General features: G+C 64.2%; 115 protein-coding genes and 1 tRNA gene (2 of these 116 only partly in view). 60 read left to right on the forward strand and 56 right to left on the reverse strand.

Going from position 1 to position 111,614, the window contains the following annotated elements; translation table 11 throughout:
* The 5 genes from XH91_RS13010 to XH91_RS13030 form a co-directional block, all read right to left on the reverse strand.
* Positions 1–803, reverse strand: the 5' portion of a protein-coding gene (locus XH91_RS13010) for a branched-chain amino acid ABC transporter substrate-binding protein (RefSeq protein WP_128950972.1). The gene continues 316 nt to the left of window position 1, outside the view; 803 of the gene's 1,119 nt are visible here — the first part of the coding sequence; the start codon lies at positions 801–803; its stop codon lies beyond the left edge, outside the window.
* Positions 804–953: 150 nt separating this feature from the next.
* The gene (locus XH91_RS13015) at positions 954–1,694 is read right to left on the reverse strand and encodes an ABC transporter ATP-binding protein (RefSeq protein WP_128950973.1); all 741 of its coding nucleotides are present in this window, start codon (positions 1,692–1,694) and stop codon (positions 954–956) included.
* A complete protein-coding gene (locus XH91_RS13020) occupies positions 1,691–2,524 on the reverse strand; it encodes an ABC transporter ATP-binding protein (RefSeq protein ID WP_128950974.1) in 834 nt (277 codons plus the stop codon). The genes XH91_RS13015 and XH91_RS13020 overlap by 4 nt, the downstream gene beginning before the upstream one ends.
* The gene (gene livM, locus XH91_RS13025) at positions 2,521–3,846 is read right to left on the reverse strand and encodes a high-affinity branched-chain amino acid ABC transporter permease LivM (protein WP_128950975.1); all 1,326 of its coding nucleotides are present in this window, start codon (positions 3,844–3,846) and stop codon (positions 2,521–2,523) included. Before livM ends, XH91_RS13020 begins: the two co-directional genes overlap by 4 nt.
* Before the next feature lie 12 nt (positions 3,847–3,858).
* A complete protein-coding gene (locus XH91_RS13030) occupies positions 3,859–4,776 on the reverse strand; it encodes an ABC transporter permease subunit (RefSeq protein ID WP_128950976.1) in 918 nt (305 codons plus the stop codon).
* 282 nt (positions 4,777–5,058) lie between these two features.
* Between XH91_RS13030 and XH91_RS38805 the strand changes: the two genes are divergently transcribed.
* Together XH91_RS38805 and XH91_RS13040 are read left to right on the forward strand one after the other, a co-directional pair.
* Positions 5,059–5,250, forward strand: a complete 192-nt coding sequence (locus XH91_RS38805; RefSeq protein ID WP_057748885.1) for a hypothetical protein — start codon at positions 5,059–5,061, stop codon at positions 5,248–5,250.
* Between the two features lie 177 nt (positions 5,251–5,427).
* Positions 5,428–5,958, forward strand: a complete 531-nt coding sequence (locus XH91_RS13040) for a hypothetical protein (protein WP_128950977.1) — start codon at positions 5,428–5,430, stop codon at positions 5,956–5,958.
* Here the strand turns inward: XH91_RS13040 and XH91_RS13045 are convergent.
* The 3 genes from XH91_RS13045 to XH91_RS13055 are packed head-to-tail and all read right to left on the reverse strand — an operon-like array spanning position 5,920 to position 8,500.
* Complete coding sequence (locus XH91_RS13045; RefSeq protein ID WP_128950978.1) at positions 5,920–6,312, reverse strand: carboxymuconolactone decarboxylase family protein; 393 nt, start codon at positions 6,310–6,312, stop codon at positions 5,920–5,922. The two genes, XH91_RS13040 and XH91_RS13045, sit on opposite strands and share 39 nt — an antisense overlap.
* A 30-nt stretch (positions 6,313–6,342) precedes the next feature.
* Positions 6,343–7,125, reverse strand: coding sequence for a 3-oxoadipate enol-lactonase (pcaD, locus tag XH91_RS13050; RefSeq protein ID WP_128950979.1), 783 nt, complete (start codon positions 7,123–7,125; stop codon positions 6,343–6,345).
* A gap of 19 nt (positions 7,126–7,144) precedes the next feature.
* Positions 7,145–8,500 carry a 3-carboxy-cis,cis-muconate cycloisomerase gene (locus XH91_RS13055; protein WP_128950980.1) on the reverse strand — a complete coding sequence of 452 codons (1,356 nt, stop codon included), beginning with the start codon at positions 8,498–8,500 and terminating at the stop codon, positions 7,145–7,147.
* A gap of 181 nt (positions 8,501–8,681) precedes the next feature.
* Between XH91_RS13055 and XH91_RS13060 the strand changes: the two genes are divergently transcribed.
* From XH91_RS13060 to XH91_RS13100, 9 genes are all read left to right on the forward strand, one after another.
* Positions 8,682–9,128: an SRPBCC family protein gene (locus XH91_RS13060; RefSeq protein WP_128950981.1), complete on the forward strand. Its 447-nt coding sequence runs from the start codon at positions 8,682–8,684 to the stop codon at positions 9,126–9,128.
* Positions 9,129–9,267: 139 nt separating this feature from the next.
* Positions 9,268–9,753: a (2Fe-2S)-binding protein gene (locus XH91_RS13065; RefSeq protein ID WP_057748873.1), complete on the forward strand. Its 486-nt coding sequence runs from the start codon at positions 9,268–9,270 to the stop codon at positions 9,751–9,753.
* A gap of 30 nt (positions 9,754–9,783) precedes the next feature.
* The gene (locus XH91_RS13070) at positions 9,784–10,590 is read left to right on the forward strand and encodes an FAD binding domain-containing protein (RefSeq protein WP_128950982.1); all 807 of its coding nucleotides are present in this window, start codon (positions 9,784–9,786) and stop codon (positions 10,588–10,590) included.
* Positions 10,591–10,650: 60 nt separating this feature from the next.
* Positions 10,651–11,559, forward strand: coding sequence for an AAA family ATPase (locus XH91_RS13075; protein WP_128950983.1), 909 nt, complete (start codon positions 10,651–10,653; stop codon positions 11,557–11,559).
* Positions 11,560–11,705: 146 nt separating this feature from the next.
* On the forward strand, positions 11,706–12,908 hold the full coding sequence (locus tag XH91_RS13080; protein ID WP_128950984.1) for a vWA domain-containing protein: 1,203 nt from the start codon (positions 11,706–11,708) through the stop codon (positions 12,906–12,908).
* 11 nt (positions 12,909–12,919) lie between these two features.
* A complete protein-coding gene (locus tag XH91_RS13085) occupies positions 12,920–13,243 on the forward strand; it encodes an XdhC family protein (RefSeq protein ID WP_008564652.1) in 324 nt (107 codons plus the stop codon).
* A gap of 2 nt (positions 13,244–13,245) precedes the next feature.
* Positions 13,246–13,947 carry an XdhC family protein gene (locus XH91_RS13090; RefSeq protein WP_128950985.1) on the forward strand — a complete coding sequence of 234 codons (702 nt, stop codon included), beginning with the start codon at positions 13,246–13,248 and terminating at the stop codon, positions 13,945–13,947.
* Positions 13,944–15,548 (forward strand): NTP transferase domain-containing protein, encoded by a 1,605-nt coding sequence (locus tag XH91_RS13095; RefSeq protein ID WP_128950986.1) that lies wholly within the window; start codon positions 13,944–13,946, stop codon positions 15,546–15,548. Before XH91_RS13090 ends, XH91_RS13095 begins: the two co-directional genes overlap by 4 nt.
* Positions 15,549–15,729: 181 nt before the next feature.
* Positions 15,730–16,119 carry a DUF4189 domain-containing protein gene (locus XH91_RS13100; protein ID WP_128950987.1) on the forward strand — a complete coding sequence of 130 codons (390 nt, stop codon included), beginning with the start codon at positions 15,730–15,732 and terminating at the stop codon, positions 16,117–16,119.
* Between the two features lie 19 nt (positions 16,120–16,138).
* Here XH91_RS13100 and XH91_RS13105 read toward each other — a convergent pair whose 3' ends face one another.
* Positions 16,139–17,761, reverse strand: a complete 1,623-nt coding sequence (locus XH91_RS13105) for a CYTH and CHAD domain-containing protein (protein WP_128954826.1) — start codon at positions 17,759–17,761, stop codon at positions 16,139–16,141.
* Between the two features lie 411 nt (positions 17,762–18,172).
* On the opposite strand from XH91_RS13105, the gene XH91_RS13110 reads away from it, so the two are divergent.
* The 3 genes from XH91_RS13110 (at position 18,173) to XH91_RS13120 (ending at position 21,043) form a co-directional block, all read left to right on the forward strand.
* A complete protein-coding gene (locus tag XH91_RS13110; RefSeq protein ID WP_128950988.1) occupies positions 18,173–18,583 on the forward strand; it encodes a DUF2000 family protein in 411 nt (136 codons plus the stop codon).
* A gap of 136 nt (positions 18,584–18,719) precedes the next feature.
* The gene (gene adhP / locus XH91_RS13115; RefSeq protein ID WP_128950989.1) at positions 18,720–19,757 is read left to right on the forward strand and encodes an alcohol dehydrogenase AdhP; all 1,038 of its coding nucleotides are present in this window, start codon (positions 18,720–18,722) and stop codon (positions 19,755–19,757) included.
* Positions 19,758–19,762: 5 nt separating this feature from the next.
* Entirely contained in the window at positions 19,763–21,043 is a 1,281-nt protein-coding gene (locus tag XH91_RS13120) for a family 4 glycosyl hydrolase (protein ID WP_128954827.1), read from the forward strand.
* 89 nt (positions 21,044–21,132) lie between these two features.
* On the opposite strand, the gene XH91_RS13125 is transcribed toward XH91_RS13120, so the two are convergent.
* The 3 genes from XH91_RS13125 to XH91_RS13135 are packed head-to-tail and all read right to left on the reverse strand — an operon-like array spanning position 21,133 to position 22,367.
* Positions 21,133–21,546 (reverse strand): GFA family protein, encoded by a 414-nt coding sequence (locus XH91_RS13125; RefSeq protein ID WP_128954828.1) that lies wholly within the window; start codon positions 21,544–21,546, stop codon positions 21,133–21,135.
* A 24-nt stretch (positions 21,547–21,570) separates the two neighbouring features.
* A complete protein-coding gene (locus XH91_RS13130; RefSeq protein WP_128950990.1) occupies positions 21,571–22,035 on the reverse strand; it encodes an SRPBCC family protein in 465 nt (154 codons plus the stop codon).
* Positions 22,032–22,367: an ArsR/SmtB family transcription factor gene (locus tag XH91_RS13135; RefSeq protein ID WP_128954829.1), complete on the reverse strand. Its 336-nt coding sequence runs from the start codon at positions 22,365–22,367 to the stop codon at positions 22,032–22,034. The genes XH91_RS13130 and XH91_RS13135 overlap by 4 nt, the downstream gene beginning before the upstream one ends.
* A gap of 107 nt (positions 22,368–22,474) precedes the next feature.
* On the opposite strand from XH91_RS13135, the gene XH91_RS13140 reads away from it, so the two are divergent.
* The 10 genes from XH91_RS13140 to XH91_RS13185 all read left to right on the forward strand — a co-directional run bounded on the left by XH91_RS13140 (position 22,475) and on the right by XH91_RS13185 (position 31,800).
* Positions 22,475–23,158: a TetR/AcrR family transcriptional regulator gene (locus tag XH91_RS13140; RefSeq protein WP_128950991.1), complete on the forward strand. Its 684-nt coding sequence runs from the start codon at positions 22,475–22,477 to the stop codon at positions 23,156–23,158.
* Complete coding sequence (locus XH91_RS13145; protein WP_128950992.1) at positions 23,155–23,958, forward strand: HlyD family secretion protein; 804 nt, start codon at positions 23,155–23,157, stop codon at positions 23,956–23,958. Before XH91_RS13140 ends, XH91_RS13145 begins: the two co-directional genes overlap by 4 nt.
* A complete protein-coding gene (locus XH91_RS13150; protein WP_128950993.1) occupies positions 23,955–24,884 on the forward strand; it encodes an ABC transporter ATP-binding protein in 930 nt (309 codons plus the stop codon). Before XH91_RS13145 ends, XH91_RS13150 begins: the two co-directional genes overlap by 4 nt.
* Positions 24,881–26,044, forward strand: a complete 1,164-nt coding sequence (locus XH91_RS13155; protein ID WP_128950994.1) for an ABC transporter permease — start codon at positions 24,881–24,883, stop codon at positions 26,042–26,044. The genes XH91_RS13150 and XH91_RS13155 overlap by 4 nt, the downstream gene beginning before the upstream one ends.
* A 29-nt stretch (positions 26,045–26,073) precedes the next feature.
* On the forward strand, positions 26,074–27,375 hold the full coding sequence (locus tag XH91_RS13160) for an adenylate/guanylate cyclase domain-containing protein (protein ID WP_128950995.1): 1,302 nt from the start codon (positions 26,074–26,076) through the stop codon (positions 27,373–27,375).
* A 117-nt stretch (positions 27,376–27,492) separates the two neighbouring features.
* Positions 27,493–27,705: a hypothetical protein gene (locus XH91_RS13165; RefSeq protein ID WP_128950996.1), complete on the forward strand. Its 213-nt coding sequence runs from the start codon at positions 27,493–27,495 to the stop codon at positions 27,703–27,705.
* Positions 27,706–27,822: 117 nt separating this feature from the next.
* Positions 27,823–28,554, forward strand: coding sequence for a GntR family transcriptional regulator (locus XH91_RS13170; protein ID WP_128950997.1), 732 nt, complete (start codon positions 27,823–27,825; stop codon positions 28,552–28,554).
* A gap of 50 nt (positions 28,555–28,604) precedes the next feature.
* Positions 28,605–29,849, forward strand: coding sequence for an MFS transporter (locus tag XH91_RS13175; RefSeq protein WP_128950998.1), 1,245 nt, complete (start codon positions 28,605–28,607; stop codon positions 29,847–29,849).
* 21 nt (positions 29,850–29,870) lie between these two features.
* Positions 29,871–30,764, forward strand: a complete 894-nt coding sequence (locus XH91_RS13180; RefSeq protein ID WP_128950999.1) for an amidohydrolase family protein — start codon at positions 29,871–29,873, stop codon at positions 30,762–30,764.
* Between the two features lie 121 nt (positions 30,765–30,885).
* Positions 30,886–31,800 (forward strand): PhzF family phenazine biosynthesis protein, encoded by a 915-nt coding sequence (locus tag XH91_RS13185; protein ID WP_128951000.1) that lies wholly within the window; start codon positions 30,886–30,888, stop codon positions 31,798–31,800.
* 85 nt (positions 31,801–31,885) lie between these two features.
* Here XH91_RS13185 and XH91_RS13190 read toward each other — a convergent pair whose 3' ends face one another.
* Positions 31,886–32,362 carry a DUF488 domain-containing protein gene (locus tag XH91_RS13190; protein ID WP_128951001.1) on the reverse strand — a complete coding sequence of 159 codons (477 nt, stop codon included), beginning with the start codon at positions 32,360–32,362 and terminating at the stop codon, positions 31,886–31,888.
* Between the two features lie 9 nt (positions 32,363–32,371).
* Positions 32,372–33,193: a DUF72 domain-containing protein gene (locus XH91_RS13195; protein ID WP_128951002.1), complete on the reverse strand. Its 822-nt coding sequence runs from the start codon at positions 33,191–33,193 to the stop codon at positions 32,372–32,374.
* 118 nt (positions 33,194–33,311) lie between these two features.
* Here XH91_RS13195 and XH91_RS13200 point away from each other — a divergent pair, with 118 nt between their 5' ends.
* Positions 33,312–33,692, forward strand: a complete 381-nt coding sequence (locus XH91_RS13200) for a hypothetical protein (RefSeq protein WP_128951003.1) — start codon at positions 33,312–33,314, stop codon at positions 33,690–33,692.
* 89 nt (positions 33,693–33,781) lie between these two features.
* The gene (locus XH91_RS39395; RefSeq protein WP_128951004.1) at positions 33,782–33,988 is read left to right on the forward strand and encodes a hypothetical protein; all 207 of its coding nucleotides are present in this window, start codon (positions 33,782–33,784) and stop codon (positions 33,986–33,988) included.
* 47 nt (positions 33,989–34,035) lie between these two features.
* Here the strand turns inward: XH91_RS39395 and XH91_RS13210 are convergent, their stop codons facing one another.
* Positions 34,036–34,860 carry a hypothetical protein gene (locus tag XH91_RS13210; RefSeq protein WP_128951005.1) on the reverse strand — a complete coding sequence of 275 codons (825 nt, stop codon included), beginning with the start codon at positions 34,858–34,860 and terminating at the stop codon, positions 34,036–34,038.
* A 315-nt stretch (positions 34,861–35,175) separates the two neighbouring features.
* Here XH91_RS13210 and XH91_RS13215 point away from each other — a divergent pair, with 315 nt between their 5' ends.
* Together XH91_RS13215 and XH91_RS13220 are read left to right on the forward strand one after the other, a co-directional pair.
* Positions 35,176–36,303 (forward strand): glycosyltransferase, encoded by a 1,128-nt coding sequence (locus XH91_RS13215; protein WP_128951006.1) that lies wholly within the window; start codon positions 35,176–35,178, stop codon positions 36,301–36,303.
* A gap of 18 nt (positions 36,304–36,321) precedes the next feature.
* Positions 36,322–37,827 (forward strand): glycosyltransferase family 39 protein, encoded by a 1,506-nt coding sequence (locus XH91_RS13220; RefSeq protein ID WP_128951007.1) that lies wholly within the window; start codon positions 36,322–36,324, stop codon positions 37,825–37,827.
* Positions 37,828–37,840: 13 nt separating this feature from the next.
* Here XH91_RS13220 and XH91_RS13225 read toward each other — a convergent pair whose 3' ends face one another.
* On the reverse strand, positions 37,841–38,581 hold the full coding sequence (locus XH91_RS13225; RefSeq protein ID WP_128951008.1) for a glycosyltransferase family 25 protein: 741 nt from the start codon (positions 38,579–38,581) through the stop codon (positions 37,841–37,843).
* A gap of 184 nt (positions 38,582–38,765) precedes the next feature.
* Between XH91_RS13225 and XH91_RS13230 the strand changes: the two genes are divergently transcribed.
* On the forward strand, positions 38,766–40,766 hold the full coding sequence (locus XH91_RS13230) for a glycosyltransferase (RefSeq protein ID WP_128951009.1): 2,001 nt from the start codon (positions 38,766–38,768) through the stop codon (positions 40,764–40,766).
* A gap of 409 nt (positions 40,767–41,175) precedes the next feature.
* Positions 41,176–42,267 (forward strand): DUF2778 domain-containing protein, encoded by a 1,092-nt coding sequence (locus XH91_RS13235; RefSeq protein ID WP_164938285.1) that lies wholly within the window; start codon positions 41,176–41,178, stop codon positions 42,265–42,267.
* A gap of 74 nt (positions 42,268–42,341) precedes the next feature.
* Here XH91_RS13235 and XH91_RS13240 read toward each other — a convergent pair whose 3' ends face one another.
* Together XH91_RS13240 and XH91_RS13245 are read right to left on the reverse strand one after the other, a co-directional pair.
* Positions 42,342–42,980, reverse strand: a complete 639-nt coding sequence (locus tag XH91_RS13240) for a glutathione S-transferase N-terminal domain-containing protein (RefSeq protein WP_128951011.1) — start codon at positions 42,978–42,980, stop codon at positions 42,342–42,344.
* Positions 42,981–42,992: 12 nt separating this feature from the next.
* Entirely contained in the window at positions 42,993–43,586 is a 594-nt protein-coding gene (locus tag XH91_RS13245; RefSeq protein ID WP_128951012.1) for a cysteine hydrolase family protein, read from the reverse strand.
* 127 nt (positions 43,587–43,713) lie between these two features.
* Here XH91_RS13245 and XH91_RS13250 point away from each other — a divergent pair, with 127 nt between their 5' ends.
* Both XH91_RS13250 and lepB read left to right on the forward strand, forming a co-directional pair.
* Positions 43,714–44,547: a LysR family transcriptional regulator gene (locus XH91_RS13250; RefSeq protein ID WP_128951013.1), complete on the forward strand. Its 834-nt coding sequence runs from the start codon at positions 43,714–43,716 to the stop codon at positions 44,545–44,547.
* Positions 44,548–44,675: 128 nt separating this feature from the next.
* Positions 44,676–45,422 (forward strand): signal peptidase I, encoded by a 747-nt coding sequence (gene lepB / locus XH91_RS13255; protein WP_128951014.1) that lies wholly within the window; start codon positions 44,676–44,678, stop codon positions 45,420–45,422.
* 248 nt (positions 45,423–45,670) lie between these two features.
* On the opposite strand, the gene groL is transcribed toward lepB, so the two are convergent.
* Together groL and groES are read right to left on the reverse strand one after the other, a co-directional pair.
* Complete coding sequence (groL, locus tag XH91_RS13260; protein ID WP_128951015.1) at positions 45,671–47,311, reverse strand: chaperonin GroEL; 1,641 nt, start codon at positions 47,309–47,311, stop codon at positions 45,671–45,673.
* A gap of 45 nt (positions 47,312–47,356) precedes the next feature.
* Complete coding sequence (gene groES / locus XH91_RS13265) at positions 47,357–47,671, reverse strand: co-chaperone GroES (protein WP_128951016.1); 315 nt, start codon at positions 47,669–47,671, stop codon at positions 47,357–47,359.
* A 393-nt stretch (positions 47,672–48,064) separates the two neighbouring features.
* Here groES and XH91_RS13270 point away from each other — a divergent pair, with 393 nt between their 5' ends.
* A complete protein-coding gene (locus tag XH91_RS13270) occupies positions 48,065–48,352 on the forward strand; it encodes an usg protein (RefSeq protein ID WP_128951017.1) in 288 nt (95 codons plus the stop codon).
* A gap of 175 nt (positions 48,353–48,527) precedes the next feature.
* Positions 48,528–49,079, forward strand: a complete 552-nt coding sequence (locus XH91_RS13275; RefSeq protein WP_128954830.1) for a cupin domain-containing protein — start codon at positions 48,528–48,530, stop codon at positions 49,077–49,079.
* Positions 49,080–49,180: 101 nt separating this feature from the next.
* On the opposite strand, the gene XH91_RS13280 is transcribed toward XH91_RS13275, so the two are convergent.
* The gene (locus XH91_RS13280) at positions 49,181–50,431 is read right to left on the reverse strand and encodes a NupC/NupG family nucleoside CNT transporter (RefSeq protein WP_128951018.1); all 1,251 of its coding nucleotides are present in this window, start codon (positions 50,429–50,431) and stop codon (positions 49,181–49,183) included.
* A gap of 158 nt (positions 50,432–50,589) precedes the next feature.
* Between XH91_RS13280 and XH91_RS13285 the strand changes: the two genes are divergently transcribed.
* Positions 50,590–51,828, forward strand: coding sequence for an MFS transporter (locus tag XH91_RS13285; RefSeq protein WP_128951019.1), 1,239 nt, complete (start codon positions 50,590–50,592; stop codon positions 51,826–51,828).
* A gap of 264 nt (positions 51,829–52,092) precedes the next feature.
* Here XH91_RS13285 and XH91_RS13295 read toward each other — a convergent pair whose 3' ends face one another.
* The 5 genes from XH91_RS13295 to XH91_RS13315 form a co-directional block, all read right to left on the reverse strand.
* A complete protein-coding gene (locus tag XH91_RS13295; protein WP_128951020.1) occupies positions 52,093–52,851 on the reverse strand; it encodes an SDR family oxidoreductase in 759 nt (252 codons plus the stop codon).
* A gap of 25 nt (positions 52,852–52,876) precedes the next feature.
* A complete protein-coding gene (locus XH91_RS13300; protein WP_011088363.1) occupies positions 52,877–53,635 on the reverse strand; it encodes a proteasome-type protease in 759 nt (252 codons plus the stop codon).
* An 85-nt stretch (positions 53,636–53,720) separates the two neighbouring features.
* Positions 53,721–54,569: a transglutaminase family protein gene (locus XH91_RS13305; RefSeq protein WP_128951021.1), complete on the reverse strand. Its 849-nt coding sequence runs from the start codon at positions 54,567–54,569 to the stop codon at positions 53,721–53,723.
* A gap of 59 nt (positions 54,570–54,628) precedes the next feature.
* The gene (locus XH91_RS13310; RefSeq protein WP_128951022.1) at positions 54,629–55,573 is read right to left on the reverse strand and encodes an alpha-E domain-containing protein; all 945 of its coding nucleotides are present in this window, start codon (positions 55,571–55,573) and stop codon (positions 54,629–54,631) included.
* A 4-nt stretch (positions 55,574–55,577) separates the two neighbouring features.
* The gene (locus XH91_RS13315; protein WP_128951023.1) at positions 55,578–56,996 is read right to left on the reverse strand and encodes a circularly permuted type 2 ATP-grasp protein; all 1,419 of its coding nucleotides are present in this window, start codon (positions 56,994–56,996) and stop codon (positions 55,578–55,580) included.
* Between the two features lie 277 nt (positions 56,997–57,273).
* Between XH91_RS13315 and XH91_RS13320 the strand changes: the two genes are divergently transcribed.
* From XH91_RS13320 to XH91_RS13330, 3 genes are all read left to right on the forward strand, one after another.
* Positions 57,274–58,011 (forward strand): competence/damage-inducible protein A, encoded by a 738-nt coding sequence (locus XH91_RS13320; RefSeq protein WP_128951024.1) that lies wholly within the window; start codon positions 57,274–57,276, stop codon positions 58,009–58,011.
* Positions 58,012–58,044: 33 nt separating this feature from the next.
* Positions 58,045–58,572, forward strand: a complete 528-nt coding sequence (gene gpt / locus XH91_RS13325; RefSeq protein WP_128951025.1) for a xanthine phosphoribosyltransferase — start codon at positions 58,045–58,047, stop codon at positions 58,570–58,572.
* A 108-nt stretch (positions 58,573–58,680) separates the two neighbouring features.
* Positions 58,681–59,298 (forward strand): hypothetical protein, encoded by a 618-nt coding sequence (locus tag XH91_RS13330; protein WP_128951026.1) that lies wholly within the window; start codon positions 58,681–58,683, stop codon positions 59,296–59,298.
* Positions 59,299–59,415: 117 nt separating this feature from the next.
* Here the strand turns inward: XH91_RS13330 and XH91_RS13335 are convergent, their stop codons facing one another.
* Positions 59,416–60,438 carry a methionine synthase gene (locus XH91_RS13335; RefSeq protein ID WP_128951027.1) on the reverse strand — a complete coding sequence of 341 codons (1,023 nt, stop codon included), beginning with the start codon at positions 60,436–60,438 and terminating at the stop codon, positions 59,416–59,418.
* A 109-nt stretch (positions 60,439–60,547) separates the two neighbouring features.
* Here XH91_RS13335 and XH91_RS13340 point away from each other — a divergent pair, with 109 nt between their 5' ends.
* From XH91_RS13340 to XH91_RS13350, 3 genes are all read left to right on the forward strand, one after another.
* On the forward strand, positions 60,548–61,249 hold the full coding sequence (locus XH91_RS13340; protein WP_128951028.1) for a glutathione S-transferase N-terminal domain-containing protein: 702 nt from the start codon (positions 60,548–60,550) through the stop codon (positions 61,247–61,249).
* A gap of 138 nt (positions 61,250–61,387) precedes the next feature.
* Positions 61,388–61,996 carry a 2-hydroxychromene-2-carboxylate isomerase gene (locus XH91_RS13345; RefSeq protein ID WP_128951029.1) on the forward strand — a complete coding sequence of 203 codons (609 nt, stop codon included), beginning with the start codon at positions 61,388–61,390 and terminating at the stop codon, positions 61,994–61,996.
* Entirely contained in the window at positions 61,996–62,973 is a 978-nt protein-coding gene (locus XH91_RS13350; RefSeq protein ID WP_128951030.1) for an NADPH:quinone oxidoreductase family protein, read from the forward strand. Before XH91_RS13345 ends, XH91_RS13350 begins: the two co-directional genes overlap by 1 nt.
* A 124-nt stretch (positions 62,974–63,097) precedes the next feature.
* Here XH91_RS13350 and XH91_RS13355 read toward each other — a convergent pair whose 3' ends face one another.
* The 8 genes from XH91_RS13355 to XH91_RS13395 form a co-directional block, all read right to left on the reverse strand.
* Positions 63,098–63,988 carry a crotonase/enoyl-CoA hydratase family protein gene (locus tag XH91_RS13355; RefSeq protein ID WP_128951031.1) on the reverse strand — a complete coding sequence of 297 codons (891 nt, stop codon included), beginning with the start codon at positions 63,986–63,988 and terminating at the stop codon, positions 63,098–63,100.
* A 158-nt stretch (positions 63,989–64,146) separates the two neighbouring features.
* On the reverse strand, positions 64,147–65,568 hold the full coding sequence (locus XH91_RS13360; protein WP_128951032.1) for an amidase: 1,422 nt from the start codon (positions 65,566–65,568) through the stop codon (positions 64,147–64,149).
* A gap of 2 nt (positions 65,569–65,570) precedes the next feature.
* Entirely contained in the window at positions 65,571–66,734 is a 1,164-nt protein-coding gene (locus XH91_RS13365; protein ID WP_128951033.1) for a M20 aminoacylase family protein, read from the reverse strand.
* A gap of 14 nt (positions 66,735–66,748) precedes the next feature.
* The gene (locus XH91_RS13370; RefSeq protein WP_128951034.1) at positions 66,749–68,254 is read right to left on the reverse strand and encodes a M81 family metallopeptidase; all 1,506 of its coding nucleotides are present in this window, start codon (positions 68,252–68,254) and stop codon (positions 66,749–66,751) included.
* 286 nt (positions 68,255–68,540) lie between these two features.
* Complete coding sequence (locus XH91_RS13380) at positions 68,541–70,190, reverse strand: ABC transporter ATP-binding protein (RefSeq protein WP_128951035.1); 1,650 nt, start codon at positions 70,188–70,190, stop codon at positions 68,541–68,543.
* 129 nt (positions 70,191–70,319) lie between these two features.
* Entirely contained in the window at positions 70,320–71,207 is an 888-nt protein-coding gene (locus XH91_RS13385; RefSeq protein WP_128951036.1) for an ABC transporter permease, read from the reverse strand.
* Positions 71,208–71,227: 20 nt separating this feature from the next.
* Positions 71,228–72,169, reverse strand: coding sequence for an ABC transporter permease (locus tag XH91_RS13390; protein ID WP_164934193.1), 942 nt, complete (start codon positions 72,167–72,169; stop codon positions 71,228–71,230).
* Positions 72,170–72,391: 222 nt separating this feature from the next.
* Positions 72,392–73,522 (reverse strand): M20/M25/M40 family metallo-hydrolase, encoded by a 1,131-nt coding sequence (locus XH91_RS13395; RefSeq protein WP_128951037.1) that lies wholly within the window; start codon positions 73,520–73,522, stop codon positions 72,392–72,394.
* A gap of 283 nt (positions 73,523–73,805) precedes the next feature.
* Here XH91_RS13395 and XH91_RS13400 point away from each other — a divergent pair, with 283 nt between their 5' ends.
* The 3 genes from XH91_RS13400 (at position 73,806) to XH91_RS13410 (ending at position 78,976) form a co-directional block, all read left to right on the forward strand.
* Complete coding sequence (locus XH91_RS13400) at positions 73,806–75,416, forward strand: ABC transporter substrate-binding protein (protein ID WP_128951038.1); 1,611 nt, start codon at positions 73,806–73,808, stop codon at positions 75,414–75,416.
* A gap of 101 nt (positions 75,417–75,517) precedes the next feature.
* Entirely contained in the window at positions 75,518–77,128 is a 1,611-nt protein-coding gene (locus tag XH91_RS13405; RefSeq protein WP_128951039.1) for an ABC transporter substrate-binding protein, read from the forward strand.
* 249 nt (positions 77,129–77,377) lie between these two features.
* The gene (locus XH91_RS13410; RefSeq protein WP_128954832.1) at positions 77,378–78,976 is read left to right on the forward strand and encodes a glycosyltransferase family 39 protein; all 1,599 of its coding nucleotides are present in this window, start codon (positions 77,378–77,380) and stop codon (positions 78,974–78,976) included.
* Positions 78,977–78,985: 9 nt separating this feature from the next.
* Here the strand turns inward: XH91_RS13410 and XH91_RS38810 are convergent, their stop codons facing one another.
* Together XH91_RS38810 and XH91_RS13415 are read right to left on the reverse strand one after the other, a co-directional pair.
* Complete coding sequence (locus XH91_RS38810) at positions 78,986–79,126, reverse strand: hypothetical protein (protein WP_164934192.1); 141 nt, start codon at positions 79,124–79,126, stop codon at positions 78,986–78,988.
* Between the two features lie 54 nt (positions 79,127–79,180).
* Positions 79,181–80,431 carry a multidrug effflux MFS transporter gene (locus XH91_RS13415; protein ID WP_128951040.1) on the reverse strand — a complete coding sequence of 417 codons (1,251 nt, stop codon included), beginning with the start codon at positions 80,429–80,431 and terminating at the stop codon, positions 79,181–79,183.
* Positions 80,432–80,698: 267 nt separating this feature from the next.
* On the opposite strand from XH91_RS13415, the gene XH91_RS13420 reads away from it, so the two are divergent.
* Positions 80,699–82,051: a hypothetical protein gene (locus XH91_RS13420; RefSeq protein WP_245477321.1), complete on the forward strand. Its 1,353-nt coding sequence runs from the start codon at positions 80,699–80,701 to the stop codon at positions 82,049–82,051.
* A gap of 252 nt (positions 82,052–82,303) precedes the next feature.
* A complete protein-coding gene (locus XH91_RS13430; RefSeq protein WP_128951042.1) occupies positions 82,304–82,876 on the forward strand; it encodes a Fic/DOC family protein in 573 nt (190 codons plus the stop codon).
* A gap of 41 nt (positions 82,877–82,917) precedes the next feature.
* On the opposite strand, the gene XH91_RS13435 is transcribed toward XH91_RS13430, so the two are convergent.
* Positions 82,918–83,006 (reverse strand) — tRNA-Leu (locus XH91_RS13435).
* 171 nt (positions 83,007–83,177) lie between these two features.
* Here XH91_RS13435 and XH91_RS13440 point away from each other — a divergent pair.
* Positions 83,178–83,588, forward strand: a complete 411-nt coding sequence (locus tag XH91_RS13440) for a twin-arginine translocation pathway signal (protein WP_128951043.1) — start codon at positions 83,178–83,180, stop codon at positions 83,586–83,588.
* 21 nt (positions 83,589–83,609) lie between these two features.
* Here the strand turns inward: XH91_RS13440 and XH91_RS13445 are convergent, their stop codons facing one another.
* Both XH91_RS13445 and XH91_RS13450 read right to left on the reverse strand, forming a co-directional pair.
* Positions 83,610–84,812: an FAD-dependent monooxygenase gene (locus XH91_RS13445; RefSeq protein ID WP_128951044.1), complete on the reverse strand. Its 1,203-nt coding sequence runs from the start codon at positions 84,810–84,812 to the stop codon at positions 83,610–83,612.
* Positions 84,813–84,831: 19 nt separating this feature from the next.
* Complete coding sequence (locus tag XH91_RS13450; RefSeq protein ID WP_007602543.1) at positions 84,832–85,077, reverse strand: zinc-finger domain-containing protein; 246 nt, start codon at positions 85,075–85,077, stop codon at positions 84,832–84,834.
* 306 nt (positions 85,078–85,383) lie between these two features.
* Here XH91_RS13450 and XH91_RS13455 point away from each other — a divergent pair, with 306 nt between their 5' ends.
* Positions 85,384–86,520, forward strand: coding sequence for a hypothetical protein (locus tag XH91_RS13455; protein ID WP_128951045.1), 1,137 nt, complete (start codon positions 85,384–85,386; stop codon positions 86,518–86,520).
* A 35-nt stretch (positions 86,521–86,555) separates the two neighbouring features.
* Positions 86,556–87,311, forward strand: a complete 756-nt coding sequence (locus XH91_RS13460; protein ID WP_128951046.1) for an alpha/beta fold hydrolase — start codon at positions 86,556–86,558, stop codon at positions 87,309–87,311.
* Positions 87,312–87,408: 97 nt separating this feature from the next.
* On the opposite strand, the gene XH91_RS13465 is transcribed toward XH91_RS13460, so the two are convergent.
* Entirely contained in the window at positions 87,409–88,770 is a 1,362-nt protein-coding gene (locus XH91_RS13465) for a hypothetical protein (protein WP_164934196.1), read from the reverse strand.
* A gap of 288 nt (positions 88,771–89,058) precedes the next feature.
* Between XH91_RS13465 and cysE the strand changes: the two genes are divergently transcribed.
* Positions 89,059–89,883: a serine O-acetyltransferase gene (cysE, locus tag XH91_RS13470; RefSeq protein WP_128951047.1), complete on the forward strand. Its 825-nt coding sequence runs from the start codon at positions 89,059–89,061 to the stop codon at positions 89,881–89,883.
* A gap of 124 nt (positions 89,884–90,007) precedes the next feature.
* Positions 90,008–90,226: a DUF3126 family protein gene (locus XH91_RS13475; protein WP_007602550.1), complete on the forward strand. Its 219-nt coding sequence runs from the start codon at positions 90,008–90,010 to the stop codon at positions 90,224–90,226.
* Between the two features lie 337 nt (positions 90,227–90,563).
* On the opposite strand, the gene XH91_RS13485 is transcribed toward XH91_RS13475, so the two are convergent.
* Positions 90,564–90,959, reverse strand: coding sequence for a PaaI family thioesterase (locus XH91_RS13485; RefSeq protein ID WP_245477322.1), 396 nt, complete (start codon positions 90,957–90,959; stop codon positions 90,564–90,566).
* 248 nt (positions 90,960–91,207) lie between these two features.
* On the opposite strand from XH91_RS13485, the gene XH91_RS13490 reads away from it, so the two are divergent.
* On the forward strand, positions 91,208–92,398 hold the full coding sequence (locus XH91_RS13490) for an FAD-binding domain (RefSeq protein ID WP_128951049.1): 1,191 nt from the start codon (positions 91,208–91,210) through the stop codon (positions 92,396–92,398).
* A 148-nt stretch (positions 92,399–92,546) separates the two neighbouring features.
* Here XH91_RS13490 and XH91_RS13495 read toward each other — a convergent pair whose 3' ends face one another.
* The 3 genes from XH91_RS13495 to XH91_RS13505 form a co-directional block, all read right to left on the reverse strand.
* Positions 92,547–92,807 carry a PaaI family thioesterase gene (locus tag XH91_RS13495; RefSeq protein ID WP_245477323.1) on the reverse strand — a complete coding sequence of 87 codons (261 nt, stop codon included), beginning with the start codon at positions 92,805–92,807 and terminating at the stop codon, positions 92,547–92,549.
* 125 nt (positions 92,808–92,932) lie between these two features.
* Positions 92,933–93,979, reverse strand: a complete 1,047-nt coding sequence (locus XH91_RS13500; protein ID WP_164938286.1) for a tetratricopeptide repeat protein — start codon at positions 93,977–93,979, stop codon at positions 92,933–92,935.
* A 350-nt stretch (positions 93,980–94,329) separates the two neighbouring features.
* Entirely contained in the window at positions 94,330–95,061 is a 732-nt protein-coding gene (locus XH91_RS13505; RefSeq protein WP_128951052.1) for a hypothetical protein, read from the reverse strand.
* A 224-nt stretch (positions 95,062–95,285) separates the two neighbouring features.
* Between XH91_RS13505 and XH91_RS13510 the strand changes: the two genes are divergently transcribed.
* The 3 genes from XH91_RS13510 (at position 95,286) to XH91_RS39245 (ending at position 98,041) form a co-directional block, all read left to right on the forward strand.
* The gene (locus XH91_RS13510; RefSeq protein ID WP_128951053.1) at positions 95,286–95,615 is read left to right on the forward strand and encodes a DUF6949 family protein; all 330 of its coding nucleotides are present in this window, start codon (positions 95,286–95,288) and stop codon (positions 95,613–95,615) included.
* A gap of 82 nt (positions 95,616–95,697) precedes the next feature.
* Positions 95,698–96,228 (forward strand): gamma carbonic anhydrase family protein, encoded by a 531-nt coding sequence (locus tag XH91_RS13515; protein ID WP_128951054.1) that lies wholly within the window; start codon positions 95,698–95,700, stop codon positions 96,226–96,228.
* Positions 96,229–96,346: 118 nt separating this feature from the next.
* Complete coding sequence (locus XH91_RS39245) at positions 96,347–98,041, forward strand: PAS-domain containing protein (protein ID WP_206736864.1); 1,695 nt, start codon at positions 96,347–96,349, stop codon at positions 98,039–98,041.
* A gap of 24 nt (positions 98,042–98,065) precedes the next feature.
* On the opposite strand, the gene XH91_RS38815 is transcribed toward XH91_RS39245, so the two are convergent.
* Positions 98,066–98,230, reverse strand: coding sequence for a hypothetical protein (locus XH91_RS38815; protein ID WP_164934198.1), 165 nt, complete (start codon positions 98,228–98,230; stop codon positions 98,066–98,068).
* Positions 98,227–98,457 carry a hypothetical protein gene (locus XH91_RS13525; RefSeq protein ID WP_128954836.1) on the reverse strand — a complete coding sequence of 77 codons (231 nt, stop codon included), beginning with the start codon at positions 98,455–98,457 and terminating at the stop codon, positions 98,227–98,229. The genes XH91_RS38815 and XH91_RS13525 overlap by 4 nt, the downstream gene beginning before the upstream one ends.
* 96 nt (positions 98,458–98,553) lie before the next feature.
* Between XH91_RS13525 and XH91_RS13530 the strand changes: the two genes are divergently transcribed.
* Positions 98,554–98,862: a hypothetical protein gene (locus XH91_RS13530; protein WP_128951055.1), complete on the forward strand. Its 309-nt coding sequence runs from the start codon at positions 98,554–98,556 to the stop codon at positions 98,860–98,862.
* A gap of 105 nt (positions 98,863–98,967) precedes the next feature.
* Positions 98,968–99,336, forward strand: a complete 369-nt coding sequence (locus XH91_RS13535) for a hypothetical protein (RefSeq protein ID WP_128951056.1) — start codon at positions 98,968–98,970, stop codon at positions 99,334–99,336.
* Positions 99,337–99,554: 218 nt separating this feature from the next.
* On the opposite strand, the gene XH91_RS13540 is transcribed toward XH91_RS13535, so the two are convergent.
* The 7 genes from XH91_RS13540 to XH91_RS13570 form a co-directional block, all read right to left on the reverse strand.
* Positions 99,555–100,049, reverse strand: coding sequence for a hypothetical protein (locus XH91_RS13540; protein WP_128951057.1), 495 nt, complete (start codon positions 100,047–100,049; stop codon positions 99,555–99,557).
* A gap of 167 nt (positions 100,050–100,216) precedes the next feature.
* Positions 100,217–100,408, reverse strand: a complete 192-nt coding sequence (locus XH91_RS13545; RefSeq protein WP_128951058.1) for a hypothetical protein — start codon at positions 100,406–100,408, stop codon at positions 100,217–100,219.
* A 114-nt stretch (positions 100,409–100,522) separates the two neighbouring features.
* Positions 100,523–101,254: an aspartate/glutamate racemase family protein gene (locus XH91_RS13550; protein WP_128951059.1), complete on the reverse strand. Its 732-nt coding sequence runs from the start codon at positions 101,252–101,254 to the stop codon at positions 100,523–100,525.
* A 5-nt stretch (positions 101,255–101,259) separates the two neighbouring features.
* A complete protein-coding gene (locus tag XH91_RS13555; protein WP_128951060.1) occupies positions 101,260–102,138 on the reverse strand; it encodes an ABC transporter permease in 879 nt (292 codons plus the stop codon).
* Between the two features lie 3 nt (positions 102,139–102,141).
* Positions 102,142–103,101: an ABC transporter permease gene (locus XH91_RS13560; protein ID WP_128954837.1), complete on the reverse strand. Its 960-nt coding sequence runs from the start codon at positions 103,099–103,101 to the stop codon at positions 102,142–102,144.
* On the reverse strand, positions 103,101–104,390 hold the full coding sequence (locus XH91_RS13565; RefSeq protein ID WP_128951061.1) for an ABC transporter substrate-binding protein: 1,290 nt from the start codon (positions 104,388–104,390) through the stop codon (positions 103,101–103,103). Before XH91_RS13565 ends, XH91_RS13560 begins: the two co-directional genes overlap by 1 nt.
* A 43-nt stretch (positions 104,391–104,433) precedes the next feature.
* A complete protein-coding gene (locus XH91_RS13570; RefSeq protein ID WP_128951062.1) occupies positions 104,434–105,420 on the reverse strand; it encodes an ABC transporter ATP-binding protein in 987 nt (328 codons plus the stop codon).
* A 265-nt stretch (positions 105,421–105,685) separates the two neighbouring features.
* Here XH91_RS13570 and XH91_RS13575 point away from each other — a divergent pair, with 265 nt between their 5' ends.
* Positions 105,686–106,393 (forward strand): GntR family transcriptional regulator, encoded by a 708-nt coding sequence (locus XH91_RS13575; protein ID WP_128951063.1) that lies wholly within the window; start codon positions 105,686–105,688, stop codon positions 106,391–106,393.
* Positions 106,394–106,757: 364 nt separating this feature from the next.
* Positions 106,758–108,098, forward strand: a complete 1,341-nt coding sequence (locus XH91_RS13580) for a metal-dependent hydrolase family protein (RefSeq protein WP_128951064.1) — start codon at positions 106,758–106,760, stop codon at positions 108,096–108,098.
* A gap of 69 nt (positions 108,099–108,167) precedes the next feature.
* On the opposite strand, the gene XH91_RS13585 is transcribed toward XH91_RS13580, so the two are convergent.
* The gene (locus XH91_RS13585) at positions 108,168–108,581 is read right to left on the reverse strand and encodes a hypothetical protein (protein ID WP_128951065.1); all 414 of its coding nucleotides are present in this window, start codon (positions 108,579–108,581) and stop codon (positions 108,168–108,170) included.
* Between the two features lie 2 nt (positions 108,582–108,583).
* On the reverse strand, positions 108,584–109,330 hold the full coding sequence (locus tag XH91_RS13590) for a hypothetical protein (RefSeq protein WP_128951066.1): 747 nt from the start codon (positions 109,328–109,330) through the stop codon (positions 108,584–108,586).
* A 592-nt stretch (positions 109,331–109,922) separates the two neighbouring features.
* On the opposite strand from XH91_RS13590, the gene XH91_RS13595 reads away from it, so the two are divergent.
* Positions 109,923–111,614, forward strand: the 5' portion of a protein-coding gene (locus tag XH91_RS13595) for a tetratricopeptide repeat protein (RefSeq protein WP_164938287.1). The gene runs 240 nt beyond the window's last position; only the first 1,692 of its 1,932 coding nucleotides appear in the window; it begins with the start codon at positions 109,923–109,925; the stop codon falls past the right edge of the window.

The following is a 111,614-nucleotide window of genomic DNA, read 5'->3' on the forward strand; positions in this document are numbered from 1 at the left end:
AACGTGCCTTCGCCGGCCGGGCCCGTGATCGAGGCGTATTCCTTGTCGGCCAGCGCGTCACCCGACATCAGGATCGTCTTCATGCCCTGGTCGCGCATCTGGCGCAGGATCAGGCCGGCTTCCTGGTGATAGCCGCCGACATAGACGAGGTCGATGTTCTCCTTCTTCAGGCGCGAGACGATCGCGTTGAAGTCCTTGTCGCCCTTGTTGTAGGACTCATTGAGCTTCTCGGTGATGCCGGCCTTGTTGAGCGCCTTCTTGGTCTCATCCGCCAGACCCTTGCCGTAGGTGGTCTTGTCGTTGAGAATCGCGATGTTCTTGCCCTTGAAGTTCTTGGCAATGAACTGCGCCGCGATCAGGCCCTGCTGATCGTCACGGCCGCAGACGCGCGCCACGTTCCAGAGCTTGCGCTCGGTGAACAGCGGGTTGGTCGAGGCGGGCGTGATCTGGAGGACGTTACCGTCGGCATACGCTTCCGAAGCCGGGATCGACGACGACGAGCAGAAGTGGCCGGCGACGAACGGGATCTTCGCGCCCGCGATCTTTTCGGCAACCGAGCGGGCCTGCTTGGGATCGCAGGCATCGTCCTCGGCATCGAGCGCCAGCTTCTTGCCGGCAACGCCGCCGGCGGCGTTGATGTCGGCCACCGCCAGGTCGGCGCCGTTCTTCATCTGGCGGCCGAAGGCGGATTCGGTACCGGTCATCGGGCCCGCGACTGCGATGGTGAGGTCGTCTGCGAACGCCGCCGTCGACAGCGCAACGGAAGCGCCGAATGCCAGACCGATGAGTGTCAGTGATTTCATGAGATACCTCGCGGGTGATCGTCTGTGGGAGTTGCCGGGCAAGCCCGGTCCAAACCGGCGCCATTCTTCAATGAATTTTTCGAGAAGTCACCGGCAAAATACGGGCAATTGCAAAGATATCTCGCCGTATTTGGCCGCACGCGAGGGCCGTCAGGCTTGCCGGCCGCCTTCCAGGTAGGCCGCGCGAATCTCGGGGCGCTGCAGCAACTCGGTGCCGGTCCCGGCCAGCGTGATCAGGCCGTTGACCATGACATAGCCGCGGTGGGCCAGTTTCAATGCATGGTTGGCGTTCTGCTCGACGATGAGGACGGTCAGGCCGTCCTGGCGGTTCAGGGTGCGGATCGCATCGAAGATCTGCCGCGCGATGAGCGGTGCGAGCCCCAGCGAGGGTTCATCCAGCATCAGCAGGCGCGGGCGGCTCATCAGCGCCCGGCCGATGGCGAGCATCTGCTGCTCGCCGCCCGACAGGGTTCCGCCGCGCTGCGTGACGCGTTCCTTCAACCGTGGGAACAGCGCGAACACGCGCTCCAGGGTGCTTTCCCGCTCCGCCTCCGTGCAATCGGTGGCATCGGCGCCCATCTGGAGGTTTTCCGCGACGCTCATGCGCGGGAAGATGCGGCGGCCCTCCGGTGATTGTGCGATGCGCAGATGCGCAATCTGATGGGTGGGGACGGAGGAAATGTCTTTGCCGTCGAACAGGATCTGGCCGGCGCGGGCGCGCGGCTTGCCGAAGATCGTCATCATCAGCGTCGACTTGCCGGCGCCGTTGGCGCCGATCAAGGCGACGATCTCGCCGGCATTGATCTCGACGTCGACGCCTTTCAGCGCCTCGATCTTGCCGTAGGCGGCGCGCAAGCCGCGGATCGCGAGCAGGGGAGCGGCAGCCGTCACGATCCGCTCTCCATCACGGCCGCAGCCTCTTCCTCGTCGGTGCCGAGATACGCGGCGATCACCTTTGCGTCGTCGCGCACCTCCCGCGGCGATCCTTGCGCGATCTTCACGCCATGGTCCATCACCACGATGTGGTCCGAGATCTCCATCACAACCGACATATCGTGCTCGATCAGCAGGATCGAGGTGCCGAGCTCGCCGCGGATCGACTGCAGCAGCTCGCTCAGCGATGCACTCTCGCGTGCATTCAGACCAGCGGCGGGCTCGTCCAGGCAGAGCAGCGCGGGCTCGGTGCACATCGCGCGCGCGATCTCGAGCCGGCGCTGATCGCCATAGGCGAGGTTGCCTGCGGCATCGTCGGCGCGGTCGAGCAGATTGATCCGTTTGAGCCAGTCGGTCGCGAGCGCGATCGCGCGCGTTTCGGCATCGCGATAGGTCGGGACGCCGATCAGGCCGAGGAACGTAAAGCCCGATGCGCGCATCAAGGCGTTGTGCTGCGCCACCATCAGGTTCTCGAGCGCCGTCATGCCGGGAAACAGACGGATGTTCTGGAAGGTTCGGGCGACCTTGGCCTGCTTGGCGATGCGGAAGTCGTTCAGCCGCTCCAGCGCGGTCTGCCTGCCGTCGTCATGGTTGAGACGAATGGCGCCGCCGGTCGGCTTGTAGAAGCCGGTGATGCAGTTGAACACCGTGGTCTTGCCTGCGCCGTTCGGTCCGATCAGCGCGGTGATCTTCCCCCGTTCGGCTGCAAACGACAGATCCTGCACGGCGATGATGCCGCCGAAGCGCATTGTGAGCCGGTCGACGCTGAGAATGGGTTCGCCGCTCATCCGTGGCCCTCCTTGACGAGGTCGGAGGAGATCGCCTGCGCCTTGGTCAGATACACGGTCGGCGCGCGATGGCCGATGATGCCGCGCGGCCGCCAGATCATGATCAGCACCATGGCCATGCCGAACACCAGCATGCGGTAGGTCTCGAGGCTGCGGAACAGCTCGAAGCCGCCGATCATGGTGAGGGCGGCGAGCGCGACACCGAGCTGCGAGCCCATGCCGCCGAGCACGACGATGGCGAGCACCAGCGCCGATTCCTGGAAGGTGAAGGATTCCGGGCTGATGAAGCCCTGGCGTGTTGCGAAGAACGCGCCAGCAAATCCACCGAACATCGCGCCGGTGGCGAACGCCGTGAGCTTCGTGGTCGTGGTGTTGATGCCGAGGGCGCGGCAGGCGACCTCGTCCTCGCGCAGCGCTTCCCAGGCGCGGCCGATCGGCAGACGGCGCAGGCGGATCGTCACCCAGTTGGTGAGCAGCGCCAGCGCCAGGATCAGATAGAACAGGAAGACGATGCGATGGGTCGGCGAGTAGTCGATGCCGAGCTTGGCGGCGAGCCCGTCATCGCTGTTGTCGAGCGGGATGCCGAACATGGTAGGGCGGGGGATGTCGGATATGCCGTTGGGTCCGCCGGTCAGATCCTGCCAGTTGAGGATAACGAGCCGGATGATCTCGCCGAAGGCGAGGGTCACGATGGCGAGATAGTCGCCGCGCAGCCGCAGCACCGGAAAGCCGAGCATGACCCCCCAGATCGCGGCAAGCATGCCGGCGAGCGGCAGGCAGACCCAGAACGACCAGCCAAAATTGGTGGCGAGCAGCGCATAGGAATAGGCACCCACCGCGTAGAAGGCGACATAGCCGAGGTCGAGCAGGCCGGCGAGCCCGACCACCACGTTCAGGCCCCAGCCGAGCATCACATAGGTGAGTACGAGGATGCCGAGGTCGAGGATATAACGCTGATTATAGAAGATCACTGGCACGAGCAGGGTGAAGACGAGCAGAGCCGGACCAAGGAAGCGGCCAGCCAGCGACAGGCTACGCTGGACCGGCGCTGGCACGAGCTTTTCCGCGCCGATCGGTCCGAGCCATTGCCGCAGCAGCTCGATGACGATGGAGCCGCCGAACACGAGGCCGACGATGGAGGCGAGATCGCCGAAGCGCGTCCACCAGGTCAGCTGGCCGTCGGAACCAGCCTCGGTGCGGATGCCGATCATCAGCGAGAACAGCACCAGCGCAACGCAAGCGCTGAGGAAGGCTTTTTTCAGGATGAACGGAATGCCCGCCGTGCGGCCGGCATGCGTGGTTTCGGTTGAAAGGGCTGTCACGCGAGCGGCCCGTCAGACTTTTTCGACTTCGGGCCGACCAAGCAGACCGGTCGGCATGAAAATCAGCACGATGATCAGGATCGAGAAGGCGGCGACGTCCTTGTACTCCACCGAGAAATAGGCCGACCAGAAGGTCTCGATCAGGCCGATCGCGAGCCCACCCAGCACGGCGCCGGGCAGCGAGCCGATGCCGCCCAGCACCGCTGCGGTGAACGCCTTGATCCCTGCGACGAAGCCCATGAAGAAATCGACCTGGCCGTAATAGAGCAGGTACATCATGCCCGCGACCGAGGCGAGCGCCGCGCCGATCACGAAAGTCATGGAAATAGTTCGATCGACGTCGACGCCGAGCAGCGCGGCCATGGTCTGGTCCTGCTCGCACGCCCGCATGTCGCGGCCGAGGCGTGTCCGCGAGACGAGCCAGGTGAACATGGCCAGCAGCACGATGGTGACCAGCACGACCATGATCTGCATGTTGGAGAGCTGCACCGCAAAGCCCTCGGGGCCTTCATGCAGCGTGTAGCCGCCCGTGATGATCGGCGGGACCGGCTTGACGCGGGCGCCTTGCGCCACTTGCGAATAGTTCGTCAGCACGAAGGACATGCCGATCGCCGACAGCATCGGCGCGAGCCGGAAGGAGTGCCGCAGCGGCCGATAGGCGATGCGCTCGACGGTCCAGCCATAGAGTGCGGTGACCGCCATCGCGACCAGCAGGACGAGCAGCAGGATCAGTGGGATCGCAGTCAGACCGAGCGAGACCAGGAGCAGGAAGGATATGAGTGCGATGAAGCCGCCGATCATGAAGATGTCGCCATGGGCGAAATTGATCATGCCGACGATGCCGTAGACCATCGTGTAGCCGATCGCGATCAGACCGTAGATGGAGCCGAGCACGAGGCCGTTGATGAGCTGCTGGGCGAAATAATCCATAGGCTGCCGTTACCAAACATGACGTTGAAAGGGAGCGCTTCGAGAGAGTACTGACGTTTCTTCCCGGGCCCCGGCAGCCCCTTCTTCTTCCCGTTTTGTAACAGGAGGGAACTGGCGGCCGCAACTGGGGATGCCTTGGCATAAAGGCTTGTACAGAATTGATTTCGGTTGCGGTTGCCGGGTCCCGGTTCCGCACCTGCGAGGAACCGGGTTCCGCAGAGCAACCAAAAACCCCGCCGGCAGTTGTCTCCCTACTGACGTCCAACAAGGGAGTTTTCCCCCATGACGAAGCAGCAGAACCAGAATCCGGGCCAGCAGAACCAGAGCCCCGGCCAGCAGCGCCCGGGCCAGCAACCGGGGCAGCAGCAAGGCGGCGGTCAGAAACCCGGACAGCAGCAGCAGCACGATCCGATGCGCCAGGGCGACAAGCCCGGCCAGCAGCAGGGCGGCAAGCAGGACAACAGACTGGATTGAACGACCAGGGAGTAGCGTTGTGTGGGCCCCGCCGAAAGGCGGGGCTTTTTCTTGGGATGAACCGCCCAGCCGGGCGATTAAGGTAAATAAAGGGTTTAAATTGCCGCCGCAGTCCGGTGCGAGTTAGCTCCCGGCAAAGCCTTACCTCGAAGGCGTGTAGACGAAGCGGGAAGCGGCATGTTCAGGAATTGGCGGATCGGCTCGGTCAACGGCGCGCTGCTGGCGGCTTATTTCATCCCGGCCTGGACGATGGTCGCCTTCAACATCTTTGTGGCGCCAGTGCATGGCCTCTACGAACGGCCGAGCGTCGCCGTCGCGCTGTTCCTCAGCGACCAGCTGCAAATGTCCGGCCTGAGCACGGTGCGCGCCGCCTGGCTGCTGGCGCTGGGACGGCTGACCGTGGTGGGATTCTTCGCGATCTATCTCGCGCTTCTGGCCATTCCACGCACCCGCAGGAGCGGGGCCAGCGACGAGGCGCTCGGCATTGCGCTCGCGATCGGTAGCCTGATCTCGTTCGCGAGCATGGTGATGGCCTCGAAGGTCCACGAAATGGCGGCGCTGCGGCTCCACGCCACCGAGCTGCTGTTGCTGCTTGGCGCCGCGATCGTGCTGCTGATCGAGCGGCCGGCGGCAGCGCCGACAACGGTTGCCGTTCCGGATACCGCGCCGCTAGCCTTTGACGAGGCCGAGCTCCTGCACAATCGCTGACGCCTCCTTGACGGCGTGGTTCGCCGCCGGGACGCCGCAATAGATCGCCTGCTGCAGCAGGATTTCCTTGATGTCGTCGGGGGTGAAGCCGCCCTCCGCCAGCGCCGCGCGCACGTGCAGGCGGAATTCATCCCATTGTCCGAGCGCGACCATGGTGCCGATGACAAGCACGCGCCGCGTCCGCTCGTCGAAATGCGGCCGGGTCCAGATCTCGCCCCAGGCATAGCGCGTGATCATGTCCTGGAAATCGGTGTTGAAGGCGTTGCGGTTCGCGATCGATTTGTCGACCCAGGCGTTGCCCAGCACTTTTCGGCGTACGGTCATGCCGGCATCGCGGCGCTTCTGGTCGTCCATGTTGCTTCCTCCGGTTGACGATGGGCGCATTCAGCGCTGCGTCAAAAATCCCACCACCGCGTCGGTGAAGGCGTGCGGCTGCTCGACATTGGAAATGTGGGCGGCGTCGATGATGGTCATGCTGGCGACGGGAATGTTGGAGCGGATCAGCTCGGCTGCCGAGATCGGCGTTGCCACGTCGTGGCGGCCGGCGATCACCAGCGTCGGGCTCTTGATCTTGGGCAGCAGCGCGCGCTGGTCGAGCGTCGATAGCGCCTCGCAGCAGGCGAGATAGCCCTCGACCGGGGTGGCGACCAGCATCGCCTTCATCCTGGCGGTGATCCCGGGCTCGCGCTCGCGAAAATCCTGCGTCAGCCAGCCTGCGATCACGCCATCGGCCACCGCCGCGATGCCGCCCTTCTTCACGGCGTCGATGCGCTCCAGCCATTTGGTCGGCTCGGCATAGTAGCAGGAGGTGTTGGCGAGGATGAGCTTGCCGAATCTTTCGGGCGCGTTGGCGCCCAGCCATTGCCCGACCATGCCGCCCATCGATAGACCGCACCAATGCACTTTCTCGATGTTGAGGTCGTCGAGGATGGCGAGCACGTCGCGGCCGAAGCGCTCCATCGTATAGGGGCCGGGCGGAACGTTGGACTTGCCGTGGCCGCGGCGATCGTAGCGGATGACGCGGAACACCTGCGTCAGCGCCTTCATCTGCGGCTCCCACATCTGCAGCGTGCAGCCGAGCGAGTTGGAGAGCATCAAGGTCGGCCCGCCGTCGCGGCCCTCGACGGAGACGTTGATCAGGCAACCGTCGGCATCGATCATGGGCATGCGGCGTCTCCGTTTGTCTTTATTCGCGGTCGAGGTTGTCGAGCAGGCGATCAATCAAGGCCTGCGATGCGCCTTGATAGGCCATCGGCTCGAACAAAGCCGCAATTTTTTCCGGCGTCAGATGCGCAGTGACCTGCGAATCGGCCGAGAGCACCTCGCGCAGGTGCTTCTTCTCGGCGACCGCGCGCTTGCTCGCGGCTTCGATGAGGTGATGCGCGTCGCTCTTGCCGATCTTGTCGGCCAGCGCAAAGGTGACGGCTTCCGCCATGATCAGCCCGTGCGTCGCATCGAGGTTGCTGCGCATGCGCGCGGCATCGACGTCGAGGCCTTCGGCGATGTCGACGATGGCGGCCAGCGCGCCCGATGTGACCAGCATCAATTGCGGCAGCGTCGGCCATTCCGCGTGCCAGGGGCCGGCGCTGCGCTCGTGGTCCTGCACCTGGGCGGCAAGAATCGTAGCAGTGAGCTGGGGAGCCATGGTCGCGCAGCCGAGCGCGCTTGCGGCTGCGACGGGGTTGCGCTTGTGCGGCATGGTCGAGGAGCTGCCGCGGCCTTCGCCGGCCGGTTCGAAGGCTTCGCCGACGTCGGTCTGCATCATCAGCGAGACGTCGCGTGCGATCTTGCCGCAGCTGCCGGCGAGAATCGCAAGGCTTGAGGCCGCTTCGGCGATGCGGTCGCGATGGGTGTGCCAGGGCGCATCCGGCAGCGGCAGGTTCAGCTCCTGCGCCAGCCGTTCGGATACCGCGAGCCCCTTGTCGCCGAGCGCTGCGAGCGTGCCGGCGGCGCCGCCGAATTGCAACGCGAGGCCCTCGCGGCGGAGCCGCCGCAGGCGGCAGCGGGCGCGGGCGAGGCTCGATGCATATTCGGCGGCCTTCAGCCCGAACGGCATCGGCAGCGCGTGCTGCAGCCAGGTCCGCGCCACCATCGCCGTGCTGCGATGGGCGCGCGCCAGCGCGGCAAAGCCCGTGATGGCGCGGCTGAGGTCAGCATCCAGCGCATCGATGGCGGCACGAAGCGTCAACATGGTCGCGGTGTCGATGACGTCCTGGCTGGTCGCGCCCCAATGCACGTAGCGGGCGGCCTCGACGTCGGCCTTGCCGACATTGGCGGTCAGCATCTTGACCAGGGGGATCGCGAGATTGCCGGACCGGGTCGCGGCCTCGGCCAGCGCGGCCACGTCGAAGCGATCGGCCTTGCAGACCGTTTCGATCGGCCCCACTGCCGACGGGGGGATCACGCCGGTGGCGGCCTCGGCCCGAGCCAGGGCCGCCTCGAAATCGAGCATGTTCTGCAGCGTGGTTCGGTCGTCGCAGACGGCGCGCATGGCTGCGCTCGACAGCATCGGCGCAAGCAGGGGGGAGAGGGCTGTGCTCATGTTGCGCAAGTCCGGGGGAGAGACCTAATCACCATGATCAGGCTCTGCCAATCCCTGACGATCGGCACAAGACTTTTTGCAGGTGCGAATATGCATCCCACGTGACCGCGGGCTACCCTTTTCTTTGCGGCCTTCGTGCGTTACTTGAGCATCCCACCTTTTGCGATCCCGGAGGCACCCCATGGCCATGACAATGAACGGCGAAGTCCAGCTTGCGGCGCCGCGCGAGGCCGTATGGGAGAAGCTCAACGACCCCGCTGTGCTGAAGGCCTGCATCCCCGGCTGCGAGGAGCTGGAGAAGACCGAGGACGGCGGCTTTCGCGCCACCGCGAAAATGAAGGTCGGTCCGGTCTCGGCGCGCTTCAAGGGCAAGGTGATGCTCTCGGATCTCGACCCGCCGAACGGCTACAAGATCTCGGGCGAAGGCGAGGGCGGGGTGGCCGGCTTCGCCAAGGGCGGCGCCGCGGTGAGGCTCGCCGAGAAGGATGGCGGCACGCTGCTTTCCTATGACGTCGAGGCGCAGATCGGCGGCAAGTTGGCGCAGCTCGGGCAGCGCCTGATCAACGGCACCGCCAAGAAGCTGGCGGACGAATTTTTCGCGAATTTCGCCAAGGCGGTACAGGGCTGACGGCTCTTGCTTTTCGTCATGGCGCCTTGCGCCTGGGGCAATGTTGCCCCCGGCCATAATGGCCCATATGATGGGTTGGAATAATTATAAGAAAGAACCGCTTCGACGGGACCCGTCGGGGCGCTGACAGAGAGTGCTTATGGCAAAAATCTCCCTCATCGTGAACGGCAATCCTGTTACCGGCAATGTCGACCCGCGCACGCTTCTGGTGCAGTTCCTGCGCGAGAATCTGCGCCTGACGGGCACCCATGTCGGCTGCGACACCTCGCAGTGCGGCGCCTGCGTCGTGCATCTCGACGGCAAGGCCGTGAAGTCCTGCACCACGCTGGCCGTGATGGCCGATGGCCACGAGGTCAAGACCATCGAAGGACTGGCTGCCGACGGCGCGCCGCTGCATCCGATGCAGGAAGCCTTCCGCGAGCACCACGGCCTGCAATGCGGCTTCTGCACGCCGGGCATGATCATGACCGCGATCGATATCGTGCACCGCAAGGGCCACGAGCTCGACGACCATACGATCCGGGAAGAGCTGGAAGGCAATCTCTGCCGCTGCACCGGCTACCAGAACATCGTCGCCTCGATCGCCGCCGGCGCGAAGGCGATGGCGAAATCCGATCTCGCGTAACCGCGCGCCCTCCGCGATCAGGACACCCTCATGTACGAATTCAAATACCACCGCCCCGGGACCGTCCGGCAGGCCGCCAATCTCCTGGTGAAGAACGAAGACGCCAAGGTGATCGCCGGCGGTCACACGCTGATTCCCGTCATGAAGCAGCGGCTTGCAAGCCCGCCGCATCTGGTCGACCTCTCCCATATCGAGGGGCTGAACGCGATCGAGATGAAGGGCCGTTCGCTGGTGATCGGCGCCACCGCCAGGCATGCCGAGGTCGCGACCTCCGCCATCGTCGGTGAAGCCATTCCCGCGCTCGCCAATCTCGCCAGCCAGATCGGTGATCCCGCGGTGCGCCACAAGGGCACGATCGGCGGCTCGCTCGCCAACAACGATCCGACCGCCGACTATCCGGCCGCGGTTCTCGCGCTCGGCGCCACCATCGTCACCAACAAGCGCCGCCTCAAGGCCGAGGAGTTTTTCCAGGGCCTGTTCTCGACCGCGCTGGAAGCCGACGAGATCATCACCAAGGTGATGTTCCCGCTGCCGAAGAAGGCCGCCTATATCAAGTTCCGCAACCAGGCCTCGCGTTACGCGCTGGTCGGCGTGTTCGTGGCGCGGCGTCCGTCGGACGTGCGCGTCGCCGTCACCGGTGCCGGTTCGGACGGTGTGTTCCGCGTCGAGGCTTATGAGGAAGCGCTGAAGAAGCGGTTCTCGTCCAAGGTGCTCGAAGGCATCGATGTGCCGGCGGAAGGGCTGAACAGCGACATCCACGGCAGCGCCGAATACCGCGCGCATCTGATCGGCGTGCTGGCACGGCGCGCCGTCGACGCCGCCAATGCCAAGGAGTGAGTGATTCTCACGCCTCGGCCAACCTTGTCCCGGTGAGGGCGTAGCGAGACTGGCTATTTCATGACTTCAGCGACCCTGCCGGCATCGGTCGATGCGATGCTCGAACTCTTGACCTCGCGCGGCTATCTGGCCGAGCGGTCGCTGGCGACGGTGACATATCTCTCGCTGCGGATGGGCCGGCCACTGTTCCTGGAAGGCGAGGCCGGCGTCGGCAAGACCGAGATTGCAAAGGTTCTCTCGGCCGCGCTGGGGCGGAAGCTGATCCGTCTGCAGTGCTACGAGGGCCTCGACGTCTCCTCCGCGGTCTATGAGTGGAACAGCGCCGCGCAGATGATCGCGATCCGGATGGCGGAAGCCGCCGGCGACACCGATCGCGATCAGTTGTCGAGCGACATCTTTGCCGACCGCTACATGATCAAGCGGCCGCTGCTGCAGGCACTGGAGCCCGATGTCGCAGGTCCGCCGGTGCTGCTGATCGACGAACTCGATCGCGCCGACGAGGCTTTCGAGGCCTATCTGCTGGAAATCCTCAGCGACTTCCAGGTGACCATCCCCGAATTCGGCACCGTGAAGGCGCCGCATCCGCCGATCGTCATCATCACCTCCAACCGCACCCGCGAGATCCACGACGCCCTGAAGCGGCGCTGCCTCTATCACTGGGTGGATTATCCCGCCGCCGAGCGCGAGCTCGCGATCGTCAAGACGCGTGTGCCCGGCATCTCGGCAAAACTGTCGCAGCAGGTCGTGCGCTTCGTGCAGGCGCTGCGCAACCAGGATTTCTACAAGTCGCCCGGGGTCGCCGAAACCATCGACTGGGCTACTGCTTTGTCCGAGCTCGACGCCCGCTCGCTGACCCCGCAAGTGGTCGGCGACACGCTGGGCGCGCTGCTGAAGTACCAGGACGACATCACGCGGATGCAGGGCGATACCTTGCAGAAGGTGCTGAAGGACGCGACGAGCGAGAATTGACGCGCGTGCGTCATAACTGCTCTCGTCATTCCGGGGCGCGCGTAGCGCGAACCCGGAATCCATCGGGCGGCATGGATTGAGGATGAATGGATTCCGGGCTCGCGCCAAGGGGCGCGCCCCGGAATGACGGCTGAAAGTGTGGACGCATGGCCATCAACCATTTGGCGCCGGAACAAACCGAGCAATTCGCCGACAACATCGTCGGCTTTGCCCGTGCGTTGCGCTCGGCCGGTATGCCGGTCGGGCCGGGCGCCGTCATCGACGCCATGAGCGCGCTGCAGGTGATCGAGATCGGCAACCGGGCGGACGTCTTCACCACGCTGGAGGCGATCTTCGTCAAGCGCCATGAGCATGCGCTGATCTTCAAGCAGGCTTTCAACCTGTTCTTCCGCGCCTCGGAAGAATGGAAGCACCTGCTGGATTCGGTGCCGCTGCCGGAGCAGGCCAAGAAGAAGCCGCAAGCCGGCTCGCGCCGCGTCCAGGAGGCGATGTCGCAGCCGCGGATGACGGAGACGCCGCAGCACCAGGAGCAGGATTTGCGCCTGTCGGTCTCCGACAAGGAGATCCTTCAGAAGAAGGACTTTGCGCAGATGAGCGCCGCCGAGATCGCGGAGGCGCTCCGCGCCATCGAGATGATGCGGCTGCCGCAGGCGGAATTGCTGACGCGCCGCTACCTTCCCGATCCGCGTGGCCTGCGGCTCGACATGCGCCGCACGCTGCGCGCATCCTTGCGCACCGGCGGCGACATCATCGACATCCATCGGCTCGGGCGGATCGAGAAGCCGGCCCCGATCGTGGCGCTGCTCGACATCTCCGGCTCGATGAGCGAATACACCCGCCTGTTCCTGCACTTCCTGCATGCCATCGGCGATGCGCGCAAGCGCGTCTCGGTGTTCCTGTTCGGCACCCGGCTCACCAATGTGACGCGCGCGCTGCGCCAGCGCGATCCAGACGAGGCGCTGGCGAGCTGCTCGGCGGCGGTCGAGGACTGGGCCGGCGGCACGAGGATCTCGGCCTCGCTGCATCACTTCAACAAATTGTGGGCGCGGCGGGTGCTGAGCCAGGGCGCCATCGTGCTGCTGATCTCCGATGGGCTGGAGCGGGAGGCCGATTCCAGGCTCGCCTTCGAGATGGACCGGCTGCACCGCTCCTGCCGGCGGCTGATCTGGCTCAACCCGCTGCTCCGGTTTGGCGGCTTCGAGGCCAAGGCCCAGGGCATCAAAATGATGCTCCCGCACGTTGACGAATTCCGCCCGGTGCATAATTTGAGTTCGATCCAGGAGCTGATCACCACGCTCTCCCGGCCGCTGCCGCCGCATCACCGCAGCCTGATCCGCTCCGCAGCCTGAGAGGCCAAGCCATGCTCGATCGCGACGAGGACATTCTGAAGGCGGCGGAGGACTGGCAGAAGGCCGGCCGTGGCGTCGCGCTGGCAACCGTTGTGGAAACCTGGGGCTCGGCCCCGCGCCCGGCGGGCTCGAGCCTCGTCATCAACGACGAGGGCACGTTCCTGGGCTCGGTCTCCGGCGGCTGCGTCGAGGGTGCCGTGGTGACCGAAGCCATGGACGTGATCGAGAGCGGCAAGCCGAAGATGCTGGAGTTCGGCGTCGCCGACGAGACCGCCTGGAATGTCGGACTGTCCTGCGGCGGCACCATCCGCGTCTTCGTCGAGAAGGTCGGCTGACCGTGAAGCTTGCAATCCTCCACGAACTCAATGCCGAGCGCGCCGCGCGGCGGCCGGTGATTTTGGTGACCGACACCGAGAGCGGCGAGCAGCGCCTGGTGAAGGCGGCCGATTTCGCCAAGGATCCGCTGCGTGCGGAGCTCGACAAGCAGCTTCGCATGGGCAAGAGCGCCAATGTCGAGGCCGGCGGCAAGAAGCTGTTCTTTAACGTCTACGCGCCGACGGCAAAGCTCGTCATCATCGGCGCGGTCCATATCAGCCAGGCGCTGGCGCCGCTGGCGCGCTCGCTCGGCTATGACGTCACCGTCGTCGATCCCCGCACGGCCTTTGCGAGCCCGGAACGCTTCCCCGACATTCCGCTCGTCGCCGAATGGCCCGACACCGCGCTGCCGCCGCTCAACGTCGACGCCTACACCGCCTTTGTCGCGGTGACGCATGATCCCAAGATCGACGATCCCGCGCTGCTGCACGCCTTCGAGCGCAACTGCTTCTATATCGGTGCGCTCGGCTCGCGGAAGACGCATGCCAAGCGCGGCGATCGGTTGCGGGCGCAGGGCGCGAAGGAGAGCGATATCGCGCGCATCCACGCGCCCATTGGGCTGGCGATCGGCGCGGTCTCGCCGTCCGAGATCGCGGTGGCAATCATGGGCGAGATCACCGCGGTGCTGCGCCTGCCGCCCAAAGAAAAAGAAGAAGCGGCATGAAGTTCGGCCCGGCGAGCCCCAGGGATGCGATCGGCGGGGTGACCGTCCACACCCTGCGTCAGGGACCGCTGGTGCTGAAGAAGGGCACGACGATCGGGCCTGCCGAGGTCGAGCAGCTCGAGCGCGCCGGCATCAAGGACATCGTCGTGGTGCGCATGGAGGCGGGCGACGTCTCCGAAGACGTCGCGGCCGCCAGCATCGCGCTTGCAATCGGCGGCGAAGGCATCCATGTCGAGCGCGCCTTCACCGGCCGGGCCAATCTGTTTGCCGCGCGTCCGGGCCTGCTGGTGATCGACCGCGCCGCGGTCGACCGCATCAACAATGTCGACGAGGCCATCACTTTTGCCACGCTCGCCGCCTACAAGCCGGTGGTCGAAGGTGAGATGGTCGGCACCGTGAAGATCATCCCATTCGGCGTTGAAGGAAATTTGCGCGATGCCGCGGTGAAGGCGGCCGGCAAGGACGTTCTGAAAATCGCGCCCTATGTCGTCAAGCGCGTCGGCGTGGTCTCGACGCTGCTGCCGGGCTTGTCGTCCAAGGTGGTTGACAAGACACTGCGCGTCACCGCCGAGCGCCTCGCGCCGGCGGGCGCCAGCATCATCGCCGAGCGACGCGTGCAACATGACGAGCGCGCGCTGTCGGCAGCGATCAAGGAATTGCTCGCCCTCGGCGCCGAGCTGGTGATCGTGTTCGGGGCATCGGCCATTGCCGACCGCCGTGATGTGATTCCGGCCGCGGTTACCGGAATCGGCGGCGAGATCGAGCATTTCGGCATGCCTGTCGATCCCGGCAATCTGCTTCTGATTGCGCGCGCCGGCAGCGTGCCCGTGCTCGGCGCACCCGGCTGCGCCCGTTCGCCGGTCGAGAACGGTTTTGACTGGGTGCTGATGCGGCTCCTCGCCGGCATCAAGGTGACGCGCTCCGAGCTGATGGGCATGGGCGTCGGCGGCCTGCTGATGGAGATCGTGACGCGCCCGCAGCCGCGCGCAAAGCCCGAGATCGAGGGCAACAGCCAGGTCGCAGCCATCGTGCTGGCAGCCGGCCGCTCCACCCGCATGGGCGGACCGAACAAGTTGCTCGCCGAGCTCGACGGCAAGAAGCTGGTGCGGATCGCCACCGAGCAGGCGCTGGCCTCGAAAGCATCCGAGGTGATCGTCGTCACCGGCCATCAGACCGAGCTGGTCGAGCAGGCGTTGCAAGGCCTCAACGTGAGGTTCGTCAAGAACCCTGATTTCGCCGGCGGCATCGCAGGCTCGGTCAAGGCGGGTATCGCAGCCGTGTCCGACGCGAGCGACGGCGCCGTGGTTTGCCTCGGCGACATGCCGCTGATCGATGCCAGCCTGATCGATCGTCTCATCGACGGTTTCGCGCCTGATCGTGGCAACCTCATCGTCGTGCCCGTCAGCGAAGGCCGCCGCGGCAATCCCGTGCTGTGGTCGCGTCGCTTCTTCAGGGAATTGATGACGCTCGACGGCGACGTCGGCGCGCGGCATTTGATCGCCAGGCATACGGAAGCGGTGGCCGAAGTGCCGGTCGACGGCGAGGGTGCTTTCCTTGACATCGATACGCCACAGGCCTTGGAAGCGGCTAGAGGCGGATGACGGTGCGGTAGGGCGGATTAGCGAAGCGCAATCCGCCGCACTGTGTCTCAGCGGAAACAAAAGAGGTGGATTACGCTTCGCTAATCCACCCTGCGGCTCCTCGATTTCAACGCCCCATTCACCATCTGGAAACGGTCCGGGCTTAGAGTCCTCTCCACCTGCCTTGGGGGGAGGGGTTTCCATGGTTTCGAACCTCGTCGCGCGCCGTTGCGCGATGTTTTTCTTTGCGCTGTCGGTGTGTGTCGCCGCCGCCCGTCATATGACAGAGGCTCATGCGGCCGGCGCGTTTGCGGTCGGCAAGTGCGGCGCCTATGGCCAGGCCTATGATTACGGCGCCGAGCGCGAGGCGCGTGCCGCCGCTCAAAAGCAGTGCAAGGGCGAATGCACGACGGTGACGATGAAGCGAGCCTGTGCGGCCATGTCAGTCGACATGACCAACCCCTGTGGCGCCTATGGCTACGCCGTCAAGCCGAAGATCTCGGCCTCGCTCAACGCCGCCACCCGCGAATGCTACAAATATGGCGGCAAGGAATGCGTGATCCGCGCCTGGGCGTGCGACGCCAAAGGTTGATCAAGGGGTTGAGCTGCGGTTAGCGCAGCCATCCCGCATTGGTTTGCACCAGCTTGATCGGCTGCTCCGGCGCGTCGATCGACCAGGGCACCTTGCCTCCGGTGAATTCCGACCAGGCTTTCAGCAAACGTGCTTCGACGCCGACCATGGCGTGGGCCTGCCAGCCCGCGATCGCCGCTGCCGCCATGCCGCTGCCGGTCGAACCGGCATTGATGTCGGCAAGTAGTGACGTCGTCGTCGCCATGTCGTTGTAGATTCCGAGCTGCTGCTGAAGGTCGGCGAGCCTGCGCGAGAACCGCTTCGCGGATTTGCCGTGCCCGCAGCAAAGCGGAAGCAGGAAGTCGGCGACGTAGCGGAGCTTCTTCGCGGCAAGACGGACGCGATGCCGCTCCTCGATCGGTAGCGATTTGAAGCGGCGACCGCGCTTCAGCACCCTGGCGTGCTGTGCCGACAGGATGTTGCGGGCGAAGTTGATCGCCGGCTCCGCGAGTTGCGCCAGGCCTTCGGGCGCAACGTCGCTCCGCCAGCCGCGCGCTTCGATCCAGGCGCCGAGCCCGATCACGAAATATTGGCAGCGCCGGTCGGCGAGGGCGAGGCGGGCATTGTCGTAGCAGCTCGCGCGGCGTTCGTCGGCGAGCGCGCCGAGTGTCTCGAAGCCTGCGACCGAGGGACAGCCCTCCGCGACAGTCCGCAGCGTCTCCTGCCGGAACACGTCCCAGTCGCGCGCGCCCGAGAGGCTTCCCGCAAGCCATTTTGCTTCGGCGCGCATCAGGTCGAGCTTGCTCAGCGACACCACCGACCGCATCAGGTCGAGCGCGGAGCGCAGGCGGCGCAGCGCAACGCGAAGCTGATGCATCCCCTCGACGTCGCGACCGTCCTCGGCGGCGGGCAACGACTGGAGCAAATGCAATAGGCAGGAGCGCAGGATCTCGGAGAAGGCCTCGTCGAGTGAGACCGACGGATCGAGCCGAAGCTTCGGCGGCTTCGGCGCCCGCGGCGGCGCGTCGGCCGCAAGGTCAAATCCGCGCGCCGATTTGGTCCGGATCGACGGCTTCACCTGATCATGCTCGGCGAGCCGCAGCGCAAGCTCCCAGATCGCGGACGGGCTGCCGCTCTTGAGCTCGAGCTCTATCTCGCTGATCGGCAATGAGCGGTCGCCTGACGTCAGATGGCCTTGGTCGAAAGCCAACTCGACCGTACCGGACGGCAAATCGACGAGGCGCTGATGCCGGTGGATGTCACTGCTGAAGACGGCTTCGACCGGGTGACGCTCCAGCTCGGCGCGCAGCTTGTCCGAAACCAGCGGCATGGCCAGTGCGATGTCGGGCGTCATCGATGGCACGGCTGCCTCCCACTCGCCACGGCGCAATGGATCGTTGCCGGATTCCGTTTTCACGGTCTGCGTGAATCGCGTGCCGCTCTGGCGAACCCTGAAACTGAATCCGTCACGCCGAAGCGCGCGCTTGGGCGTATCGTAATAGACGGCCTTGAGGTGCTTGCGCGTCCCCTTGTTGCGCGCATTCGCCGCGATGATCGGCGCATTGTTGAAGTCCGCGAGGCGATCGGAAGCCACGAGCAGCTTGAGCTCGATTTCGCTTGCGTAAGGCGCAACATCGCGGGGCGACGAGACGTCCGGCGTCATCGCCTTGGCGCTGATGTCATCAGCGGGCTGGTCGGCGGGAAAGGGTCTGCTGCGCGGGGGCTCATTCCCAGGGATTTCGGAACCGGGTTTCTGTTCCGCGCCGGCAGCCGCAACGTTCCTGATCGCAACGTGTTGATTGTTTGACCCGGCGAGACGCCGCACCGGTTCGAGGGCTCGCTTGATGGCGTCGATTTCGGACATTCGCAGCTTTATGACAGTTCAGTGACAGGCCTCGATGTATATCCGAGTTGGTGTGCGGAGAGAAGCGCAGGCGATTGCATCCCGCATTGAAATTTCTGCGCTGTGATCGTTGGGAGAATCCGCGTTACATTTCATCATCAGTCGCAGCGCTCGGAATTTTCTTTTCTTTCCAGACGCTTGCCAGACGCTTGGATGCGCGCGGGAGAGTTCATGCAGTTCGATACCAAGATTGCCGTTGTCATTCGCAACGACCTCCAAGCCTGGCAGAAGCTCAATGTTGCGTCATTCCTGACGAGCGGCGTCGCCGCTGCCTTTCCGGAGTGCATCGGCGAGGCCTATGAGGACGCGTCGTCCACGAAATATCTTGCGCTGATCGGCCAGCCGATCCTGATCTATGGTGCCGATGGTCCGGCGCTGTCGCGCGCGCTCGATCGCGCCCTCACGCGCAACGTCACGCCGGCGGTCTATACCGAGGACATGTTCAAGACCACGCATGACGCCGCCAATCGCGAAGCCGTGAAGGCGGTCGCGCGCGGCGATCTCAATCTCGTCGGCCTCGCGATGCGCGCCGAGCGGAAGGTGATCGACAAGATCGTCGATGGATTGAAGTTCCATAGCTGACGCCGCGCGCGCCCTGCGCTGCGCCAGGCGCGCTCTGCGCTGCCGCGCGACCAATAAACTTGCGACGTTTGACTCCAATCAAGGGAGAGCTGTGCGGCCTCGCTAGTCTGCTCGCGCAATGCAATGGAGCAGACTGATGCCGACCATGAAAGCCGCCGTTGTCAAACAATTCGGCAAGCCGCTGGTGATCGAGGATGTGCCGGTGCCGCAGCCGGGTCCCGGTGAAGTCCTGGTCAAGGTAAAGGCCTGCGGCGTCTGCCACACCGATCTGCACGCCGCCTCCGGCGATTGGCCCGTGAAGCCCGTTCCACCGTTCATTCCCGGCCATGAAGCTGCCGGCATCGTCGCGGCACTCGGACCCGGTGTCAGAAATCTGAAGGTCGGCGATGCTGTCGGCGTCGCGTGGCTGCACGATGCCTGCATGAGTTGCGAATATTGCGAGACCGGCTGGGAGACGCTGTGCGAGCACCAGCACAACACCGGCTATAGCGTGAACGGCGGCTTTGCCGAATATGTCATCGCATCAGCGGCCTTCGCGGCAAAGCTGCCGGCAACGGTCGATTCTGCGGCGGTTGCGCCGATCCTCTGCGCCGGCGTCACCACCTATAAGGGATTGAAGGAGACGGATGCGCGGCCGGGCGAGTGGGTTGCGATCTCGGGCGTCGGCGGACTCGGCCATGTCGCGATCCAGTACGCCAAGGCGATGGGGTTGAAGGTCGCGGCCATCGATATCGCCGAAGACAAGCTCAAGCTCGCGCGCGAGACCGGTGCTGATCTCGCCGTCAACGCGCTCGCGAAAGACGCCGTGGACAAGGTGCTGACGGCGACCGGAGGAGGGGCTCACGGCGTGCTGGTCACGGCCGTGTCGACATCGGCGTTTGCCCAGGCGCTGAAGATGGTGCGGCGGAAGGGCACCGTCAGCCTCGTCGGCCTGCCGCCGGGCGAATTCCCGACGCCGATCTTCGATGTCGTGCTCAAGCGCATCACCGTGCGCGGCTCCATCGTCGGCACCCGCAGGGATCTCGACGAGGCCATTGCGTTCGCTGCGGAGGGCAAGGTGAAAGCCGAGGTGACGAAAGTGCCGCTTGCGCAAATCAACGACGTGTTCGAACGGATGAAGGCCGGCAAGATCGACGGCCGCATGGTGCTCGACTTTGGTCAATCTGCGCGATGAGCAACATGGCCCGGGCAACGAAGATCGTATTCCTCGGCGCTAGCAGCGCATCCTTTGGGATGAGCATGTTCCGGGACCTGTTCTCGACCCACGATTTGGGGGGTTCCACGCTGGTGCTGGTCGGCCGAAACGTCGACCGGCTTGGCCGGTCGACGCGGCTCGCGAAACTGCTCAACGAGAGGTCCGGCGCCGGTTTTGCGATCGAGGCGACGACGGATTGGCATGCGGCCCTCGACGGCGCTGAATTCGTCTTACATTCGACCGCTATCGATCGCAATCGGTTGTGGCGGCTCGATTTCGAAATTCCGCGCAAATTCGGCATCCGTCATACGTTGGGCGAGAACGGCGGCCCGGGAGCCCTGTTCTTCACGATGCGCACTCTGCCGGTGGTCTTCGAGTTCGTGCGCGAGATGGAGCGACGCTGCCCGCGCGCGACTTTCATCAACTTCTCCAATCCGGAAAGCCGCATCATCCTGGCGCTGGGGCGGTACAGCAGGATACGGAGCCTCGGCCTTTGCCACGGGATTTTTCTTGCCCACGACAATGTGGCCCGAATTCTGGGAATGCCAAAAGAACAGGTCGATGTGTGGGGTGCAGGCCTCAATCACTTCCAATGCCTGACCGACATTCGGGATCGCGAAACGGGCGAGGATCTCTATCCGTTGCTATGCAAGAAAGAGAGGGATTTCGATCCTGCCTTCTCACCTCTGACGCGCCAATTGCTGCACGCCTTTGGCTATTGGCTCGGCTGCGGCGATGCCCATGTCGGCGAATATCTCTCATTCGGTTGGGAGGCCGGGGAGCGCGGCTACAATTTCGATTGGGACGAGAGTGAACGCGCCAAGCTGACGCTACTGATAGACGACGTGCTCGCGGGCCGGGCTGAGATGCCGGACTGGTGGTCGATGCCATCGGGCGAGCGCGCGGTCAGCATCATCACCTCCATGCTTCACAACCGCAAGCAGCTCATCGAGTCCGCCGTCATCCACAATCGAAAGGTGATCGCGAATCTGCCGGCCGATGCCGCGGTCGAGGTGCCGGTGGTGGCCGATATTGCGGGCATCCATCCCGTTTCGCTCGGCCCGCTGCCGGACGGTGTGGCTAAGTTGATGACGGCCCAGGTTCAAGTGCAGCAGATGGCCGTGGACGCGGCGATGCACGCCTCGAAGGAGATGGCGATGCAGGCGCTGCTGCTCGATCCCGTTGTTCATTCCGAGGAGGCCGCGCGCGGCCTGCTCGACGAGCTGTGGGAGATCAACCGGCCTTACATTCGAGCCTGCATTTGAGTCACGGGACACGATCAGTATATTTTGCGCCGAGGCCCGAGCTCTGCCAGGCAGGCAGTTCTCTGCGGAAAGCCTTCGCGCATCGCGCCTCACGTCGGCGGCATTCTCTCGAACTTGGTCAGGCCGGAATCGAGAGGATCCCAATCGTACGCGCGCACGGCATAGGTGATCGCTTGCGGCTTGTAGCGGGCGGGCTCGTCGAGGCTCGCGGCGCGGATGGTGAAGATGTCCGGCATGGCCTTGAAGGTCATGTAAACGGCGACGCCGCATTCGGGGCAGAAGGCGCGCGTTTTCACGTTGCCGCTGTCGCCGGTCATGTCCCATGTCCGGGCTTTGCCCGTCACCGTGACGCCGGCGCGCGGGAAGGTGGCGTAGGAGCCGTGGCCGGTGCCGCTTTCGCGCTGGCAGTCCCTGCACTGGCAATGATTGGAGAACAGGGGCTCGCCGACAATGGCATAGCGGATCGCACCGCAGGCGCAGCCGCCGGTAAAGGGCTTGGTCATCATGATCACTCCAAGACGGTTTCGTTACTCGTCTTCGCCGCTGATTTCGTCGAGCTGCCTGATAACCTTCTTCCATCCGCCACTCATGACGGTGTAGGCACTGTCGTTGCTCGGCATGACGAAGCCCGCATGGATCAGCTGAATGCGCGTGCCGGCTTCGACCGGGGTGAGGGACCAGGTCACAACAGTGTCGAGTGGTGCGCCGTAACCAACGTTGCGCTCATCGCCGCCTTTCCATGCGTAGACGAGCCGCCTGTTCGGAACGACTTCCAGAACGCGACAATGGATGACGCCGTCCCAGTGACCGCCCGGCTTGGTCTGGTAGGTGAAAATGTTGCCTTCGACAGCCTCGAAGCCGGTCGGCGGCATCAGCCAGCGCGCGATCAACTGGGCAGAGGTCAGCACTCTCCAGACCGTCTCCGGCGCGTGAGGGAGCACCTCGTCCATCACGATATCTTTGGTTTCGGCTTTCAGCGCGGCTGCACTCACGGGTCGATCTCCTTCAAGAGGTCACGCAGATTCTGGAAGCGCTCGCGCCAGAAGACACCGTAATGATCCATCCAGGTGACCAGCGGTTCGAGTCCTTGCGGCGCGGCGCGGTAATAGACGTTGCGGCCCTCGGCGCGTTCGGCGACGAGGCCCGCCTGCTTCAACGATTTCAAATGTTGCGAGATCGCGCCCTGCGTCACGCCGCTGCCGCGCGTCAGGTCGGCGACGCTGATTTCCTTGCTGTCGAACACGCGCTCGAACACCGCGCGCCGGGTCGGATCGGCGAGGGCGCGCATGACGGCGGTGACGGGATTGGTGGCGGTTTCGATCATGTCGATCAATTAGCAATTGCTAATGCATTAGTCAATACTAATTTGTCCACGCGGCAGCGGGCGAGGCCGCTATTGACTATGACTGACCAGTCAGTCATATAAATAGCATGACGAAGAAGCCCACCAGAACGGCTACGGCCGGAGCAGCAAGTCACAAGCCCGAAGCTGGCGAAGGCGCCGCGCCGGTGTCCAACCGCGCGACCCGCGCGGCGGAGCGGCGCGATGCGATCGTCGCTGCGGCGATGGAGGAGTTCATCACGCGCGGCTTTGCCGCAACGCGGCTCGACGACATCGCCAGGCGCGCCGGCGTCGCAAAGGGCACGATCTACCTGCACTTCAAGGACAAGGAATCGATGTTCGAGGAGCTGGTGCGCACCGTGATCGTACCAGTGGTGGCGAAGCTGAATGCGCTGCCGCCGCCGACGGGCTCGGTCCGCGATCTCATCGAAACCTTTGCCGGCAACTTTCTCAAAGAGGTGATCGGCACGCGGCGCGGCGATCTCGTCCGCCTGATCGTGGCGGAAGGGCCGCGCTTTCCGGCGGTGGCCGACTTCTATTATCGCGAGGTGGTGTCGCGCGGGATGGCCGGCATGCGCGCGCTGATCGAGCTCGGCATTGCCCGCGGCGAGATCCACCAGACAAACCTTGCGCGCTATCCGCAGATCCTGATCGCGCCGGCGCTGATCGCGGTGATCTGGCAGAGCCTGTTTGCGCGGCACTCGCCGCTCGATGCGCAGGACATGCTGCGCGTCCATCTCGATTTGATCTTTGGCGAACGGAGGACGACATGACGTCGTCGCAAAGAATTCTTGCAATCGCATTGGCTGGCCTGCTCGCAACCGGGCTTGCCGGCTGCAAGGAGAAGCGCGATCCCGGTTTCCAGGGCTGGGTCGAGGCCGACATGATCTTTGTCAGCCCGGACGAGGCCGGGCGGGTGACCAGGCTCGATATCCGCGAAGGCGACGTGGTGAAGGTCGGCGATCCCCTCTATTCCGTCGACGACGATCTTCAGCTGGCCGATCTCAACCAGACCAAGGCGACGCTGGCCAATGCGCAGCAGGTGTTCGATCGCGCGGAGTCGTTGCGCAAGACCGGCTCCGGTACCCAAGCCACGCTGGATTCCGCTGTCTCGGACCTACGGGTCGCGCAGGCGCGGGTGGTGACGTCGGAGACGCGGCTGGCGCGGCGCAAGGGCTTTGCGCCGGTTGCCGGCACCATCCAGCAGATCTATTTCCGCGAGGGCGAGATGGTCGCGGCGCAACGGCCGGTGCTCTCGATCATGCCGCCCGGCAACATGAAGCTGCGCTTCTTCGTACCGGAAACGGAGTTGCCGAAGCTGTCGATCGGCGATGAGGTGCGGGTCGCCTGCGACAATTGCGCGGCCGATCTCACCGCCAAGATCTACTTCATCGCGACCTCGGCCGAATACACCCCGCCCGTGATCTACAGCCTCGAGGAGCGCAACAAGCTCGTCTACCTGATCCAGGCGCGGCCGTCGCGGCCCGATGCCTTGCGGGTGGGACAGCCGATCGACGTCTATCTCACCCCCAAGACTGCTGAAAACAAGACTCCGGTGGCGGACAAGCGATGAACGGTGCGAACGAGATCGCGATCGACGTTAAGGGCCTGACCAAATCGTTCGGGGGGCGTGAGGTCGTGCACGAGCTGTCGATGCAGGTGAAGCGCGGCTCGATCTACGGCTTCCTCGGGCCCAACGGCTCGGGCAAGACCACGACCATCCGTATCCTCTGCGGCCTGCTGACGCCCGACAGCGGCGAGGGCACCTGCCTCGGCTACGACATCCTGAAGGACGCCGAGAAGATCAAGCGCCAGGTCGGCTACATGACGCAGCGCTTCAGCCTGTACCAGGATCTCTCGGTGCGCGAGAATCTCGAATTCGTCGCGCGGCTCTATGGCCTCGCCGACGCACGGGGTGCCGCGCGCGACATGATCAAGCGGCTCGGGCTCTCGGGCCGCGAGGAGCAGCTCGCCGGCGAGCTCTCAGGCGGCTGGAAGCAGCGCCTGGCGTTGGGCGCCTGCACGCTGCCCAATCCAAAACTGTTGCTTCTGGATGAGCCGACCGCGGGCGTCGATCCCAAGGCGCGGCGCGATTTCTGGAACGAGATCCATGCGCTCGCCGCCGATGGTCTCACCGTGCTGGTCTCGACCCACTACATGGACGAGGCCGAACGCTGTCACGAGATCGCGTATATCGCCTATGGCCATCTCCTGGCGCACGGCACGGTGGAGGAGGTGATCGCAAAATCCGCGCTGACCACCTACACGGTCACCGGCGAGTTGGGCGGTCTTGCGGCCGATCTCGCCGGCAAGCCCGGTGTCGACATGGTGGCGCCGTTCGGCACCTCGCTGCACGTCTCGGGCCGCGACGTTGCGGCCCTCGAAGCCAGCATCGCGCCGTGGCGGCAGAAGAGCGAGCTGCACTGGCAGAAATCTGCGCCATCGCTGGAAGACGTCTTCATCGAGCTGATGGGCCGCTCCAAGGACAATTTCCGATGAGTACGATCCGGGCATCCGGCCCCATGGGGGAGATCCGCGACCGCTTCGGCTTCTGGCGGCGCTCCTACGCCATGATGGCCAAGGAGTTCATTCAGCTTCGGCGCGACCGCGTCTCGTTCGCGATGATCGTGGCGATTCCGGTGATGCAGCTTCTCCTGTTCGGTTATGCCATCAACACCACGCCGCACCATCTGCCGAGCGCGGTGCTGCTGCAGGAGGACTCTGATCTCGCTCGTTCGGTCCTGAAGGCGCTGGAGAATACCGCCTATTTCCGTTTCATCTACGAGGTGCACGACGTTGACGAGTTCGACAATCTGCTGAAGTCCGGCAAGGTGCTGTTCGGGGTCGAGATCCCGCGTGGCTTCGAGCGCGCGGTGCGGCGCGGCGACAAGCCGGCGCTGCTGGTCGCAGCCGACGCGACCGATCCGGTCGCCGCAAGCTCCGCACTCGGCTCGCTCGGCATGATCGTGCAGACCGCGCTCGCGCACGATCTCTACATCGGCGATCCCCCCGCACTGCCGTTCGAGATCCGCGCGCATGCGCGCTACAATCCGGCGGCGGAATCGCGGCTCAACATCGTGCCGGGACTGGTCGGCACCATCCTCACCATGACGATGCTGATCTTCACGGCGCTGTCGGTGACGCGCGAGATCGAGCGCGGCACCATGGAGAGCCTGCTGTCGATGCCGATCAAGCCGGTCGAGGTGATGATCGGCAAGATCGTGCCCTATATCCTGGTCGGCTTCATCCAGGCTTTCCTGATCGTCAATATCGGAGTGTTCCTGTTCGGCGTGCCGGTGCTCGGCAATCTGCTCCTGCTCGCGGCCCTCTCGACCCTTTTCATCGCTGCAAACCTCGCGATCGGCTACACATTCTCCACCATCGCGCAGAACCAGCTGCAGGCGATACAGATGTCGTTCATGTTCTTCCTGCCGAGCATTCTCTTGTCCGGCTTCATGTTCCCGTTCGCGGGCATGCCGGCCTGGGCGCAATATGTCGGTGAATGCCTGCCGCTGACGCACTACATTCGCATCGTCCGCGCCATCATGCTGAAGGGCGCCACCATGCCGAATCTGCGCTTCGATACCCTGGCGTTGGCGGCCCTGATGCTGGTCGCCATGACCATCGCCGTGACGCGCTTCCGCCGCACGCTGGATTGAGGCAGACTGCCCCGGAATCGGGGGATGGAATGGTCAGCTTTTTGAGGGCGCGGCAAAGGGCCGTCTTGTCGGAGGAGTTCGAGCGCGAGCTGACGCGCGAAGTGCTGCGCACGGAATTGCTGCGGGTGAAGGCGCTGATCGCCACGGGCCTCGTCATGATGGTCTTGCTCACGGCCACCTTCGTGATCGATCCTGCCATCTCGAACCGGATCTGGCGCGGGACCGAGGGGATGGTCCGCGAATACGTGATTGTGGCAGGCTTCCTGCTGTTCGAGGTCTGGGTCCACAGCCAGATCAGGCGAAACCTCAAGCTTGATCGCGACCTGCCGGTGGTCAGGCGCTATATCGGCGCCTTCATCGAGACGTCGCTCCCGACGCTGATCCTGATCCTGCAGATCCGCAGCATGGGCGCCAGCCAGGCGCTCGGTTTCGTCTTGCCGATGGTCTATTTCATCTTCGTCATTCTTTCGACGCTGCGGCTCGATTTCTGGCTGTCCACCTTCACGGGATTTGTCGCCGCCGCCGAGCTCCTGACGGTCGCGCTGTACTTCAATCCGGCCAGCGATACCGGCGAACCCCTGATCTATTTCCACGCCGTGCGCAGCCTAGTGATCCTGGTCTGTGGCGTGCTGGCAGGCTCGGTCGGTGCGCAGCTGCGGCGGCAATTCGCCGCGAGCATCGCTGCGGCGACCGCGCGCGACCGGGTGACCAATCTGTTCGGCCAGCACGTCTCGCCGCAGGTGGTCGAGCGGCTGATGGCGGAGGGCACCAGTGCCGCCGGCGATATCAGGCGTGTCGCCGTGATGTTCGTCGATTTCCGCGGCTTTACCGCCGGCGCGCAGTCGCGCACCCCGCAAGAGGTCGTCGACCGGCTCGACGGCGCCTTCGCGGTGCTGGTCGATATTCTCGATCGCCATGGCGGTATCGTGAACAAGTTTCTGGGCGACGGATTTCTCGCGCTGTTCGGCGCGCCGCTGGAGGCGTCCGATGCCGCGCATCGTGCGGTCGCCGCTGGCCGCGACATGCTGACCGCGATGGATCACATCAATGCGCAGACGAGCTGGCCGCTGCGGATCGGGATCGGCATCCATTTCGGCGAGGTCGTCGCCGGCAATATCGGCTCGCCCCGGCGCAAGGAATACACCGTGATCGGCGACACCGTGAACTTTGCATCGCGGCTCGAGGCGCTCAACAAGGAGTTCGGCTCGCAGCTCCTGATCTCCGCATCCGTGCGCGAGGCGCTCGGCGACGACGGCGAGGATGCAGTCGCGCTCGGCGAAGTCACGGTGCGCGGTTACGAGCAGCCGGTCGCAGTGTTTCAATTGGGGTGAGGGGACTGCTCGCGTTTCTTTGAAGGCGCGCGCTGAAATATCCTCGGCTGTGCTCCGCTCTTGCACTCAGGACGTCGAAATTGTTTCGACCTCCCATTTGCTACGCGGAGAAGATCCATGATCCGATTGAGCGTTGTCTCGGCCGCCTTGATTGCCGCAGCCGTTTACCAAATCGAGGCCGCTTCCGCCCGCGATGCCGCCCCCGCCCGGCGCGGTGTTGCGCATGCAACGGCGGATTGCGTCAGGGCGCCGGCCGTGGGCGCCTATGCGACGGCTCCTTACAAGGAGCCGCCTTGCATGCCCAAGACGATGAACTGGACCACGAACTAACGATCGACACGGGCGAAGCCGGACTGGCCTGTGCCTCCAGCCCGGCTTCGTGCCCTGCCGTTTCCGGTATTATGGTAGTTCTTGACTCGCTCCTCATCTAGTCATCTATATGACTAGATGAATTCAGCGCCACGCGACGACCGTCTGCCCCGCTACCAGCGCCTGCGCGATGACCTCGCCGCGCGGATCGTCAGCAATGAATGGCGGCCGGGCGAGCCGATCCCATCGGAAGCCGAGCTTGGCGCACATTACGGGGTCGCCATCGGCACCGTGCGCAAGGCGATTGACCAGCTCGTCGCGGATGCCGTGCTGGAGCGCCAGCAAGGCCGTGGCACTTTCGTGCGCCGGGCGCGCTTCAACTCCTCGCTGTTCCGCTTCTTCCGCTTCCAGTCCGAGAGCGGAGAGCGGCGCGTGCCGAAGAGCCGCATCCTCAGGCGGAAGAGCGTGCCGGCGACGACGGCGGTCGCTTCCGCGCTGCGCATTCCGGTCGGTGAGCCCGTGATCAGCCTGTCGCGCCTGCGGCTGATCGACGATGTGCCGCTGCTCGCCGAGGAGATCTGGCTCCAGCAATCGCGTTTTGCAAAGATCCTCGCCATCGACACCGCCGAATTCGGCGATCTCTTGTATCCGCTCTACGAGGAGCGCTGCGGCGAGGTCGTGGTCTCGGCCGAGGAAATTCTCACGGTCGAGACGGCCAACGAGATGCAGGCCCGGCTGCTCAGACTCGAGAGCCACGCACCGTTGATCGTGATCGAGCGCCTCGCCCTCGATCTGGAGCGGCGGCCGATCGAATGGCGCCGCTCGCGCGGGCCGGCGGATCGCTTCCGCTACCACGCCGAGATCCGGTGACGGCCGAATTCAACAACATCAAGCAACAAACGCGTACAGGGGTAGGGAACATGTCGAACTGGTACAGTGAAAGCTCGCCGCTGGAGCGGCGCACCTTCTGGGCAAGCTTTGGCGGCTGGGCGCTGGATGCGCTCGATGTCCAGATGTTTGGCCTCGCGATCCCTGCGCTGATCGCGGCCTTCCACATCAGCAAGGCCGATGCCGGCCTGCTCGGTTCGGTCACGCTGTTCTTCGGCGCGTTCGGCGGCTGGCTCGGCGGCGCGCTCGGCGATCGCTTCGGTCGCGTCAAGGCGCTCCAGATCACGGTCGCGACCTTTGCGCTTGCGACCTTCGCCAGTGCATTCGCGATGAGCTACACCCAGCTCCTGGTGCTCAAGGCGATCCAGGGCCTCGGCTTCGGCGCCGAATGGGCCTGCGGGGCGGTGCTGATGGCCGAGATCATCCGCCCCGAGCACCGCGGCAAGGCGCTTGGCACCGTGCAGAGCGCCTGGGCCGTCGGTTGGGGCGCGGCCGTGCTGCTGTCCGCGCTGGTCTTCACCTCTGCACCGGCGGATATCGCCTGGCGCATCCTGTTTGCGATCGGCTTATTGCCGGCGCTGCTCATCATCTTCATCCGCCGTGGGCTGAAGGAGCCGCCGCGCGCCATCGCGAAGGACGCAGAGGCGCCGTTCCTCGCGACGCTGTCGGGCATCTTTCATCGCGACGTGCTGCGCTCGACCCTGGTCGGCGGTCTGTTCGGCGTCGGCGCCCATGGTGGCTATGCCGCCTTGACGACGTTCCTGCCGACATACCTGCGCGAGGTCAGGCATTTGTCGGTGCTCGGCTCCAGCTTCTATCTCGCCGTGATCATTATCGCTTTCTTCTGCGGCTGTGTCGCCAGCGGCATCATCAGCGACCGGATCGGCCGCCGCGCCAATGTCGCGTTCTTCGCCGGCGCCTGCATCATCACCGTGCTCGTCTATATCTTCGCGCCGCTGACCAACGGCCAGATGCTGGTGCTCGGCTTTCCGCTCGGCTTTTTCTCGGCCGGCATTCCAGCCAGCATGGCCGCGTTGTTCAGTGAGCTCTATCCGGCCGGCGTGCGCGGCACCGGCGTCGGTTTCTGCTACAATTTCGGCCGCGTCGTCTCCGCTGCCTTTCCCTTCCTGGTCGGCTTTCTCAGTGATCGCATCGGCCTTGGACCGGCGATCGGCGTCGATGCGGCGTTTGCTTATGCGCTGGTGCTGATCGCGGTACTGCTGCTGCCCGAAACCCGCGGCAAGGTGTTCGAGCAGGCTGCAGCCGCGCGCGCTTGACGGGAATGGGGAACAACGACCATGACGAGATGCCAACGCGGCCTGACGCGCCGCCAGTTTGGTGCGGCTCTCGCATCGCTCGCCGCAGCGGTCGCGACCACGGCCAGGAGTGAGGCGGCCTTGCCTGTGATCGACACCCACGCCCATGTCTTCCATCGCGGATTGAAGCTCGCGCCGGGCCGGCGCTACGCGCCCGATTACGATGCGCCGCTGTCGCTGTATCTGGAGCAGCTCGATCATACCGGCATGAGCAATGGCGTGCTGGTGCAGCCGAGCTTCCTCGGCACCGACAATTCCTACCTCGTCGATTGCCTCAAGCAGACCAATGGCCGCCTGCGCGGTATCGCCGTCGTCGATCCCGCCGTCTCTGCCGACGAGCTTGGCGAACTCGATCGCGCCGGTGTGGTCGGCATTCGCCTCAATCTCGTCGGCCAGCCGTTGCCTGACCTTGCGGGAAACGAATGGAAAAGATTGCTCGCCAACGTGAAGGCGATGGGTTGGCAGGTCGAGATCCAGCGCAACGCGTCCGATCTTGCCGTGCTCGCCCCGCTTCTGCTCGATCTCGGCGTCACCGTCGTGCTCGATCACTACGCGCTGCCGGATCCCAAGCTCGGCGTCGTCGATCCCGGCTTTCAATCCGTGTTGAAGCTCGGGGCGACGAAGAACGTCTGGATCAAAATCTCCGCGCCATACCGGTACGGTGCGGCGGGCGAGAGCTTTGCGAAGGAGGCTTATCCGCTGCTTCGTAACGCGTACGGCCTCGACCGTTTGCTGTGGGGCAGCGACTGGCCGCACACGCAGTTCGAGGCGACACAGACTTATGCGAAGAACCGGCAATTCCTCGACACGCTGATCGCCGACGAGCGCGAACGCGCGCAGGTGCTGTCCTCGCCGCGGGCGCTCTTTCGCTTTTGACACGCGCGCGCGATTGCTCCGATTGCACTCAATTTTGGGGCATGACGGGCTATGTTTTGGGCTTGTAGAGTGCTGCGCGGGCGGCCGGCTTACGGCCGCCATTTGCGTGAGGACTTGAGCCATGCAGCGCCGCTACATCACCGTCGACGTGTTCACCGACCGCGCCTTCGGCGGCAACCAGCTCGCCGTGGTTCTGGATGCCGACGGGCTCTCGACGCAACAGATGCAGGCGATCGCGACCGAGTTCAACTATTCCGAGACGACTTTCGTGCTGCCGCCGCGCGACAAGGCCAATGACGCCGAGGTGCGCATCTTCACGCCGGTGAGGGAGATGCCGTTCGCCGGTCATCCCAATGTCGGCACCTCCTTCGTGCTGGCGAGTCTTGCGAAAGAGCCGAAGCCGCGCCTTGTGTTCGAAGAGATGGCGGGCCTCGTGCCGGTCGACATCGTTCGCGAGCAGGGAAGGATCGTCAGTACCGAGCTCACCGCGCCGCAGCCACTGTCGCGACTGGCGGAAGTCCCGGCCGCTGACGTTGCGGCCTGCATCTCGTTGACGGTTGATGACATCAGGACCGATCATCATGCGCCGCAAGTCGTCGGCGTCGGAACGCCGTTCCTTGTGGCGGAGGTGCATTCGCGTGATGCGCTCAAACGCGCGAGGCCCGACGCAGCCGCGTTCGGCAGGGTCCTGCCTCGCGACGACGCCCGCTCGGTGTGGTTCTACACGCGCGAGGTGCCGGCGTCGGAGGCGCCGAGCGAACGGCAGGCGCGCATGTTCATGCGCGGTGCTGGCGGTCTCGCCGAAGATCCCGCCACAGGCAGCGCCAGCGTCGCCGCCGCTGCGCTGTTCGCCGATCTCGATCCTGTCAGGGATGGTGAGTTGAAGCTCACGGTCGGCCAGGGCTTTGACATGGGCCGGCCCAGCATCCTCCAGACCCGCGTCGTCAAGCGAGACGGCAAGATCGTGTCAGCGCATGTCGGCGGGGCCTGTGTGAAGATGATGGAGGGGACGTTCAGGCTGGCGGGGGAGGGGTAGGCCGTCATTCCGGGGCGCGACGCAGTCGCGAACCCGGAATCCATTCATCCACCAACTCTGCGGCTCGATGGATTCCGGGCTCGCGCTACGCGCGTCCCGGAATGACAATTGAAGGAGCCAAATTCTTCACCGCCGCGCCATCGCGCTCCTCGATGATCTCCGCGATCATCCGGCGGTGGCAATGGGTGTGGTCGCGCTCATAGCAGAGCAGGCAGACCGGGCCGGCCTTCTTCACGAGCGCCGAGAGTTCGTCCATCTGCTCCCTGGCCTCCGGCGTCTTCAGGTGCTTCGAGAAAATCTTCTCCAGCACGTCGTACTGGCCGCTGCGCGCGGCGAGGCGGCCTTCCTTCGGCGTGCCCAGCGCGGCGAGATGGACATAAGAGATGCCGCGGTCGTCGAGACCAGCGGCCAGCTGCTTCTTGGAGAAGCCCGGCCGCCGTGACGACGTCACCGCGCGCACGTCGACCACGAGCTTGACGCCGGCCTGCTCCAGTTCGTCGAGCACGGCCTTGGGCGGCGTCTGCTCGTAGCCGATGGTGAAGAGCTTCTTCGCCTTGGCCATCCGCTCTCCTCAGCTTACCCGCGCGATCAGTTCCATGGCGCCGTGCGGTGCGCGCACCTTGCCCTCGTGAATGACATAGGCGAACACGTCGCGCGGTTCCTTCTTCGGCTTGGTCTTGTCAACCTTCGGCAGGTCGTCGGGTTCACTTCCGTCGGCCCAGGCCTGAAAGCGCTCGGCCCAGGCGTCGAGTTGCTTCGGCGGATAGCAGGTCTTGATCTCGTCATTGCCCTTCTGCAGTCGGGCATAGACGAAATCGCCGGCGACATCGGCAATCGCGGGATATTTGCCGTGCTCGGCGAACACGACCGGCGTCTCGAACTCGCGGATCAGTGCGATGAACTCAGGCGTGCAGAAACTGTCGTGCCGCACCTCCACCACGTGGCGCAGCGCGCGACCGTCGAGCTTGCGCGGCAGCAGCTCCAGGAACTTGCCGAAATCGGCGCCGTCGAATTTCTTGGTCGGCGCGAACTGCCACAGCGCCGGTCCAAGATGGTCGCCGAGTTCCAGCACGCCGGAATCGTAGAAGCGCTTGATGGAATCGCCGGCCTCGGCCAGCACGCGCCTGTTGGTGGCAAAGCGCGGTCCCTTCACCGAGAACACAAATCCCTCAGGCACTTCGCTCGCCCATTTGCGGAAGCTCTCGGGCTTCTGCGAGCCGTAATAGGTGCCGTTGATCTCGATCGAGGTCAGCTTCGAGGCAGCGTAGGACAGCTCCTTCGCCTGCGTCAGCTTCTCCGGATAGAACACGCCGCGCCAGGGCTCGAAGGTCCAGCCGCCGATGCCGATGAAGATGTTGCCGGATTTTTTGGACGCGGTTTTTGCTTTGGCCACGGGGGATCTCGCATCGACGGGAAGGGGATGGCGGCATCCTATTCAAACCAGAAGTGATTGGCCAGTTGTCGCATCCCGTCTAAGCTTGCGGCGCGATCTGCGCAAAAAGGAGAACAAGATGCGGATGCTGATGCTGGGAGCGGTGCTCGTCATGATGACATCTGCTGCCATGACGTCTGCTGCAAGGGCGGATGATGATGAGACCAAGGGCGCGCAGAAGCTCGCCATGCAGGGCCGCGACGATTACTGGCATTGCCTGGCTCGGGAGTATTCGCGCGACACCAATCAGGGCCTGTCGGAGCAGGAGTTCGGCCGCTCGGTCGCCGGCGCCTGCCCATCGGAGCGGCAATATTACCGGGTGGCGTTGCTCGACTATCTCACCGCGCAATATCCTGACATCGATTCCGGCGCCCATCTCGCGACCGCGAACAGGGCGGTGGAGTCCGCGCAGAAGGACATCGTGACCGCCTACGTCAAGCACCGGCCGCCAATGAAATAGGGTCATGACCTGTTGCGACCCGGCAGCCCTTCCGACCGCGGGTTCATCCGTGATAAGACAGGGCTCATCTGGAGCGGGGACGGGTTGGTATGTCGTCTGAGTCGGTAGGTGGCATTTTTGGTGCGATCGTCGCCGCGGTCGTGCTGGCGGTCGCCGTGGTCTTCGGGCCGATCGGCCAATACGGTAAGCCCCCGAAGCCGGCCAAGGTCGAGCCGGCGCCCGCCGCCATGGCGCCCGCGGCTCCTGTGGCCCCCGCGCCGCGGGGCCCGGTAATCCGGGAAGTCCCGAATCAATAATGGGCTCGATATACTCGCCTCGACACCCGGTTGCGGAAGCGAGATCGTTAAGTGCTGCGCGAAAACGTAACTTCACCCATATCGGCGTCGAAGTATTTTTTGTGTATGGGAACGTCGAGCAGTCGCACGCGCTCAAACGGTTCTTGTTTGATCTCGGCGACCTTTTTCATGTCGAGCAACGCAAACAGACGACATATGTTGCCGTTCAAATCATACCATCGGCCCGCCATCTCGTTGACCAGTTGGCCACGACTTGGTTTGGCGAAAGTAACGCGTCCAAATATTTCAATAGGAATTTCGTCCGTGCTGCCGTCCGTCACGAGTGATTCTGCGATATCGGAGTTTATGGTTCGCTGACCCGTGAAGTAGTAAAACATCGTGTAGCCGCCGTCCTCGTTGTACCGGAAGCCCACGTCACGAATCTGCTGCTTTTCGTCGTCCCTAAAAAGGGGATTATTCTTGAGCTTGAAAGCCAACTCAAGTTTCATGTTGTCTGGATTAATAACGATCTGACATTGAGTTTGCCGCTCCGGGACAGTGACGACCTGTGAAACAGGTCCGATGTTGGCTCGGTAACTGACCAGCCAGCCACCCTTGAGCAACTCCCGCACCTCGCTATAGACGTCAGCCGCGTCCTTCGAATTCAAGAGATACAGGATGAACCAGCTCGCGACGAAGATGACGAAATATGCCACAACAAACGCTAGCTTAAAGGTTGGGGGAACCTCAAACTTCCACCCGTTGTCGTAGTTTACCGAGACGATAGCCAGAGCGCCGGCGACAAGAAGCGTCGAGATAATTAAGGCAGAGAGGGCCAATTTTGCGCTCCGAGCCTCCACAAGGCCCAGCACACTTTTGAGAATGTCTGTCATCGAAACCACCTGGAAACGAAATTTTATGCAATTTTGGCATCTTATAGTTGTATATTTCTGCCATCAATATCCAATTTGCTCCTTGCAAACTGGCTCGGTCATTCCCATCTAGCCTCCAACGGCGTCGTTGAGCCAAAAGCTCCGGCGTTGGGACGACCTTGGAATAGCTTGGGCCTGCGCCGGATGTACGCGCTGTCCGCCGTTCCGGGGTCGTTGGCATTTTAGGGCCCCTTTTGGGCCGCTCCCCGCTGGAAACCCCGGCCTATTGGCTCAAGAACTTGGCAGCGCAGCACGCGACGGATATACGCTGCCGTCATGAACGAAGCGATCAGACCGGACGCCCACAGCCAGGCCCAGGAAGGGCCGGAACTGTCGGTCATCGTCCCGACCTTCAACGAGCGCGATAACGTCACCGTGCTGTACCGACGCCTGGAGGCGACGCTCGTTAACGTCGCCTGGGAGGTCGTGTTCGTCGACGACAATTCGCCTGACGGGACCTGGGACGTGGTGCGCGAGCTGGCGCAGAAGGACGGCCGCGTGCGCTGCATTCGCCGCATCGGCCGCCGTGGCCTCTCGGGCGCCTGCATCGAGGGCATCCTGGCGTCGAGCGCGCCTTATGCGGCCGTGATCGACGCCGATCTCCAGCACGACGAAACGCAGCTGCCGAAAATGCTGCTGCTGCTCGCCAGCGACAAGGCCGACCTCGTCGTCGGCAGCCGCTACATCGAGGGCTACAAGAGCGAAGGCTTCAACAAGCAACGCGCCGGCGCCAGCGCGCTGGCGACCGAGGTCGCCAGGAAGATGCTCAGGGTCGAGATCGCCGATCCCATGAGCGGCTTCTTCATGGTCCGCCGCGACCGGTTCGAGCAATTGGCGCCGAAACTCTCGGTGCACGGCTTCAAGATCCTGCTCGATCTCGTTGCAACCGCGCATGGAAGCTTGCGCGCCGTCGAAATTCCCTACACGTTCGGCGCCCGCCAGCACGGCGAGAGCAAGCTCGATTCCATGGTCGCGCTCGACTTCCTCGGCCTCGTGCTGGCGAAGCTGACCAACGACATCGTCTCGCTGCGCTTCATCCTGTTCGCGATGGTCGGCGGCATCGGCCTGGTGGTGCATCTCACCACGCTGTTCATCGCACTTCAGCTGATCAAGGTGCCGTTCGCGGAAGCGCAGGCCGCAGGCGCCATCGTCGCCATGACCACCAACTTCGTCATGAACAACTTCCTCACCTATCGCGATCAGCGGTTGAAGGGCTTTGCCATCCTGCGCGGCCTGATCATGTTCTACATCGTCTGCAGCGTCGGCTTGCTCGCCAATGTCGGCGTCGCCTTCTCGGTCTACGATCAGGAGCCGATCTGGTGGCTGGCCGGCATGGCCGGGGCACTGATGGGCGTGGTGTGGAATTACGCGATGTCCGGACTGTTCGTCTGGCGCAAGAAATAGCGCGTCAAGGATTCAGCTATGGGCGGGGCTGACGCGCGGATCGTCCGCAACACGGCGCTGGTGATCCTGGCGCTGGTTGCCTTGCGGCTGGTCGCGGCCGCCTTCACCCCGATCACCTTCGACGAAGCCTATTACTGGATGTGGTCGAAAAGTCTCGCCGGAGGCTATTACGACCATCCGCCGATGGTGGCTTACGTCATCCGCGCCGGCACGATGCTCGCCGGCGACACCGAGCTCGGCGTCCGCCTGGTCTCGATCCTGCTCGCGTTGCCCATGACCTTTGCGATCTATCGCACGGCCGCGATCCTGTTCGGCGGCGCGCGCGTCGCCGCGACCAGCGCCATCCTGCTCAACGTCACGATGATGGTTTCGGTCGGCACGCTGATCGTCACGCCGGATGCGCCGCTGCTGGTTGCCTCGAGCTTCGTGCTGTTCTTCCTCGCAAAAGTGCTGGAGACCGGGCGCGGCGCCTGGTGGCTCGCCGTTGGCGCGGCCGTCGGCGCGGCACTGCTGTCGAAATACACAGCGATGTTCTTTGGCGCTGCGATCCTGATCTGGCTCGCGGCGGTGCCAAAACTGCGGCGCTGGTTCCTCTCGCCCTGGCCCTATCTCGGCGGCCTCGTCGCGCTGGCGCTGTTCTCGCCCGTGATCCTGTGGAATGCGGATCATCATTGGGTCTCGTTCGTCAAGCAGCTCGGGCGCGCCAGAATCGAGGATTTCCGCCCGGTCTTCATTGCCGAGCTGATCCCGACCCAGATCGCCTTCGCGACGCCGCTGGTTTTCATCCTCGGTGCGATGGGCCTGCATGCGCTGACCTGGCGCCGCGCCGGTGCGCTGGCCTCGCGCGTGCTGATCGAGACCATGTTCTGGACCATCGTCGTCTATTTCGTCTGGCATTCGCTGCATGCGCGCGTCGAGGCCAACTGGTTCGCGCCGGTTTATCCGCCCTTCATTGTCGCCGCCGCGGCCGCCGCCAACCTTGCGCAATGGCAGCCGCGGGCGCGCCGCCTGGTGGATTTCTGCCTGCGCTGGGCCGCGCCGTCAGGCATCGTGATATTTGCCGCGCTGATCCTGCAGGCCAATACCGGCTGGCTTTCAGGCTATCGCCGCGACGCGACCGTGCGCAGTGTCGGCGTCGGCTGGCGCGAGCTCGCTGCCAATATCGAAGCCGAACGCGTGCGCAACGGTGCAACCTGTGTGCTCACGCCTGACTACGGCACCACGGGCTGGCTCGCCTTCTATCTGCCGCGCGGGACATGCGTGCTGCAGCAGAACCAGCGCATCCGCTGGGTCAACATGCCCGAGCCAGATCCGAAGCTGCTCGCGGGCAAGCTGCTCTATGTCGACGAGATCAGGCCCGACGGCCATCCCTTCCTCAACGACCTCTTCACGCGCGTGACGCGTGTCGCCGAGCTGCAGCGCAAGCGCGGGCCCCTCGTGGTCGAGACCTACGGCGTCGATCTGCTCGAGGGAGCCAAGGGCGACGTGCTGGATCGCTCGCCGCCGCCTGAACTCCAGCCCTGAACCCGGCCGCGGCTCACCAGCGCGGGATTTCGCCGGTTGGAACGGTCGTCGAGACGGCGTTGTTGTTTTTCGGAATCACCAGCGGGCTGAGGCAGGCGAACGCGTCGATCGAATGGTAGATGAAGTTCATCATGCCATCGACCCCGAGGACCGGGACCGTGCGATTGAGCGCGGGAATCTTCAGGAACCGGTTCTCCATCGGGAAACAGAGCTCCAGCAGTTTCTTCGCGCCGCGCGGCGAGACCACATAACCCGCGGTGCCGAAGCAATGGATGAGCCGCAACGCAGCGACTTCCGCGGTTGATCCCTGGAAAATCGTAGCGCTTTCGTCGCTGGGCTGCCTGGGTGAGAACATCATCTCGGACTTGAAGCCGGGCGCCAGCTCAAGCTCGAGCACGGAGTCGGTGTTGAAGCCGAGCGCGACATAATCCCAGTTCTTCAGACGGTGAAGGACATCCAGGCGCTCGGTGACGTCGTTGCGGATGATCGCATCGTCCTCGAACACCAGCGCCGGCACTTCGGATTGCGCCGTCTGCTGCCAGATCCGGAAATGCGAGGCTGCGCATCCGACAGCCCCGGGCGTGAACTGCGCGCCTGAAACGACCAGGTTCATGCGAAGCGCATCCTCGGGCGACAGCGATGCACCATCGGACGCCTCAAATCGCTCGAAGGCGATCCGCGTGCCGGCATTCAGTCTCAGGAAGGCGTCGTACTTCTGCGGCTGACGGTTGAGGTTGACGACAAAGTTCTTCATGCAAGGGCCGTTTCAGAGACCAGGCAACGCTGCCGATCGCAGCCATATCAACGGCACTTTCGATTCGCCACGCGCGGGCGCGGTCCGCGCGCCGCGGTGTCCAGCTTCAAGCAAGCTCCAGCGGATAGTTGAGAAGCGGTAACCTGCGGGTTGCTGCCCGCTCTCCTGATCCGGAAGGTCTCCGATGAATTATCACGACGGCACTCTCGCAAGGGCTAACGAGACTTCGATAGAGCCGTCCTCGCCGACGCGGGAAGAAGTTTACCAGATCTGCCTGCGACATCTGAAGTCAGGCGAGCTCGAGCAGGCCGAAGCCCGTTGCCGGGAGGGCCTGGCCTCGGACGCAAACCATGCCGGACTGCTTCATCTGATGGCCGGCGTCTCGCTGCTCAACGGCGACTACGATGCCGCCATCACCTGGGCCGGCCGTGCTCTCACGAACGAGATGAAGGCGACCTATCTCGCAACGTTCGGGACGGCGCTGCTCGGCAAGGGGCTCCAGGCGCAGGCGTTCGAGGCGTTTCAGCGCGCGGTGGCGCTCGACCCTGTTGACCCCTCGATCTGGGAGAATTTCGGCAATGCCTTGAACAGGGTGGGGCAGGCCAACCAGGCGAGCCTCTGCTTCCTGATCGCGCGGGCCTATCAGAAACTGCCGTTCCTTGCCGAGTGCCGTTCTGCTCCGCGCAACGGCTGGAACGCGCTGACGACGGAGTTCAATCCGCATCTCCGAACCCGCGCGAAATCGGACGCGGCGCGCGATCCGATTCACTGCTTCTGGTCGAACGCGCCGCTCAGCGAGATGTCGCGTCTGTCGCTGCAGTCGATGGTCCGCCAGGGCCATCCGGTCAAGCTCCATACGTATGACAACGTCGCCGCGATGCAGGCGCGCGTGCCCTCAGGAGTCATGGTGATCGATGCCGGAAGCCTCGTGCCGGCCGCGATCTACCAGCATGCCGTTTTGAACAGCGAGATCCGCTATTTCAGCGACATCTTCCGCTATGCCGTTCTTCACGAGTTCGGCGGCTGGTGGCTCGATACGGACATCGTTCTGGTGAAGCCGCTGGATTTCGGCAGGGAGCATGTGTTCTCGGCGCAATGGTCCGGCGTGGAGCAGGGGCATGTTTGCGTCGGCGACGTGATGCGCGCGCCCAAGGGCTCGGTTCACATGGCCAATCTCTATGCGCTGTCGCTGCAGCGGATGTTCAGCGAGAAGCGCGTCGAATATGGCGCGGTGGGGCCGCTGCTGCTGAGCGAATATCTGCTCGTGGCGGGCGATGAGGACCTTCAGGCATCGATCCTGCCGCCGACGACCTTCAACGCGATCGATTGGCGTGAAGTGGAGATGTTCGCAACCGAGAGCCGCGCCGGATTCGAGCTGCTGAGCGATGCGCGCGTGACCGGTGTCCATCTCTGGGGCAAGATGTGGGCGGAGCGCGGCTTGCGCTTCGATGCCGTCCCCGAGCAGAGCGTGGCGGGGTATCTCAAGAAGCTGGTGCTCGAGCCGAACTGGCTGACGCAGCTCGCGGCGAAGTACGATTCCGACAAGGGCGCGGTCTACAAGGGCCACATCGCCCATCACTACACGCGCGTCTATCACGAGCTGTTCCGATCGAAGGCGCTCGAGCCTGTCCGCATCCTGGAAATCGGCCTGTGCCGCGGCCGCGTCGAAGGCTGGGCCCAGGATCAGGTGCCGTCGTTGCAGATGTGGCTGGACTACTTTCCGAATGCCGAAGTCATCGGCGTCGACATCGAGGATTTCAGCTGGTTCTCACATCCACGCGTCAGGATTCATCGTGTCGATCAGGGTGACCGCAGCATGCTGGAACAGCTCGCGCGCGAGGAGACGCCGCTGGACATCATCATCGATGACGGCTCGCACGCGTCCGTGCATCAGCACCTGACGCTCGGCGTACTGTTTCCGGCGCTGAAGCCGGGCGGCCTGTTCGTGATCGAGGATCTGGATTGGCAGCCGCCGGAGATCCCGTCTGGCGGTGCGCCATTGATGAAGGATGTGCTCAACGCGATGAAAGCGGGCAGCGCTTTCACCTCCAACGTCATCACCGGGGACGAGGCGAGGTTGATCTCGGACGAGATCGACGAGATCCTGATCAACGACAGTTTCCGCGAACTGATGTCGCGCGGCTTGCTCCGCGGCCTCGGCGTGCTCAGGCGCAAGGCGCAATAGCTCACTCGATCATCTCGGCCCGTTATCGTCCCGGCATTGATGACCACGAAAATGACTTGGTTGGTGGGTCCAAAGGTGACGTCGGCGATGCCCTCTGTGCGTGCTGAACCGGCCGAGAATTATGGTTAACATCCTCGCCTAAGTCCGTAGTTCTGCGGGTTTTTTTCTCGAAATGGCACAGCGTTAACGAGTTGCCCTACAACTGCCCGAACTTAATCTGCATTTAACTAAAAGTCGCCTTAATGACGCTCCGACCCTCTGCGAGATGCTGGTTCCGGAACGTGACCAGCGGCACTTCGAAGGGGGACTGAGTGACACCGTCCTGGACGCAAGGCGAATGAGTACGAGTATCGCTGCGCAGAGTTACGCGGCACGGAAGCCAAACAATTCTCGGAAGTCTTCCCGGAAAATGACCACCCAAAACGTGCTTGGCGCCGCCGTGGCCGGCTGCGTCTTGCTTGCCGGCTGGACCGTCTACAACAACATCTTCGCCGCCAGCGTCTATCCGACCGTCGGCAGCTCCGGTTACGACGAGCCCGTGGTCAAGCGCGCGCCCAAGGTCGCGCTGCGTGAGGCGGGCGCGGCTATCCGGGAAACCTTTGCGCTGCTGCCGGACCGGCTGCAGGTGGCTGCACCGATCTCGCGCGAACAGTTCAACGAGCGTTTTGCCGCGGCGGCGACCCAAGGTGTGGAGTCGAACGCAGCGAGCGCTGCGCCTGCGACGCAGGTCGCCGAAGCTGCTCCGAAGCCGACCGTCGTCGCGAAGGTCGCCGAAGCGCTGAAGCCGCTCAACCCGGTCAAGGTGGCTGAGAGGGTCGCCGACAAGGTCGCGGATGTGGCTAAGGGCAAGCGCGGCACTGACGCGCATGTGCAGCTCGCCTCGGCCGATCCGGCCGAGATCGTGCCGGCACCGGCAGCCAGGCCGAAATCCTTCGCCGACCGTGCCAAGGCCGCGGTGATGTCGATCACCGGCCCGCGCCAGTCGATGGTGGAAAAGCTCTGGGGCAAGCGTGAGCCCTCCGGCGGCTTGCTCGCTTATGCCTCGGCCGATGCCAGCGTGACCTCGGCGATCGCGCCGAAGGAGCAGAACCCGATGTTCGGCGGCGCGCCGCCCTACGACCGCGACACCGCGGTCTACGACATCACCGCCAAGACGGTTTATCTGCCCGACGGCACCAGGCTCGAGGCGCATTCCGGCCTCGGCGACAATCTGGACGATCCGCGCTCGCAGCGCGTGCGCATGCGCGGCGTCACCCCGCCGCACATCTACAATCTGAAGCCGCGCGAGGCGCTGTTCCACGGCGTGCCTGCGCTGCGCCTGACCCCGATCGGCGGCGAGAGCGCGATCTACGGCCGCGACGGCCTGCTCGCCCACACCTTCATGCTCGGGCCGAACGGCGATTCCAACGGCTGCGTGTCGTTCAAGGACTATTACGCGTTCCTCGACGCCTACCGCAACAAGGGCATCCGCAAGCTCGCGGTGCTGGCGCGGGTCCAGTAGACCGTTCAATTCGAGATCATGCAAAAGGGCCGCTCGCTGCGGCCCTTTTCATTTTCTGCTTCCAGAGTGAACCGCTACGCCGCGTTGGCCGGGATGGCCTTGCGCAGGGCCATCTCGGTGGCGATCGCCTCTCGCACCACGGGCCGCACCTGCATGCGTTCGAGATATCCAGCGAGCGGGGGCCATTGCGCGATGTCGACGCCTGCGGGACGAAGCAGCAGCAAGGCCCAGGCGAGATGGGCATCCGCGACGGTGAAGCGTTGACCGACGAGGAATTCGCGGTCCGCCAGATGGGCTGATGGCACCGACAGCGTCTGCGTGATCCGCGCGCGCGGCTTGGCCAGCGAGCCGTCGTCCTTGTACCAGAAGGTCGGAAACAGGAACGCCTTGTGGATCTCGGCGCCGATGAAGCTCAGCCATTCCTGCAGGCGATAGCGATCGATGTCTCCCGGTCGCGGCGCAAGGCCGCGCTCGGGCCTCAGGTCGGCGATGTATTGCAGCACCGCCGCGCTCTCGGTCAGCCGCTCGCCGTTTTCCAGCACCAGCACCGGCACGGCGCCCTTCGAGGAGATGTCGCGAAAATCGCCGTCGCCGTCCGCGACCGTCTTGGTCGCGAGATGCACCTGATGATAGCGCGCATCAAGACCTGCTTCCATCAGCGCGATTCGGCTCGCGAGCGAGCAGGCCATCGGTGAGAAATAGAGCTGCAGCATCGTCTTGCTCCGTTACGTCAGTGCATCGCCGCGCGCGATGATCGCGAAGCGGTCGGACAGTTCGGCGAGCGCGACCTCGTGGATGGTGCGGGCATCCAGCGTGCCGCCGCGTCCGTCGGGCAGGTCGCGCGTGGCGCAGGCTTCGGCATCGACCGTGGTGCGAAAGCCGAGGTCGAGCGCCGCCCGCGCCGTGGAGCTGACGCACATATGCGTCATGAAGCCGGCCAGCACGATGTTCTTCCTGTCGGTCGCATCGAGACGCGCCTTGAGATCGGTGCCGGCAAACGCGTTCGGCAACTCCTTCTCGATCACGAGCTCGCCGGCGCGCGGGGTGAGTTCGGCGACGATGGCACCGCGCTCGGCGCTGCGATCGAACAGGCTGCCAGGCTTGCCGCGATGGGCGATGTGGATGATCGGAGCGCCGGCCTCGCGCGCCCGCGCCAGCAGCGCGGTCGCCCGCGCGATCGCGGGGCGCGCGTCGGGCAAGGCGAGGGGACCTGCGAGATATTCGTTCTGGATGTCGATCAGCACCAGCGCGGCCTCGCCAAGACGCGGCGGGTTGAGATCGGCACCGGCAAGCTGGAGCAGGGTCTTTGCGGTCGTCATGGTCAGGCAATCTCCGGGGCGAAAGGCTGGGCCAGCATAGCGCCGGAGCGCCCTGCCGATATGCAGGGATATTGCAGCCAGTGGCTGCGATATTGCAGGTCCCTCGCCGCCGATATAGCTTAAGCCCATGAACTGGGACGATTTGCGCATCATCGCCGCGGTCAGGGACGAGGGCACCTATGCCGGCGCCAGCGCGCGGCTGCGCATCGACGAGACCACGGTCGGGCGCAGGCTCTCGCGCATCGAGCGTGCGCTCGGCCTGCGCCTGTTCGAGGCCGCCGACGGCGTGCGCAGGCCGACGCGAAGTTGCGAGGCGGTGCTGGCGCATGTCGAGGCGATGGCCGCGCATGCCTCCGAGATCGGCCGCCTCGGTGCGAGCCTGGAAGGCCCGGTCGGGCGCCTGCGCATCGCCTCCACCAACACCGTCGCCGAGGCGGTGTTGTCGCCACGCGCGAGCGACTTCCTGCGCGCCAATCCGGGCTTGACGCTGCAATTCCTGACCTCGAGCGAGAACGTCAAGTTCTCGCGCTGGGAGGCCGATCTCGCCATTCGTCTGCGCAAGCCCGACAAGGGTGACTTTGCGATCTCCAGGCTCGGCGACATCAAGCTCTATTACTTTGAGCCCGTGACGACCGAGGGCGAGCCGATGCTGTGCGCTTATCCGGACGAGCTCGGTGCCATTCCCGAGATGCAATTCCTGCGCACCAAGAAGGCGCGCACGCGCTGCGTCACCGACAACGTCCGCGTCATCCGCAATCTGATCCGCGCGCATCGGGCCGCCGGCGTGTTGCCGGAATATGTTTGCGCGGACCTGCTCGGCGATCGCCGCCTGCGCGCCAGCCTGCTGCCGAAACGCCGCGATGCCTGGCTGCTGGTGCAAAACCACCTCAAGCGCGACGCTGCAACCCGCGTGACGATCGACTGGATCCGCCACTGCGTCCGGGATCTGGCGCAGAGTTGATTGCCGGCTAGCGGCGGCCTTGAACGCGGCCCGGCGCCCGGACGACCAAGTCACAACGGGCCCGGGATTGCGCGCGCATATCTGGTGCGCAATGCTGCGGCGACGACGATCTCGGGCGGATGACGGCGATGACCACGCTTCCGGACAGCATCCGGCCGAAGGCCAGATCCAGCGAATGGAAGGCGATCGTCATCCTGATCCTGCTCGTGCCCGTGCTGTGGTCGCCGCTCCTGCTGTTTCGCTACGTGCTGTATCAGCCGTTCAACATCCCGTCCGGCTCGATGATGCCGACGCTGGTGGTCGGCGACTACGTCTTTGCCGCGAAGTATGCCTATGGCTATGGCCGCTACTCGCTTCCCTTCGCGCCGTCCTTTATCTCGGGCCGCCTCGGTGCCGCCGATCCCGCCTATGGCGACATTGTCGTCTTCCGGTCGCCGAAGGACGATGAGATCGACTATGTCAAACGCGTGGTCGGTTTGCCCGGCGATCGCATCCAGATGCGGCAGGGGCAACTCCTCCTCAACGACATCCAGGTCGCGCGAATCGCACTGAAGGAAGTGTCGGCGGGCTCTGCCTGCGGCGGCGGGAGCGGGACCAGGGTCAAGCGCTGGCGCGAGACGATGCCGAACGGTGCGAGCTACATCACCTACGACTGCGTCGACAACGGCTACGCCGACAACACCGAGGTCTACACCGTGCCGCCGGGCCACTTCTTCGCACTCGGCGACAACAGAGACAATTCCACCGACAGCCGCTTCAAGTCGGTGATGGGCTTCGTCCCGATGGACAATCTCATCGGCAAGGTGACCCGGATCTTCTGGTCGCTCGATTCCGACGGAGAGCTGCGTGCCGAGCGGCTTGGGAAGGTGGAATAGGGCGATTTCTCCCCTCGTCATTCCGGGGCGGCGCGCAGCGCCGAGCCCGGAATCCATTCATTTGCACGTAACGCTGCACGATGGATTCCGGGCTCGCGCCAAGAGGCGCGCCCGGAATGACGAGGGGAGAATCGCCCCCAAAACAAAAACCCCGGCATCGCTGCCGGGGTTTCGTAGTTGTGGAGCGAGATCCCGGATCTGCGGTGCACCGCTTCGCGTTGCGCCGCGTCCGGGACGACTTCGTCGCCTTAGAAGTCCATGCCGCCCATGCCGCCGCCCGGGGGCATTGCGGGGCCGGCGCCGCCCTTCTTGGGCAGCTCGGCGACCATGGCTTCCGTGGTGATCAGCAGGGCCGCAACCGAGGCTGCGTTCTGGATCGCGGTCCGGACCACCTTGGTCGGGTCGATGATGCCCTTCTTGACGAGGTCGGCATATTCGCCGGTCTGGGAGTCGAAGCCGTAAGCGTAGGCCTTGTTCTCCAGGATCTTGCCGACGATCACCGAGCCGTCTTCACCGGCGTTGATCGCGATCTGGCGAGCGGGGGCCGACAGCGCCTTGCGCACGATCTCGACGCCGGTCTTCTGGTCGTCGTTCTTGGTGCGCAGGCCCTTGAGCTGCTCGGAAGCACGGAGCAGGGCGACGCCGCCGCCCGGGACGATGCCTTCCTCGACAGCCGCGCGGGTCGCATGCATCGCGTCATCAACGCGATCCTTGCGCTCCTTCACCTCGACCTCGGTCGCACCGCCGACGCGGATCACCGCGACGCCGCCAGCGAGCTTGGCGAGACGCTCCTGGAGCTTCTCACGGTCGTAGTCCGAGGTGGTCTCCTCGATCTGCGCCTTGATCTGGGCCACGCGCGCCTCGATGTCGGCCTTCTTGCCGGCGCCGTTGACGATCGTGGTGTTCTCCTTGTCGATCATCACCTTCTTGGCGCGACCGAGCATGTTGAGCGTGACGTTCTCGAGCTTGATGCCGAGATCTTCCGAGATCGCCTGGCCGCCGGTCAGGATCGCGATGTCCTGCAGCATGGCCTTGCGGCGATCGCCGAAGCCCGGAGCCTTGACGGCCGCGACCTTCAGGCCGCCGCGCAGACGGTTCACGACCAGGGTCGCGAGCGCCTCGCCTTCGACGTCTTCAGCAACGATCACGAGCGGCTTGCCGGTCTGAACGACGGCCTCGAGCAGCGGCAGCAGCTCGTTCAGCGAGGAGAGCTTCTTCTCGTTGATGAGGATGTAGGCGTCGTCCATCTCAACGCGCATCTTGTCGGCGTTGGTAACGAAGTAGGGCGAGATGTAGCCGCGGTCGAACTGCATGCCCTCGACGACGTCGAGCTCGGTCTCGAGCGACTTGGCTTCCTCGACGGTGATGACACCCTCGTTGCCGACCTTCTTCATGGCGTCGGAGAGGAACTTGCCGATCTCCTGGTCGCCGTTCGCCGAGATGGTGCCGACCTGGGCGATCTCGTCGTTCGAGGTGACCTTCTTGGAGTTCTTCTGCAGGTCCGCAACCACGGCCTCGACCGCGAGGTCGATACCGCGCTTGAGGTCCATCGGGTTCATGCCGGCGGCAACCGACTTGGCGCCTTCCTTCACGATCGCCTGGGCGAGCACGGTGGCGGTGGTGGTGCCGTCGCCGGCCGCGTCAGCGGACTTGGAGGCGACTTCGCGCACCATCTGCGCGCCCATGTTCTCGAACTTGTCCTCGAGCTCGATCTCCTTGGCGACGGTGACGCCGTCCTTGGTGATGCGGGGAGCGCCGAACGACTTGTCGAGCACGACGTTGCGGCCCTTCGGACCGAGCGTGACCTTCACCGCATTGGCGAGAACGTCGACGCCGCGCAGCATCTTGTCGCGCGCTTCAACCGAGAATTTGACTTCTTTGGCTGCCATCTGGATTTTTCCTTGAGATGTATGACTGGAGGGAGAGAGGGGCTCTTAGGCCGCCTTCTTCTTGGAAGCGGGGACGTCGAGGACGCCCATGATGTCGCTTTCCTTCATGATCAGCAGGTCTTCGCCGTCGATCTTGACTTCGGTGCCCGACCACTTGCCGAACAGCACGCGGTCGCCGACCTTCAGGTCGATCGGAACCAGCTTGCCGGCTTCGTCGCGGCCACCCGGGCCAACGGCGACGACTTCACCCTGGGAGGGCTTTTCCTTGGCAGTGTCGGGGATGATGATGCCGCCGGCGGTCTTCTCTTCTGCGTCGATGCGCTTGACCACGACGCGGTCGTGAAGCGGACGGAATTTCATGCAGCTCTCCTAAGCATTTGCACGAGTTGATGATTTCAACGTGTTAGCAATCTGCACCGGCGAGTGCCAGAGCAGGCTGAGCTGAAATAGGGCAGGAAATTTGCGGGGGCAAGGGCTTCTAGCAGAAAAATCGGCACTCTGAAGGCCTGTCTGCCAAATCTCTTGACCATCGTTAACCGATCTCGTGCTGGTGCCCTCTCGGGGCCGTATTAGCACGGGGCCGGCTCTGCTGCTAAAGCATTGAATTTCAACAGCTTGTTAAACTTTTGGGCTTGAGATGGATTGTCAGTTTGCGTCACATTTCTCTCATGTGAGCGCATCTCCATCGGGTGGCTCGTAGCTCGCGTACCCGGAAAGCCGCCCCCTGAATGCGCTCCTGCAAAGGAGGTTGGCATGGGACTGCGGGTTGGGGGCGTTTCCGAGGACTTCCGGAAACAGATGCTGGGCTACGGGCTGACGACGGCGCAAATTCTCTATCGGATGCCGGATCATCCCTCGCTGCTCCAGACCTATGTCTGGCAGAACTACGACATGTTTCCGAAATTCCCGGCGCTCAGCGACTTCCTCGCGTTTTGGACCGAGAAGCTCGATGGCCCGCTGCATTCGGTGACGGTGGCGCACTCCAAGCTGATCAAGCCGGCCGAGCTGCGCGCGATCGACGGCGTGTTCCGATTGCATTGAAGATGCGTAGGGTGGATTAGCCCTGTAGATGCGCGACGCGCATCTACTCGGCGTAATCCACCTCTTTGCTCTCCACGTGTGGGAGGAGAAGTGGTGGATTACGCCTTCGGCTAATCCACCCTACGAATGCGCATTTCGTGCTAGCCTCTCGCCACAACAACAGGGAGGCCGGCCCATGGCCAAGAAAGCCAACAAGAAAGCAAAATCGCGCAGCGCAGCCCAGACCGCGGTGAAAAAGCGGAGCGCCGCGAAGTCCGTTGCGCGATCCTCCGCGCGCAAACCGGTGAAGTCGAAAGCCCGCGCAACGCCTACCAAGGCCGCGACGAAGAAGCCCGCCCGCCCCAGGCAGCGCATCGCCATCAGCCATCACCGCGAGGAAGATTTCAAAGCCGACGGCCTGCGCGCCTACGCCAAGTATCGCGACCTCGGCATCGCCGCTGCCAGCCACGGCCTCGCGCAGGCTCACGTCATCCGCCTGCAAGGCCCCTGCGATCCCGTCGAGGTGTCGAAACTGCACTTCCACGACGTCGACTTCCAGATGGTCTACGTGCTCAAGGGCTGGGTGAAGACCTGCATGGACGGGCAGGGCGAGACGATGATGAGAGAAGGCAGCGCCTGGACCCAGCCGCCGAAGATCAAGCACATGATTTTGGATTATTCTGATGACGTCGAGCTGCTGGAAGTGATTTTGCCGGCGGAGTTCAAGACGGTGGAGTTGAAGGCGTAGGCTTTCTCCTCGTCATTGCGAGCGAAACGAAGCAATCCAGCAATGCATCCGCGGAGACAGTCTGGATTGCTTCGCTTCGCTCGCAATGACGGCAGAGAGACCTACGTCAACACCCCCACGATCGCGCCCATCAGGCACGTCGTCAGCGTCCCCGACACGATCGACTTCAGCCCGAGCGCGTTGATCTCCTCGCGCCGCTCCGGCGCCATCACGCCGAGGCCGCCGATCATGATGCCGAGGCTGGCGAAATTGGCGAAGCCGCACATCGCGTAGAGCATGATCAGGCGCGAGCGCGGATCGAGCGTATCGGGCGGCAGCTTCGAGAAGTCGACATAGGCGACGAGCTCGTTGAGCACTGTCTTGGTGCCCATCAGGCTCCCGGCGGTGATCGCCTGGTCCCAGGGCAGTCCCATCAGCCAGCAGACCGGCGCCATGATCAGACCCAGCAGGCGCTGCAGCGAGATCGCGGCGCCGCCGACCGCAGGCAGCAGCCCGAGCACCGCATTGGCGAGATAGACCAGCGCCACCAGCACCAGCAGCATCGCGACGATGTTGATCAACAGCTCGATGCCCGCGCTCGTGCCTTTCACGATCGCGTCCATGGTGCCGGAGACTGCCATCTCCGGATCCTCCAGCGACCCGCCGGTACGCTTGTCTGACGTCTCGGGGATCATGATCAGGCTGACGAGGATCGCGGCCGGCGCGCCCAGCACGGAGGCGATGACGAAATGCGCGGCCGCGTCGGGAATGAGAGGCGCAAGCAGCGTCGCATAGAGCACCAGCACGGTGCCGGCGATGCCGGCCATGCCGCCGGTCATCACCAGAAACAATTCGCTGCGCGACATCTGCGCCAGATACGGCCGCACGAACAGCGGCGCCTCGACCATGCCGAGGAAGATGTTGGCGGCGGTCGAGAGCCCGACCGCGCCGCCGACGCCCAGCGTGCGCTCCAGCAGCCAGGCCATGCCGCGCACGATTGGCGGCAGCACGCGCCAATAGAACAGCAGCGTCGTCAGCACGCTCATCACCAGCACGATCGGCAGGGCCTGGAACGCGAGGATGAAATCGGCGCCGGGCACTTTCAGCTCGAAGGGCAGGGCGCCGCCGCCGACATAGCCGAACACGAAGGAGGAGCCGGCGCGCGAGGCCGCGGAGATGGCGCCGACCGCGTCGTTGATGGCGCCGAAGGCATGCGCCACGAACGGCACTTTCAGCAGCACGATCGCGGTGACGAAGGTGACGACGAGGCCGATCAGCGCCTGGCGCAGGGAGACCGCGCGGCGATTCTCCGCGAGCGCGAAGGCGATCAGCAGCAATGCGAAAACGCCGAGTGTCGATTGCAGCCGCAGCATGATGACCCCAAACCCTCAATCATTATGGCCGCGCCTGCGTTGCAAACGCAATGCCGGGAATGTTGCGGGCCGTCCCGCTGTTGACATCCCGGTCCCGGTCAGCCACCCCCGGCGCGTCGATATCAAGGGCCGATCATCCGCGCGTGACCGAAGAGGCGATGCCAGAGCAGCCACGATCCATCAGTCCGCCGGTCACCGCCGGTGAGCTTCTTCGCCATCCCGCCTTCCTGTTCTTCCTGCTGTCCCGCAGCCTGTCGCGCTTTTCCAGCCAGATCGCGGCGGTGGCGATCGGCTGGCAGATTTATGATCTCACCGGCTCGGCCTTCGACCTCGGCATGGTCGGGCTGGTGCAATTCGCGCCCACCGCGCTCCTGGTGTTCGTCGCCGGCCATGCCGCCGACCGTTTCGAGCGCAAGCGCGTGGTCCAGCTCTGCCAGCTCGTGGAAGCCGCCACCGCGCTCTATCTCGCCGTCATCACCTATCTCGGCGCGGTCAGCGAGGTGCAGATCTTCCTCGCGACCTTCGTGCTCGGCATTGCCGGCGCCTTCGAGAGCCCGACCACCGCGGCGCTGTTGCCGCTGATCGCGCCGCAGGGCTCGCTTCAGCGCGCCACGGCGGTCGCGAGCGGCGCTGGCCAGGTTGCCACCATCACAGGTCCCGCGCTCGGCGGCTTTGCCTACGCAATCGCGCCGCATCTGGCCTATGCCGTGATGCTGCTGTTCTGGATTGTCGGGATGATCCTCACCGGGTTCATTCAGCCGCGCCCGCAGGCGGTCGCCAGGGAGGGAACGGACGCGGACAACATTTTTGCCGGCGTCCGCTTCATCCGCAGCAATCCGGCGATCCTCGGCACCATCTCGCTCGACCTGTTCGCGGTGCTGTTCGGCGGCGTCACCGCGCTGCTGCCGATCTATGCCCGCGACATTCTCCAGACCGGCCCGGTCGGGCTCGGCGTGCTCAGGGCTGCGCCCGCGGCCGGCGCGCTCTTGATGACCATGGTGCTGGCGCGCCACGCCATCTCCAGGCATGTCGGCCTGCGCATGTTCCAGGCGGTGATCGTGTTCGGCGTCGCCACGATCGTGTTCGCGCTGTCGTCCTGGATGTGGCTATCGGTGCTGTCGCTCGCCGTGTTGGGGGCCGCCGACACGATCAGCGTCGTGATCCGCTTCTCGCTGGTGCAGCTTGCCACCCCCGACGAGATGCGCGGCCGCGTCGGCGCGGTGAACTTCCTCTTCATCAACGCCTCCAACCAGCTCGGCCAGTTCGAGAGCGGCCTGACGGCGGCGCTGTTCGGCGCCATGCCCGCCGCCGTGCTCGGCGGCGTCTGCACGGTCGCGGTGGCACTGCTCTGGATGAAGCTGTTTCCCAGCCTGCGGAAGGTGGAGAGCTTGGAGTAGCCGGAGGTCTCGTGTCCCGGACGCGCTGCGGCACGCAGTGCCGCTGCGCAGAGCCGGGACCCAGAATGCCACAGCGCGCGATGCGGCGAGATGGGCCCCGGCTCTGCAGCGCACCGCTGAAGAAGCGCTGCGCAGCGTCCGGGGCACGAGAGCTGCGCTTGCAATGACGATTGTTGAGGTAGCTCGCGGACTTGCGTTGCGTCACCCTCACAGCCGGCGGCTCCCGCCGTCTACTGTGCATGGGGTTGTTTTCGCGGTTCTAGCTCAGCCCCGGCCGACGAACGGCATCTTCGTCGCCATCACCGTCATGGTCAGCACGTTGGCATCGAGCGGCAGGCCGGCCATGTAGGCGACGGCATCGCCGACCGCCTTGGCGTCCATGCGCGGCTCGTGCTTGGTGGTGCCGTCGGGCTGCAGCACGCCGGGGCCGTTGACCATGCGGTCGGTCATGGGGGTTGCCGCATTGCCGATGTCGACCTGGCCGACCGCGATGTCATACATGCGGCCGTCGAGGTTGCTGGCCTTGGTCAGGCCGGTGATGGCGTGCTTGGTCGAGGTATAGGCCGCCGAGAACGGCCGCGGCGCATGCGCCGAGATCGAGCCGTTGTTGATGATGCGGCCGCCGCGCGGGCTCTGGTCCTTCATGATGCGGAAGGCGTGCTGGGTGCACAGGAACGGGCCGGTGAGGTTGGTGTTCACCACCGCCTGCCACTGCTCGAGGCTGAGGTCCTCGAAATTGACGGCGGGCGCACCCATGCCGGCATTGTTGAACAGCACGTCGAGCCGACCATAGGTCGCCTTCACCTTGTCGAACAGCGCGGCGATGGAATCAGGCTTGGTCATGTCGGCGGTGACGCACAGGCTCTTGCCCGCGGGGCCGAGCTTGGCGGTCTCCTCGAGCATCTCCATGCGGCGGCCTGCGAGCACCACGGTGAAGCCGGTGTTCATCAGCGCCAGTGCGGCGGCGCGTCCGACTCCGGTGCCGGCGCCCGTCACGAGGGCGATCTTTTTTGCTTCACTCATCGTTTCCTGCCTTTTCTTCGAGTTGTCAGGTTTTGGGTTCTTTTTCGTTCTTGTAGGGCGGCCGCGGAATGTTCTGGTGCGCCGCGCGCAAGGCCGCCGACCAGCGCGAGCGCAGGTCGTGGAAGTAGGGCTCGCCCGCCTCGATGCGGTGGTTGAGGTCCGCATCGCAGGCGTCCGCGCGCACCACCAGCACGTCGATCGGCAGGCCGACGCCGAGATTGGAGCGCATCGTCGAATCCATCGAGATCAGACCGGTCTTCAGCGCCTCATAGAGCTCGACGTCGTAATGCATGGCGCGGTCGAGCACCGGCTTGCCGTATTTGTGCTCGCCGATCTGCAGGTAGGGCGTGTCGGTGGTGCACTCGATGAAATTGCCGGCGGTGTAGACCATGAACAGGCGCATCCGCGCGCCCTTGATCTGGCCGCCGAACAGGAACGAGACGTCGAAGGAGACGTCCTCGGATTTCAGCGCCGGCCCTTCGGTCGCATGCACCGCGCGGATCGCCCGGCCGATGCGCTGGGCGGCCTGGAACATGGTCGGCGCATTCATCAGCGTCTCGATCTCGCCCGTGTTCGGATCCTCCAGCCCCTCGGTCAGCGTGGACAGCACCGATTGGCTGATGGCGAGGTTGCCGGCGCTGGCGATCGCCATGATGCGGTCGCCGGGCTTGGAGAAGATATGCAGCTTGCGGAAGGTCGACACATTGTCGAGGCCGGCATTGGTGCGGGTGTCGGCGATCATCACCAGACCGTCCCGAACCAGGATTCCGCAACAATAGGTCATTTCCAGTCCCCGAACGCGTTTGCGCGAAATTACTAGCCAATTTCGCTGCCCGCTCCAACCCCCGATTCCCCGGGGAGGTTGGGGATCAGCTCTGCCGCTGCGACTGTGATTGCGACTGTCCGCCGCGGCCGGCCTGCTCGACCTTGACCGTAACAGTCAGCGTCTCCGAGCCGCCGCCGTAACGGGTGCCGCGCACGGGGGCCGCACCGAGATAGTCGAGCCCGATCGCGACACGGACATGGGCATCGGTGGTGCAGATGCTGTTGGCGGGATCGAAGCCGACCCAGCCGAGATCGGGGACATAAGCTTCCGCCCAGGCATGCCCGGCGTCCTGATGCACGGTGCCGTCGGAGCGCAGGAAGTGGCCGGAGACGAAGCGCGCCGGCACGCCGCCGGTGCGGGCGCAGGCGATGAAGATATGCGCGTAATCCTGGCAGACGCCGCGCTTGAGCGTGAAGGCCTCCGCCGCCGAGGTGCCGCTATTGGTCGGATCCTCGTCAAAGGTCATGTGGTCGCTGATCTCGCTCATCAGCGTGTGCAGGAAGCCGAGCGTGTCGCTCTCGGCCTCGCTGCGCAGCTGGCGCGCGACCGCGGCCATCGCCGGATTGACGGTGGTCAGGTCAGTGGTGCGCAAAAACATGTCGGCGGGAAACCGCTCGTCGGCGCCGCGCAGCACGCCGCCGGTGTCGTGCGTCTCGATCAGGCCCTCGGCGGTGATCTTGATGTCGCTCACGGGGCCGCAGGACAGCACGTGGGTGACGTTGCCGAACGCGTCCTCGTGCATGTCGAGCTTGGTGTCGGTGGAGACGTCGATCTGCCATTCCGCCACATATTGCCCGTCATGGCTGCACGGCGTCATGCGCAGGATCTGGATCACGCTCGTCGCCGCTGGCTCGTAGCGATAGGTCGTGGTGTGCTGGATTCGCAGGCGCATGGTGTTTTACTGCTCCGTGATTCCGGGTCCGCCCTTCGGCGCCCCGGAACAACCGAAGGTCAGATCAAATACTGCTTCGTGATGATTTCGCCCAGCCTGGAATTGTCGGCGATGAATTCCTGAATGAATTCATGCACGCCATGCTGGAAAATGTCGTTCATGTTGCTGTGTTCGAGCCGGTTGCGGATGCCGCGGGCGTGGCGCTGCGCCGGGCCCTGGCGGCCATAGGCGACGCCGATCTGGTCGAGATTGCGCACCAGATTGTCGTAGCAGCTCGCCAGCGAGCGCGGCAGCGTGCCGTTGAGGATGAGCAGATCCGCGACCAGCCACGGCTTCAGCGTCTCGCGATAGACCCAGTGATAGGCCGTCAGCGCCGACACCGAGCGCAGGATCGAGCTCCACTGATAGAAGTCGAGCGGACCACCGACATGCTCCTCCTCGGGCAGCAGCACGTGATACTTCACGTCGAGAATGCGCGCGGTGTTGTCGGCGCGCTCCAGATGCAGGCCGAGGCGGGAGAACCAATAGGCGTCGTTGCGCAGCATGGTCCGGTAGGCGGAGCCGTCGAAACGCAGCGAGGTCTCCTGCACGAAGCGCAGGAACTTTGCGAGGTCCTCACGCGTCGAGGTGCCCTTGCTCCAGACCTCCTGCAACTCGATCCAGGCCGAGTTGATGGTGTCCCACATCTCGCTGGTCAGCGCCGTGCGCACCGAGCGCGAGTTCAGCCGCGCCGCCTCGATGCAGTTCCGGATCGAGGAGGGGTTGTCGGCCGAGAACGAGAGGTAGTCGACGACGTTGTGCTCGTTGGCTTCCTCGTGGGTCTGATAGAAGCTTTCCGCGACGCCGGCGGTGAGCAGCGCCGAATCCCATTCGTTGGTCTTGCCGATATAGGCGGCGGGAAGCGCGGTGACGCGCAGGGTCGCATCGATGGTGCGTGCGAGATATTCGGCCCGTTCGACATAGCGGGCGAGCCAGTAGAGGTTTTCGGCGGTACGCGACAGCATCTCTCTACTCGTCCAGAATCCAGGTGTCTTTGGTGCCGCCGCCCTGGCTTGAATTCACCACGAGCGAGCCTTCCTTCAGCGCCACACGTGTCAGGCCGCCCGGCACGATCGTCGTGCTCTTGCTGCCGGTCAGCACGAAGGGGCGAAGATCGACATGGCGCGGCGCGAGGCCGGAGGCCGTGCAGGTCGGGCAGGTCGAGAGCGCCAGCGTCGGCTGGGCGATGAAGCCTTCCGGCTCACGCTTGAGCTTCTCGCGGAAAGCTTCGATGGTCGCCTTGGTCGCGGCGGGGCCGATCAGCATGCCGTAGCCGCCGGAGCCGTGCACTTCCTTGACGACGAGTTCGCTCAGATTGTCCAGCACGTAAGCCAGATCCTTCGGCTCCCGACAGCGCCAGGTCGGCACGTTCTTCAGGATCGGCTCCTCGCCGAGATAGAATTTCACGATGTCGGGCATGTAGGAGTAGATCGCCTTGTCGTCGGCGATGCCGGTGCCGACTGCGTTGGCGAGCGTGATGTTGCCGGCCGCATAGGCCGACATCAGCCCGGGCACCCCGAGCACGGAGTCGGGGCGGAAGGTGAGGGGGTCGATGAAATCGTCGTCGACGCGGCGGTAGATCACGTCGACCCGTTTCAGCCCTTCGGTCGTCCGCATGAACACTTCGTTGTTCTTGACGATGAGATCGCGACCTTCGACCAGCTCGACGCCGAGCTTGTCGGCTAGGAAGGAGTGCTCGTAATAGGCCGAGTTGTAGACGCCTGGCGTGAGCAGGGCGACGGTCGGCTCGCCCGATGCGCTATGTGGCGCGACCGAGCGGAGCGCAGAGAGCAACTCGTCCGGATAACGCTCGACCGGCGCCACGCGGTGGCGGGCGAACAGATCCGGAAACAGCCGCATCATGATCTCGCGGTTTTCCAGCATGTAGGACACGCCGGAGGGCGTGCGGGCATTGTCCTCCAGCACGATGAAGTCCTCGGCGTCGACCCGGACGATGTCGATGCCGGCGATGTGCACGTAGACGTCGTGCGGCACCTGCTGGCCGTTCATCTCGGGCCTGAACACGGGATTCTGGAAGATCAGGTCGTCGGGCACGATTTCGGCGCGAAGGATGTCGCGGCCGTGATAGATGTCGCGCAGGAACATGTTCAGCGCCTTGACGCGCTGCTTCAGTCCCTTTTCCAGCAGCGTCCATTCCTTGCCGGACATGATCCTGGGGATCACGTCGAACGGGATCAGGCGCTCGGTGGATTCGGAATCGCCATAGACCGCGAAGGTAATGCCGATGCGGCGAAACAGGAGTTCGGCCTCCTGGCGGCGATATTCGAGCGCCTCGGGGGGCGTCTCCTTGAGCCAGCGTGCCAGCTCCTGATAGGCGGGGCGAAGGTCCCCGCCGGGAATATTCATTTCATCAAACGCGACTGCCATAGATCCCGACTTGTCTCCGCAAGGCGTTGCGCCATGTGGCAGGTCGTCTGGCCTTGGAGAGGCCGCAACGTCCTGGCCATGCGGCAAGAGTGCATGACTTTCATGTGGTAGCAAGGGGCGGGCCAGCGCGATAAGCATGGAGTTGCGGCATTTGCCGGGGACAGCCGGCGACCTGCCTGAAAAAATGGCTGAGGACTGCTTATTTCGGCAGCAAAAGCGCGTGACTTCAACGCGTTACCCCGGCAAATTCGGCGGGGACAGGTGAGGGACTTAAGGTATGAGCGAGATCGTCACGGCGGGCATTCTGGTCATCGGGGATGAAATCCTGTCCGGCCGGACCAAGGACAAGAACATCGGCTTCATCGCCGAATACCTGACCAATATCGGTATCGACCTGAAGGAAGTCCGGGTCGTCTCTGACGACGAGGACGACATCATTGCAGCTCTGAATGCACTGCGGCATCGCTACACTTATGTCTTCACCACCGGCGGCATCGGGCCGACCCACGACGACATCACCGCCGACAGCGTCGCCAAGGCTTTCGGTGTGGGCATCGATCATCACCCCGAGGTGGTCGCCCGCTTCAGGGAGCGCTGGAGCGAGCAGGATCTCAACGAGGCCCGGCTGCGCATGGCTCGCATCCCCGATGGCGCCGAGCTGATCCAGAGCGCGACCATCCTCGCGCCCGGCTTCAAGATCGGCAACGTCATCGTCATGGCCGGCGTGCCCTCGATCATGCAGGCGATGATGGACATCGTCTCGCCCAAGCTGAAGTCAGGCGTGCGCATGCTCTCCGAGTCGGTCCGCGCCAATGCGCGCGAGGGCGACATCGGCAGCCCCTTGAGGGCGATCGCCGCCGCCCACCCCGACACCATCATCGGCAGCTATCCGTTCATGGACGAGGAGCAGAAGCCCAACACCAATCTGGTGGTGCGTTCACGCGATGCGGATAAGCTCGCCGCAGCAATGGCCGCGGTGAAGGAAATGCTGGCGGGATTGAACATCACCCGGTAGCAAATGCCGATGGACGAATGCTAGGAGACGACGATGGCTGGTGAAGCACCGGAACTGAGCGCGCAGGAGCGGGCGGGACGGCCCTTTCCGGTGTCGTGGGACCAGTTCCACCGGGATTGCCGGGCACTGACCTGGCGGCTCAACGAGGTCGGCCCGTTCCATGCGGTGATCGCCATCACCCGCGGCGGCCTGGTGCCCGCGGCGATCGTAGCGCGCGAGCTGGGCGTGCGCGTGATCGACACGGTCTGCATCGCCAGCTACGACCACGACAAGCAGGGCGATCTCCAGGTTCTCAAGGGTATTTCAGAACAGGCGATGAAGCTCGGCGAGGGCACCGGCAAGGGCCTCTTGATCGTCGACGACCTCGTCGACACCGGCAAGACCGGCAAGCTGGTCCGCGAGATGCTGCCGGACGCGCATTTCGCCACCGTCTACGCCAAGCCGAAGGGGCGTCCGCTGGTCGATACCTTCATCACCGAGGTCTCGCAGGACACCTGGATCTTCTTCCCCTGGGACACCGCGCTGTCCTATCACCCGCCACTCCGCGATGGCGCTGCGTAGCCGAGGTGTCATTCCGGGGCGGTCCGCAGGACCGAACCCGGAATCTCGAGATTCCGTGTCCGATGCTTCGCGTCGTCCCGGAATGACGGCTGTGAATAGGCGCGCCCCATGCCCCTGCAAAACCGCGTCACCCCGACTGGCGAGATCATAGCCACCCCACATCGTGGGATGTTCACCGGCAATCGCGGCATCATCCATGATCCCGCGACCAAGACGCTTCTGAAGAAGCGCTGGTCGTCGCCGGCCTGGCTCACCTGCACCTGCGAATTCCGCGGTCGCCGCCGCGAGGTGATGGCACAGCGAAGCTGGACCGAGCTGTTCTTCCTGGATGAGGCCACGGCGCTCGCCGCCGGTCATCGCCCCTGCTTCTACTGTCGCCGCGACGATGCCAATCGCTTCCGCGCCGCATGGGAGAAGGGCAACCGCGTGCACGACGTCCGCATGCACGACATCGACACGGTGCTGCACCACGAACGGCTCGACCACGGCAAGAAACGGCTGCATGCGCTGCTGGTGCCGCTCGACCAGTTGCCCGAGGGGGCGATGATTCAGCAGGGCGAGACGAGCTTCCTGGTGAGGCAGGGTCGCGCGCTGATGTGGTCGCCGGCGGGATACTCAGCGGCGGAACGGCTCCCAGGCGAGGCAACGCTGCTCACGCCGCCCTCGACACTCCGTACGCTGAACGCCGGCTATCGGCCGGTGCTGCACACCTCCGCGCAGCCCTAAAGCGCGATGAGATTGGGTTGAATCGTCATCGCGCTTTAGTTCTTTGTTTGAGCATGATCTTTTCGGAAAACCGCTTCACACTTTTCCGGATCATGCTCTAGCGCCGAATCCCCACCATCATCCCAGCTTCTCGCGCGCCAGCGCGGCGCCTGCGCCGAGCGCCATCAGCTTGGCTTCGGCGATCTCGCGCCGCATCGGCGCCATGCCGCAATTGGTGGTGGCGATGATGTTGCTCTTGGGCACGAATTTCGAGACCGCGTCGATCACCTGAACGACGTCCTCCGCGGTCTCGACCGTGTCGCTGGCGACATCGATGACGCCGGCCTGCACGATCTTGTTCTTCAAGAGCGCGAGCAGGTCGAGCGGGACCTTGGAGTTACGGCACTCGATCGCGACCTGCTGGATCGGGCTGGCATCGATCGCCGGAAAGATCTGCTCATACTGCCGCCACTGGCTGCCTAACGTCTCCTTCCAGTCGGTATTGGCCTTGATGCCGTAGCCGTAGCAGATATGCACGGCGGTGGTGCACGTGAGGCCTTGCGCGGCGCGCTGCAGCGCCGTGATGCCCCAGTCGTTGACCTCGTCCATGTAGACGTTGAACGCGGGCTCGTCGAACTGGATGAGATCGACGCCGTCGGCCTGCAGCGCCTTGGCCTCCTCGTTGAGCAGCTCGGCGAAGGCGAAGGCCATCTTGACGCGGTCGCCATAGTAACGGTCCGCGATCGTGTCGATGATCGTCATCGGGCCGGGCAGGGTGAATTTCAGCTTCTTCTTGGTGTGCGTCCGCGCCACGCGCGCCTCGAAGGCATGGACGCGGTCCTTCAGCCGGAGCGGGGCGACCACCTGCGGCACCATGGCCTTGTAGCGCTCCTTGCGGATGCCCATCTCGACTTTGTGGGCGAAGTCGATGCCTTCGATCTTCTCGAGAAAACCATGCACGAAATGCTGCCGGGCCTGCTCGCCCTCGGTGACGATGTCGATGCCGGCGTCCTCCTGGACCTTCAACCAGATCAGTGTCGCGTCGCGCTTGGCACGTAGCAGCTCGTCGCCTCCGGACTTCCAGGGCGCCCACAGCATGTTGGGCTCGGCGAGCCATTCCGGCTTCGGCAAGGAGCCGGCGATCGTGGTTGGAAACAGCATGGCGGCCCTCCCGGCAGGTTGTGTTGCGCCCCTTCCTGCCATGTCTTAACGTCAAGGTACAGAACAACAAAAGTCGTCCACTATTCCAGCGGCGACCACAGGGACGGTGATGATCGACCTCCATTATGCGCCGACGCCGAACGGCTGGAAAATCTCGATCATGCTGGAGGAGCTCGGGCTTCCCTATCGCGTGAAGCCCGTCAACATCCGCGCCGGCGAGCAGTTCAACCCTGAATTCCTGGCTATCTCGCCCAACAACCGCATTCCCGCGATCGTCGATCACGCGCCGGCCGACGGCGGCCCGCCGTTCTCTGTGTTCGAGACCGGCGCGATCCTGATTTATCTCGCGGAGAAGACCGGCCGCTTCCTTCCCGATGATCTCCGCGGCCGCTCCACCACCATCCAGTGGGTGATGTGGCAGATGGCGGGGCTCGGACCGATGCTCGGTCAGCACGGCCATTTCGCGCTCTATGCCGCGGAGAAAATTCCCTACGCGATCGAGCGCTATCGCGACGAGGCGGCGCGGCTCTATGGCGTGCTTGACCGGCAGCTCGGCAAGACCGGCGCCTATGTCGCGGGCGAGTATTCCATTGCCGATATCGCCTGCTTCCCCTGGACCATGACCCACAAGGCGCAGGGCTTTACGCTCGACGATTATCCGAACGTGAAGCATTGGTACGCCGAGGTCCGCGCCCGGCCGCAGGTTCAGGCGGGGCTTGCGATTGGAAAATTCGTGAAGGAGCCGTTCGACGAGGAATCACGGCGGGTGATGTTCGGTCAGATGGCAAAGGAAGTGCTGGGGCAAAAATAAGTGCCGTCATTCCGGGGCGCCACGCAGTGGCGAGCCCGGAATCCATAACCACAAGCCGGGGTTATGGATTCCGGGCCTGCGCCGTTCCGGCGCATCCCGGAATGACGATGACGAGAGAGCGAACACAAGGAAACCACCATGATCGAATTCTTCTTCGACTGCTCCAGCCCCTGGACCTATCTCGCCTTCCATAACATCCAGCCCTTGGCGAAGGAGCTCGGCGCCGAGATCATCTGGCGACCGATCCTGGTCGGCGGCATCTTCAACACGGTCAACCCCAGCGTCTACGCGCAGCGCGAAAAGCCTGTGCCGCTGAAGGCGCGCTACATGAAGAAGGACCTTCAGGACTGGGCGCGCTCGGCGGGTCTCGCGATCAAGATGCCGCCGACGGTATTCCCGGTGAACAGCGTCAAGGCGATGCGCGGCTGCATCTGGCTGGGCAAAGACATGGTGCCGTTCGCGACATCGGTGTTCGAGGCCTATTGGGGCGGCGACAAGGACATCTCGCAGGATACGGTGCTGGCCGAGGTCTGCAAGAAGCTCGGCATCGACGAGCAAAAATTCTTCGCCGGCATTTCCGAGCAGGCGATCAAGGACCAGCTCAAGGCCAACACCGAAGAGGTCGTCGCACGCGGCGGGTTCGGCTCGCCGACCATCTTTGTCAACAAGACCGACATGTATTTCGGCAATGACCGGCTGCCGCTGATCCGCGAGGCGCTGCTGCGCGGCAAGGCGAGCGCGGCCTGATGGTGCGGGCTGTCGTCTGCCGCGCGCTCGGTGCACCCGAGACCTTGCGGCTGGAAGAGTTTCCGTCGCGCGCCCTGCAGCCGGGCGAGGCGCGCGTCGCGATCCGCGCCGCCGGGTTGAACTTTCCCGATGTGCTGATGGTGTCCGGCGACTATCAGCTCAAGCCCGAGCTGCCGTTCACGCCAGGCATGGAAGCTGCCGGTGACGTGACCGAGGTCGGCGCGGAGGCGAGGGGCGTCGCGGTCGGCGACAAGGTCATCGTGAAGATGCGCCACGGTGCTTTCACGGATGAAGCGGTTGTGATGCCGTCGCAGCTCACGCCGATGCCGTCAACGTTCGACTATGCGGAGGCTGCAACTTATCTCGCCGGCCACGGCACCGCCTATCACGCGCTGATCGATCGGGGCCGCGTCGCGCCGGGCGAGGTGCTGCTTGTGCACGGCGCTGGTGGCGGCGTCGGCCTTGCGGCTGTCGAGATCGGCAAGATGCTGGGCGCAACCGTGATCGCGACGGCGTCGAGCGACGAGAAGCTTGCAATCGCGAGATCGCGCGGCGCCGATCATCTTGTGCGCTACGACCGCGAGCCGTTTCGTGATGCGGTGAAGCGCATCACCGACGGGCGCGGCGCGGACGTGGTGTTCGATCCCGTCGGCGGTGAGGTGTTCGAGAATTCGATGCGCTGCATCGCCTGGGGCGCGCGGCTCCTGGTGATCGGGTTCACAGGCGGCATCGGCTCGGCCAAAACCAATCTGCTGCTGATCAAGGGGGCCAGCGTGCTCGGCGTGCGCGCGGGCGAAGCCGTGCGGAAAAATCCGGCGTTGGGAGAGGTGCGTCTGAAAGCGCTGCTGCAATGGGCCGAGGAGGGCAAGCTGCGCCCCAACATCTCGCATCGTCTGCCGCTGGCAGATTACGCCAAGGCGATGCGGTTGCTGCTCGACCGCAAGGCGATCGGGCGGGTGGCGTTGGTGATGAAGTAAGAACGTAGGGGGGTAGCCGAAGGCGTAACCCACCTCTTCTATTTCGACCGGTGACGGAAGTGGTGGGTTACGCCCAGCATCTGCGCTTTGCGCAGACGCTGGTCTAACCCACCCTACAGCTTCCTCACTTGTACTCCCGCTCGGTCCACCACGGGAAATAATCCGGCATATCGCTCGACACCTTGTTCTTGAACTGGGCCGGCCGCTTCTCCAGGAACGACACCACGCCTTCCTTCACGTCTTCCGAACGGCCGCGGGCGTAGATGCCGCGGCTGTCGACCTTGTGCGCTTCCATCGGGTCGTCGGCGCCCATCATGCGCCACATCATCTGGCGGATCAGCGCCACCGACACCGGCGCGGTCTTGGCCGCGAACTCTTTTGCCAGTGCGCGGGCTGTCGGCAGCAGATCATCCGGCGGCACGACCTTGCTGACGAGCCGTCCCGCGAGCGCTTCCTGCGCCGGGAAGACGCGGCCCGAATAGCACCATTCCAGCGCCTGCGAGATGCCGACGATGCGCGGCAGGAACCAGCTCGAGGCCGCCTCCGGCACGATGCCGCGCTGGGAGAACACGAAGCCGAACCGCGCGGCGTCCGAGGCGATGCGGATGTCCATCGCAAGCTGCATGGTGACGCCGATGCCGACCGCAGGCCCGTTCACCGCGGCGATGACGGGCTTGAGGCACTTGAAGATGCGCAAGGTCACCTGGCCGCCGCCATCGCGCACCTGCGGATCGCTGTAGTCGACCCTCCCGTCGGCGAACCGCTTGACCGGCCCGCGCCGCGCGTCGCGATCGAAAGTATTCGCGCCGGAGGAAAGATCGGCGCCTGCGCAAAAGCCTCGGCCGGCCCCCGTCACGATGATGGCGCGGACATCGTCGTCCTTGTCGGCGGCATCGAATGCGTCGATCAGTTCGGCCTGCATCTGCGCATTGAAGGCGTTGAGCTTGTCGGGCCGGTTCAGCGTGATGGTGAGGATCTGCTCGGCGATCTCGTATTTGATCGTCTCATACGCCATGGTGGTTTCCTTCCCGGTTTCTTTGTCGGTCTCTCTAGCATGTCATTCCGGGGCGCGCGACGCGCGAGCGCGGAATCCATCTCTCGGCACCGATTGTGCCGACGAATGGATTCCGGGCTTGCGCCAAGAGGGCGCAACCCGGAATGACGAGAGTGCGTTTAGTGCGCCGGTGGCTTCGGCCAAGGCCTTTGCGCGCCGCGCAGGCCCTCGAACGCCTTGGCCATGCCGAGCACGCCGATGTCGTCGAAGCGGCGGCCGACGATCTGCACGCCGATGGGAAAACCCGCATCATCGAAGCCGCCATTGATGGAGACGGCCGGGTTTTCCGACATATTCCACGGCACGGTATAGCAGATGTGCTCGAACGGCCGCATCGGATCGTTGGTCGGCGAGGCCCATTCGGCCGCGTAGTTCACGTTCGGCGCCGTCGGCGAGATCACATAGTCGAGCTCGCAGAACAGCTTTGAGGCTGCGCTGCGGATCGCCATGGTCTGGTTGAAGCCTCTGATGACGTCGACGCCCGAGAGCTTTGCACCGGAAGCACCCCATTTGAAGATGTAGGGCAGCACCTTTGCCTGTTCGGCCGCCGTCAACTTGGACAGATCGTCCCACATCCTTGCGCGCCAGAAATTGTCGAGACCGTCGAGCATCTCACGCGTGAGGATGCCGTCGACTTCGGTGACGACCGCGCCTGCCGACTCAAATGCCTTTGCCGCCTTCACCGCGACGTCGCGGACGGCCCTTTCCGCGGGCAGGCCGACGCCGGCATCGAGCATCAAGCCGATCCGCAGCTTGCGCGGGGACTTCTCCAACCCCTTCCAGTTCAGCGGCTCCGCCGGCAGGCTCATGCCGTCGCGCCGGTCGGGCTTGGCGATCACGCTCATCATCAGCGCGCAATCATCGACCGTGCGGGTCATGGGACCAGCGACGCGGCCGACATAGGCGGGATCGATCGGCACGCGGCCAAAGCTCGGCTTCAGGCCGACGAGGCCACACCAGCCCGCAGGCAGGCGTACCGAGCCGCCGATATCGGTGCCGAGATGCAAGGGACCATAGCCGGCCGCGGCTGCAGCACCCGCACCGGCGCTGGAGCCGCCAGGGTTCTTGGAGAGGTCCCAGGGATTGCGCGCGAGCGCATGGAACGAGGAGAGTCCCGAGGACAGCATGCCGTAATCGGGCATGGTGGTCTTGGCGAAGATGATCGCGCCCGCTTCACGCAGCCGCGCGGCGGGCGGGGCGTCCTTCTCGGCCGGCACGAGCTTGACGCTCGCGGCTCCCAGCGGCACCGGCACGCCCTTGGTCGCAATGTTGTCCTTCACCGTGACAGGCACGCCATCGAGCGGGCCGCAAGGCTCGCCCCCGGTCCAGCGCGCGGTCGAGGCTTGGGCGGCCTGCCGCGCGCCATCGGGATCGAACGCATAGAGCGCCTTCAGATGCGGCTCCCACGCAGCGACATGCGCGAGCAAATCGTCCAGCACCTCGCTCGGCGAGAATTGTTTTGCCCGATAGCCCGCGATCAGATCGACCGCGGAGAGATCGTGCAGCGAGGTGACCGCCTCTTCAGGGCTCTTCTTCGGCATTGCTAACCGACCGGCATGCGCGTTTCGATGATCCGGGCGAACATGCTGGCGCCGATCGGCAGGATCTTGTCGTCGAGCACGAAGCCCGGATTGTGCACCGGCACCGAGCCGTCATGGCCGACCCAGAAATAGGCGCCGGGAATGGTCTCCAGCATGTCGGCAAAATCCTCGCTGCCCATCTTCGGCTGGCTGCGGGTGATCACCTTGGCGGGATCGACCACGGTGCGTGCGACGTCCTCGACCACCTTGGACTGCTCGACCTGGTTGACCAGCACGTTGAAGGTGTCGCGGATGTCGACGTCGATGACGCACTGATAGGCGCTGGCGATGCCGGCGCAGATGGTGCGGATGCGTTCGCTGACCAGGGTGCGGACGTCCTTCGAGAAGGTGCGGATGGTGCCGCACAGATGCGCATCGCCGGGAATGACGTTGTAGGCGGAGCCGGCATGGATCTGGGTGATCGACACCACGGCAGCCTGCAGCGGCTCGACGTTGCGGCTGACGATGGTCTGGATCGCCTGCGCCAGCGTGGTCGCGATGATCACCGCATCCTTGGAGCGCTCGGGCATCGCGCCATGCGCGCCATAGCCGGTGATGCGGAGGTCGAAGAAGTCGGCACTGGCCATCGCAGGGCCCGGCAGGATCGCGATCTCGCCGTGGTTCAGATCGGGCGCGTTGTGCAGGCCGTAGAGCTCGTCGCAGGGAAACTTCTCGAACAGGCCGTCCTTGATCATGGCGCGCGCGCCGCCGAGGCCTTCCTCGGCCGGCTGGAAGATCAGGTGCACGGTGCCGTCGAAATTCCGGGTCTCGGCGAGATAGCGCGCGGTGCCGAGCAGCATGGTGGTGTGGCCGTCATGGCCGCAGCCGTGGAAACGGCCAGGGATTTTCGAGCTCCATTTCAGATTGGTGTTCTCTTCCATCGGCAGCGCATCCATGTCGGCACGCAGGCCGATGCGCTTGCTGCCCGAGCCCTTGCCCTTGATGACACCGATCACGCCGGTGCCGCCGAGACCGCGATGCACCTCGATGCCCCAGCTCGCCAGCTTGTCGGCGACGATGCCCGATGTGCGCACCTCCTCGAAGCCGATCTCGGGATGGGCGTGCAGGTCGCGCCTGATGGCGGTGAGTTCGTCGGCGTAGCCGTCGATGCGATCGATGGTGGGCATGTTGTCCTGTCCGGTTAGCGTGAAGGAGGATTGAAAACGGGGCCGTTCGGCTTGATGCGGATGCCCGGGCGCAGGCGTGTCCAGGGCAGGGAGGCGGTGTCGGCCGGCATCGCGCCGGGGGCGGCGCAGATCATCAGCGTCTCCGCGATCGGCTCGAAATCCGCGCGAAAATGCACCGAGCTCTTGTTGACGAGGATCTTCTCCTTGGTCGGCTCGATCCCGACATAGCGGTACATCGCCTGGTCGGCGAGCTGCGCCTTGTGCGAGGAGACGACAACGCGGACGTCGCCGATGCGCAAGGCTGCGGAGGGGCCCATCTCCATCTCGCGGCCGCCAAAGTAAGGGCCGGGCGCAATGAAGCGGCCGTCGGAGAGTCTTTCGACGACGAAGGTCCCGGTATAGGGCTCGTCGCCGGCAATCCCTGATTTGCCGCCGAGTGACAGCGTCACGGTGGCGCCGACGCCGGCCGCATGCGCGGCCTTGGCGCACTGGGGATCATAGATCACGCCGGTCGCCGCGCTCGCCTTGTTGCGCACCAGCGCGCGCAGCATGCCGGTGGTGTCGGAATCGCCGCCGGCACCGGGATTGTCCTGGGTGTCGGCGATGATAACAGGCTTGCTCGCGCGCTTCGCAAGTTCCATGGCGTGGCGCACGCCGTCGTCGGGCATCCAGATCTTGCCGTCGAAATCGTCCTCATGGCTTTCGATCAGTTTGACGATGGCGTCGGCGGCACGATCAGCGTCGGCTTGGGTCTTGCCATAGGCGAACACGCTCGGTCCGCAATCGCGGAAGTCCGCGGCGGGGAAGCCCGGCGCGAAGGACAGCGTCGGAACCGCATCGCTCTCCAGCGCGGCGAGCTTCTCGTAGATGCCTTTGGTGGGGAAATCGTTGGTGCATTGCCAGCTGATCGCGATCAGGAACGGTATCTGCCGGAACGACTTTGCCAAGCGCTGCTTCGTCTTCAGCAGCAGGGCGAGATGTTTGGCGGAAGCGCGGCCGGTGTCGGCCATGTCGACATGCGGATAGGTGCGGTAGGCGATCAGCGCATCCGCATGTTCCATCATCTCGGGCGTGACGTTGGCATGCAGGTCGAGGCTCGCGACCAGCGGAACGTCCTTGCCGATGACGCGGCGCACCCGCGCCAGAATCTCGCCTTCGCCGTCGTCGAGATGCTCGGTCACCATGGCGCCGTGCAGATCGAGATAGACGGCATCGATCGGGCCGGCGTCCTTGATGCCGTCGACCATGACCTTCACGATGCGCTCGAAGGCATCCTCCGTGACATGCGCCGATGGGCTCGCGCCGCAGGCAATCGTCGGAACCAGTTCCCAGCCATTGGCCTCGGCACTGTCGACGAAGCCGGCGAGGCCGACATTGATGCGCCGCATCACCTTCAGGACCTCAGGCCCTTGCGTCATCGCCGGCCAGCCGCCGCCATGCTGGAAGTCGGCATAGGTCGCCTTCGTCGGCGCGAAGGTGTTGGTCTCGTGCAGGAAGCCGCCGACGGCGATGCGTGTCATTCAGTTCATGTCCGGTCAACAAAGGTGCGGGACGTTAGCCTTGGCCTTGAGGTGAGAGCAAGGCGGGAAGCAATCGCGCGGCGCATAGGATCAAGCTGTTTTGGGAATACTGCCGACGCGGTGGGTATTGTGAGCGGAGGCGTCACCACATTCTCGGTGTCGTCCTGGCGAAAGCCAGGACCCATACCGCGAGGTCTATCTGTTGCGTGCGGTGCGAGTCCCGAACGACAAGTCTTCGCCAAATATCTTCCCGGGGTAATGGGTCCTGGCTTTCGCCAGGACGACATCAGGCGCTCGCCCCCACGCCCTCCGACACCGGCCGGAAATTCGCAAAATCCCAGTTGCGGCCCGGTGCGGCATCCAGCAGCGCCTTGGTGTAGGCCTGCTGTGGGTGCGTCAGCACCTCGGCGGCGGGGCCTTGCTCCACGACGCGGCCGTGCTGCATCACCACGACCTCGTCGCAGATTTGCGCGGCAACGCGCAGGTCATGGGTGATGAACAGGATGGCAATGCCGAGCCGCTTCTGGATCTCATCGAGCAGTTCCAGCACCTGCGCCTGCACGGAGACGTCGAGCGCGGAGACCGCTTCGTCCGCGACCAGCACATCAGGATCGAGCGCGAGCGCGCGCGCAATGGCGATGCGCTGGCGCTGGCCGCCGGAGAACTGGTGCGGATAGCGCGACACCGCGTCGGCGGGCAGGCCGACCAGCTCGAGCAGCTCGCGCGCCCGCTTCATCGCGTCGGCATGCGAGATGCCGTAATTGATCGGGCCTTCGGCGATGCTCTCGCCGACGGTGACGCGCGGATTGAGCGAGCGATACGGATCCTGGAACACGATCTGGATTTTCTGCCGGTGCGGCTGCAGCAGGCGGCGCGAGATATCGGAGATCTCGCGGCCGGCGAGGCGCACGCCGCCGGAGGTCGGGTCGATCAGGCGCACGATGCAGCGCGCCACCGTCGACTTGCCCGAGCCGCTTTCGCCGACGATGCCGAGCGTGCGGCCCTTGCGCAGCGTCAGCCTCACTTTGTCGGCTGCAACGACCTCGCGGCCTTTGCCGAAGAAGGCGCGCTCCTTGTAGACCTTGCTGAGCTCGTTGGCCTCGAGCACGATCGGTTCCTTGCTCTCCTCACGCGGCGGCCGCGGCACCAGGCTCGGCACGGAGGCCAGCAAATTGCGGGTATATTCCATCGTGGGATTGCGCAGCACGGTCTCGAGCGGGCCGGTCTCGACCAGCCGGCCCTGGCGCATCACCGCGACCCGGTCGGCGATCTCGGCGACCACGCCCATGTCGTGGGTGATGAACAGCACCGCGGTGCCGTGATCGCGTTGAAGCTCGCGGATCAGCAACAGGATCTGCTTCTGCGTGGTGACGTCGAGCGCGGTGGTCGGTTCATCCGCAATCAGCAGCTTCGGCTCGAGCACCAGCGCCATCGCGATCATGATGCGCTGGCGCTGGCCGCCGGAGAGGCGGTGGGGATAGGAGGCGAAGATGCGCTCGACCTGGGGCAGGTGGACCTGCTCCATCATGTCGAGGATGCGTTTTCTGCGCGCCTTGGCATCGAGATTGGTGTGGGCGCGCAGGACCTCGTCGATCTGGCGGCCGACCGGCACGACCGGGTTGAGCGCGGTCATCGGCTCCTGGAAAATCATCGCCATCTTGGTCGCGCGCAGCTGGCGCAGGCGGCGGTCGGTCGCCGTGAGGATCTCCTCGCCGACGAGTTTCACGCTGCCGCTTGATGGAACCAGCGTGCCCTTCGGCAGCAGGCCCATGGTGGTGAGCGAGGTCACCGATTTGCCCGAGCCGCTTTCGCCGACGAGGCACAGCGTCTCGCCTTCGTGGACCTTGATCGAGATGCCGTCGATGATCTTTGCTCCGTTCGGCTTCCTGCCGACGGAGACGACGAGGTTGTTGATGTCGAGGATAGGGTTGGTCATCAGATTACTCCGACGTCATTGCGAGGAGCTCTTGCGACGAAGCAATCCAGAAATCCTTCCGCGGATGCAGACTGGATTGCTTCGCTGCGCTCGCAATGACGGAACAAGGGGCCAGGCCGGCGGGACAAATCACTTGCCCTCCCGCTGCTTCATGCGGGGATCGAGGGCGTCGCGGGCGGCGTCGCCGATCAGGTTGATGCTGAGAATGGCGATCGAGAGTAACAGGCCCGGCCAGAAGATCAGCGTCGGCTTGAGCTGAAAATACTGGCGGCCCTCGGCCATGATGTTGCCCCAGGTCGGGGTCTCCGGCGAGATGCCGGCGCCGAGGAAGGAGAGGATCGCCTCGGTGAGGATCGCGGAGGCGCAGACATAGGTGCCCTGGACGATCAGCGGCGCGATCGTGTTCGGCATCAGGTGCCGCCACATGATCTTCGGCAGGCTGGAGCCGACCGAGATCGCGGCTTCGACATAGGGCTCCTCGCGCGCCGACAGCACGACCGAGCGCACCAGGCGCGCCACGCGCGGAATTTCCGGGATCGTGATCGCGACCATCACCGTCCAGATGCTGGCGCCGGACAGCGAGACCACGGCGATCGCAAGCAAGATGCTCGGCATCGCCATCAGGCCGTCCATGACGCGCATCAGGACGGAATCGACCAGCCTGAAGAAGCCGGAGACGAGACCGATCACGAGCCCGATCGCGATCGACAGGATCGCCGAGCCGAGGCCGATCAGAAGCGAGATGCGGCCGCCATAGATGACGCGCGACAACAGGTCACGGCCATAGGCATCGGTGCCGAGCAGGAATTGCGCGGAGGCGGGCTTGAGGCGCTGCGAGGGCGCAAGCTGGATCGGATCATGCGGCGCGACCAGCGGCGCCAGGATCGAGATCAGCACGATCAGCGCGAGCAGGACCGTGGCCGCCGCGATGATCGGCGTCGAGGTCAGGAACCCGAGACGCGGCCGCAACGGCGACGTGATCGGAATCGAGGACTGGGGAAGGCTATCGACCGTCATTGTTGTTCTAGTCCTTAGCCTTAGTACCGGATGCGGGGATCGAGCAGCGTGTAGGCGACGTCGATCAGCAGATTGACGACGACGTAGATCAGCGAGGTCAAGAGGATCATCGCCTGGATCACCGGATAGTCGCGCGCCAGCACCGCATCGACGGTGAGGCGGCCGATGCCGGGAATGTTGAACACGCTCTCGGTGACGACGACGCCCGAGATCAGCAGCGCAAATCCGGTGCCGATCACGGTGATCACCGGCACCGCGGCGTTGCGCAGTGCGTGCCGCAGCATCACCGCGACCTCGTTGATGCCCTTGGCGCGCGCCGTCCGCACGTAATCTTCGCCGAGTACGTCGAGCATCGCCGCGCGCGTCATGCGCGCGATCAGCGCGATGTAGATGAAGGAGAGTGCGCAGGTCGGCAGGATGATGCGCTCGAAGAACGGCCCGAAGCCCGCGCTGATGCTCTTGAAGCCCTGCACCGGCACCCAGCGCAGGTCGATCGCAAACACCTGGATCAGGACATAGCCGACCACGAACACCGGCACCGAGAAGCCCAGCACGGACAGCCCCATCACGCAGCGGTCGATCCAGGTGCCGTGCTTCCAGGCCGCGATGACGCCGAGCGGCACCGCGACGATGACGGCGAGGATGATGGTCGAGAGCGCAATCGAGATCGACGGCTCGACGCGCTGTCCGATCATCTTCATGACCGGCAGGTTGGAGATCAGCGACGTTCCGAGATCACCGTGCAGCAGCTTGTTCAGCCAGGTGATGAACTGAACGATCAAGGGCTCGTTGAGGCCGAGCGAAGTGCGGATACGCTCCAGCCGTTCCGGCGTCGCATTGTCGCCGGCGAGGATGGCGGCGGGGTCACCCGGGGTCAGCCGCAGCAGCAGGAACACGAAAAGCGCGACGACGCCCATCACGGGCACGGCGGCGAAAATTCGGCGAAGGAGATATCCGAGCAAGTGGGATCCGTCAGATGAGAGTTAAATCGTCGGCAGCGGTCATGGTCCGTCCTGCCACCAGCCTAACATTTCAGCAATTCCCGTGCCATCGGGACCACAGATTTCGCAGTGCGGCCAGTTGTTTTGATAGCGCGTCATTCCGGGGCGCGGCGAAGACGCGAACCCGGAATCTCGAGATTCCGGGTTCGATGCTGGCGCATCGCCCCGGAATGACGACCCTCATCACTCCAGCGTTGCCAGCAGTCCCGCCATCAACCGACCGCGCTCGACGAGGCTCTCGACATCGATATGCTCCTCCAGCGTATGGGCATTGGCGCCGCGCACGCCGAGGCCGTCGAGCGTCGGAATGCCCATCGCGCCGGTAAAGTTGCCGTCGGATCCGCCGCCGGAGCTCGCATGGGGTAATTCCGCGCCGAGAGATTTGGCGATGCCGCGCGCCTTTTCATACAGCGCCATGGTGCCGGCATCCGGCTCCCACACCGGCCGCGTCACGCCGCGCGTCACCTTGAAGGCGACGTCGTTGGTGGTGCCCGACAGCGCCAGCATGCGTTCGACGCCGCGGTCGAGATCGGCCTGTCGCTTGGCCATCGACAGCGCTTCGCCGGTGGCGGTTGTTGCAACGCAATTGACCCATTGTCCGCCATGCACGATGCCGACCGAGAAGGTGCAATCCTCCGTCGTCATTGCGTCGATCGCGAGAATCTGCCGCGCCATCTCGCGAATGGCGGAACGTCCGGACGACAATGTCGCGCCGGCGTGGCTAGGCCGCCCGGTCGCCTCGAGGTTGAAGCGGGCAATGGCATAACGTCCGGTGGTGACGCCGTTGTCGGCGCGGCCGGGCTCGGGCACCAGCACGTATTTGTTGCGCGCGGCCTCCGCCTCGATGAGGTCGCGCGTCGAGGGCGTGCCGACTTCCTCGTCCGGCGTGAACAGCACGGTGATCGGCAGCGGCGTGGTGAAGGACGCGCGCGCCAGTTGCCGGATTGCTTCCAGCGAGAGGTAGTTGCCGCCCTTCATGTCGAAGATGCCGGGGCCGTAGCAACGGTTGCCGTCGCGCCGCCATTTCAACTTCTCGATGGTGCCGACGGGATGGACAGTATCCATGTGTCCGGCGATCAGGATGCCCGGCTCGCCTTGCCTGGGATGGGGAAAACGCGCGCGGATGGCGCCGCCGAAGCCCTGGCGGCCGGCGATGCGCTCGATGGTCGCACCCATGATCGCCATATCCCGCGCTGCGATATCGAGCATGCGGTTGACCGCGCTCGCGTCCCAGGTCGGGCTCTCGCATTCGACCCAGGTGCGCAGACCTTCGAGCATGGCCTCGGAATCAAAGGGGAGATTGGCTGGATTCATCTTAATGTCTCTCAAGCTTCGAAAGATGGAATGCGCGTTGCATCGGCGCTGGCAGGACAAGCAGACAGGACATGCGGAGTGAGTTGTAGAGCCAATCCGATCTTTGTGGAGCCCGCGCGTTGCGATGCCGTGGGCTGCGCCGAAACCGGATTGACGCGCCCAAGACGGTCTGCAAGTCTCGAAAAGATAAAGGCATTGCATGAGGTTAGTTCGCCTAAGGAACGAACCGAATGCTCAACCAATAACCTGCCTTTGAACAGTTTCACGTCAGGAGAAACTTTTTATGTTGAACTTGATGCGCCGGGGGCGTCGCGCGATCGCCTCCAAACTTGCGCTGTCGGTCGTCGCGCTTGCAACGGCGATGGCCTCGCCGGTGTTTGCAGCGGGCAAGACCATCACCGCGGTGATGCATTCGGATCTGCGCATCATCGATCCGATCTTCACCACCGCCTACATCACGCGCGATCACGGCTACATGGTCTATGACACCCTGATCGCGACGGACTCGAATTTCAAGATCCAGCCGCAGATGGCGGACTGGAAGATCTCCGACGACAAGCTCACCTACACCTTCACGCTGCGCGACGGCCTGAAATGGCATGACGGCGCGCCGGTGACCGCGGAAGACTGCGTTGCCTCGCTGAAGCGCTGGGCCGCGGTCGACGGCATGGGCCAGCAGTTGATGCAGTTCACCGCGAGCATCGAGGCGACCGATCCCAAGACGATCACGCTGAAACTCAAGGAACCCTACGGGCTGGTGCTCGAGTCGATCGGCAAGCCGTCCTCGCGCGTCGCCTTCATGATGCCGAAGCGTCTGGCCGAGACGCCGCCGGACAAGCAGATTCCGGAGCAGATCGGTTCGGGTCCGTTCAAGTTCGTGCAGGGCGAATTCCAGCCCGGCGTGAAGGCGGTGTACGAGAGGAATCCCGATTACGTGCCGCGCAAGGAGCCGGCGAGCTGGACCGCAGGCGGCAAGGTGGTGAAGGTCGACCGCGTCGAGTGGATCACCATGCCGGACTCGCAGACCGCGGTGAACGCGCTGCAATCGGGCGACATCGACTTCATGGAAGTGCCGCCGTGGGATCTGTTGCCGGTGCTCGAAGGCAATCCCGACCTCAAGGTCGAGACGTTGAACAAGTTCGGCTACCAGACGCTCGGTCGCATGAACTTCCTGTATCCGCCGTTCGACAATCCGAAGATCCGCCGTGCGGCGCTTCTGGCAATGAACCAGAAGGACGTGCTCGACGCGCTCGTCGGCAATCCGAAATACTACAAGATCTGCGGCGCCTTCTTCATCTGCGACACGCCCTTCGCAACCGATGTCGGCGCGGAATCGCTGATCAAGGGCAACGGCATGGCGGAAGCCAAGAAGCTGCTCGCCGAGTCCGGCTATGACGGTACGCCCGTCGTGGTCATGGTGCCCGGTGACGTCGTGACGCTGAAGGCGCAGCCGACGGTGGCCGTGCAGCTGCTCCGCGAAGCCGGCTTCAAGGTCGATGCGCAGGCGACCGACTGGCAGACTGTGGTGAGCCGCAGAGCCAGCCAGAAGCCCCCGAAGGAGGGCGGCTGGAACATGTTCTTCACCAACTGGGTCAGCGCCGACGTGTCCAACCCGATCTCCAATCTCTCGATCGGCGGCCAGGGCAAGAAGGGCGGCTGGTTTGGCTGGGCGGAGGACGCCAAGATCGAGAAGCTCAAGGACGACTTCGTCCGCGCCGCCTCGCTCGACGATCAGAAGAAGATCGCGACCGAGATCCAGAAGGAAGCCTATGACCAGGTGATCTACATCCCGCTTGGTCAGTATCTGGCGCCGAGCGCCTGGCGGAAGTCGCTGTCCGGCGTGCTCGACGGCCCGGCGACGCCGATCTTCTGGAACATCGACAAGTCGGAGTAAGGCCAAGTCGAAACGAGCGAAGGGCGCATTCGGCGCCCTTCGTCTTTTCCATCGATCAGCGCCGTGTTTGCAGCGGCGCCGCTCTCGCCAGGAGGACTTCGATGTTCCAACTCATGCGGCGGGGGCGTCGCACGTTCGCCTCCAAAGTTGCGCTGTCGGTCGTCGCGCTTTCGACGGCGATCGCCTCGCCCGTGCTTGCGGCGGGCAAGACCATCACCGCCGTGATGCATTCGGATCTGCGCATCCTCGATCCGATTTTCACCAGCGCCTATATCGCGCGTGACCATGGCTACATGGTCTTCGACACGCTGATCGCGACGGATTCGAATTTCAAGATCCAGCCGCAGATGGCGGACTGGAAGATCTCGGACGACAAGCTCACCTACACCTTCACGCTGCGCGACGGCCTGAAATGGCATGATGGTACGCCGGTCACCGCCGAGGATTGCGTTGCCTCGCTGAAGCGCTGGGCTGCGGTCGACAGCATGGGGCAGCAGATGATGCTGTTTACCGCGAGCATCGAGGCGACCGACACGAAGACCATCACGCTGAAGCTGAAGGAGCCCTACGCGCTGGTGCTTGAGGCGATCGGCAAGCCGTCCTCGCGGGTCGCTTTCATGATGCCGAAGCGTCTCGCCGAGACGCCGGTGGACAAGCAGATCCCCGAGCAGATCGGCTCCGGTCCGTTCAAGTTCGTGCAGGATGAATTCCAGCCGGGCGTGAAGTCGGTCTATGTCAAGAACACCGACTACGTTCCGCGCAAGGAGCCGCCGAGCTGGACCGCCGGCGGCAAGGTGGTGAAGGTCGACCGCGTCGAATGGATCACCATGCCGGACGCGCAGACGGCATTGAACGCGCTGCAGTCGGGCGACATCGATTTCATGGAAGTGCCTGCCATCGAAATGTTGCCGACCATTGAGGCCGACAAGGACCTCAAGGTTGATATCCTGAACAAGTTCGGATTCCAGACCGGCGCGCGGATGAATTTCCTTCATCCGCCATTCGACAACGTCAAGGTTCGTCGCGCAGCATTCTTGGCGGTCAACCAGAAGGACGTGCTCGATGCGCTGATCGGCAATCCCAAATACTACAAGACGTGCGCTGCGGCCTTCATCTGCGACACGCCGTTCGCGACGGAGATTGGCGGTGAGGTCCTCGCGAAGGGCGGCGATATGGCTGCGGCCAGAAAGGCGCTCGCCGAGTCCGGCTACGACGGGACGCCGGTTGTGCTCATGGCGCCGGGCGACGTCGTGACGCTGAAGGCTCAACCGATCGTAATGGCCCAGCAACTGCGCGAAGCCGGCTTCAAGGTTGATTTGCAGGCCACCGATTGGCAGACGGTGGTAAGCCGGCGCGCCAGCCAGAAGCCTCCGAAGGAGGGGGGCTGGGACATGTTCGTCACAAACTTTGTCAGCGCCGACGCCTCGAACCCGATTTCCAACATCGCCGTCGGTGGGCAGGGCAAGAAGGGCGGCTGGTTCGGCTGGCCCGAGGACGCCAAGGTCGAGCAGCTCAAGGACGCGTTCGTTCGGGCTGGATCGCTTGATGAGCAGAAGAAGATCGCGGCCGAGATCCAGAAGGAAGCTTACGATCAGGTGCTATACATACCGCTCGGCCAGTATCAATCGCCGAGCGCGTGGCGGAAGTCGCTCTCCGGCGTGATCGAGGGCCCCGCGACCCCGGTGTTCTGGAACATCGACAAGTCGGAGTGACGAGGCAACGGAACGGGCTCCCGCACCTTCATACCATCAACACGCGGCGCCGCTGTCATCAGCGGCGCCGTTGTCTTTTGCCGTTCCTCCTACAGCGGGAGCCCTTCGCCGAAAGCCGGGCGCCTTTAACTCTTCCAATTTCCAATTGTTGCTATTTGTTTCCAATCTGAAATAGATGGTTTGCTTCCCAGCACCACCTGCCTCCTTTTGATTTGAGCCTTCGTGCCGATCGATTTTGCATTCCAGGCGATGGCCGCACGGTCGGATCGCGCGCCGGCGCGCTGGCGACGCCCGCTGCTGCGCTGGCTCGATGGTGTGGAGGCAGGCTGGGCCGTGCCGCTGCTCATCGCCTGCTTCGTCGCAAGCTGGACGCTGTATCTTGCCATCGCCTATGCCGGTAGCGGTCTGCACCCTGACACGCTCGAGGCCTGGACGCTGGGGCGGAATTTCGCCTTCGGTTATCACAAGCATCCGCCGTTGATGGGCTGGGTCGCAGCAAGCTGGACCTTCATATTCCCGGTCAGCGACTTGTCGCTGCAACTGATGGCGATGGCGAACGCGGGGCTCGCGCTGTTCTTCGTCGATCGTGTCGCGCGGCAATTCGTCACCGGGCACAAGCGCATCCTGGTGCTGCTGCTGTTGATGCTGACGCCGGCCTATCAATTCCACGCCCAGCGCTTCAACGCCAACTCCGTGCTGCTGGCGACCTGGCCGCTGGCCACATGGTGTTTTCTGCGTGCGTTCGAAACGCGGTCCGTGTTCTGGGCGGTCGCGGCCGGATGCACCGCGGCGCTGGCCATGGTCGGCAAGTATTATTCGGTTTTCCTGGTCGCGAGCTTTGCGCTTGCTGCGCTGGCGCACCCCTCGCGTCGCGCCTATCTCACCTCGGCTTCGCCCTGGATATCGGTCGTGAGCGGGTTCGCGGTGCTGTCGCCGCACATCTACTGGCTGGCGGCCACGGGGGCGTCGACCTTCAGCTACGCGCTGGCCCATGCCGGCGGCAATGCCATCAGTTCGCTCCATGACGTGAAGAATTTCCTGCTTGGGCTCGTCGCGGCCATGGGCGTTGCCGGGGGGATCTGGGTGCTGATCTCAGGCACGCGCCTGAAACAGTTTCCGGCCGACTTCGCCGCGATGAGCCCGGGCCTTCGCCTTCTCTTCTACGTCGCCATCGGCACGATCGTCCTGCCGGTTCTGACCTCGCTCGCGATGGGCACCGACCTGCCGTCGCTCTGGGCCTTGCAGGGGCTGTTTCTGTTCGTCGTGCTCATCGTCTGCGGCGCCCGCTACCCGATCGAGCGCTTCTACACCGTCAATGTCACGATCATTGTTGCAGGTGTTGCGCTGGTCGCCATCCTGGTCGTGGCCCCCATCCATGCCGTATATCGCAATATCAACGGCTACGAAGAGGGGCGGAATTTCTACGCGCAGGCCGCAAGCGAGCTCACCCGGCAATGGCACGAGTTGACCGGCGAGTCGCTCAGGGCCGTCAGCGGCGACGATTCGCTCGCTTTCGCCACCGCCTTCTACAGCCCCGACCATCCGCACTACGCAAGGCCGTTCGAGTACCAGTACAATTGGGGGCTGCCGCGCAAGACCACGCTCGATCGCGGCTGGGCCGCACTCTGCTTCAAGGGCCAGGACTCTTGCGCTCGCTGGATGGAATGGGTGTCCGCGCGCGCCGGGACATTCGTCCGGCGGGAATTCACCGTGCAGGCTTCGCTGTGGGGCCGACCCGGCCTGTCCAGGGAGGTGGTCGTGCTGATGGTGCCGCCGCAGGCGAAGGGTGGGGAACCGCCGAAGAGCGCCGCACAGGACTTCAGCGCCAGCAAGCGCGGTTTGGACTAGAGCCGTCTCTCAGCAGTGGCTGTCGCGAACCTGCTCGAGCCCTTCGCGGGCGAAGGGCGGATCGACTGCGGCTTGTTCAGCGCGCGACGCCACGGGCTCGGTGCGCTGCCGGTTCGATTCCCGGCGTTCGTCGTGCTGTTCCAGTTCCATTGAAGCGGCCTCTCGAATTGCTGCGGGACAACATCGGGACGGCTTCGATGTTCCTCACACGATCGGGCGATGATGCGGTTTGAACATGCGTCCCTTTTCCACGACAAGCACGATCGCGAGCGCCGCAAGCGTCGACAGGAAGAAGCCGATCGAGAACGGCAGCAGCGTGCCGTCGAAACTCTGGCCGATCGCGGTGCCGACCACGATGCCGATCAGCGTCGTGATCGAGCCGTAGAGCGAGGAGGCCGTGCCGGCGATATGGCCCTGCGGCTCCATCGCGAGCGCAGTGAAATTGGCGACCATCATGCCGAACGAGAACATCATCAGCGCCGACAGCGCCATGAACAGGGCGAGCGGCAGCACGCCGAGGATCTCGGTCAGCAGCATGACGCCTGACACTGCAGCATAGAGCGAGAGCGCGCCGTGGGAGATCACGCGCATGCCGAGCCGCCCGACCAGCCTGGAATTGAGAAATCCCGCGACGGCGGTGCCGGCCGCGATCGCGGCGAAGGCGAGCGGGAAGTAATGGCCGAGATGATAGATCCCGGTGAAGACCTGCTGCGCGGAAAACACGAAAGCGAACAGCGCGCCCATGACGGCGCCGGCAGCGGTCGCATAGCCGATGGTCTGGCGATTGGTGACGGTCTGGCGGAACGCCGAGAGCACGTCGGCGGGCGCAAGCGACCTGCGCTCCGCCTCGGGCAGCGTCTCCGGAAGCCGCCACACGCTCCAGGCCAGCGCGATGATGCCGTAGAGCATCAGCACGACGAAGATGCCGCGCCATTGCGTCACCAGCAGCACCGCCTGCCCGAACGAGGGCGCGATCACGGGCACGGCGATGAAGATCATCATGGCGAGCGACATCACGCTCGCCATGCGGCGGCCGGCATAGCAGTCGCGCACGATCGAGGTCGCGATCACGCGCGTTGCCGACGTACCGAGCCCCTGAAGCGCGCGGGCCAGCAGCAGAGTCTCGAAGGAGGGCGCCGCGACCGCCAGCACGCTCGCCACCGCATAGACCGCCATGCCGCCGAGCAGCACCGGCCGGCGTCCGAACCGGTCCGACAACGGGCCCATGATGAACTGGCCGGCGCCGAAGCCGATCAGGAAGGTCGACAGCACGAGCTGGAGATGGTTGGCGTTGGGAATGCTGAACGCCGCCCCGATATTGGGCAGCGCCGGCAGCATCATGTCCATCGCGAGCGGATTCAGCGCCATGATGGACGCGATCACCACAACGAATTCGGGAAAACCCATCGGACGGTGTCCCGAGGACACCCATTCGTCGGCATTGACGTCGGACAAGCAGCTCACCTCTGATTCCAGAGGCCATATCTAAAGCCCATGCTGCGTCGCACAACCCATGTTTTGGGATGGCTGTCCGGCGGGGCCGGGGACGGACAAGACCTGGCGAGGTCCCGGTCCCGCGGCCGCGAGCCGGATGCAACCAAGGATTCACCATAACGGCGGGGATGGCCTCTCAGGGAGATGAATCCGCAACGCATCCTGTTCAGTGTGGCCCGACCAGACGCTGGTCAGGCGCCGGGGGAACTCGAGGACAGGGTACCAAGCGTGTCGGACATCACGGGGACAGCACGATGGTCGGGACCGTCGGCCGATATGGCCGGGGGACGCAACGTCTGGCTCGCCTGCCTGATCGCGCTGGTGGCGCTGCTGGTATCAGTCAATCTCGCCAACGATGCCGCGATCGACATGAATTACGGTTGGGACGTCCGCGTCAATTGCGCCGCCGTGGATGCGCATGCCGATGGGCTCGATCCCTATTTCGTGAAAAACCTGAAGGGCACAAGGCTCTCTTATCCCTATCTGCCGGCGACGCTGGATGCCTTTCGTCCGCTCTGCGCGGGCGGCTTTCTGGTCGGTCACTACCGCGGCGTCTATCTCGCCCTTGCCATGCTGTGCAGCCTGTTGTTGCCCGGGATCGGCCGTCCCCGCCATTGGCGCGACGTGGCACTGAGGGGACTGTTTGCCCTCGGCGCGTTCGTCGGCTTTGAATGGGTGCTGGCATCGGGCAATTTCGCGATCCTCGGCGGCGGCCTCACGGCAGCAGCGCTTGCGCTGCTGCTTCGCTCGGCAAGGCCCGACGATCGACACGATGCCCTCAGCCTCGCAGGGGCGGCGCTGCTCGGCCTCGTGATGTCGTTCAAGCTGGTGTTCTGCCCGGTGCTGGCAGCGCTCTATTTCCTGCCGCTACCGCGGCGGCGGAAGCTGGTTCTGATGACGGTTGCGGGTCTCGGCTTCGCGCTGCCGATCCTGGCCTCGGTCGCCTTCTATCCAAACCTGTTCTCGAGCTGGTTGCTCGCGATATCAGGCGGCATTCCCGGCCAGCATTCGGTCCAGATCGAGGAAACCAATCCGTCACTGCTGCTGCTGGCGCAAAGCATCGTGGACCATGCTGGGCTTCCCGACAGCAAGCCGCTGGTGTTCGCGATCTACGCGCTGACGGCAACCGCGTTCGTGCTCGCGCCGCTCGGCTGGTTGCTGCTGCGCGCGATCGGCACCGGCGAAGGATCGCTGCCTGAACGACTCGACCGCTGGCTGATCGACCATCCGCTAGGAGCAATGCGCATCACCGTACTTGCGATGTACGGCCTCTATCTCTGCTCACCGCGTTTGAAGGAATATGCCTTCTTCGAGCTCGCGGTCTACGGCGCCGTCCTGATCGTCGATCTTCCGGCGGCAGCCCTCGCCGGCGTGCTGACCATCGGCGTTGCCGTCCCCACGCTGGTCTCGCTCGCGGGGATGTCGATCGAAGGCAACTTCATCCAGATCGCGGTCGCGCTGGTGTGCTTCTGGATCATGCTGCGGACGCAGTCGGCCGCGCCAGGGCAGCACAGCTCTTGCGAGCCGAGGGATTTTAAGTCCCTTGCGTCCAGGCGATCGACCTGTATCAGGGAGCTTTAGCTAGCCAAGTGGCAGTCGTTGCGATTTGTGCTATAATTGATCCATGCCTCTCCAAAAGAAGTCCTCCGCCAAGAAGCGCGTTGCCAAGGTCGTCATTGGCCGCGAACGTTTTGCCAAAATCAGCGCGGTGGAAGGCATCATGCCCTCAGAAGCAATGCGACAACGAGTGGCCCGATTTGACCGCCTTGGCCTGTCCGCGGCGGAACGGCGCCGCGAAATCATCAAGGCTCACAAGAAGGGCTAGGCAGCTCCATGTATGATGCCGTTGAGGACCCGTATTGCTATCCGGGCACAACGGTTCTCAAGAACAAGCTTGGCCTTGAAGCCCGGAAGGACCTCGATGCGTTCGAAGCCGAAATTGTGGCTCAACGGGCCGAGGAAGCTCTCCCGATCGGCAAGCTTACATACGCGCACTACCGAGCCATTCACCGGCACCTGTTTCAGGACGTCTATGATTGGGCAGGAAACATCCGCACGGTTCGAATCTCAAAAGGGGGAAGCATGTTCTGCTACCCCGAGAGCATTGACCGGGAGATGTCGACGCTCTTCGGTTCGCTCGCTCGACAGAAGCAGTTCAAGGGGCTGACAGTTGAGGTGTTCGCGATGCGAGCGGCCCACTTTCTTGCCGAGCTCAATGCGATCCATCCGTTTCGCGAGGGGAACGGCCGGACCCAGCTAACGTTCCTGACGCTGCTGGCTGAGACCGCCGGACACCCCCTGGCGATAGAGAGGCTCGATCCGGACGAAGTGATGAAGGCGATGATCGAAAGTTTCGGCGGAGAGGAGAAGCGTCTGGCCGACGTGATTCTTGATCTCACTCACTGAACCAAGGCCGCGTGCATGTGCATTCGGAAATCTGGTTTCGCTGGTGCGGGCAGCCGGGGTCGAACCGGCACAGCTCTTGCGAGCCGAGGGATTTTAAGTCCCTTGCGTCTACCAATTTCGCCATGCCCGCTTGATCCAACGAGATCAAACACTTAAGTCCCGTCCAGCGGTCTGGAGCTGGCGCTTTCGGCCCGGACTGGGGGTTCTTCCTTAAGCGAGCCGGCGGCACAAGGCAAAGCCTCAATCCGGACATCTGGCCCTGCTTTAGGCATTCTCAACTCACGGGGACTATGCATCCGGCATGACTGCTTCGTTTTCCTCTTCGCTGCGCGCCTGCTGCGCGGCTGCGGCGCTGGTCGTGGCCGGCTTCGCGCTGTCAGGCTGCGCCAGCGTCAGTGAAACGATCGCTCCAGCCTTCGCCGATCCCGCACGATATGATCTGTACGACTGCAAGCAGCTCGAGACGGAGCGGAAGGCGATGGCCCACCGAACCGAGGACTTGCAGCGACTGATGGACAAGGCCGAGACCGGCACCGGCGGCGCTGTCGTCGCCGAACTTGCCTATCGCAACGATTACATCACCGCCCGCGGTCAGGCGCAGATGGTCGAGGACGTCTGGCGCCGCAACAAGTGCCGAGAAACCCCGCCCGATGCGACGCCGGCGAGCGCATCGCCGCAGCGGCCGGACATCAAGCCCGCCCCGAAACGCTAGGACGCTGCCGCTGCTCTCGCGTCAGGGCCGCCAGCCGTAGATCCAGTCCTGCCGCGCCAGCATGCGCTCAGGTCCCAGCGCGCGGATCACCAGATCGCGCGCGAGCGCGAGGGGACCGCCCAGATGATAGATGCGGCCCTGTTGCTGCGCGGTCTGCTGCACCTTCCTGACACGGGCCTGACGCGCACGACCGTACTGGGTCAGCGCCGCGGTGATGCCAGCGGTATTTTCGGCCGTCTCGAGGCTCAGATGCCGCGCGAGCACGGCCGCATCCTCGATCGCCATGCCGGCGCCCTGCGCGGCAAACGGCAGCATCGCATGCACGGCATCGCCGAGCAGCGCGACCGGGCCCTTGCTCCAGGGGCATCCATCGGGCACGCCGAACAGCGCCCATTTGCGCCAGCTGTCGACGGTGGCCAGCATCATTCGCGCCGTCGGCGGCCAGCGCGGCGCGGCGAAAGCCTCCATCACCTCGAACGGATCGCCCGGCGTGCTCCAGCCCGGCCTGTTCCAGGTGCCCGGCAGCACCGCCACCACGTTGAGCTGCCGGCCGCCCGCGATGGGGTAGGCGACCAGATGCGCGTTCGGGCCCATCCAGAGCTGCACCCGCCGCGCCGTGAAATCCTTCGGCAATTGCGTGGCGTCCAGCGTGCCGCGCCAGGCGATCAGGCCGGAGAAGCGCGGCTGCACCTCGGCAAACAGATGCTGGCGCACCGTCGACCAGATGCCGTCGGCGCCGATCAGCGCACTGGCGAGATCGCTGCGACGGATGGTGCCGCTGCGATGGACCACCGTCAGTCCCTTGGCGTGAGGCGCGACATCCTCGAAGGTCGCACCCAGCTTCAAATCGATATCGGGATGGTCGGCGGCCGCGCCCGCGAGCGCCGATTGCAGGTCGGCGCGGTGCACCACCCAATAGGGGGCCCCGGCGCGCGCGGAGGCCGCCTCACCGAGCGGCATGCGCAACAGCTCGCCGCCGGCGCGCGCGCTCATGATCGAGACCGCGTCCGGGACCACGGCGCGCAGCTTGAGCCGCTCGGCGAGGCCAAGCTCGACCAGCACGCGGCTGGCATTGGGAGAGAGTTGCAGGCCGGCGCCGACCTCCTCGAGCCGCTCCGCCTTTTCCAGCACGACGATGCGAAACCCGCGCTGCGCCAACGCAAGCGCAGCCGTCAGTCCCCCGATCCCGGCACCGGCAATGACGATCGTTCGCGGGAGGGCCACCCCTGACCGAAGGGACCGGTCAGGCCACCTTGTCCTTCAGCACGCATTCCGGCGGGCGGGCTTCGCCGGCCTTCAGGTCTGCGGCGAAGCGGTACAGCGTCGAGCAATACGGGCAGATGATCTCGTTGTCGTTGCCGAGGTCCAGGAAGACGTGCGGATGATCGAACGGAGGATTGGCGCCGACGCACATGAACTCTTGCGAGCCGATCTCGATGACGGGGACACCGGCATCGTTATGGAAGTGCGGGACGACATGGTCGGACATCGTAGTTCATCCTGGAGTGGCAATGGCGGCAGACACAATCAGCAGTGACGCGGCATATTATCGGCGCCGCGGACCATACTGATGGGTGCATGTGATTGCTAGCCCGGCGGAACCGAAAGGTTCGCAATTGCCCCATGCTCATTTGCTCATGCAAATTCGACACAATCTTGTCGCCTCAGAGAAGCCCTTCTTTCGTCGGGGACGTTGTGTCGCAATTTTGGCATACTATCTCTGTGGGCACGCGAAATTGCGACGAAAGACGAAGCGTCGGGCGCAAATGATTCTGCAAATGTCCAGGCTTTCAGCATGAAGTGGCTGCGAATCAGCTCTGCATTGGCAGGAATTGCTGCATGCAGCCTTGTGCTCGCGCAGGTAGCACCGCATGCCCGGCAGGCCGGCGCCGTCCTCGCCGCCCAGGACGATCCGGCGGCGCTGTCCGAACTCGAGCTGGACGCGGCTCTCGCGAACAACGATCACCTGGTTCAGGACAATATCGAGGCTGCGCTCGAGGCCGGCGATGCCGATCTCGCCGACAGCTTTGTCGCGCTCGCGCGTGACCGCAACATCGCGCTGCCCGACGGCCTGCTGAGCCGCGTCAGCGATGCCGTCAAATCCGAAAATTCCACGTCGCATTTCGCCAAGCGCTTCGCCACCGGTCTCGTCACCGGCAATGCCGACGATGTCGCGAGCCTGTCGGGGACGGTCGCCGGCGATCTCTTCGTGATCGGCGACATCAGGGACGTCGTGCGCGAGGGCAAGCATCTGGCGATGGGCGAGGATACCGATCGCCTGGTGCTTGGTCTCGCCACCGCGGGTCTTGCGGTGACGGCGGTGACCTATGTGTCCGCCGGCGGCGCGGTGCCGGTGCGCGCCGGACTGACGCTGGTGAAGGATGCGCGCAAGGTCGGGCGGCTCGGCGAGGGTCTCGCCGAATGGGCCGGCCGGTCCGCGCGCGAGGTGGTGGACACGCCGATGCTGCAGAATGCGGTCGCCTCCGGCTCGGTGCTGCGGCCGGGTGAGACGGTGAATGCGATCAAGGCCGCGTTCCGCGTCGAGAAGGCCGATGCGCTGGTCCGGCTCGGCAAGGACGTCACGCGCGTGGCCGAGAAATCAGGCACGCGCGGCGCGATGGATAGCTTACGCATCGCCGAGGGCCCCAAGGATGTCGCGCGCGCGGCGCGGCTGGCGGAAGCGCAAGGCAGCAAGACGCGCGCGATCATGAAGGTGCTGGGGCGAGGTGCGCTGCTGCTCGTCGGCGGCGCGTTCGATCTCACGCTATGGCTCTTTGGCGCGGCGCTGACTCTGTTCGGCCTGTTGTCCTCGATCAAGGCGACCACCGAGCGCCTCACGCAAGGATGGTGCGATCGCAGACGGGCCCGGCGGCTCAGCCGGGCGCAGTCAGCTGCCGAAGCCGCGCTGGCAAAGACGGCCGTCACCGCCTAAGATCAAACCTCTCCTGAAACATTGCGGACCTGCTGATGCCGAGCTTTCACAACGGCGCCGTCGAAATTGCCTATCTCGACGAAGGCGAGGGCGAACCGATCATCCTGGTGCACGGCTTTGCCTCCAGCAAGAACGTGAACTGGGTCTATCCGACCTGGGTCTCGGAGCTGCGCAAGAGCGGCCGCCGCGTCATCGCGCTGGACAATCGCGGCCATGGCGAAAGCGCCAAGCTCTACGATCCCGCGCAATACTCGATCCCAACCATGGCCGGCGACGTGCTGGCGCTGATGGACCACCTCGCCATCCCGCAGGCCGACATCATGGGCTATTCGATGGGCGGGCGGATGACGGCCTGGCTCGGCCTCAACGAGCCGCAGCGCCTGCGCTCGGCGATCCTCGGCGGCATCGGCATCGGCGGCCTGATCGAGGGCACCGGGCCCGGCGAGAACGTCGCAGAGGCGCTGGAAGCGCCGTCGCTCGACGACGTCAGCGATCCCGTCGGCCGCACCTTCCGCGCGTTTGCCGATCAGACCCGCTCCGACCGTGTGGCCCTTGCGGCCTGCCTGCGCGGCACGCGCGAGCTCATGACCAGGGAAGAGGCCGCGCGGATCGACGTGCCCGTGCTGGTCGCTGTCGGCTCGACCGATGACGTCGCGGGCTCGGCCAGCGCGCTCGGGGCGATCATCCCGGGATCCGAAGTGCTCGATATTCCCGGCCGCGATCACATGCGTGCGGTCGGCGACAAGGTCTACAAATCGGGCGTGCTGGATTTCCTGTCACGCCGCGGGTGAGGCATGATCCGGAAATGTGTAAAGCGGATTTCCTCGCGAGAAACGCGGAACGCGTTTGCGCGGAGATCATGCTCAAATGACAACCCAAAGCGCGTTCTTATCGCGCTTTGGTCTCGTCGTCACTGAGCGCGCGAAACAGCGCCATCAGCACCACGAAGGTCGCGACCCACACCATGCGCGCACCATAGCGGTCGTGCGGGCCCGAGATCACGCCGCAGATGAAGGCATTGCCGAGCAAGGCCAGCGTCACGGTGGCCGCCAGCAACGTCAGGTCGTCGAGCCGGCGTTGGGCGAGCGCGTGTCCGAGCAGGACGAGCAGCCCCAGCATCGAGACCAGGGCGACCGGGACGTGCAGCCAGTTGACGTAGTCGAAATTGAGCTCCCAATTCTGCTGACGTGCCGCACGCATAGCCGCGACCTGCGCAGGAATGTAGCGTTCGATGATGCCGTAAGTGTGCGGAATCCAGACGCTGGCGCCTTCGCCGGTCGCCACATGCAGCAATTGCTGCCCCGTTGCCCGCAGTGCGGCCCAGGCCTGCCAGGCCGGATACTCGGCGAGCGATCGCTCGACGATCGTGCCCATCTCGTCGTCGAGCCCGTCGAAGCGGCCGAGCGTGTTGAACATGCTCTTGCCCCACAGGAATTCGTCGGCCGTCGCCGGCAACTCGTTGCGATAGGGACAAAGCTTGAACTGTTCGTGCGGGCAATGGTCGTTCAGGAAGCGCGCAACGATGCCGTCCTGCATCATGCGGCCGAAGGCGACGCCGGTGCCGCCGGGTGTCCACGCCCATTTGCCCGACAGCGCATGGTTGGCCGCGATCAGCATCAGGCTGCCCGCGACGATCGTCAGGCTCGCCTGGGCAAGTCCTGACATCGGCAGACGAGGCCCAAGCAACGGCCGCGCCATCCAGCCGACGACGCAGAGCCCGAGCAGCACGCCGAGCGTGGCGCTGTGAGTTGCGGCCGCAAAGGCGGTAAAGACGAACAGCGCGGCTTTCTCGGCCCAGGAGATGCGACTGCCGCCGACGATCAGCAGAAACAGCGACAGCACCGATAGTCCGGCGAAGATGTCGGTGAGCAGCATGCTGGCAAGCCAGGGCAGCGCCGTCGACAGGATCAGCAGCAGGCTGATGGCGGCGAAGCGGGCCGTCTGCATCATCGAGAGGACGCGCAAGGTGAGCTGCAACAGCCACAGCGTGACCAGCGACTGGACCGCGAGGTTGATCCAGAATCCGGAGCTCTCGCCAAAGTGGAGATAGATGCCGAACACGGTGGAGCGGCTGGGGACGAGATAGCCTTCGTACCAGCGCGCCAGATAGCCGCCGGTATCCCATTGCAACAGCGGATAGCCGTTCCAGAACGCCGGCGCGATCATGAGGAGAGGCAGGGCCACCGCCGCCAGCCGCAGCCAAAGCGTACCCGCGGCGCGCGCGCGCAATTGTTCGGTGGTGATGCTCAAAACGGCTCCGTGGTCTTGCGGACCATGCCTCCAATAAGGGTCGGGACGAAATTCACCAATAGTTTGACGCTGCCCGGCTTGAATTTGGCAAGACTCTGACCATTTCAAGCCGACCCTGCCGCCTGGGGGCGCCAGAAGAAGCTGTTGTGTTTCAACGCGTTGGCATGTTTCCCTGGGGCAAGGCCCTGTTCACTCTCAGGCAAGCCCGTCAGGACTTTGTCGCCTACACTGTGCTATAAGACCAGCAAAACCAGCCCATTCCAAAGAGCAGATCCCAGAGAGAAAATCATGGCAGTGCATCAGGTCAATCCGGGAGGAAAGCTCGCTTCGCTCGATCCGATCTGGGAGCGGATTCGCGGCGAGGCGGAGGACATCGTCCATCGCGAGCCCGAGCTTGCAACCTTCATCTACTCGACGGTGCTGCATCACAGCCGCCTCGAGGATTCCGTGATCCACCGCCTCGCCGACCGGCTCGATCATTCGGCGCTGTCGGGCGATCTGGTGCGCCAGACCTATGACGAAGCCCTGCGCGACGATCCCGATCTCGGCAATGCCTTCCGCGCCGACCTCGTCGCCGTCTACGACCGCGATCCCGCGACCTCGCGCTTCATCGATCCCTTGCTCTACTTCAAGGGCTTTCACGCCATCCAGACCCATCGTCTCGCGCACTGGCTCTATCTCAAGGGCCGCAAGGATTTTGCGTATTATCTCCAGAGCCGCGCCTCCGCGGTGTTCCAGACCGACATCAATCCCGCCGCGCGCATCGGCCGCGGCATCTTCCTCGACCACGCCACCGGCTTCGTCTGCGGCGAGACGGCCGTGATCGAGGACGACGTCTCGATCCTGCACGGCGTCACGCTCGGCGGCACCGGCAAGGAGAACGAGGATCGTCATCCGAAGATCCGCCATGGCGTGTTGATCGGCGCCGGCGCCAAGATCCTCGGCAATATCGAGATCGGCCATTGCGCGCGCATCGCGGCGGGCTCGGTCGTGGTGAAGCCCGTGCCGCACAACGTCACGGTTGCCGGCGTACCGGCGAAGGTCGTCGGCGAAGCCGGCTGCGCCGAGCCGTCGCGCACCATGGACCAGATGATCAACGCGATGGGTCTCTGAGCGTGCGTGCCTGAGGGCCGGATTTTCCGGCCCTTTTCGTCCCCAAATTCTTTGCCAATTCATGCTGGCGGTTCGCCGCATCTCGTCCTAAAACCCGCCGACCAATTTTGATCGGAGACTTGCCGTGGACGTCAAAGAAGTCAGAAAGCTGGACGCGTATCTGAAGCGCGTATTCGGCAATCCCAAGATCCGCGTCGTGCCGCGGCCGAAGAAGGACGATTCCGCCGAGGTCTATATCGGCGAGGAGTTCATCGGCGTGCTGTTCGTCGATGACGAGGATGATGATCGCTCGTTCCAGTTCCAGATGGCGATCCTCGAGGACGATCTGGTCGACCAGGAATAATTTTCGACAGCATCATCGCGGGCTCAGCAAGGTCCTCGCTCGCTCTCTCGTGTCCCGGACGCACTGCAACGCTCTTGGCGTTGCAGTGCAGAGCCGGGACCCAAAAGCCACATCACGCATCTCGGCAACATGGGTCCCGGCTCTGCCGCGCACCATCGAAGGGACGCTGCGCTGCATCAGGGGGCACGAGATCGCGTTTTGGGCACAACTGCATCAACGCCGTCATTGCGAGCGCAGCGAAGCAATCCAGAATCCCTCCGCGGAGACGGTCCGGATTGCTTCGCTGCGCTCGCAATGACGGAGAGTATCTCGCGACCGCCGTCGCGGCCCGATAACTCTATCTCTTCGCCAGAATGCGCAGCCGCGCCGTTGCGTCGGCGACCGTGATACCCTCGGCGTCCATGAGTTCGGCCTGCACGACCATGTCGCGCTCGGTGTGCTCCGTCACGCGCGCCCGTGCCGTGATGGCTCCGACCGCTGCCGGCTTCAGGAAGCGCGTATCCAGACTCCTGGTAACGACGGTCAGGTCGGACGAGAGCTTCGCGAGCGCGCAAACTCCGGTCGCAGAGTCCAGCATCGCCGCCAGAAACCCGCCCTGGATCGTCCCGTGCCTGTTGGTGAACGCGCTCTGAGCATCAAAGCGGATCAGCGCGTGCCCGGCCTCGTCGAAGCCGAGCCATTCGCGTCCGAGCAATTGGGCGCCGGGTGGTAGATTCGCTATTGCGTCGCTCACATCGCTCACCCCGGGGTTTTTTCCTTGAAGGCGAGGGTACCAAGCAGTCGATCCGGCGCAAGGCCTGGCGGCACTGACGCCATCGGCAACAATCCGTGAGTACAGCGCGTGACCGCGCCGATCCAGAGTGGCGCGCCCCAAGATCATTCCGTCGATGTGCACGCAATGTCTTTTGATATGTCTCGCCTGACCGGGAAGCACTCGGCTGTCCGTGTTGAACCGGCCGCCGCTCGTCCCATATCCCTTTCATGAAAACAGTGCTGATCTCCGGGGCGGGGATCGCAGGGCCGACCCTGGCCTATTGGCTCAAGCGTGCCGGCTATGCGCCGACCCTGGTCGAGCGTGCGCCTGCGCTTCGACAGGGCGGCTATGTCATCGATTTCTGGGGACTGGGTTACGACATTGCCGAGCGCATGGGGCTGCTGCCGGCGATCGAACGCGCCGGCTATCATGTGCGCGAGATGCGCATCGTCGACGACGATGGCCGGCGCGTTGCCGGCTTCGGAACCCGCGTGTTCGACGAGCTCACGGGTGGACGTTTCATCACGCTGGCGCGAAGCGATCTGTCGCGCTTGCTGTACGACGCGATAGGCGGTTCCGTGGAGGTCGTCTTCGATGACGAGATCGTTGCGCTCGAGGAGCGGCCCGACCACGTCGCCGTTCGTTTGCTGCGTGGCGGAGAGCGCCGCTTCGATCTCGTGGTCGGGGCCGACGGCCTGCATTCGGCGGTGCGGCGTCTTGCCTTCGGGCCGCAACAGGCTTTCGAACGGAATCTCGGCTATGGCGTCGCCGCGTTCGAGATTCACGGCTACGACAGACGCGATGAGAATATGTATCTCATGTATACCCGGCCGGGTCGCATGGTCGGGCGCTTTGCTTTGCATGGCGATCGAACGCTGCTCGTTTTCATCTTTGCCGACGATGCCCGTCGATTGCCCACGACGCTTGCCGATCAAAAGGCGACGCTGCGCGAGATCTACCGCGATGCGCGATGGGAGTGGCCGAACCTCCGTCAGGCGCTCGAGCGCTGCGATGATCTCTATTTTGACCGCATCAGCCAGATCAAGATGGACCGTTGGGCACGCGGACGCATCGCTCTGATTGGCGATGCGGCCTTCTGCGTGTCGCTGGCGGCCGGGCAGGGCTCGGCGCTGGCCATGATCTCCGCTTACGTGCTTGCTGGTGAACTCGCCCGTGCCGGCGGGAGCTATCAGGACGCATTCAGCGCCTACGAGACCCGGTTGCGGAGCTACATTGACGCCAAGCAACGCGGAGCGGAGCGCTTCGCCGCGGCGTTCGCGCCGAGGACCTCGTATGGCCTGTGGTTTCGAAACCAGGTGGTCAGGGCGTTCTCATTGCCGGGCGGAGCAAGACTTGCCGTCGGCCGAGAGCTCGCGGACAGGGTGGATCTGCCGGACTATGGCTGGGACGAGCAATGAGGGCGAAGATGGGGCTATCTCCACATCGTCATTGCGAGCGAAGCGAAGCAATCCAGAGTTTTTCCGCGGTGGGATTCTGGATTGCTTCGCTTCGCTCGCAATGACGGATGATAGGCCGGAGGGTCGCGGAGGCTGTTTCCTCACGCCTCTATTTCCTTGCCAGAATTCGCAATTGTGCCGTGATGGCTCCGACCGCCACAGGCTTCAGGAAGCGCGTGTCCAGACCCTTGGTGACCACGGTCAGGTCAGGCGAGAGCTTCGCGAGCGCGCAAACTCCGGTCGCGGAGTCCAGTATCGCCGCCAGAAAGCCACCCTGGATTGTCCCGTGCCTGTCGGTGAACGCGCTCTGAGCCTCAAAGCGGATCAGCGCATGTCCAGCCTCGTCGAAGCCGAGCCATTTGCGTCCCAACAGTCGGGCGCGAGGTGGAAGATGTTCCGCAGCGTCGATCGCGCCGCCTCACCGCGCGTGATGTGTTGGCGACGAGCCTATCAGCCGATCCGTGTTGCGCAAGCACGGGCGCATCGAGACCACGCTCACAGACCGCTCACCGTCTTCGTGATTCGCTCAATCGCCTTTTGACCATCCGGGTCGGAGGGGGCCAATTCGGAGAACTTTCTGAAATCCGCCAATGCGCGTTGCGGATCGTTCTTCCGTTCCCATGATATGCCGCGGTTATAGAATGCCATTGCGTAGTTTGGATTGAGCCGGACCACCTGGTTCAAATCCTCGATGGCGTAATCGTATTCGCCTTTGGCGTTATAGGCGGCGCCGCGATTGTTGAACGCGTCGAAGTGGCCCGGATCAAGCCGGATCGCCTGGTTGAAATCTTCGATGGCGCGGTCGAATTCGCACTTGGCGTTATAGATGTTGCCGCGGTTGTTGAATGCGCTTGCGTAGTTCGGATTGAGGCGGATCGCCTCGCTGTAATCCTCGATGGCGTGGTCGTATTGGCCTTTGCTTTTGTAGGCGATGCCGCGGTTGTAGAACATATCCGCGCGGTTCGGCTTGAGCCGGATTGCCTGGTTGTAGTCCTCGATGGCGCTGTCGTGGTCGCCTTCGGCGTCATAGGCGGAGCCGCGATTGTAGAACGCATCTGCGTGTTTCGGGTTAAGCCGGATCGCCTGGCTGTAATCCGCGATGGCGCGGTCCCGCTGGCCTATGTTGCCAAAGGCATTTCCGCGGTTGTTGAAGGCGTGTGCGTAGTTCGGATTGAGCCGGATCGATTGGTCGTAATCCTCGATGGAGCGGTCGTATTGGCCTTTAGCAAAATAGGCGTTGCCGTGGTTGAAGAACGCCAATGCGTAGTTCGGATCTAGCCCGATCGCCTGGCTGCAATCGGCAAGGGCCTTGTCGCTGTCGTGCTTTCCATTCCACTCGGAGCAGCGATTGTTGAAAAGGGCAGCAAGCTGACGATCGCCATATTGGCCTGAATCGATCGCGCGTGTGCACGCGTCTATTGCCTCTTCGCCAGATGCCTTTCCACAAGTGTATACATCGTCGGCTGCGGCGGGCGTCGTCGCCAACCAAAAGGCCAGAGCCGCCAGCGCGGACAAGGCAACAGCCAGAGGCAGCAGCAACACCCTCAACCTCGACATCGGAACCCTCGGGACAATTTGCCCTATATGTCGTCTTTCCCAAGCATGAGGTTCAGGCCGGCTGACGAACCCCCACCCGCATTCCAGCCCCCGAAATGCAATAGCGTCAGATTATCCGCAGAATGGCCGGATGCAATTTGTCGTCTGTAATGTCAGTCACATGACTGGCAGCCGCGCCACTCAAGTCATGCTTTACATGATGCCATCATGCCATGTTTCGGCCGACGGGTCAAGAAAAAATTCGTAAAAGACGAATTATCAAAAATCAGAAACGGTGACGGGCGCCCCGGCTACTGTGCATGGGGTTGTTTTCGAGTTTTGCGTCGCGGCCGGGTTCAGCCCTTCGGCCCGTGCAGCTGCGTGGTCAGCCTGTCCATCGCGCCCGCGACATCGCGCCATTGCGACAGCCAACTGCGCGGAAAGCGGAAGGTGAGATCGGCGCCGCCGACGCGGCGCTCGGACAGGCACATGCCGGGCGTCGATGCATCGCGCGTGCAGCGGGCGGCGAGTGCGGGCGCGTCTGCCGAAAACAGATCCTCGCTGCCATAGGGCGTGTCGCTGCGGAAGGCGCGCATCGTCAATCCGTCCTCCGGCGCCGTTGCGGACAGCTCGAGATAGCGCGGATAGATCGTCGCCATGCGCTGCTCGGGCGAGAGCGCATCGTGATGCGCCGCGATCGACAGGAAGATGCGGTCGATCGGCTGCATCGCCGTGTCCACGGTGTCGGCGGTGACATGCGTCGGTCCGGTCGGTGCGTCCAGCGAGGGATAGAGGAAGTCGAGATCGATGCGCTCCTGCGGCCCGGAGTGCCGCTGGATCTTCATCCGGATCGCGGTAACAGGCAGATTGAACAGCGTGCCGCCGACGCTTACGGGCAGCTTGTCCGGCGCGTCCGCGCCGCCCGTGTTCCAGGTCGGCCACAGCAGATAGGCAACCAGCGCGACCGCGCTCGCTGCGAACACAGAGGTCAGCGCGATCGGGACGAGATGGGTCCGGGCCCGCGTCTTTGCGTTCATCCTGGCGTTGGTTCCGGAAGAGCGAGGGGAGGTTGCAGAAAACACCGTCATGACGTCGCAAATGGGTCCGAGGTCGGTCGGCCGTTGGCCGACGAATCACCGGCGAATATGCCACGCTGCTGCGATGTCGCGGAAGGTTCCGGGCTGCAGGGAAGGCGGAGGGCTCTGCCCGGGCCGGGCGGCCCCGTTAACCTTCGCTTAAGGATAATGTAGCGTTAACCGGCACTATTTGTCACAGGAAAGCTCCTCGCGTTGCGTATGGGCGGACTGTTCCGATGACACCTGAAGCTCTCAACACCTTCTTCTCGATCTGCATCGGCTTTGCGCTCGCGGGCGCGCTCGCGAATGGCTATCAGGCGCTGTCGCAACGGCCGGCAGGTTTCGGATTGTTGCAGGAGGGCGTGGCGCCGAAGACGTTTGCGGCCGTGCCGTTCCTGGTGTTCGCGGCGCCCTTCATCATCATGCGCAATACGCTGCGCGGCATGCGGCTCGAAAGCCGCCGCTTCGAGTTCGTGATGGTGGCGACCGTCATCGCCGGCTTCTGGAGCATGATGAGCGGCACCTTCTTCCTGATGACGCTGCGCGCGACCGGCGTGCTGGGCTGACGCCCTGCACGGCTGCGCGGTGGCCCTTTGCCTCCGTGCCGTCGTTTCGCTATGGCTTGGGCTGACGTGACAGGAGACCTCCATGGCGATCTACGAGCTCGACGGGCAGGCGCCCGATCTTCCTTCTGACGGCAATTACTTCATTGCGGAAACCGCGACCGTGATCGGCAAGGTGCGGCTGAAGCCCGGCGCGAGCGTGTGGTTCGGCGCGGTGCTGCGCGGCGACAACGAGTGGATCGAGATCGGCGAGGGCGCCAATGTGCAGGACGGCTCGACCTGCCACACCGACCTCGGCTTTCCGCTTCTGATCGGCAAGAACTGCACCGTCGGCCACAACGTGATCCTGCACGGCTGCACCGTCGAGGAGGGCGCGCTGATCGGCATGGGCTCGATCGTCATGAACGGCGCGAAGATCGGCCGCAACAGCATCGTCGGCGCCGGCTCCGTCATCACCGAGGGCAAGGAGTTTCCCGAACGCTCGCTCATCATCGGCTCGCCGGCGCGCGTCATCCGCACGCTCGACGACGCCCAGGTGCAGAAGATGGGAAGCGCCGCAAGGTTCTATGTCGCCAACGGCCCGCGCTTCAAAAAGGGCTTGAAGCGGATCGGCTGATCCGCGCTCCGGTTCCATCTGCTTTGCTCCTGCCGTAAAAATACCGGCAGGTATTTTAATCCTCCGCTAGCGCAGTTGCGGCTATCGTGCCCCTCTTTCAACCAGGGAGAGCGGCGCCATGGACGCTGCAGGGCCACAGTCCGGTCTCGAGGCCGTCATCCGGCTTTTGAAGAAATTCTTTCGCTTCGCGCGCGGCGCCGACACGCTCAGCGTCGCCGAGAAGGTCTACAGCATCGCCGGCCTCCTCGCGATCGTCACCACCTTCCTGCTCGTGATGTCGGTCCAGACCGTCCGGTTGCAGACCACCTATCGCCGCATGTACGCCACCTCGGCGGAGGCCGCGATCAGCATCGGACGTATCAACGCGATGATCTACGCCATCGTGATGGAATCGCGCGGCATCTACATGTCCGGCGATCGCGGCGCGATGAAGCAGTTTGCCGATGGGCTCGTGCGTCGCAACCATGAGCTCGCTGACGCGGTGAAGGGCCTTGAGCAGACCGCCGGCGACGACGATGCCGATCAATTGGCCAGCTTCAGCCAGCGCATCGCGCAGTTCATCGAATTCCGCCAGGAACTGGTGCGGCGCGGGCTCGAGATCGGCCCGGCCGCCGCGCGCGAATGGGGCGACAATGACGCCAACCGGACGCTGCGGAACAAGCTCAACGTCGACCTCGAGGCGCTCGAAAGAATTTATCGTCAACGGGCCCGGGAAGCCGACGAGCTCGCCGACACCAACCGCTACGCGGCGGCCTATCTGTTCATGCTCGGGCTCGCGGCGCTCTATCTCGCCGGCCTCAACGTCGTCGTGATGCGAAGATCGGTGGTTGGGGCGCTGGCCGAGATCACGCGGGCGACCGACCGGATCGCGGACGGGGACGTCAAGAGCGAGGTGCCGCACCTCGGCCGTCACGACGAGATCGGACATCTTGCGCGCGCCGTGCAGCACTTTCGCGACGCCGTTGCGCGCATCTTCGAGCTCGAGGAGCTCGAGCTCGGCACCGCGCAGGCGCGCGATGCGGCGATGACCGAGCGCGACAAGTTCAACGACAAGTACCAGGCCAAGAAGTGGCAGCTCTCGGCCGCGATCAACAGCATGCCGCAGGGCCTGATCATGCTCGATGGCAAGGCGGCGGTGGTCGCCATGAATGCCAACTATCGCCGGATCTACAATCTGCCCGAGACGATCCAGGCCGGCTCGACTCTCGAGGAAATCCTGCAGCACCGGGTCAAGAGCGGGTTGTTCAGCGGCGATGTCGTAAAATATGTCGGGGCCGTGCGCGATCGGATCGCCAAGCGCGAGCCAACGGCTTACGAGATCACATTGAACGACGGCCGTATCATCAAGATCTACGAACGGCCGATGGACGGCGGTGGTTGGGTGTCGGTTCAGGAAGACGTCACCGAGCAGCGCCAGCGCGAACGCATCCTCGAGCGGATGGAGCGTTTCCTCGCCACCATCATCGAGAACGTCGCCGAGGGCATCATTGCCAAGGACGCGCGCAATCTGCGCTACGTCTTCGTCAACAGGGCTGCCGAGAAGATGATCGGGATGTCGCGCGCCGAGATCATTGGCAAGACCGCGCGAGAACTGTTCTCCGCGGACGCCGCCGCATTGATCGAGAAACGCGACCAGCAGCTGCTTGCGCAGAAGCAGCAGCTCGAGCCGATCGTCGATACCATCGACAACCCCGCGCGCGGCCGCCGCGTGATCTCGGCTCGTCGGGTCCAGATCGGCGGCGCTGGCGAGGAATCCCACATGTTCGTGACCATGGTCGAGGACCGGACCGACACGATGGTGGCTGCCGCATAGCAGCCCGCGGCGCGCATCGACGCGTCAGCTTCCCTCGGATTCGCGCGCTTCGATTGCGCCTGCGGCCTTCTCGTGGCCGGCGGCCCACAGCGCGTGCTCATCACTGCCGTCCGAATAAGGATTGGCTTCGGCGGGGATGTGCTCGCGTGCTGCGCGCTCGCCCTCTGCAAAGGGATCGCGGTCGGTCATCGTGCTCTAGCCTTTCTGGTCCGGGAGCGCATGGGCGACTTGTCTGTCACGCCATCGGCGCGCGCGCTCTTGCGCAGGGCGTCCCGGAGGTCGATGGGAATGCCGTGCTTCTTCAGAAGGTCGGCGAAAGCTTCATCCGCGAGCTCCTGAAACGTCGCCATCCTGTCGCGTCCCAATTGCTTCAGCTTGTCGAAAGTGTCCTCGTCGAACGCGATCAGTTTGCGCATGATCTTGGTTGCCCTTCCTGTTTCAAGCTGATGTGAGGGGATTTGTTCCGGAACCTGTCTTTGCTGCAACCGTTGATCGGGCAGGGAGATTTTTCAATGACCCGACCGCCCGCAAGCGCTTCGATCAGGACGTTGATCGTCATCGTCAGCCTCGCCGCAATGCCCGCCGTGTCGTTCGCCCAGACGACCGGCGGTGCGACCGGATCGACCGGCGGCCTCACCAATGCGCCGGCGCCGCCGCCCGGCACCAACAGTCTGGGCACGGCGCAATCCTCCGGCGCGAACACCGCCCCCGGCGTCACCACCGGGGCGGCCTCGGGCACCAACCCCGATGCCGACGCCACGGTGAGCGCCGAGAACCGGCTGCTCGACAAGAAAATGAAAAGCATCTGCCGCGGCTGCTGACGCTCGCGTGGAAGTGAGCCGGTCCGTCTATCATCGACGATCGAGTGACATTAGCTTGGTTCCCGTTTTGAAGTGTGGAGTGTTTCCACGCGGAGGGTGAGTTTGATGTTACGCAAGATGATCATGGCCGCAGTCGCCGTTGCAGCGGTCGGTCTCGCAGTGCCCCAGGCGCAGGCGTTCGGCGGTGGGCATGGCGGTGGCGGCCATTGGGGTGGCGGTGGCCATTGGGGTGGTGGCTGGCATGGCGGCGGCTGGGGCCACGGCTGGCACGGCGGCGGTTTCTGGCCGGGTGTCGCGATCGGCGCCGGCATCGCGGGCGTTGGTTATTACGGCGCCTATGGTTACGGCTACCCATACTATGGCGAGTACTACGGCGTCGGCTACGAGGACTATGGCGCGCAGTGCTACCCCGTGCGACAGCGCGTGATGACGCAGTGGGGTTGGCGCGTCCGCCGTGTTCAGGTTTGTGAATAGAGGCCGCTATTTGGACCGGTGCTCAGCCGAGGCACCGGAATACCGCTGAATTAAAAAACAAGGCCGTTGACGCAGTATACCGTCAACGACCTTGCCAGCCCCGGATATTGAAATCGGCTCACGCCATCCGGTAGAGGCCAGCATGACGCGGAATCATACGGGCGAATGTGATCCAGTTCACATCTGGCGAAAATAAAAGGCGAAGGCGCGGGATCCAATTAGCCGCGCGAGCGTTTGCGGGCGCTGGCATGAACGCGGTGGCGCGCCGGTTTCCTTGAGGTGACCGAGGGGGCGTCGGCGTCGGTTGACCGGACGCTGGCAAAGGATTGTCGCAACCCCTCGATGGACTCGTTCAGACCGGCGACCTGATCCGACAGGCGTTTGGTGTCGGCCTGCTGCGAGGCGAGCAGCTTCTTCATGCTCTGAAGCTGGTCCTGCACGACCTGGAGCTGGTCGATCGATTCCTGCTGTGTCGCCTCCAGTCCCTTGGTCTTCTCGACCAGCTGCTCGGAGGCCTGCGCCGCGCGCACCTGAAGCTGCCGCGAGGCGACCACCCGGTCGGTCTCGGGCGCAGCGCCAGTATAGGCACGCCAGATCGCGATCGAGGTGACGCCGGCGATCAGCAGCAGCAGCGCGGCAGCCGTTAACGCGATCGGCTGGGCGCCGAGCCGAAGGAGGGGATTGGACGGTGTGTCCTCTGCGAGATCGATCATCGCTGACAAAACCCAAATTCAAACTTGGTGAGTGGCGAAGAGCGGCAGCACAAGAACGCAGCACAAGGCGGCCGGGGGTCCCGAAAGTGTTACTGTTCAGCAACAATTGGGACGAAAAGGTGGCCGCCTGGGGAAAAAGCGTGGGTCGAGCCGAGCTCCGACACGGCTCAGGGACGGGCTGCCTTCAACGAAGGCTGGATCGTCATGCGATAGGCGATGAATGCGGTGCCGTCGAAGGTCTCGACGACCTCGTCGCAAGCCGGACAGCGATACTCGCCCGAGTTGGCGGGCGGCGTGGCAAGCTCGAGCCGCCGAAAGCCGGCTCCGCACGCTGAACAGGTGACATCGTTCTTTTTCATGCAAAGTACCCGTAGAAATACTGGTGCGGGTCTTAGCATGGCTTTGGGCAAAACTGGGGTCGCTTGTGACAGATCCATAAGAGTTGATCGTGCTGTCCGCACGCAGGCGCGTTCTCAGGGCTGAAACGGCGCAAACGGGCCTGAATAGATCTTCGCGCGCGGCGCGGCGTAGGGGCCGAGCCGGGATGTCGAGAGCCCAAGCCGGATCAGTCCCTCGGCCAGCGTCACCGCGGCAGCAACGCCATCTACCACGGGCAGGCCATGAATACGCGCGAGTTCTGCCGCAAGATCGGCCATGCCGGCGCAGCCCAGCACGACGGCCTCGGCGCGGTCGTCGCGGATCGCAGCCTTGATTTCCGCGGAGATCTTGTCGAGCGCCTCGGTGTTGCGTTCCTCGAGCGCGAGCACGGGGACTTCGGCGGCACGCACGCGGGCGCAACGCTCGGCAAGGCCGTATTTCCGCAAATTATGTTCGATCGGCACGATGGAGACGCCAAGCGTCGTCACCACGGCAAAGCGCGCCGCCACCAGACTGGCGATGTGAAAACCGGCTTCGCCGATGCCGATAACAGGCGCTTTCGCCACGGCACGCGCGGCGTCGAGGCCGGTGTCGTCGAAGCAGGCGATGATGTGCGCATCCGCGCCGTCGCGGTCGGCCTCGCGGATGCAGCCGAGCATGCCAGGAACGGCGAAAGCCTCGTCGTAGAAGCCCTCGATCGAAACCGGCCCCATCGCGGGCTGCCGCGCGTCGATCACGGTCTCGCCTCGCGCAATCGCGCGCGCCGCCGCGGCGATCTTCGCCGTCATCGTGGCCGTGGTGTTGGGATTGACGACGTGCAGTCGCATCGCGATCAGACGAGCCCCTTGCCGGCGTCCGAGCCCTTGGCCGCCTGGCGCTTGTTGAGCATGTGGATGGTCCCCAGTGCAAGCGTGATCACCGCGAAGGACACCGCGGAGATGATGGTGCCGAGCGCATAGATATCCGGGTTCGTCACCGTCGTGGTGAGGCCCTGGAGGTCGAGCGGCAATGTATTGACGGCCCCGATCGCCTGGCTGGAGCGCGCGAGCTCGTCCCAGGACAGTGTGAAGCCGAACAGGCCGATGCCGATCACGGACGGCAGGATGATCGGCAGCACGACGTGGCGGAAGGTTTGCCACGGCGTCGCGCCGAGATCGCGCGCGGCTTCCTCGAGCCTGGGATCGAAGCGGTTGAAGATCGCAAACATGATCAGCAGGCCGAACGGCAGCGTCCAGGTCAGGTGCGCGCCGAGGCCCGAGGTGAGCAGGCCCATCGAGGTCTCGAAATTCTCGTTCCAATGAGCCTTGATCAAATCGTCGATGATGCGGAATTCCAGCGAGATCCCGAGCGAGGTGATGATCGACGGCACGATCAGGCTCGCGATCGCCGAGTAGAACAGAATGCTCTGCGCCTTGAATTTCCTGCGGAAGGCCATGCCGGCGGCGACCGACAGCACGACCGTCACGGCCATCACGATGACGCCGAGCAGCAGCGAGCGGCGGAAGGACGCGCCGAGATCGACGATGCCGGTGCCCTGAAACAGCTTCGTCAGCCAGTAGGTCGACACGCCATTCATCGGGAAGGTGAGGCCGCCCTGCGGCCCCTGGAAAGACAGCATGTAGATCGCAATCATCGGGCCGTAGAGAAACAGCACATAGGCCGCGAAGAAGAGCGCGAGAACGTAGAAGCTGCGCGGGCGTCCTTCCCTCATCGCCTACAGCTCCTTCTTGATGTCGACGATGCGCGACATCATGGTGATGATCAGGAACGTGATGACGAGCAGGATCACGGCATTGGCAGCCGCAGCCGGGAACTGCAGTGCGTTGACCCGGGTTTCGATGATCTTGCCCGCAGCGGCGATCTGCTGGCCGCCCATCACGCCGATGGTGATGAAGTCGCCCATAACGATGGTGATGACGAAGATCGAGCCGATCACGATGCCGGGCTTGGCCAGCGGAATAATGACATTGACCAGCGTCTGCAGGCCGGAGGCGCCGGCGTCATAGGCCGCCTCGATCAGCGATTTGTCGATGCGGATCATCGAATTGAAGATCGGCACCACCATGAAGAAGGTGAAGAGGTGCACCAGCGCCAGCACCACGGAAAATTCGGAGAAGAGCAGCCATTCCACCGGTTGATTGATCAGGCCTGTCTTCATCAGGCCGGAGTTCACCAGGCCATTGCGCCCGAGTAGCGGGATCCAGGCGATCATGCGAATGACGTTGGAGGTCCAGAACGGGATCGTGCAGAGCAGCGAAAGTCCCATCTGCCAGGTCTTCGACTTGACGTGGAAGGCGAGGAAATAGGCGACCCAGAAGCCGATGAAGAGCGTGATGGCCCAGACCAGGAAGCAGAGCTTCAGCGTCTTCAGATAGGTCTTGCCGATCGTGCAGAGATCGGGGAGCTGCGCGAGGCAGCCTTCGAACGTGTCGGTGTAGCCGCGGCCGGAGAAGGCGGGCAGCAGCTGATATTCGTTGTAGTCCCAGAACGAGACGATGACGACGAAGACCAACGGGATGAGGAAGAAGGCGAGAAACACCAGCATCATCGGCCCGGCCTGGAGCCAGGAGATGAAAGACGGCGACAGGCGCGCGGATTTCGCCGCGCGCCTCGTCTCGGATCCCCGGACCAGGTCCGGGGATGCCTGTTGCAGGATGTCTTCCGACGTATCCATCACGCGGCGATGAACTCGTTCCACTTGCGAACCATGTAGTCGTTCTCGTCCATCACTGCGTTCCAGCACGCGACGGCGCCCATGCGGTCCTCGTAAGAGCCGCCGTCACGCACGGCACCGGCCTTCTCCAGCAGCGAGCCGTCGGGCGCCTTGATGTCCTTCTCGGCCGGCTTGCCCTCCATCCAGTAGGCCCACTCGTAGGGCTCCATGTTCGCTTTCGCGGTGGAGAGCACGGCCGAGTAGTAGCCCTGGCGGTTGAGATAAGCGCCGGCATAGCCGGACAGGAACCAGTTGACGAACTCATAGGCCCAGTCGAGCTTGGGTCCCGACACGCCTTTGGAGACGCAGAAGCCGGACGCCCAGGAGCGGTAGCCTTCCTTGAGCGGCTGGAAGGTGCAGGCGATGCCCATCGAGCGCACCTTCGTCACCGCCGGCGACCACATCGACTGAATGACGGTCTCGCCCGAGGCCATCAGGTTGACGCTCTCGTTGAAGTCCTTCCAGAACGCACGGAACTGGCCGGCCTTCTTCGCCTCGGTCATCACCTTCATGGTGAGATCGATCTCTTCCTTGGTCATGTTGCCCTTGTCGGCATATTTATGTTTGCCGGTGGCTTCCACGACCATTGCGGCATCCATGATGCCGATCGAGGGGATGTTGAGGATCGAGGCTTTGCCCTTGAATTCGGGATTGAGCAGCTCGGCCCACGAGCTGATCGGACGCTTGATCAGGTCGGGACGGATGCCGAGCGTATCGGCATTGTAGACCGTCGGGATCAGAGTAACGAACTCGGTCGGTGTCTTGGAGAAGGTCTTGGAGTCCTTGCCTTCGAGATAGAGCACCTTCCAGGGCGCGGTGCCCTGGCCGCCGATCTTCTTGCCGCCGGGCGTCTCGCCCTTGGTGAAGACGGGGGTGATGTTGTCGAATTCCTTGATCTTCTTGGCGTCGAGGGCAAGGATGTTGCCCGACGGCACCAGCTTCTTCAGCGAGAAATATTCGGTGTCCAGCACGTCGAAGGAGTTCGGCTGGGTCATCACGCGCTTGGTGACGTCGTCGGTGGTCGCGGTGATGTATTCGATCTTGATGCCGGTGTCCTTCAGGCACTGCTTGGAGATGTCGTCGCCCTCGTTCACGGCGGTGCCGAGATAGCGCAGCACCTTCGGTTCGGCCGACATCACGTAGGGGAAGCCGGTGATGGCGCCGGAGCCGGCGGCGAGGCCCGCAAGGCCCGCGGTGCCCTTGAGTAGCGTGCGTCGGCTGACACCGGTCTTTTTGGTCGTCTCGGTCATTCCAGTCACTCCTCTGTGTTGCGCATTTTCTAAAATGACGGCGCTATTGCAGACGTTGCGCCTTGGCGGGATCCCAGGTGGCCAGCACGCGATCGCCCGTCCGGAACGGATGGACGTCGAAGGTGGACTCGGGAAGATGGGAGAACAGGGCGGTGCCGTCGTCGAGCGTGAGCGAGACGGCAACATAAGAGCCCTGGTATTCGGTCTGGGTCAGCAGCGCCGGCGCGCCGAATGCGCCGTCAACGAACGGCACGATGCCGAGCTGATCGGCGCGCACGGCGATGAGGCTGCCGGCGTCGCTGATGACGTTGTGGCCCCCGATGAAGCGCGCCACGAATTCGGTGCGGGGGTGGTGGAAGATGTCGCGGGCCGTGCCCTGCTGCTCGATCTTGCCCTGGTTCATCACCACGATGTGGTCGGCGAGCGCCATCGCCTCTTCCTGGCCATGGGTGACCTGAATGAAGCTGATGCCGAGCTCGCGCTGCAGCCGTTTGAGCTCGCCGCGCATCTTGACCCGCAGGAACGGGTCGAGCGCGGACAGCGGCTCGTCGAGCAGCAGGATCTGCGGCTCGGTGATCAGCGCGCGGGCGAGCGCCACGCGCTGCTGCTGGCCGCCGGAGAGCTGGGCCGGCAGGCGGCTGGCATAGGGGCTCATCGCCACCAGCTCCAGGAGCTCGCCGGCGCGCTTGTGCCTGGTGGCGCGGTCGATGCCGCGCATTTTCAGGGCAAACGCAACATTGTCGAGCACGGTGAGGTGCGGAAACAGCGCGTAGGACTGGAACATCATGGCAGTGCCGCGCTTGGCAGGCTCGAGGTGCGTGACGTTCTGCGGGCCGAGGATGATGTCGCCCTCGCTGACCGCCTCGTGACCGGCGATCATGCGCAGGGTCGAGGTTTTACCGCAGCCGGACGGACCGAGCAGGCAGCAATAGGTGCCGGCCGGGATCTTCAGATTGACATTGTCGACCGCCAGCGTCGCGTCATAGCGCTTGGTGACGGCAACCAGTTCGAGAGCGGCAGGAGTGGCCATGGCATGTCCGAGAGGAGGGCGGTGCTCCGCCTCTCTCCGCAAGGTCCGTGCCAACAGCGCCAATATTCCCGAATTCGAAAACTGTGCAGTGGAGTCAGATCGTTAGATCGAATCCAGGGTGTTTGTGCAGCGCACCGGGCTATCAAGGGTATGCACACAAAATGGGCGAAGATTGTATAAAGTTTCGCCTGTGATTGGATACAGCTCGTCGATTACCATTCGAAGCGAACGCCGATCGCGCCCTCAAACCCAACATTTCGAACTGATGGCCGCCAAACCCCGCCCGAAATCCGATGCGCCCGACGTGAGCGATCGCGTTATCAGGATCAGGGAAGGCGTGACCGCGGCGATCCTCGAGCATCGCCTGTTGCCGGGCACCAAGCTCGGCGAGGATGAAATCGGCGAGATCTATGGCGCGAGCCGCACGCTGGTCCGCACCGCGCTGCAACAGCTCGCGCATGAGGGCATTGTCAATATCGAGAAGAACCGTGGCGCTTTCGTTGCGCGCCCGACGCCCGCGGACGCCCGCGAAGTGTTCGAGGCGCGCCGCCTGATCGAGCCCACCATCGTCGATCACGCCGTGGACGCCGTTTCGCCCGCATGGATCGAGCGCCTTCAGCAGCACCTCACTGAGGAGCGCGAAGCCGAGCTGCGCGGTGACGCGCGCGCCTTGGTCCGGCTCTCCGGCGACTTTCATCGGCTCATCGCCGAGATGAGCGGCCACAGCATCTATCTCGGCTTCCTCAAGGAGCTGATCGCACGTTCTTCGCTGATCATCCTGCTCTATCGCCGGCACGACACGCCCGCCTGCGGCACCGACCATCATGCCGAGATCGTCACCGCGATCCGCAAGCGCGACAAGCAGGCTGCGCGCACGCAGATGCTGTCGCACCTGAACGAGATCGAGGCCGAGCTGTTCCTCAAGGATCCCGCCGCGGACGAGTTGCGGCTTGCCGACGTGCTCGGCGCGTGAGCGAGCCGCATCGCTCAGACTATGCAACGAGAATCCTTCGTTGCGCCTGACGATCTTCCGCACCGGGAGACCAGCGCCAACGGCCTTGCAATCTTGCGTTGATCGGGTCGACCGCAATGCCCGACTTTTGATGAGAGTTCGATGCAAGCAAGGCAGCCTCGCTTACTCATGTGCCGAAATCTCCCGATATGAATTTTACGAGACGCATCTCCGCCGGACTCGTATGGCTGTAATACAAAATCGCCCTATAGTTGCAAATTGACTCTGCCTGGCGGCAGGCGTCAACTCTGGTTCGCACAACGAGATCTCGGGCTGCTTCGGCAATTGCAAATCCGCTTTGCGGAGTTGGGGCGGGAGATTGAACATGTCGGGATTGTGGAGGCGGGGCGGCCTCACGGCACTGCTGGCAGCGATTCTCTTTGGCGCATCGCCTGCGCCGGCTCAGCAGGACAACGCCGTCCTGTTCCGTAACGTCAAGATCTTCGACGGCAGGAACGCCACGCTTTCGGCGCCCTCCAATGTCCTCGTCAGGGACGGCAAGATCGCGGAGATCTCGACCGAGGAAATCGCGGCCACTGGCCAGGTCATCGACGGCGGCGGCCGGGTGCTGATGCCGGGACTGATCGATGCGCATTGGCACGCGATGCTGGTGCGCCCGACGCCGATGGCGGCGGTTGCTGGCGATATCGGCTACAACAATCTGCTCGCTGCCAGCGAGGCGACAGCAACGCTGATGCGCGGCTTCACCACGATACGCGACATGGGCGGACCGACCTTCGGCCTCAAGCAGGCCATCGACGAGGATCTCGTCGCGGGGCCGCGCATCTACCCGTCCGGCGCCATCATCACCATCACCGGCGGCCACGGTGACTTCCGCCAGCTCTCCGACCTGCCGCGAACCATCGGCGGAATGCTCAGCCGCATGGAGCGGATCGGCGGCAGCATGGTTGCCGACAGTCCCGACGAAGTGCGCGTACGCGCGCGCGAGCAGCTGATGCAGGGCGCCTCCCAGGTCAAGCTTACTGCGGGCGGTGGCGTTGCCTCGCCGTTCAGCCCACTCGACGTCTCGACCTTCACCGAGCCCGAACTGCGTGCCGCCGTCGAGGCCGCGGAGAATTGGGGCACCTATGTTGCCACGCACGCCTATACGCCGGTTGCGATCCAACGCTCGATTGCAGCCGGCGTGAAATGCATCGAACACGGCCATCTCATGGACGAAGCGAGCGCGAAGCTGATGGCTGAGAAGGGAATCTGGCTCAGCACCCAGCCGTTCCTGGACATGTCCATGGGGGCGGGGCTCGGGCCGGCGGAGCAGGACAAGCTGCGGCAGGTGGTCGCCGGCACCGACCGCGTCTACGCGCTGGCGAAAAAGTACCACCTCAAGACCGCGTTCGGGACCGATGTCCTGTTCTCGCAGGCGCTGGCCGAGAAGCAGGGCTCGATGCTGGCGGCCCTGACACGCTGGTACACGCCGGCCGAAGCGCTGGCCATGGCGACGTCGACCAATGCCGAGCTCCTGAGCCTGTCGGGCCTGCGCAATCCCTATCCCGGCAAGCTCGGCGTGGTCGAGGAGGGCGCGCTCGCCGACCTTCTCTTGGTCGACGGCAATCCGCTCGACAACATCACCCTTGTCGCCGACCCCGCCAAGAACTTCGTGGTGATCATGAAGAACGGCAGGATCTACAAGAATATCCTGGCACGCTGAGCAATCGCGCCTTGTGCGTGGGGGAGCCGTGATTCCGAGAGGCGCGTGCGCCTCCCGGCCGGAACTGCGTCAGCGCCAGCGGGCTGTCACGGTCTTTGTCGCAGCCGCAGGCCTTGCCTTCGGCACGACGGCGACCTCGCCACCGCGGCCGAACACCAGGATCTCGGTGACGTCGCGATCGATCTTGATCACATAGTTGTAGCCGTCGAGCAGCCGCGCCACGACCTGCGACAGCGTGCCGGAATAGCTGCCGCTGACCTCGGCGTTCAGCAGTACCGCCGAGCGATATTTGACGGCAAACAACGCGTCGAGCCGCCCCAGCACGTCGGCAAGGCGCTCGCCGCTCGCGCGCAATTGCAGTGTGCGCAGATCGCCCCCGACGCGGATGTCGGCTTTCGCCGGCATGGTCAGGCCAGCGGCGAGGGCGATTGCGACCGCCAGAGCCGCTTGGCGGTCGCGTCGTGTGGAAGGACGATCAGCCACGGTCAGTGATGGTCGTCGCCATGACCGTGATCGTCGTCATCATCTTGTTCCCTGAGCTTGATGTAGATCCGGGAGCGATGGCAGATTTCCGGCTCGACATCGCCATTGGAGTAGGTGTGCGTTTCGACGGCCGTCGTCACATGCGCGGCCGTCAGCGTCTTGCCGTCTGCCGAGATCATGCCCGTCGTCGGCGGAATCGCATCGACGGTCGAGGTCTGGCCCGTGCGCGGCCCGGTCAGGTGTGTCTCGGTGTAGCTTCCCGGCACCATGGTGCTGGTCCAGGTCCCGTCCGCATTGACGGTGTAAGTGAAGGAGAAGCTGAAGTCGGCGGAGCCGGCGGCGGGCGGGAAGTGCGGGAAACCGCCTGGGCCTGGCGTGGGCCGAATGGTGATGCCGACGACTGTCCCCTTCACGGTGCCGGTGCCGTCACCATTGAACTTGCGGATGCCTTCCACCGCGAAAGAGTTTGCAAAGGCCTGCGTCGAGGAGCCCGGTACAGCATCGTTCGGACGCAGATTGGGCTGGAAGCCGGCGTTGGGCAGCGCGACGCCGGGCGTCGGGTTCGTAAGCCCGGGTCCGCTGAGATCGCCGACATGGCCGGGAGCGACCAGGCATTCGGCGGATCCCGTGAAGCCGTAGGATCCCTTGAGCTGTGGACCGTCGAAATCGGCTGCCGCTGGGCCGGCGCCGGCGAGCAAACCAAGAACAATAAGGCTGCTGGCTGAGCCGAAGCGCGAATTGAACGTCATGAATTCCTCCTCGATTGAATTTTTCTAAGTACTCAAAGGGAAAACGCCCGATGAAATCTGCAATCACGGCGTCCGGCGGACGCAGTGCCTCTGGCGGTCGTGCTTCGATGTTGCAGCGCGTCCAGATCTGGTCGCGCTGCCGCGCATCGAGAGTCGGGACAGTGCGGCGGCGGCCGTCACGGGAGCGCAAAAAAAACGTGAAACCTGGCCGGATGGTGTGACTTATCCCACTTGCTCTCGCCTGTGGCGCCCGTAGGATCGCCTGAAAAGAGCGGATCAACCGTCGCTGAGGGGGAGGAGCCGGTGTGGGTCTGCAACTGACATCGCGCAGCACAATGCGATTGCGGCTGCTTGGCCGCCTGGTCGTGAGCTCGCTTGACGACCCGTTCATTTCGATTTCGCTGCCAACGCGCAAGTCCGGCGTGCTGCTTGCCTATCTCGCCATGAGCCGCGACTACGCGGCGCGGCGCGAAGAGCTCGCGACGCTGTTGTGGGGGGACTGTTCGGACCAGCAGGCGCGGCAAAGCCTGCGGCAGGCGCTTGCGCTGTTGCGCAAGCATCTTGGCCCGTCGCTCGTGGTCGCCGACGCGGGGTGGTGCGGCTCGACGGCGAACTGTGGTCGATCGACGCACGCGAGTTCGAGCAGCTGTCGCGATCGACCACGGCCGTGGAGCTTGCACTTGCCGCACGCCTGTTCACCGGCGACTTCCTTGCCGGTCATCACATTGATGAGGAAGGGATCGAGGAGTGGGTGGCCGGTCAGCGAACGCGGCTCCAGCTTGCAGCGGCCCATCTTTGCGCGACATTCGTCGACCGACCTGATCTCGTCGAAGATCCCAACGATGCGATCGCGGCCGTCGAACAGCTCGTCGCGCTCGATCCGCTGCGCGAAGACTTCCAACGGCTCGCGATCGCGCTTTATGCGCGCCATCACGGCCGGCACGAGGCGCTGACCCGCGCTGCCGGATTCGCCGATATGCTGCAGCGCGAGCTCGGCGTCGGCCCCGAGAAGGCGACGCGCACGATGCTCGACGGCTTGCGCGCGAGCGCTGCCGAAGCCGGTCGCGTGGTCGCCGCAGCAGCGCCAGTTCCTCCCGTCCCGGATGCGCCGCCCTTGCCGACGGCGGTGGTTGCGCCGAGACGCAAAGAGAGCGCGTGGCGCCAAATGGTGGGGAGGGTGGCGGCAGGATCGGGGCTGGTGCTGCTGCTCACTCTGGGCGCGCTGTTCGAGCTGCGCGCGCGGCAGCATGCCGACGTCGCCGAACTTGCCGTCGGCGCGTCCCCGGAGGCCGCCGATTCCTGGCGTTCGCCGTCCTCAAGCGGCGATGCGACGCTTCCGAACGGTCTCGTGCCGATCGTGGTGCTGCCCTTCACGACGCTGGGCGCCGCGGACGACCATCTCCAGCTCACCGCCGACATGCTGACCGACGATCTCACCAACACACTGTCCCGCCTGCCGTCGTTCCGCGTGATCTCGGAGCAAACAGCACGCAGCTTTGCTGGTCGGCCGATCGATGTGGGCCGGCTCGGCAGCGAATTGAAGGTGCGCTACGTGCTTGAAGGCAGCGTCCGGCGGCGGGAAGAGGGGCTGCGCGTCAATGTCGAGCTGGTCGATCCGGCGAGCCGGCTGTCGATCTGGAGCAGCCGGATCGAACGTGACGGCGCCGACCGCCAGGGCTTGCGCGACGAGATCGTCGCGCGGCTGGCCCGCGAGCTCCAATTTGAGATGCTGCCGATCGAGAGCTCGCGTCTGTCGCAGAGCTCGGATGCGGCCGCGCTCGCCTATCGCGGCTGGGCCGCGCTGTCGGAAGTGCGTCTTGAAGGCTATCAACAGGCGCTGGCGCTGTTTCAGGGCGCGCTGGAGAAGGAGCCGCAGAATCTGCGCGCGCTCACGGGCATCGGCGCCTATCACGCCCGGATGGGCGCGCAGGTGCTGGATACCGAACCGATGGCGCATCGCAAGGCGGCGATCGAGATCCTGCGCCAGGTGCTGCAACGCGATCCGGACTCGAGCAACGCGCATTTCTACCTCGCGCTCGCGCTCAACAGCTTGCCGACCCTGCCGGAGGCGATGGAGCATCTCGAGCGCGCGATCAGGATCGACCCCAGCGATGCCAGCGCGCATGCGCAGATCGGCAACGGGCTGATCCGTACGGGCCGCCCCGCCGAAGGGCTTGCGCATGTGCGTTACGCGATCCGGCTTAGCCCGCGCGATCCGATCATGCCGATCTGGCTGGAGTTTGCCGGCAATGGCGAGCTTGAACTGAAGAGATATCCCGAGGCC

It is taken from the genome of Bradyrhizobium guangzhouense (assembly GCF_004114955.1).
In the GTDB taxonomy this organism is placed as follows: Bacteria; Pseudomonadota; Alphaproteobacteria; order Rhizobiales; family Xanthobacteraceae; genus Bradyrhizobium; species Bradyrhizobium guangzhouense.

Bases quoted from the DNA above. Each gene is read 5' to 3' on its own strand.
- XH91_RS38805 (WP_057748885.1), top strand. From the start codon at position 5,059: ATGACGAAGCAGCAGAACCAGAATCCGGGCCAGCAGAACCAGAGCCCC.
- XH91_RS39245 (WP_206736864.1), top strand. From the start codon at position 96,347: ATGGACGCTGCAGGGCCACAGTCCGGTCTCGAGGCCGTCATCCGGCTT.
- XH91_RS13570 (WP_128951062.1), bottom strand. From the start codon at position 105,420: ATGGCCACTCCTGCCGCTCTCGAACTGGTTGCCGTCACCAAGCGCTAT.
- XH91_RS13175 (WP_128950998.1), top strand. From the start codon at position 28,605: ATGTCGAACTGGTACAGTGAAAGCTCGCCGCTGGAGCGGCGCACCTTC.
- XH91_RS13210 (WP_128951005.1), bottom strand. From the start codon at position 34,860: ATGACAGACATTCTCAAAAGTGTGCTGGGCCTTGTGGAGGCTCGGAGC.
- XH91_RS13225 (WP_128951008.1), bottom strand. From the start codon at position 38,581: ATGAAGAACTTTGTCGTCAACCTCAACCGTCAGCCGCAGAAGTACGAC.
- XH91_RS13535 (WP_128951056.1), top strand. From the start codon at position 98,968: ATGTTACGCAAGATGATCATGGCCGCAGTCGCCGTTGCAGCGGTCGGT.
- groES (WP_128951016.1), bottom strand. From the start codon at position 47,671: ATGAAATTCCGTCCGCTTCACGACCGCGTCGTGGTCAAGCGCATCGAC.
- XH91_RS13055 (WP_128950980.1), bottom strand. From the start codon at position 8,500: ATGAGCACAGCCCTCTCCCCCCTGCTTGCGCCGATGCTGTCGAGCGCA.
- XH91_RS13065 (WP_057748873.1), top strand. From the start codon at position 9,268: ATGGCAAAAATCTCCCTCATCGTGAACGGCAATCCTGTTACCGGCAAT.
- XH91_RS13410 (WP_128954832.1), top strand. From the start codon at position 77,378: ATGGCCGCACGGTCGGATCGCGCGCCGGCGCGCTGGCGACGCCCGCTG.
- XH91_RS13370 (WP_128951034.1), bottom strand. From the start codon at position 68,254: ATGACACGCATCGCCGTCGGCGGCTTCCTGCACGAGACCAACACCTTC.
- XH91_RS13575 (WP_128951063.1), top strand. From the start codon at position 105,686: ATGGCCGCCAAACCCCGCCCGAAATCCGATGCGCCCGACGTGAGCGAT.
- XH91_RS13020 (WP_128950974.1), bottom strand. From the start codon at position 2,524: ATGAGCGGCGAACCCATTCTCAGCGTCGACCGGCTCACAATGCGCTTC.
- XH91_RS13125 (WP_128954828.1), bottom strand. From the start codon at position 21,546: ATGACCAAGCCCTTTACCGGCGGCTGCGCCTGCGGTGCGATCCGCTAT.
- XH91_RS13565 (WP_128951061.1), bottom strand. From the start codon at position 104,390: ATGACCGAGACGACCAAAAAGACCGGTGTCAGCCGACGCACGCTACTC.
- XH91_RS13150 (WP_128950993.1), top strand. From the start codon at position 23,955: ATGAACGGTGCGAACGAGATCGCGATCGACGTTAAGGGCCTGACCAAA.
- XH91_RS13380 (WP_128951035.1), bottom strand. From the start codon at position 70,190: ATGACCAACCCTATCCTCGACATCAACAACCTCGTCGTCTCCGTCGGC.
- XH91_RS13580 (WP_128951064.1), top strand. From the start codon at position 106,758: ATGTCGGGATTGTGGAGGCGGGGCGGCCTCACGGCACTGCTGGCAGCG.
- XH91_RS13385 (WP_128951036.1), bottom strand. From the start codon at position 71,207: ATGACGGTCGATAGCCTTCCCCAGTCCTCGATTCCGATCACGTCGCCG.
- XH91_RS13360 (WP_128951032.1), bottom strand. From the start codon at position 65,568: ATGCCGAAGAAGAGCCCTGAAGAGGCGGTCACCTCGCTGCACGATCTC.
- XH91_RS13060 (WP_128950981.1), top strand. From the start codon at position 8,682: ATGGCCATGACAATGAACGGCGAAGTCCAGCTTGCGGCGCCGCGCGAG.
- XH91_RS13345 (WP_128951029.1), top strand. From the start codon at position 61,388: ATGATCGAATTCTTCTTCGACTGCTCCAGCCCCTGGACCTATCTCGCC.
- XH91_RS13080 (WP_128950984.1), top strand. From the start codon at position 11,706: ATGGCCATCAACCATTTGGCGCCGGAACAAACCGAGCAATTCGCCGAC.
- adhP (WP_128950989.1), top strand. From the start codon at position 18,720: ATGCCGACCATGAAAGCCGCCGTTGTCAAACAATTCGGCAAGCCGCTG.
- XH91_RS13350 (WP_128951030.1), top strand. From the start codon at position 61,996: ATGGTGCGGGCTGTCGTCTGCCGCGCGCTCGGTGCACCCGAGACCTTG.
- XH91_RS13505 (WP_128951052.1), bottom strand. From the start codon at position 95,061: ATGACGGTGTTTTCTGCAACCTCCCCTCGCTCTTCCGGAACCAACGCC.
- XH91_RS13560 (WP_128954837.1), bottom strand. From the start codon at position 103,101: ATGGATACGTCGGAAGACATCCTGCAACAGGCATCCCCGGACCTGGTC.
- XH91_RS13145 (WP_128950992.1), top strand. From the start codon at position 23,155: ATGACGTCGTCGCAAAGAATTCTTGCAATCGCATTGGCTGGCCTGCTC.
- XH91_RS13310 (WP_128951022.1), bottom strand. From the start codon at position 55,573: ATGCTGTCGCGTACCGCCGAAAACCTCTACTGGCTCGCCCGCTATGTC.
- gpt (WP_128951025.1), top strand. From the start codon at position 58,045: ATGGCTGGTGAAGCACCGGAACTGAGCGCGCAGGAGCGGGCGGGACGG.
- XH91_RS13250 (WP_128951013.1), top strand. From the start codon at position 43,714: ATGAACTGGGACGATTTGCGCATCATCGCCGCGGTCAGGGACGAGGGC.
- XH91_RS13515 (WP_128951054.1), top strand. From the start codon at position 95,698: ATGGCGATCTACGAGCTCGACGGGCAGGCGCCCGATCTTCCTTCTGAC.
- XH91_RS13295 (WP_128951020.1), bottom strand. From the start codon at position 52,851: ATGAGTGAAGCAAAAAAGATCGCCCTCGTGACGGGCGCCGGCACCGGA.
- XH91_RS13235 (WP_164938285.1), top strand. From the start codon at position 41,176: ATGACCACCCAAAACGTGCTTGGCGCCGCCGTGGCCGGCTGCGTCTTG.
- XH91_RS13355 (WP_128951031.1), bottom strand. From the start codon at position 63,988: ATGGCGTATGAGACGATCAAATACGAGATCGCCGAGCAGATCCTCACC.
- XH91_RS13450 (WP_007602543.1), bottom strand. From the start codon at position 85,077: ATGTCCGACCATGTCGTCCCGCACTTCCATAACGATGCCGGTGTCCCC.
- XH91_RS13555 (WP_128951060.1), bottom strand. From the start codon at position 102,138: ATGAGGGAAGGACGCCCGCGCAGCTTCTACGTTCTCGCGCTCTTCTTC.
- XH91_RS13180 (WP_128950999.1), top strand. From the start codon at position 29,871: ATGACGAGATGCCAACGCGGCCTGACGCGCCGCCAGTTTGGTGCGGCT.
- XH91_RS13140 (WP_128950991.1), top strand. From the start codon at position 22,475: ATGACGAAGAAGCCCACCAGAACGGCTACGGCCGGAGCAGCAAGTCAC.
- XH91_RS13240 (WP_128951011.1), bottom strand. From the start codon at position 42,980: ATGCTGCAGCTCTATTTCTCACCGATGGCCTGCTCGCTCGCGAGCCGA.
- XH91_RS13170 (WP_128950997.1), top strand. From the start codon at position 27,823: ATGAATTCAGCGCCACGCGACGACCGTCTGCCCCGCTACCAGCGCCTG.
- XH91_RS13590 (WP_128951066.1), bottom strand. From the start codon at position 109,330: ATGACGTTCAATTCGCGCTTCGGCTCAGCCAGCAGCCTTATTGTTCTT.
- XH91_RS13525 (WP_128954836.1), bottom strand. From the start codon at position 98,457: ATGCGCAAACTGATCGCGTTCGACGAGGACACTTTCGACAAGCTGAAG.
- XH91_RS13455 (WP_128951045.1), top strand. From the start codon at position 85,384: ATGAAGTGGCTGCGAATCAGCTCTGCATTGGCAGGAATTGCTGCATGC.
- XH91_RS13550 (WP_128951059.1), bottom strand. From the start codon at position 101,254: ATGCGACTGCACGTCGTCAATCCCAACACCACGGCCACGATGACGGCG.
- XH91_RS13330 (WP_128951026.1), top strand. From the start codon at position 58,681: ATGCCCCTGCAAAACCGCGTCACCCCGACTGGCGAGATCATAGCCACC.
- XH91_RS13185 (WP_128951000.1), top strand. From the start codon at position 30,886: ATGCAGCGCCGCTACATCACCGTCGACGTGTTCACCGACCGCGCCTTC.
- pcaD (WP_128950979.1), bottom strand. From the start codon at position 7,125: ATGCCCATGATCGATGCCGACGGTTGCCTGATCAACGTCTCCGTCGAG.
- XH91_RS13270 (WP_128951017.1), top strand. From the start codon at position 48,065: ATGGGACTGCGGGTTGGGGGCGTTTCCGAGGACTTCCGGAAACAGATG.
- XH91_RS13135 (WP_128954829.1), bottom strand. From the start codon at position 22,367: ATGATCGAAACCGCCACCAATCCCGTCACCGCCGTCATGCGCGCCCTC.
- XH91_RS13220 (WP_128951007.1), top strand. From the start codon at position 36,322: ATGGGCGGGGCTGACGCGCGGATCGTCCGCAACACGGCGCTGGTGATC.
- XH91_RS13075 (WP_128950983.1), top strand. From the start codon at position 10,651: ATGACTTCAGCGACCCTGCCGGCATCGGTCGATGCGATGCTCGAACTC.
- XH91_RS13280 (WP_128951018.1), bottom strand. From the start codon at position 50,431: ATGCTGCGGCTGCAATCGACACTCGGCGTTTTCGCATTGCTGCTGATC.
- XH91_RS13315 (WP_128951023.1), bottom strand. From the start codon at position 56,996: ATGGCAGTCGCGTTTGATGAAATGAATATTCCCGGCGGGGACCTTCGC.
- XH91_RS13105 (WP_128954826.1), bottom strand. From the start codon at position 17,761: ATGACGCCGGACGTCTCGTCGCCCCGCGATGTTGCGCCTTACGCAAGC.
- XH91_RS13030 (WP_128950976.1), bottom strand. From the start codon at position 4,776: ATGGATTATTTCGCCCAGCAGCTCATCAACGGCCTCGTGCTCGGCTCC.
- XH91_RS13245 (WP_128951012.1), bottom strand. From the start codon at position 43,586: ATGACGACCGCAAAGACCCTGCTCCAGCTTGCCGGTGCCGATCTCAAC.
- XH91_RS13365 (WP_128951033.1), bottom strand. From the start codon at position 66,734: ATGCCCACCATCGATCGCATCGACGGCTACGCCGACGAACTCACCGCC.
- XH91_RS13190 (WP_128951001.1), bottom strand. From the start codon at position 32,362: ATGGCCAAGGCGAAGAAGCTCTTCACCATCGGCTACGAGCAGACGCCG.
- XH91_RS13545 (WP_128951058.1), bottom strand. From the start codon at position 100,408: ATGAAAAAGAACGATGTCACCTGTTCAGCGTGCGGAGCCGGCTTTCGG.
- XH91_RS13230 (WP_128951009.1), top strand. From the start codon at position 38,766: ATGAATTATCACGACGGCACTCTCGCAAGGGCTAACGAGACTTCGATA.
- XH91_RS38815 (WP_164934198.1), bottom strand. From the start codon at position 98,230: ATGACCGACCGCGATCCCTTTGCAGAGGGCGAGCGCGCAGCACGCGAG.
- XH91_RS13340 (WP_128951028.1), top strand. From the start codon at position 60,548: ATGATCGACCTCCATTATGCGCCGACGCCGAACGGCTGGAAAATCTCG.
- XH91_RS13440 (WP_128951043.1), top strand. From the start codon at position 83,178: ATGACTGCTTCGTTTTCCTCTTCGCTGCGCGCCTGCTGCGCGGCTGCG.
- XH91_RS13165 (WP_128950996.1), top strand. From the start codon at position 27,493: ATGATCCGATTGAGCGTTGTCTCGGCCGCCTTGATTGCCGCAGCCGTT.
- XH91_RS13045 (WP_128950978.1), bottom strand. From the start codon at position 6,312: ATGGACGACCAGAAGCGCCGCGATGCCGGCATGACCGTACGCCGAAAA.
- XH91_RS13510 (WP_128951053.1), top strand. From the start codon at position 95,286: ATGACACCTGAAGCTCTCAACACCTTCTTCTCGATCTGCATCGGCTTT.
- XH91_RS13085 (WP_008564652.1), top strand. From the start codon at position 12,920: ATGCTCGATCGCGACGAGGACATTCTGAAGGCGGCGGAGGACTGGCAG.
- XH91_RS13300 (WP_011088363.1), bottom strand. From the start codon at position 53,635: ATGACCTATTGTTGCGGAATCCTGGTTCGGGACGGTCTGGTGATGATC.
- XH91_RS13070 (WP_128950982.1), top strand. From the start codon at position 9,784: ATGTACGAATTCAAATACCACCGCCCCGGGACCGTCCGGCAGGCCGCC.
- lepB (WP_128951014.1), top strand. From the start codon at position 44,676: ATGACCACGCTTCCGGACAGCATCCGGCCGAAGGCCAGATCCAGCGAA.
- XH91_RS39395 (WP_128951004.1), top strand. From the start codon at position 33,782: ATGTCGTCTGAGTCGGTAGGTGGCATTTTTGGTGCGATCGTCGCCGCG.
- XH91_RS13305 (WP_128951021.1), bottom strand. From the start codon at position 54,569: ATGCGCCTGCGAATCCAGCACACCACGACCTATCGCTACGAGCCAGCG.
- XH91_RS13155 (WP_128950994.1), top strand. From the start codon at position 24,881: ATGAGTACGATCCGGGCATCCGGCCCCATGGGGGAGATCCGCGACCGC.
- XH91_RS13320 (WP_128951024.1), top strand. From the start codon at position 57,274: ATGAGCGAGATCGTCACGGCGGGCATTCTGGTCATCGGGGATGAAATC.
- XH91_RS13395 (WP_128951037.1), bottom strand. From the start codon at position 73,522: ATGAATCCAGCCAATCTCCCCTTTGATTCCGAGGCCATGCTCGAAGGT.
- XH91_RS13275 (WP_128954830.1), top strand. From the start codon at position 48,528: ATGGCCAAGAAAGCCAACAAGAAAGCAAAATCGCGCAGCGCAGCCCAG.
- groL (WP_128951015.1), bottom strand. From the start codon at position 47,311: ATGGCAGCCAAAGAAGTCAAATTCTCGGTTGAAGCGCGCGACAAGATG.
- XH91_RS13160 (WP_128950995.1), top strand. From the start codon at position 26,074: ATGGTCAGCTTTTTGAGGGCGCGGCAAAGGGCCGTCTTGTCGGAGGAG.
- XH91_RS13460 (WP_128951046.1), top strand. From the start codon at position 86,556: ATGCCGAGCTTTCACAACGGCGCCGTCGAAATTGCCTATCTCGACGAA.
- XH91_RS13540 (WP_128951057.1), bottom strand. From the start codon at position 100,049: ATGATCGATCTCGCAGAGGACACACCGTCCAATCCCCTCCTTCGGCTC.
- XH91_RS13215 (WP_128951006.1), top strand. From the start codon at position 35,176: ATGAACGAAGCGATCAGACCGGACGCCCACAGCCAGGCCCAGGAAGGG.
- XH91_RS13040 (WP_128950977.1), top strand. From the start codon at position 5,428: ATGTTCAGGAATTGGCGGATCGGCTCGGTCAACGGCGCGCTGCTGGCG.
- XH91_RS13110 (WP_128950988.1), top strand. From the start codon at position 18,173: ATGCAGTTCGATACCAAGATTGCCGTTGTCATTCGCAACGACCTCCAA.
- XH91_RS13100 (WP_128950987.1), top strand. From the start codon at position 15,730: ATGGTTTCGAACCTCGTCGCGCGCCGTTGCGCGATGTTTTTCTTTGCG.
- XH91_RS13430 (WP_128951042.1), top strand. From the start codon at position 82,304: ATGTATGATGCCGTTGAGGACCCGTATTGCTATCCGGGCACAACGGTT.
- XH91_RS13490 (WP_128951049.1), top strand. From the start codon at position 91,208: ATGAAAACAGTGCTGATCTCCGGGGCGGGGATCGCAGGGCCGACCCTG.
- XH91_RS38810 (WP_164934192.1), bottom strand. From the start codon at position 79,126: ATGGAACTGGAACAGCACGACGAACGCCGGGAATCGAACCGGCAGCGC.
- XH91_RS13095 (WP_128950986.1), top strand. From the start codon at position 13,944: ATGAAGTTCGGCCCGGCGAGCCCCAGGGATGCGATCGGCGGGGTGACC.
- XH91_RS13335 (WP_128951027.1), bottom strand. From the start codon at position 60,438: ATGCTGTTTCCAACCACGATCGCCGGCTCCTTGCCGAAGCCGGAATGG.
- XH91_RS13120 (WP_128954827.1), top strand. From the start codon at position 19,763: ATGGCCCGGGCAACGAAGATCGTATTCCTCGGCGCTAGCAGCGCATCC.
- XH91_RS13405 (WP_128951039.1), top strand. From the start codon at position 75,518: ATGTTCCAACTCATGCGGCGGGGGCGTCGCACGTTCGCCTCCAAAGTT.
- cysE (WP_128951047.1), top strand. From the start codon at position 89,059: ATGGCAGTGCATCAGGTCAATCCGGGAGGAAAGCTCGCTTCGCTCGAT.
- XH91_RS13530 (WP_128951055.1), top strand. From the start codon at position 98,554: ATGACCCGACCGCCCGCAAGCGCTTCGATCAGGACGTTGATCGTCATC.
- XH91_RS13285 (WP_128951019.1), top strand. From the start codon at position 50,590: ATGCCAGAGCAGCCACGATCCATCAGTCCGCCGGTCACCGCCGGTGAG.
- XH91_RS13400 (WP_128951038.1), top strand. From the start codon at position 73,806: ATGTTGAACTTGATGCGCCGGGGGCGTCGCGCGATCGCCTCCAAACTT.
- XH91_RS13200 (WP_128951003.1), top strand. From the start codon at position 33,312: ATGCGGATGCTGATGCTGGGAGCGGTGCTCGTCATGATGACATCTGCT.